Origin of the sequence: Gordonia sp. CPCC 206044, from assembly GCF_048537895.1 — a bacterium.
Taxonomy (GTDB): domain Bacteria; phylum Actinomycetota; class Actinomycetes; order Mycobacteriales; family Mycobacteriaceae; genus Gordonia.
The window spans coordinates 1-93,542 of sequence record NZ_JBCLVL010000019.1; the positions used below are offsets into that span (position 1 = coordinate 1).

The 93,542-nt window shown below is 67.8% G+C and carries 82 protein-coding genes, 1 tRNA gene, 1 other RNA gene and 1 riboswitch; of the genes, 40 read left to right on the plus strand and 44 right to left on the minus strand.

What is annotated here, in order from left to right; genetic code table 11:
- Positions 1 to 973 precede the first annotated feature (973 nt).
- Positions 974 to 2,230 (plus strand): HNH endonuclease, encoded by a 1,257-nt coding sequence (locus tag AAFP35_RS23135; protein WP_419224014.1) that lies wholly within the window; start codon positions 974 to 976, stop codon positions 2,228 to 2,230.
- 572 nt (positions 2,231 to 2,802) lie between these two features.
- Here the strand turns inward: AAFP35_RS23135 and AAFP35_RS23140 are convergent.
- Complete coding sequence (locus AAFP35_RS23140) at positions 2,803 to 4,206, minus strand: class II 3-deoxy-7-phosphoheptulonate synthase (RefSeq protein WP_419224094.1); 1,404 nt, start codon at positions 4,204 to 4,206, stop codon at positions 2,803 to 2,805.
- Between the two features lie 5 nt (positions 4,207 to 4,211).
- Complete coding sequence (locus tag AAFP35_RS23145; RefSeq protein ID WP_419224015.1) at positions 4,212 to 4,709, minus strand: polyadenylate-specific 3'-exoribonuclease AS; 498 nt, start codon at positions 4,707 to 4,709, stop codon at positions 4,212 to 4,214.
- Between the two features lie 45 nt (positions 4,710 to 4,754).
- Here AAFP35_RS23145 and AAFP35_RS23150 point away from each other — a divergent pair, with 45 nt between their 5' ends.
- The gene (locus tag AAFP35_RS23150; RefSeq protein WP_419224016.1) at positions 4,755 to 6,107 is read left to right on the plus strand and encodes a glycosyltransferase 87 family protein; all 1,353 of its coding nucleotides are present in this window, start codon (positions 4,755 to 4,757) and stop codon (positions 6,105 to 6,107) included.
- Positions 6,108 to 6,120: 13 nt separating this feature from the next.
- Here AAFP35_RS23150 and AAFP35_RS23155 read toward each other — a convergent pair whose 3' ends face one another.
- The 6 genes from AAFP35_RS23155 to AAFP35_RS23180 form a co-directional block, all read right to left on the minus strand.
- The gene (locus AAFP35_RS23155; RefSeq protein ID WP_419224017.1) at positions 6,121 to 6,825 is read right to left on the minus strand and encodes a lysophospholipid acyltransferase family protein; all 705 of its coding nucleotides are present in this window, start codon (positions 6,823 to 6,825) and stop codon (positions 6,121 to 6,123) included.
- Positions 6,826 to 6,918: 93 nt separating this feature from the next.
- Complete coding sequence (locus AAFP35_RS23160) at positions 6,919 to 7,896, minus strand: ROK family protein (RefSeq protein ID WP_419224018.1); 978 nt, start codon at positions 7,894 to 7,896, stop codon at positions 6,919 to 6,921.
- Positions 7,896 to 8,273: a hypothetical protein gene (locus AAFP35_RS23165; RefSeq protein WP_419224019.1), complete on the minus strand. Its 378-nt coding sequence runs from the start codon at positions 8,271 to 8,273 to the stop codon at positions 7,896 to 7,898. The genes AAFP35_RS23160 and AAFP35_RS23165 overlap by 1 nt, the downstream gene beginning before the upstream one ends.
- Before the next feature lie 70 nt (positions 8,274 to 8,343).
- A complete protein-coding gene (locus AAFP35_RS23170) occupies positions 8,344 to 9,579 on the minus strand; it encodes an ArsA-related P-loop ATPase (protein ID WP_419224020.1) in 1,236 nt (411 codons plus the stop codon).
- 20 nt (positions 9,580 to 9,599) lie between these two features.
- Positions 9,600 to 10,037: an SRPBCC family protein gene (locus AAFP35_RS23175; RefSeq protein WP_419224021.1), complete on the minus strand. Its 438-nt coding sequence runs from the start codon at positions 10,035 to 10,037 to the stop codon at positions 9,600 to 9,602.
- A complete protein-coding gene (locus tag AAFP35_RS23180) occupies positions 10,037 to 10,522 on the minus strand; it encodes a hypothetical protein (protein ID WP_419224095.1) in 486 nt (161 codons plus the stop codon). The genes AAFP35_RS23175 and AAFP35_RS23180 overlap by 1 nt, the downstream gene beginning before the upstream one ends.
- Positions 10,523 to 10,628: 106 nt before the next feature.
- Between AAFP35_RS23180 and AAFP35_RS23185 the strand changes: the two genes are divergently transcribed.
- A complete protein-coding gene (locus AAFP35_RS23185) occupies positions 10,629 to 12,431 on the plus strand; it encodes an AMP-dependent synthetase/ligase (protein WP_419224022.1) in 1,803 nt (600 codons plus the stop codon).
- A 32-nt stretch (positions 12,432 to 12,463) separates the two neighbouring features.
- Here the strand turns inward: AAFP35_RS23185 and AAFP35_RS23190 are convergent, their stop codons facing one another.
- From AAFP35_RS23190 to AAFP35_RS23205, 4 genes are all read right to left on the minus strand, one after another.
- Positions 12,464 to 13,582 carry a glycosyltransferase family 4 protein gene (locus tag AAFP35_RS23190; protein WP_419224023.1) on the minus strand — a complete coding sequence of 373 codons (1,119 nt, stop codon included), beginning with the start codon at positions 13,580 to 13,582 and terminating at the stop codon, positions 12,464 to 12,466.
- A complete protein-coding gene (locus AAFP35_RS23195) occupies positions 13,582 to 15,114 on the minus strand; it encodes a hypothetical protein (RefSeq protein ID WP_419224024.1) in 1,533 nt (510 codons plus the stop codon). Before AAFP35_RS23195 ends, AAFP35_RS23190 begins: the two co-directional genes overlap by 1 nt.
- A gap of 9 nt (positions 15,115 to 15,123) precedes the next feature.
- Positions 15,124 to 16,131, minus strand: coding sequence for an NlpC/P60 family protein (locus AAFP35_RS23200; RefSeq protein WP_419224096.1), 1,008 nt, complete (start codon positions 16,129 to 16,131; stop codon positions 15,124 to 15,126).
- A gap of 211 nt (positions 16,132 to 16,342) precedes the next feature.
- Complete coding sequence (locus tag AAFP35_RS23205) at positions 16,343 to 17,062, minus strand: C40 family peptidase (protein ID WP_419224025.1); 720 nt, start codon at positions 17,060 to 17,062, stop codon at positions 16,343 to 16,345.
- A 14-nt stretch (positions 17,063 to 17,076) separates the two neighbouring features.
- A riboswitch (cyclic di-AMP (ydaO/yuaA leader) is annotated at positions 17,077 to 17,256 on the minus strand.
- A 583-nt stretch (positions 17,257 to 17,839) separates the two neighbouring features.
- Here AAFP35_RS23205 and AAFP35_RS23210 point away from each other — a divergent pair.
- Together AAFP35_RS23210 and AAFP35_RS23215 are read left to right on the plus strand one after the other, a co-directional pair.
- Complete coding sequence (locus tag AAFP35_RS23210; RefSeq protein ID WP_419224026.1) at positions 17,840 to 19,612, plus strand: DEDD exonuclease domain-containing protein; 1,773 nt, start codon at positions 17,840 to 17,842, stop codon at positions 19,610 to 19,612.
- A gap of 50 nt (positions 19,613 to 19,662) precedes the next feature.
- Complete coding sequence (locus AAFP35_RS23215; protein ID WP_419224027.1) at positions 19,663 to 19,941, plus strand: Lrp/AsnC family transcriptional regulator; 279 nt, start codon at positions 19,663 to 19,665, stop codon at positions 19,939 to 19,941.
- 19 nt (positions 19,942 to 19,960) lie between these two features.
- On the opposite strand, the gene trpD is transcribed toward AAFP35_RS23215, so the two are convergent.
- Both trpD and AAFP35_RS23225 read right to left on the minus strand, forming a co-directional pair.
- On the minus strand, positions 19,961 to 21,028 hold the full coding sequence (trpD, locus tag AAFP35_RS23220) for an anthranilate phosphoribosyltransferase (RefSeq protein ID WP_419224028.1): 1,068 nt from the start codon (positions 21,026 to 21,028) through the stop codon (positions 19,961 to 19,963).
- A gap of 59 nt (positions 21,029 to 21,087) precedes the next feature.
- Positions 21,088 to 21,717, minus strand: a complete 630-nt coding sequence (locus AAFP35_RS23225) for a hypothetical protein (protein ID WP_419224029.1) — start codon at positions 21,715 to 21,717, stop codon at positions 21,088 to 21,090.
- 136 nt (positions 21,718 to 21,853) lie between these two features.
- Between AAFP35_RS23225 and AAFP35_RS23230 the strand changes: the two genes are divergently transcribed.
- From AAFP35_RS23230 to AAFP35_RS23250, 5 genes are all read left to right on the plus strand, one after another.
- Entirely contained in the window at positions 21,854 to 22,465 is a 612-nt protein-coding gene (locus tag AAFP35_RS23230; RefSeq protein WP_419224030.1) for a cytochrome c oxidase subunit 3, read from the plus strand.
- 55 nt (positions 22,466 to 22,520) lie between these two features.
- Entirely contained in the window at positions 22,521 to 23,414 is an 894-nt protein-coding gene (locus AAFP35_RS23235) for a c-type cytochrome (RefSeq protein ID WP_419224031.1), read from the plus strand.
- Complete coding sequence (locus tag AAFP35_RS23240; RefSeq protein ID WP_419224033.1) at positions 23,411 to 24,571, plus strand: ubiquinol-cytochrome c reductase iron-sulfur subunit; 1,161 nt, start codon at positions 23,411 to 23,413, stop codon at positions 24,569 to 24,571. The genes AAFP35_RS23235 and AAFP35_RS23240 overlap by 4 nt, the downstream gene beginning before the upstream one ends.
- Positions 24,568 to 26,187, plus strand: a complete 1,620-nt coding sequence (locus tag AAFP35_RS23245) for a cytochrome b (protein WP_419224034.1) — start codon at positions 24,568 to 24,570, stop codon at positions 26,185 to 26,187. Before AAFP35_RS23240 ends, AAFP35_RS23245 begins: the two co-directional genes overlap by 4 nt.
- 79 nt (positions 26,188 to 26,266) lie before the next feature.
- On the plus strand, positions 26,267 to 27,718 hold the full coding sequence (locus AAFP35_RS23250) for a bifunctional phosphatase PAP2/diacylglycerol kinase family protein (RefSeq protein WP_419224035.1): 1,452 nt from the start codon (positions 26,267 to 26,269) through the stop codon (positions 27,716 to 27,718).
- A 92-nt stretch (positions 27,719 to 27,810) separates the two neighbouring features.
- Here the strand turns inward: AAFP35_RS23250 and AAFP35_RS23255 are convergent, their stop codons facing one another.
- On the minus strand, positions 27,811 to 28,227 hold the full coding sequence (locus AAFP35_RS23255) for a cytochrome c oxidase subunit 4 (protein ID WP_419224036.1): 417 nt from the start codon (positions 28,225 to 28,227) through the stop codon (positions 27,811 to 27,813).
- On the minus strand, positions 28,224 to 29,297 hold the full coding sequence (locus AAFP35_RS23260) for a cytochrome c oxidase subunit II (RefSeq protein ID WP_419224097.1): 1,074 nt from the start codon (positions 29,295 to 29,297) through the stop codon (positions 28,224 to 28,226). Before AAFP35_RS23260 ends, AAFP35_RS23255 begins: the two co-directional genes overlap by 4 nt.
- A 339-nt stretch (positions 29,298 to 29,636) precedes the next feature.
- Here AAFP35_RS23260 and asnB point away from each other — a divergent pair, with 339 nt between their 5' ends.
- The gene (gene asnB, locus AAFP35_RS23265) at positions 29,637 to 31,565 is read left to right on the plus strand and encodes an asparagine synthase (glutamine-hydrolyzing) (protein ID WP_419224098.1); all 1,929 of its coding nucleotides are present in this window, start codon (positions 29,637 to 29,639) and stop codon (positions 31,563 to 31,565) included.
- 264 nt (positions 31,566 to 31,829) lie between these two features.
- On the opposite strand, the gene AAFP35_RS23270 is transcribed toward asnB, so the two are convergent.
- The 4 genes from AAFP35_RS23270 to AAFP35_RS23285 form a co-directional block, all read right to left on the minus strand.
- On the minus strand, positions 31,830 to 32,801 hold the full coding sequence (locus AAFP35_RS23270) for a carbohydrate kinase family protein (RefSeq protein WP_419224037.1): 972 nt from the start codon (positions 32,799 to 32,801) through the stop codon (positions 31,830 to 31,832).
- A 116-nt stretch (positions 32,802 to 32,917) separates the two neighbouring features.
- Complete coding sequence (locus AAFP35_RS23275) at positions 32,918 to 33,277, minus strand: HesB/IscA family protein (RefSeq protein ID WP_419224038.1); 360 nt, start codon at positions 33,275 to 33,277, stop codon at positions 32,918 to 32,920.
- Between the two features lie 106 nt (positions 33,278 to 33,383).
- On the minus strand, positions 33,384 to 34,328 hold the full coding sequence (rarD, locus tag AAFP35_RS23280) for an EamA family transporter RarD (RefSeq protein ID WP_419224039.1): 945 nt from the start codon (positions 34,326 to 34,328) through the stop codon (positions 33,384 to 33,386).
- A gap of 6 nt (positions 34,329 to 34,334) precedes the next feature.
- Positions 34,335 to 35,423: a glycerate kinase gene (locus tag AAFP35_RS23285; RefSeq protein ID WP_419224040.1), complete on the minus strand. Its 1,089-nt coding sequence runs from the start codon at positions 35,421 to 35,423 to the stop codon at positions 34,335 to 34,337.
- Positions 35,424 to 35,507: 84 nt separating this feature from the next.
- Between AAFP35_RS23285 and AAFP35_RS23290 the strand changes: the two genes are divergently transcribed.
- The 3 genes from AAFP35_RS23290 to AAFP35_RS23300 are packed head-to-tail and all read left to right on the plus strand — an operon-like array spanning position 35,508 to position 38,719.
- A complete protein-coding gene (locus tag AAFP35_RS23290) occupies positions 35,508 to 36,200 on the plus strand; it encodes a DUF3043 domain-containing protein (RefSeq protein WP_419224041.1) in 693 nt (230 codons plus the stop codon).
- 4 nt (positions 36,201 to 36,204) lie between these two features.
- Positions 36,205 to 37,938 (plus strand): nicotinate-nucleotide--dimethylbenzimidazole phosphoribosyltransferase, encoded by a 1,734-nt coding sequence (gene cobT / locus AAFP35_RS23295; RefSeq protein WP_419224042.1) that lies wholly within the window; start codon positions 36,205 to 36,207, stop codon positions 37,936 to 37,938.
- Between the two features lie 7 nt (positions 37,939 to 37,945).
- Positions 37,946 to 38,719 carry an adenosylcobinamide-GDP ribazoletransferase gene (locus AAFP35_RS23300; RefSeq protein ID WP_419224043.1) on the plus strand — a complete coding sequence of 258 codons (774 nt, stop codon included), beginning with the start codon at positions 37,946 to 37,948 and terminating at the stop codon, positions 38,717 to 38,719.
- 3 nt (positions 38,720 to 38,722) lie between these two features.
- On the opposite strand, the gene AAFP35_RS23305 is transcribed toward AAFP35_RS23300, so the two are convergent.
- Positions 38,723 to 39,829: a branched-chain amino acid aminotransferase gene (locus AAFP35_RS23305; RefSeq protein WP_419224044.1), complete on the minus strand. Its 1,107-nt coding sequence runs from the start codon at positions 39,827 to 39,829 to the stop codon at positions 38,723 to 38,725.
- Between the two features lie 64 nt (positions 39,830 to 39,893).
- Positions 39,894 to 41,018 (minus strand): glycine cleavage system aminomethyltransferase GcvT, encoded by a 1,125-nt coding sequence (gene gcvT, locus AAFP35_RS23310; RefSeq protein WP_419224045.1) that lies wholly within the window; start codon positions 41,016 to 41,018, stop codon positions 39,894 to 39,896.
- 79 nt (positions 41,019 to 41,097) lie between these two features.
- On the opposite strand from gcvT, the gene AAFP35_RS23315 reads away from it, so the two are divergent.
- The 6 genes from AAFP35_RS23315 to AAFP35_RS23340 all read left to right on the plus strand — a co-directional run bounded on the left by AAFP35_RS23315 (position 41,098) and on the right by AAFP35_RS23340 (position 48,015).
- Positions 41,098 to 42,627 (plus strand): leucyl aminopeptidase, encoded by a 1,530-nt coding sequence (locus AAFP35_RS23315; RefSeq protein WP_419224046.1) that lies wholly within the window; start codon positions 41,098 to 41,100, stop codon positions 42,625 to 42,627.
- 204 nt (positions 42,628 to 42,831) lie between these two features.
- Complete coding sequence (gene sucB / locus AAFP35_RS23320; protein WP_419224047.1) at positions 42,832 to 44,568, plus strand: 2-oxoglutarate dehydrogenase, E2 component, dihydrolipoamide succinyltransferase; 1,737 nt, start codon at positions 42,832 to 42,834, stop codon at positions 44,566 to 44,568.
- Positions 44,569 to 44,574: 6 nt separating this feature from the next.
- Entirely contained in the window at positions 44,575 to 45,459 is an 885-nt protein-coding gene (locus AAFP35_RS23325) for a TIGR01777 family oxidoreductase (protein ID WP_419224048.1), read from the plus strand.
- The gene (gene lipB, locus AAFP35_RS23330) at positions 45,452 to 46,156 is read left to right on the plus strand and encodes a lipoyl(octanoyl) transferase LipB (RefSeq protein WP_419224049.1); all 705 of its coding nucleotides are present in this window, start codon (positions 45,452 to 45,454) and stop codon (positions 46,154 to 46,156) included. Before AAFP35_RS23325 ends, lipB begins: the two co-directional genes overlap by 8 nt.
- The gene (gene lipA, locus AAFP35_RS23335) at positions 46,153 to 47,244 is read left to right on the plus strand and encodes a lipoyl synthase (protein ID WP_419224051.1); all 1,092 of its coding nucleotides are present in this window, start codon (positions 46,153 to 46,155) and stop codon (positions 47,242 to 47,244) included. The genes lipB and lipA overlap by 4 nt, the downstream gene beginning before the upstream one ends.
- Before the next feature lie 30 nt (positions 47,245 to 47,274).
- Positions 47,275 to 48,015 carry a DUF4191 domain-containing protein gene (locus tag AAFP35_RS23340; RefSeq protein ID WP_419224052.1) on the plus strand — a complete coding sequence of 247 codons (741 nt, stop codon included), beginning with the start codon at positions 47,275 to 47,277 and terminating at the stop codon, positions 48,013 to 48,015.
- Positions 48,016 to 48,187: 172 nt separating this feature from the next.
- On the opposite strand, the gene AAFP35_RS23345 is transcribed toward AAFP35_RS23340, so the two are convergent.
- Entirely contained in the window at positions 48,188 to 48,691 is a 504-nt protein-coding gene (locus AAFP35_RS23345) for an RDD family protein (RefSeq protein WP_419224054.1), read from the minus strand.
- Positions 48,692 to 49,046: 355 nt separating this feature from the next.
- Between AAFP35_RS23345 and glnA (AAFP35_RS23350) the strand changes: the two genes are divergently transcribed.
- Positions 49,047 to 50,480 (plus strand): type I glutamate--ammonia ligase, encoded by a 1,434-nt coding sequence (gene glnA / locus AAFP35_RS23350; RefSeq protein WP_419224055.1) that lies wholly within the window; start codon positions 49,047 to 49,049, stop codon positions 50,478 to 50,480.
- A gap of 106 nt (positions 50,481 to 50,586) precedes the next feature.
- On the opposite strand, the gene AAFP35_RS23355 is transcribed toward glnA (AAFP35_RS23350), so the two are convergent.
- Positions 50,587 to 52,299: an MFS transporter gene (locus AAFP35_RS23355; RefSeq protein ID WP_419224056.1), complete on the minus strand. Its 1,713-nt coding sequence runs from the start codon at positions 52,297 to 52,299 to the stop codon at positions 50,587 to 50,589.
- 99 nt (positions 52,300 to 52,398) lie between these two features.
- Here AAFP35_RS23355 and AAFP35_RS23360 point away from each other — a divergent pair, with 99 nt between their 5' ends.
- Positions 52,399 to 53,145 carry a TetR/AcrR family transcriptional regulator gene (locus AAFP35_RS23360; RefSeq protein ID WP_419224057.1) on the plus strand — a complete coding sequence of 249 codons (747 nt, stop codon included), beginning with the start codon at positions 52,399 to 52,401 and terminating at the stop codon, positions 53,143 to 53,145.
- A gap of 30 nt (positions 53,146 to 53,175) precedes the next feature.
- A complete protein-coding gene (locus AAFP35_RS23365; protein WP_419224058.1) occupies positions 53,176 to 53,586 on the plus strand; it encodes a hypothetical protein in 411 nt (136 codons plus the stop codon).
- An 18-nt stretch (positions 53,587 to 53,604) separates the two neighbouring features.
- Here the strand turns inward: AAFP35_RS23365 and AAFP35_RS23370 are convergent, their stop codons facing one another.
- The 3 genes from AAFP35_RS23370 to glnA (AAFP35_RS23380) form a co-directional block, all read right to left on the minus strand.
- Positions 53,605 to 54,243: a heme oxygenase (biliverdin-producing) gene (locus tag AAFP35_RS23370; RefSeq protein ID WP_419224060.1), complete on the minus strand. Its 639-nt coding sequence runs from the start codon at positions 54,241 to 54,243 to the stop codon at positions 53,605 to 53,607.
- A 72-nt stretch (positions 54,244 to 54,315) separates the two neighbouring features.
- Positions 54,316 to 57,330, minus strand: coding sequence for a bifunctional [glutamine synthetase] adenylyltransferase/[glutamine synthetase]-adenylyl-L-tyrosine phosphorylase (locus AAFP35_RS23375; RefSeq protein WP_419224061.1), 3,015 nt, complete (start codon positions 57,328 to 57,330; stop codon positions 54,316 to 54,318).
- Positions 57,331 to 57,399: 69 nt separating this feature from the next.
- Positions 57,400 to 58,740, minus strand: coding sequence for a type I glutamate--ammonia ligase (glnA, locus tag AAFP35_RS23380; RefSeq protein ID WP_419224062.1), 1,341 nt, complete (start codon positions 58,738 to 58,740; stop codon positions 57,400 to 57,402).
- Positions 58,741 to 59,007: 267 nt separating this feature from the next.
- Here glnA (AAFP35_RS23380) and panB point away from each other — a divergent pair, with 267 nt between their 5' ends.
- The 3 genes from panB (at position 59,008) to AAFP35_RS23395 (ending at position 62,490) form a co-directional block, all read left to right on the plus strand.
- The gene (gene panB, locus AAFP35_RS23385) at positions 59,008 to 59,868 is read left to right on the plus strand and encodes a 3-methyl-2-oxobutanoate hydroxymethyltransferase (RefSeq protein ID WP_419224063.1); all 861 of its coding nucleotides are present in this window, start codon (positions 59,008 to 59,010) and stop codon (positions 59,866 to 59,868) included.
- Between the two features lie 99 nt (positions 59,869 to 59,967).
- Positions 59,968 to 60,933: a prolyl aminopeptidase gene (pip, locus tag AAFP35_RS23390; protein ID WP_419224064.1), complete on the plus strand. Its 966-nt coding sequence runs from the start codon at positions 59,968 to 59,970 to the stop codon at positions 60,931 to 60,933.
- A gap of 60 nt (positions 60,934 to 60,993) precedes the next feature.
- Positions 60,994 to 62,490, plus strand: coding sequence for a CHAD domain-containing protein (locus AAFP35_RS23395; RefSeq protein WP_419224065.1), 1,497 nt, complete (start codon positions 60,994 to 60,996; stop codon positions 62,488 to 62,490).
- Between the two features lie 123 nt (positions 62,491 to 62,613).
- Here AAFP35_RS23395 and AAFP35_RS23400 read toward each other — a convergent pair whose 3' ends face one another.
- From AAFP35_RS23400 to cobC, 6 genes are all read right to left on the minus strand, one after another.
- Positions 62,614 to 64,032 (minus strand): RNB domain-containing ribonuclease, encoded by a 1,419-nt coding sequence (locus tag AAFP35_RS23400; protein ID WP_419224066.1) that lies wholly within the window; start codon positions 64,030 to 64,032, stop codon positions 62,614 to 62,616.
- 17 nt (positions 64,033 to 64,049) lie between these two features.
- An RNA gene (rnpB, locus tag AAFP35_RS23405) (RNase P RNA component class A) lies at positions 64,050 to 64,481 on the minus strand.
- 72 nt (positions 64,482 to 64,553) lie between these two features.
- Complete coding sequence (locus AAFP35_RS23410; RefSeq protein ID WP_419224067.1) at positions 64,554 to 65,225, minus strand: histidine phosphatase family protein; 672 nt, start codon at positions 65,223 to 65,225, stop codon at positions 64,554 to 64,556.
- A complete protein-coding gene (locus AAFP35_RS23415; RefSeq protein WP_419224068.1) occupies positions 65,222 to 65,962 on the minus strand; it encodes a zinc ribbon domain-containing protein in 741 nt (246 codons plus the stop codon). The genes AAFP35_RS23410 and AAFP35_RS23415 overlap by 4 nt, the downstream gene beginning before the upstream one ends.
- A gap of 205 nt (positions 65,963 to 66,167) precedes the next feature.
- Positions 66,168 to 67,292, minus strand: a complete 1,125-nt coding sequence (locus AAFP35_RS23420; RefSeq protein ID WP_419224069.1) for a Nif3-like dinuclear metal center hexameric protein — start codon at positions 67,290 to 67,292, stop codon at positions 66,168 to 66,170.
- Entirely contained in the window at positions 67,289 to 68,341 is a 1,053-nt protein-coding gene (cobC, locus tag AAFP35_RS23425) for an Rv2231c family pyridoxal phosphate-dependent protein CobC (protein ID WP_419224070.1), read from the minus strand. The genes AAFP35_RS23420 and cobC overlap by 4 nt, the downstream gene beginning before the upstream one ends.
- A gap of 39 nt (positions 68,342 to 68,380) precedes the next feature.
- Between cobC and AAFP35_RS23430 the strand changes: the two genes are divergently transcribed.
- Entirely contained in the window at positions 68,381 to 69,088 is a 708-nt protein-coding gene (locus tag AAFP35_RS23430) for an HAD hydrolase-like protein (RefSeq protein WP_419224099.1), read from the plus strand.
- A complete protein-coding gene (locus AAFP35_RS23435; protein ID WP_419224071.1) occupies positions 69,081 to 69,578 on the plus strand; it encodes a low molecular weight protein-tyrosine-phosphatase in 498 nt (165 codons plus the stop codon). The genes AAFP35_RS23430 and AAFP35_RS23435 overlap by 8 nt, the downstream gene beginning before the upstream one ends.
- A 31-nt stretch (positions 69,579 to 69,609) precedes the next feature.
- Here the strand turns inward: AAFP35_RS23435 and AAFP35_RS23440 are convergent, their stop codons facing one another.
- Entirely contained in the window at positions 69,610 to 70,614 is a 1,005-nt protein-coding gene (locus tag AAFP35_RS23440) for a zinc-binding metallopeptidase family protein (protein WP_419224072.1), read from the minus strand.
- Between the two features lie 80 nt (positions 70,615 to 70,694).
- Between AAFP35_RS23440 and AAFP35_RS23445 the strand changes: the two genes are divergently transcribed.
- Positions 70,695 to 71,666 carry an SURF1 family protein gene (locus tag AAFP35_RS23445; protein ID WP_419224073.1) on the plus strand — a complete coding sequence of 324 codons (972 nt, stop codon included), beginning with the start codon at positions 70,695 to 70,697 and terminating at the stop codon, positions 71,664 to 71,666.
- Here AAFP35_RS23445 and AAFP35_RS23450 read toward each other — a convergent pair.
- A complete protein-coding gene (locus AAFP35_RS23450; protein ID WP_419224100.1) occupies positions 71,644 to 72,549 on the minus strand; it encodes a cobalamin biosynthesis protein in 906 nt (301 codons plus the stop codon). The genes AAFP35_RS23445 and AAFP35_RS23450 overlap by 23 nt on opposite strands.
- 92 nt (positions 72,550 to 72,641) lie before the next feature.
- Between AAFP35_RS23450 and AAFP35_RS23455 the strand changes: the two genes are divergently transcribed.
- A complete protein-coding gene (locus AAFP35_RS23455; protein WP_419224074.1) occupies positions 72,642 to 73,493 on the plus strand; it encodes a spermidine synthase in 852 nt (283 codons plus the stop codon).
- A 127-nt stretch (positions 73,494 to 73,620) separates the two neighbouring features.
- On the opposite strand, the gene AAFP35_RS23460 is transcribed toward AAFP35_RS23455, so the two are convergent.
- Positions 73,621 to 74,445: a maleylpyruvate isomerase family mycothiol-dependent enzyme gene (locus tag AAFP35_RS23460; protein WP_419224075.1), complete on the minus strand. Its 825-nt coding sequence runs from the start codon at positions 74,443 to 74,445 to the stop codon at positions 73,621 to 73,623.
- A 42-nt stretch (positions 74,446 to 74,487) separates the two neighbouring features.
- Positions 74,488 to 75,789, minus strand: a complete 1,302-nt coding sequence (locus AAFP35_RS23465; protein WP_419224076.1) for a family 1 glycosylhydrolase — start codon at positions 75,787 to 75,789, stop codon at positions 74,488 to 74,490.
- A gap of 119 nt (positions 75,790 to 75,908) precedes the next feature.
- On the opposite strand from AAFP35_RS23465, the gene AAFP35_RS23470 reads away from it, so the two are divergent.
- From AAFP35_RS23470 to AAFP35_RS23485, 4 genes are all read left to right on the plus strand, one after another.
- A complete protein-coding gene (locus AAFP35_RS23470; RefSeq protein ID WP_419224077.1) occupies positions 75,909 to 76,877 on the plus strand; it encodes an alpha/beta hydrolase family esterase in 969 nt (322 codons plus the stop codon).
- A gap of 38 nt (positions 76,878 to 76,915) precedes the next feature.
- Positions 76,916 to 77,794, plus strand: coding sequence for an aldo/keto reductase (locus tag AAFP35_RS23475; protein ID WP_419224079.1), 879 nt, complete (start codon positions 76,916 to 76,918; stop codon positions 77,792 to 77,794).
- 71 nt (positions 77,795 to 77,865) lie between these two features.
- Positions 77,866 to 78,846, plus strand: coding sequence for a helix-turn-helix transcriptional regulator (locus AAFP35_RS23480; protein WP_419224080.1), 981 nt, complete (start codon positions 77,866 to 77,868; stop codon positions 78,844 to 78,846).
- Positions 78,843 to 79,625, plus strand: a complete 783-nt coding sequence (locus AAFP35_RS23485; RefSeq protein WP_419224082.1) for a putative protein N(5)-glutamine methyltransferase — start codon at positions 78,843 to 78,845, stop codon at positions 79,623 to 79,625. Before AAFP35_RS23480 ends, AAFP35_RS23485 begins: the two co-directional genes overlap by 4 nt.
- A gap of 34 nt (positions 79,626 to 79,659) precedes the next feature.
- Here AAFP35_RS23485 and AAFP35_RS23490 read toward each other — a convergent pair.
- From AAFP35_RS23490 to AAFP35_RS23505, 4 genes are all read right to left on the minus strand, one after another.
- A tRNA-Val gene (locus tag AAFP35_RS23490) sits at positions 79,660 to 79,734 on the minus strand.
- A gap of 217 nt (positions 79,735 to 79,951) precedes the next feature.
- Entirely contained in the window at positions 79,952 to 80,443 is a 492-nt protein-coding gene (locus AAFP35_RS23495) for a peroxiredoxin (RefSeq protein ID WP_419224083.1), read from the minus strand.
- Positions 80,440 to 80,871: a DUF3052 domain-containing protein gene (locus AAFP35_RS23500; RefSeq protein WP_419224084.1), complete on the minus strand. Its 432-nt coding sequence runs from the start codon at positions 80,869 to 80,871 to the stop codon at positions 80,440 to 80,442. The genes AAFP35_RS23495 and AAFP35_RS23500 overlap by 4 nt, the downstream gene beginning before the upstream one ends.
- A gap of 128 nt (positions 80,872 to 80,999) precedes the next feature.
- On the minus strand, positions 81,000 to 81,629 hold the full coding sequence (locus AAFP35_RS23505; protein WP_419224085.1) for a hypothetical protein: 630 nt from the start codon (positions 81,627 to 81,629) through the stop codon (positions 81,000 to 81,002).
- A 211-nt stretch (positions 81,630 to 81,840) separates the two neighbouring features.
- Here AAFP35_RS23505 and aceE point away from each other — a divergent pair, with 211 nt between their 5' ends.
- The 6 genes from aceE (at position 81,841) to AAFP35_RS23535 (ending at position 90,311) form a co-directional block, all read left to right on the plus strand.
- Positions 81,841 to 84,654, plus strand: coding sequence for a pyruvate dehydrogenase (acetyl-transferring), homodimeric type (gene aceE, locus AAFP35_RS23510; protein ID WP_419224086.1), 2,814 nt, complete (start codon positions 81,841 to 81,843; stop codon positions 84,652 to 84,654).
- Positions 84,655 to 84,774: 120 nt separating this feature from the next.
- A complete protein-coding gene (locus AAFP35_RS23515; RefSeq protein ID WP_419224101.1) occupies positions 84,775 to 86,022 on the plus strand; it encodes a PucR family transcriptional regulator in 1,248 nt (415 codons plus the stop codon).
- A gap of 186 nt (positions 86,023 to 86,208) precedes the next feature.
- The gene (locus AAFP35_RS23520; RefSeq protein WP_419224087.1) at positions 86,209 to 87,117 is read left to right on the plus strand and encodes an ACP S-malonyltransferase; all 909 of its coding nucleotides are present in this window, start codon (positions 86,209 to 86,211) and stop codon (positions 87,115 to 87,117) included.
- 138 nt (positions 87,118 to 87,255) lie between these two features.
- On the plus strand, positions 87,256 to 87,561 hold the full coding sequence (gene acpM / locus AAFP35_RS23525) for a meromycolate extension acyl carrier protein AcpM (protein ID WP_240862251.1): 306 nt from the start codon (positions 87,256 to 87,258) through the stop codon (positions 87,559 to 87,561).
- Positions 87,558 to 88,829 (plus strand): KasA/KasB family beta-ketoacyl-ACP synthase, encoded by a 1,272-nt coding sequence (locus AAFP35_RS23530; RefSeq protein ID WP_419224088.1) that lies wholly within the window; start codon positions 87,558 to 87,560, stop codon positions 88,827 to 88,829. The genes acpM and AAFP35_RS23530 overlap by 4 nt, the downstream gene beginning before the upstream one ends.
- A 30-nt stretch (positions 88,830 to 88,859) precedes the next feature.
- The gene (locus AAFP35_RS23535) at positions 88,860 to 90,311 is read left to right on the plus strand and encodes an acyl-CoA carboxylase subunit beta (RefSeq protein ID WP_419224090.1); all 1,452 of its coding nucleotides are present in this window, start codon (positions 88,860 to 88,862) and stop codon (positions 90,309 to 90,311) included.
- A 156-nt stretch (positions 90,312 to 90,467) separates the two neighbouring features.
- On the opposite strand, the gene AAFP35_RS23540 is transcribed toward AAFP35_RS23535, so the two are convergent.
- From AAFP35_RS23540 to AAFP35_RS23550, 3 genes are all read right to left on the minus strand, one after another.
- Complete coding sequence (locus AAFP35_RS23540; protein WP_419224092.1) at positions 90,468 to 90,986, minus strand: DUF3145 domain-containing protein; 519 nt, start codon at positions 90,984 to 90,986, stop codon at positions 90,468 to 90,470.
- A gap of 194 nt (positions 90,987 to 91,180) precedes the next feature.
- Positions 91,181 to 91,987 carry a serine hydrolase domain-containing protein gene (locus AAFP35_RS23545; protein ID WP_419224093.1) on the minus strand — a complete coding sequence of 269 codons (807 nt, stop codon included), beginning with the start codon at positions 91,985 to 91,987 and terminating at the stop codon, positions 91,181 to 91,183.
- A gap of 77 nt (positions 91,988 to 92,064) precedes the next feature.
- The gene (locus AAFP35_RS23550; protein ID WP_419224102.1) at positions 92,065 to 93,195 is read right to left on the minus strand and encodes an NDMA-dependent alcohol dehydrogenase; all 1,131 of its coding nucleotides are present in this window, start codon (positions 93,193 to 93,195) and stop codon (positions 92,065 to 92,067) included.
- Between the last annotated feature and the right edge of the window lie 347 nt (positions 93,196 to 93,542).

The window sequence follows — 93,542 nt, forward strand, 5'->3', positions numbered from 1 at the left end:
GGCGCCCCACTTGCCGGTCGAGTAGGAGCCGAGGCGCCAGCCGAGGCACCGTATCGAGACCAATGTTCTGGCACCAGTTCTCGATACGCGGCCTCGCTGCGCTCGGACGCTACTCGATCAGCGGACGCGGGGCTGATTCCTCCGCTGGTCGAGTAGGGGCTGGGGTGCCCCAGTTGCCGGTCGAGTAGGCGCCGAGGCGCCAGCCGAGGCACCGTATCGAGACCAACGCTCCGGCACCAGATCTCGATACGCGGCCTCGCTAGCGCTCGGACGCCACTCGATCAGCGCATACGGGGCTGACTCCACCGCCGGCCGAATAGGCGCCGAGCCGCCGCAGTTGCTGGTCGAGTAGGAGCCGAGGCGCCAGCCGAGGCACCGTATCGAGACCTGCGTTCCGGCACCAGATCTCGACACGCGGCCTCGCTAGCGCTCGGACGCTACTCGATCAGCGCATACGGGGCTGACTCCACCGCCGGTCGAGTAGGCGCCGAGGCGCCCCACTTGCCGGTCGAGTAGGCGCCGAGGCGCCAGCCGAGGCACCGTATCGAGACCAACGCTCCGGCACCAGATCTCGATACGCGGCCTCGCTAGCGCTCGGACGCCACTCGATCAGCGCATACGGGGCTGACTCCACCGCCGGCCGAATAGGCGCCGAGCCGCCCCACTTGCCGGTCGAGTAGGCGCCGAGGCGCCAGTCGAGGCACCGTATCGAGACCTGCATTCTCGCACCAGATCTCGATACGCGGCCTCGCTAGCGCTCGGACGCTACTCGATCAGCGGACTCAGGGACACCTCAGCGCGCTCGGATGCTACTCGATCAGCGGATACGGGGCCTCCCCTGTGCAACAACAGGACTCACCATCCCGAACTTGTCGGAGGGTGCCTTTACAATGGCAATTAGGTGACGACTGTGGTGGTGAAAGATGTTGCTGCACAATAAGATACCTGTGGATAAACTCTTCCCGGCGAACGCATGTTCGACTACAATCGAGTCATGCCGTTGGACACCCTGATACCCCTGCTGCGTGAGGTGACGATCGACGCTGATGCGTCCGGTCGCCAGGTCTTCGACACCACGAAGACATTGATGGACGTGCGTAACCTCGTTGATCATCAGTTGGCGGTGCATGTGGCGGCGATGGACAGATTGGGGGTGGCGCAGCGTTCCGGCGGTCGCACCCGCAGCCTGTTGATCGAGATGGGCGCTGCTCCGGCGGTCGCCGACCGGTGGCTACGCATCGGGACGGCTCTCGGCCGGTTGGAACGGGTGGCCGCTTATTCTGCGGACGGGGTGTTCTCCGGCGAACACGTCGACGCATTGGTGCGGGGGATGGCCCACATCGACCAACGGGCACCCGAACCACTATCGGCTGGGTCGGTGATCGAACACGAACTGGCGTTGATCGCCCAAGCCTTCTCCGGTGCCACCCCGCGTGAGGTGTTGGCGGTGGCGCGCGCGCGAGGCAATCAGATCGCCGAGGATGAGGGTGGGGTACCGGCGGCCGAAGACCGCTCGATCAACGAGCTGTCGACCACCCCGACCGCCGATGGCCGGTTGGAAGTGTTCGCCAACCTCGACATCGTCACCGGCGAAAAACTCGTCTCCGCGGTCGAATCCCTCGCACACAAGCGGCCCGAACCCGATGGCTCACCCGACACTCGATCGGCCGGGCAACGTCGCGCTGACGCGTCGGACATGATCCTCGACGCCGCGGCCAAAGCCACTCGCAGCGGTGACGCCGACATGGTGGTCGCCCCGAAAACACAGGTCAGTCTGACCGTGCCCGCAGACCACCCGGACCGCGCGTCGTTGGAATGGTTGGGACCGGTCTCGCAGACCACCGCCCATCTGGTGGCGTGTGATTCCGCCGTCACCATATTCGACCTCGACGAACACGGCGCACCCCTCGGCGTGAGCAACGCAGCGAGGTTGTTCACCGCGCAACAACGCAAAGCACTGATCGTGCGTGACCACTGCTGCGTGAAATGCGGAGCCGCCGCCGGATTCACCCAGTGCCATCACATCATCTACTGGTCACACGGAGGCGCCACCGTCATCGACAACGGCTGCCTGTTGTGCACCGCCTGCCACGCCCAAATCCACGCCTCCGGATGGGAGATCATCATGGGCGCCGACCGACACCCCTGGCTGATCCCACCCGCCGAGCTCGATCCGACACGCACACCGCTACCGGCCTACAACAGACGCACCATGACACTGGCCGCCTGACCCCCCACTGAGCGCCAGCCTGCCCCGGTCCCTGCGGCCACCGCCCGCAGTGAAAGCACAGTCAGGGGGTTGATCTCGATACGCTCGCTCGGCTGGCGCCTCGCGGGCTACTCGATCGGCGGCGGGCGGTGGGCGGGAAATCCCGGGCACGGACTCGATACCGAGCACATCCACAGAGCCGAAACAGGCTGACCCACCACAACTCCCACCAACACCTCAACCAACGACCCAGGACAGCCCCGGGACGTGCACGACCCTTGAAAACTCCACAGCGACAAATGGGAAACCCCGTTCGGGTGCCCGCCGACCAGCGACACGGCGGGCACCCGAACGGCGGCCATACCGCGACGCCCGAAAACCACCTGCCGACAGGCCGGAATGCTCGCACGTAGCGAGGGGATTGTCGCGGGTCCCGACGTACTCGGACGCGATTCTCACGGCCGGCGGCGACCAACGTTCGATCCGACCCGACCACCACGGCCGCAACGCTGCCGAACGCCGATCCGGCCACCTACCGAGCTGCGAGGGCCCTCGATGCCGCGATCGCCTGGACCCGCACGGTGTCAGACACCCTAGCCGCGCAGCATCTCCGCGACGAGGAACGCGAGTTCCAGCGACTGCTGGGTGTTCAGTCGCGGGTCGCAGGCCGTCTCGTAGCGGCCGGACAGATCGAGATCCGAGATGTCCTGCGCGCCACCGAGGCATTCGGTGACGTCCTCGCCGGTCAGCTCGATGTGCACACCACCCGGGTGGGTGCCGAGCGAGTGGTGGACCTCGAAGAAGCCCTGTACCTCGTCGACGATGCGATCGAAGTGGCGTGTCTTGTACCCGGTCGACGCCTCGTGGGTGTTGCCGTGCATCGGGTCGGACTGCCAGATCACCTTGTGGCCGGTCGCCTCGACGGCGGAGACGATCGCCGGCAGCACCTCGCGGACCTTGTTGTTGCCCATCCGCGCCACCAGGGTCAGTCGACCCGGACGATTGTGCGGGTCAAGGCGTTCCACGTATTCGACGGCCTGCTCGGGCGTCGTGGTGGGACCGATCTTGACGCCGATCGGATTGTTGATCAGTTCGGCCATCGCGATGTGCGCACCGTCGAGCTGACGCGTCCGCTCCCCGATCCAGAGGAAGTGCGCGGACAGGTCGTAGAGGACCTTGTCACCCGACCCCGCCTCGGCGCGCGGGTCGTCGGCCAGTCGCAGCATCGCACGCTCGTAGTCGAGGACCAGCGCCTCGTGGGAGGCGAAGATCGATGCCGAGTCGAGGTTCGAGTCGGTGACGCCGCAGGCGTCCATGAAACGCAGGCCGCGGTCGATCTCCGACGCCAGTGCCTCGTAGCGGGCACCGGCGGGCGAGGTCCGCACGAACTCTCGGTTCCACAGGTGCACCCGACGCAGGTCGGCCTCCGAACCGGTCAGGGCACGAACGAGATTCATCGCTGCCGCGGCATTGGCGTAGGCGCGCACCAGACGCGACGGATCGTGTGCACGCGTGGTCTCGTCGGCCGGGAATCCGTTGACCATGTCGCCCCGGTACGAGGGCAGTCCGAGGGCGTCGGTGTCCGATGAGCGGGGTTTGGCGTACTGGCCTGCGATCCGGGCCACTTTGACCACCGGGAGGCTGGCGCCGTAGGTCAGCACCACCGCCATCTGCAGCAGGGTCCGGATGTTGCCCTTGATGTGCGGTTCGGTGTTCGCGGCGAAGGTCTCGGCACAGTCACCGCCCTGGAGCAGAAACGCCCGCCCCTGCGCGACCTCGGCCAGCTGCGCCGACAGCTTCTCGACCTCGACGGGCATGCAGATCGGCGGCACACTCTCGAGCACCGTCCGCATCTTGCGTGCCTCGAGGGCCGGCCAGCTCGGCTGCTGCAGCGCCGGGCGTGCCAGCGCGTCGTCGAAGCGCGCCTGCAGGTCGCCGGGGAGCGGCGGCAGTTCCGGGAGCTCCTCGATCGGAACGTCTACGGTCCAGTTGGTCACCACGGTTACAGGGTATCCAAGCCGGGCCGAGCTGCTTCGATCGCCTGCCAGCGACGCCAGTTGTGCCGGGCATCGGTCAGGGCGTCGTGGGCGTCACGCGGCGACGGCGGCAGCGCGGGCTTACCCGCCGCCTCCCAGTGCTGGCGCAACTCACGGGTGAACCGCGGCATCGCCCGCGGCAACGCCGTCATCGGCCCCCACAGCTGACACAGCACGACGTGGTCGTAGGCCCCCACCCATGCCCACAGCTCGACCTCGTCGTCGACCTCGGTGAGGAAGGCGAGCAGATCCTCACGGATCCGCCTACGGTCGCGATATGCCGAGGACGACGGCGACGGCAGCTTGGGCAACACGTGGGTCCGCACCCAGTCACCGGCCCGTCGCGGATCGAACTCGGTGGACACCGCGTAGAATTCACGTCCGTCCTCGGCGACGACACCTATAGAGATGAGATCGATGGTGGTGCCGTCCTCGATAAACTCCGAGTCGTAGAAGAACCGCATGGCCACCAGTATTCACACACCACGTGGGCAGGAATCGCCGAGACCATGACTTACCTCGCCGCGGCCGACCGCAGGCTGCACCGATGGAGACCGTCGGGACGCGCACGTCTGACCATCTCCGCGATCATGGCGGTCTCGGCCACACTGCAGATCGTCGGCATCCCCTTCACCTCGAGTTTCGGCACCCGTACCCGCATCGACCTGGACGTCTATCGCCTCGGTGCGCAGATCTGGCAGCAGGGACAAAGCCTCTACGCCGACGGCTCCATGCCGTTCACCAGCGACGGGATCTGGCTCCCGTTCACCTATCCGCCGTTCGCCGCGCTCGGCTTCGTCCCCCTCGGTGCGCTCGGTCTCGGTCTGGCCGGCGCGATCATCTCGATCGTCAGCGTCGTCCTCACCGTGGTGATCCTGCACATCGTGCTGACCGTGCTGTCGGTCGGTACGTCGGCGAACCGGTGGTGGCTCGCGCTGTTGATCGGTGCCGGCGCGCTGTGGCTCAATCCGCTGTGGATGACCCTGGGGTTCGGTCAGGTGAACATCATCCTGATGGCGATGATCGTGGTCGACGTCTTCGTGATCGGTCGGGGCCGCACCGCGATCGCCGCCCCGGTGCGCGGTCTGCTCACCGGCCTCGCCGCGGCGGTCAAGCTGACGCCCATGGTGTTCGTCACCGTGTTCCTCGGTGCCCGACAATGGCGGGCCGCGCTCGTCACCGTCGCGACCTTCGTCGGTGCCGGTGCCCTCGCATGGATCTGGTTACCGTCGGATTCGCTCGGCTACTGGACGCACACGCTGTTCCACACCACCCGGATCGGTGACCCGGCCGGCCGCATCAACCAGAACCTCAACGCGATGTGGATTCGACTGGTGCCGCATTCGGAGACCGCGCAGCAACTGTTGTGGGTGACCAGCGCGCTGGCGGTGTCCGCGCTCGCCGTCGTCGCCGTGCGCTCGTGCCGGCCGGTCATCGCCTTCGCCTCACTGTCGGGCACCGGCGACGGCGACCCGTCGGCCCGGGTCGCGGCGGTTCTGACGACCTGTGTGATCGCGGTGTGGGGGCTGCTGGTGTCCCCGACATCGTGGGCTCATCACTGGGTGTGGGCGGTCCCGTTGATCCTGACCGCCACCGTGATCGCCGCTCGGACCGTCGACCGACGGGTCCGGGCCGCCTACACGACCATCGCGGTGGCCGGGGTGGTCGTCTTCGCCTTCGGGCCGTTCCAGTTCCTGTCCCCAGTGGTGCGGCACTGGTCGGTGATCGATCACCTGCTCGGCAACGCCTACACGCTCTGGGGACTCGGCGTCCTCGTGGTGGTGTGGCTCCTACCCCCGGAAAACACCGGCACGTCGTCGGAGCAGAAGACGCCGATGCTCGCCGACGCCCGCACCCTCTGAGGCGCGGCCGTCTTCAGGCCGCCGACGGCGGCGCCTGCTCCGCGGGCTCCTGGTTCTTCAGCGACGCCGCGTAGATGTCGACGTACTGCTGACCGGAGAGCTGCATGAGCTCGTACATGATCTCGTCGGTGATCGACCGCTCGATGAAACGGTTGCCCTGCATGCCCTCGTAGCGGGCGAAGTTCAGCGGTTTGCCGATCTTGACGACGATGCGCGCGGGCCGCGGGATGATCGACCCGGGCGGATTCAGCTTGTCGGTGTTGATCATCGCCACCGGGAGCACCGGCACACCGGTATCGAGGGCAACCCGCGCGAGGCCGGTCTTGCCCTTGAACAGACGGCCGTCGGGGGAACGGGTGCCCTCCGGGTACATACCCATCAGTTCACCCGCCTCGAGCTGACGACGCGCGGCGCTCAGCGCGCCCGCGGCGGCCTCCGCCCCGGAACGGTCGATGGGGATCTGGCCGACCGCGGTGAAGAACCATTTCTGGAATGCGCCCTTGAGACCGGTACCGGTGAAGTACTCGCTCTTGGCGAGGAAGTAGATCCGCCGCGGGACCATCAACGGCAGATAGAAGCTGTCCATGACCGCGAGGTGGTTGCTCGCGAGGATTGCGGGCCCGTGCGCGGGAAGATTCTCGAGGCCTTCGATCTTGGGCCGGCCGAGAAGTCGGAGAATCGGTCCCAGGAACACATATTTGAACGCGTAGTACCACATCGAAGACTCCGCACCTCGTCGATCGCCACCGCCTCAGACCTTACTCGCAGAAACCATACACATCCTCAGGTTCAGCTGCGCAGGTCGTCCGCGTCAGCTGCCGACTGGATCGCCGGCGGTCGCGCTGATGCCTTGGCGCGCAACCTCTGCCGCGCCGACGACACCGGCGCTCTCGCCGAGCTGGGTACCCCGGATGCGGGCGAGTTGGCGATGTCCCGCGCCGGTCACCAAGCGGGCGTAATGCTCTCGGGCCTCGTCGAGGAACAGCCCGGACGCGGCACCGACACCTCCGGCGAGCACGATCAGGTCGGGGTCGAAGATGTCGGCGACCATCGCGAGCCCCTGCCCGAGCGACGCGGCGAACTGCGCAAAAGCGGCAAGCGCGACGGCGTCGCCGTCGGCCGCCGCACCCGCGACGCGACGGCCGGTCAACGACCCGGGGTCGGCGGCCACGTCGGCGGCCAGTTGACTGCGCCCCCAGTCCCCGTCGGCCAGCAACTCGATCACGGTGTCGACCAGAGCCGTTCCGCTGCAGTACCTTTCCCAGCACCCGAGTTTGCCGCAAGAGCATGCACGTCCGTCCGGGACGACCGTCAGGTGGCCGAGTTCGGGCGCGACCCCGAAGCTCCCCCGGTAGATCTCGCCGTCGAGGAGGAGGCCCGCGCCGATGCCGGTGCCGATCGCGAGGACCAACGAGTTGCGGCCCCGGGCGGCGGCACCGAACCGATGCTCGGCCACCGCGGCGGCATTGGCGTCGTGTTCGAGGAACACCGGGACACCGATCCGGCGTGTCATGTCCTGCGCCACACGCGCCTCGCGCCACGGCAGATGCGGCGCGAATCTGATGACCTGCCGGTCCGGGGTGAGAAATCCGGCGATGGCCAGCCCGACGGCCTTCGCGGCCCATCGCGAGGTCAATTCGCCGACCAGTCGATCGAGGCAGTGCTCGAGGGCCGTCGCGGTGGGCGGCGTCGCCGCACGCAGGGTGTCGAGCATGGCACCGTGATCGTCGACCACCGACGCACGCACGCTGGTGCCGCCGATGTCGATACCGATCGCCAAGTCCCCCATCAGATCTGGTCCCCGTGGTCGGCGTGGTCGTCGGTGCGGATGCGGACCGCGATCGGCTGGTAGCGCGCCGCGCCGCCCGGTGCCGTGCTAGGGGTGGAGCGCAACGCCTTGGCGATGGCCTCGAGGACGGCGATCAGCGCGGCGATCAGCCGTGCGAGCAGATCACCGATCTCGGTGAGCAACGAGGTGATCTCACCGGAGAGGTCGGGGCCCGACGCCGCCGCGGTGCGAGGTGCGGGCGCGGCGAACATCGCCGCGAGTTGGTCGATCTGGCCGGCCACACCGAGCAGGAAGTCCCGGATCGGATCGGCGCCTGCCCCATGGTCGTGGCCGGTCCTTGCGCGGTCACTGGCACCGCTGGTGTCGTCCGAGGTCATCTGGGCAGCTCTCCTGTCCGGCTCGGCAGTAGTGTACGTGACGGTCGTCGCCGCGGCGCGGTCCCGGCGCTCAGCGCCCCTTGGGCCACAATGCCGGATCGGGCTCGAAGGTGACGGCCAATTCGGCACCGTCGAAGGTCGCGTCGGTGACCACACAGCGGCGCAGAACCGACGGTAGCCGGACCGGATGACGAAAACCGCCGACCGTGACCAGCAGGTCGTCACCCGACCGACCGAGGCGCAACCCGTCCGGCTCGGGCAGACGCTGGCGCCAGGAGAGTCGATAGACCGGGCCGGGCCCATCGAGCACCTGGCTGTCGGTCACCTCGTGCACATCCGCTGCCCCGGACCCGCGGGCCACGCCATTCGGCGACGGCAGTGCCACACCGAGTCTGCGCAGCCGAGCCGCGCGGTCGATCCGATCGTCGACGCAACGGATCTCGGCGATCTCCACGTCGGCGCCGTCGGAGCGTACCGCCGCGCGCAGTCGCGTGCCGCGGTCCTCGTCGGAGCGGCCGTCGGCGACCCCGTGGTTGACGACCACCGAGCGCAGGGCCAGACCCATCAGGTCGGCGGTGGCCAGAAAGTGTGGCAGGAGACGCTCGCCTCGGTCGTCGGCACCGACCACGAGGTGGACGGCGACACTGTGCGGATCGGTGACGAGTTCGGTGATGTCGCGGCAGTCGCCGTCGATCGCGTCGACGGCCGCGGTCAGTTGTGCCATCACCGGCCGTTCCGCGGCGGCCGCGAGACGACGATGCCTGGGCCACAGCCGATCCAACGTCTGACTCAGCACCGAGGACGCACGCAGGAACTCGAACGGGTCACCGAGCCCGGAGCCGTCCACGACGATGCGCCGCCACTGCCCGCTCACCGCCTCGTCGCGGATCCGCCGCAACACCAGGAAGTCCTCGACACCGGGCAGGGTCGCGATCTCACCGGCGTCGATGTCGGCGAGGGCACCGAGGCCGGGCAGCGTGATCCGGGAGCGACGCATCGTCTCCGACAACACGGAGGTGAACTCCGACCACGTGTCCTCGAGCAGGGCAAGTCGATCCAGAGCCAGCAGGTGCAGCCGGTCGGAGACGGCGACCGGTTCGCCGGGCAGGTGATACACGCCGAGCAGGTCGGCGCTCGGCGAGTGCCGGTCGACGGTGATCAAGAGCGTGTCGCGATCGGGCGCACCCATTCTCGACGCACCCGACGTCGACGCCGCCGTGCCGCGCTCGCGTCGCCGACCGGTGGGGCCGAGCGCCGCGGCGGCCGCGGTCACCGAGACCCCGGCACCGCCCGGCCCGATGACCACGTGGAGGGGCGTGAGATCGATCAGCCTTCGACCCTCTTCTTCAGGTCGTTGAGGGCGGCCTCGGTGATCGCCTTCTCGGCACGACGTTTCAACTGGCCGATCATCGGCACCAACAGGTCGACCATCAGCTCGTAGGTCACCTTGGTCGACCCCTCGGCCTGCTGCGAGAGCACATACCGGCCGCGCTGGTCACGCTGCAGATCACTGCTCACCAGGCGCCAGGACACGGCGTTGCCGTCCGGACTCCAGGTGTAGGACAGCACATAGGTGTCCTGCAGGACACCGGCGTCGAGGACGAAACGGACCTCGCTCGGCCGTCCGTCGGCGCCCTGCGCGGTCACCTCGACCTCGCGCGCCGCGCCGACCCAGTCCGGATAGTGCTCGAAGTCGGCGATCACCGCCATCACATCGCGGGCGTCCGCGTTGATGACGATCGACTGTTCGGTGTGGTCGGCCATCAGCCCACCGCCCGGTTCGCGGTCACCGCATCGTCGGCGGCCGGGTCTGTGGTCGCCGGGTCTGTGGTGGCCGGGTCACCGATCGCGGGTCCACCGACGATACGACCCGATTCCAGGCGGTCCTTCACCTCGAACGACATCACCTTGCCCCCGACACGGCGCTCACGGTTCGCATCGGCGAGTCGATCCGCGCGTGCGCGCGGTGCGGTGGGCAGCGCCACCGTCGGCTCCGCGTGCAGGAAGTAGTGCAGGACGAACCCGTCCATCACCGCCTCACACCAGATCTCCATGGTGCCTGCCACCGGCCCCTCGACGCGCCACCGAACCCCCTGCTCCCCCCGGTCCTCGGTCACCGTGAGATCCAGATCGGGCCACCAGCGCCGCCAGTTGGCCCGGTCCCCGACCACCTCGGCGGCCGACGACGGTGCGGCGGCGACGAAGGTCTCGTCGGCCACCTGAATGCTCGTCACGCCCAATAGCTTCACATACTCCGGCGAACAGGTGATAGGGACCTCACCGGACGCGCCCACCGGACGGCCCGGCCGCGGAGATACGATTGACACCGAGTCCTGACATGCGAAAGGTGCCCCGATGAGCGAGTTCAGTGTTCCCGCACACTTCAGTATCCCCGAGAACGCGAACTGCACCGACATCATTTTCGACATCGCCGACAGACAACCCGACAAGGTCGTCTTCCGGCGCAAGCAAGGCTCCGACTGGGCCCCGGTGCCAGCCTCGGAGGCCGCCGCGACCGTCACCGCCCTCGCCAAGGGGCTGATCGCCCAGGGCATCGCGCCCGGCGATCGGGTGGCGCTGCTCTCGCGGACGCGGTTGGAGTGGAATCTCCTCGACTTCGCCATCTGGTCGGCGGGCGCCATCACGGTGCCGATCTACGACTCGTCGTCGGGCCCGCAGATCGAATGGATCATGAAGGACTCCGGGGCCAGCGCGATCATCCTCGAGGACGACGGGCATCGGAAGATCTTCGACGGCATCGCCGGACTCGATCAGGTGCAGGTCCTCCAGATCGACGCCCCTGCCGGCGGCACGGGAGCCGTCGAACAGCTCACCGCGGCCGGTGCCGACGTGGCCGACGACGAGATCGCCAAGCGTCGCGACACCCTCGGCGCCGCCGACCCGGCCACCCTGATCTACACGTCGGGCACCACCGGACGCCCCAAGGGCTGCGAGCTGACCCACGCCAACATGCTCTCGGAGGTGCGCGGGGTACTCGAGGGCAACATGAGCACGTTGCTCGGGCCGGGCAAGCGCATGCTGATGTTCCTCCCACTCGCCCACGTGCTGGCCCGCGCCATCACCCTGGTGGCCATCGAGGCCGGTGTCGAGGTCGGCCATTTCGCCGACACCCGCAACCTGGTACCGGAGTTCGCCGCCTTCCGTCCCTCCCTGATCCTGTCCGTGCCGCGTGTGTTCGAGAAGGTCTACAACACCGCGCGCCAGCAGGCGCACGATGGCGGCAAGGGCAAGATCTTCGACGCCGCGGCAGACACCGCGATCGAGTTCTCCCAGGCGACCGAACGCGGCTCGGTGGGGCTGGTCCTCAAGGCGAAGCACGCGGTCTTCGACAAACTCGTCTACGGCAAACTGCGGGCCGCGCTCGGCGGTCAGTGTGAATTGGCGATCTCCGGCGGCGCGCCGCTGGGCGCGCGACTGGGCCACTTCTTCAGCGGCATCGGCATCCCGGTCTACGAGGGCTACGGCCTGACCGAGACGACCGCAGCCTTCAGCGTCAACACGCCCGGCGAGAGCCGAGTGGGAACCGTCGGAAAACCCTTGGCCGGCAACAAGGTCCGCATCGCCGAGGACGGCGAGGTACTGCTGTCCGGGGGTGTCGTGTTCGGCGGGTACTGGCGCAACCCGGACGCCACCGCCACCGCGCTGACCGACGGATGGTTCCACACCGGTGACCTCGGCAAGCTCGACGCCGACGGCTTCCTCACCATCACCGGCCGGAAGAAGGAGCTCATCGTCACCGCGGGCGGCAAGAACGTCTCCCCCGCCGGTCTGGAGGATGTGATCCGCGCGCACGCACTCGTCTCACAGGCGCTGGTCATCGGCGACGCCAAGCCGTTCATCGCCGCCCTGATCACCATCGACCCGGAAGCATTCCCGGCGTGGAAGGAGCGCACCGGCAAGCCTGCCGACGCGACGGTCGCCGACCTGGCGACCGACCCCGACCTGCGCGCCGAGGTCCAGTCGGCGGTCGACGACGCCAACAAGACCGTGTCACATGCCGAGGCGATCAAGAAGTTCCGCATCCTGCCCGACGATTTCACCGAGGAGACCGGTGAGATGACGCCGACCCTCAAGGTCAAGCGGAACGTGGTGCTCGACAAGTTCACCGACGACATCAGCGCCATCTACGCCAAGTAGTCCGCCTGCCGTTCGACCGGCGCGGCCGCGCCTCAGAGCAACTGGCGCAGCCGTGCCGCGATGGTGCGCCACTGCCAGTGCTCCAGGATCTGTTCGCGGCCTTGGGCTCCCATCCGCGCGGCCTCGCCTCGATCGGCGAGGATCGCGGTGATGGCCAGGGCGACCGCATCGACGTCACGTCCGTCGACGACTGTCCCGGTCACGCCTTCGACGACGGTCTCCGGGGCACCGCCGGAGTCCCCCGCGACCACCGGGACCCCGGTCGACGACGCCTCGAGGTAGACGATCCCCAGCCCCTCGACGTCCAGACCGCGCCCACGGGTACGTGCCGGCATCGCGAAGACGTCGGCGATGCCGTGGTAGGCGGGCAACTCCGCCGACGGCACCGATCCGGTGAACACGACGTGGTCGGCCATGCCGGTGCGATCTGCCAGTTCGTGCAACGTCTCCGCGTAGGGTCCACCCCCGACGATGACGAGTGCGACATCGCCGATCTCGCGCCGGATCAGCGGCAGCGCACGGATCAGCGTGTCCTGCCCCTTGCGCGGCACCAGACGCGACAGACAGAGCACCGTTGGCCGGTCGGCCAGCCCCAGCTGCTGCCGAAGACGTTCTCGCGCCGCCGGATCCGGGGCGAATCGGTCGGTGTCGACGCCCGGGGGCAGGTACTCCAGCGCGGCATGCCTGCCGAAGGCCGACGCGAACCGTCCCCGGGTGTAGCGACTGACAAAGGTGATGACGTCGACGTGGTTGCCGATGAACCGCAGTACCTGACGTGCCACCGGCAACATCGACCAGCCGACCTCGTGGCCGTGCGTGCTGGCGATGACACGATGCGCGCCGGCCCGGCGGACCGCGGGCGCGAGTACCGCCAGCGGTGCGGCAGCACCGAACCACACCGTCGAGATCCCGTGGGTGCGAATGATCTTCGCGGCTCGCCGGGCGACAAACGGGGTGGGCAGCATCAACGTGGTCGGATGCCGCACCACGGTGTAGGGCACCCGCGCGTCGAACTCCTCATGGCCGCGCCACCGGGGTGCGTACACCACCACCTCCTCGGGCGGCAGCAGGTCGACGAGATTCTGCAGGTACGACTGGATTCCGCCGGGGCGCGGCGGGAAGTCGTTGGTGATCAACAGGGTTCGGTGCATCACCGGACCTGCGCGCTCAGCCAGCGACCCCAGGCCGCCACGAGGTCGGCCCGCGACATCCCGAGCACACCGGAGATCGCCACGTCCTGGCGCCGGATGTCGTCGGTCCCGGCAACCCCCATGTAGAGCTTCGTCAGCTTCTCCTCACCGAATCGGTCGGCCACGAACGCGGCCACCGACCACGCCGACTGGTAGGCGACCTGCGACTGCTGCGCGTCGATCGCGAAATCTCGGTCGGTGGGTAGTGCGGTGGGCCGATCGCCGGACCGGACCGCCGAGGCGAGATCCGGTGCCGCATCCTGTAGGCGAGTGTATGTGCCCTTGCGGCCCACGTACTCCGGAACGCCCTCGGTGATCCACAGCGGCGCACCGGGCGACGTCTTCACCCGCGCGGCCACGTGCGTGAGCTCGTGGCGCAACACCACGGCCAGCGCGGGTTCGGGCAGTTGCGCGGCACTCGGCGTCAGCACGACGCGCTGCCCGATCGCCTCGCCCGCCTCGGTGTCGATGCGGGTGAAGGTGGTCGCCGCAGCTGCCGCAGAGATGTCCGATGCGCTCTGGGCCAGGTCGCCGAATCCCTTTGGTGTGTCGGTGGCGACCACGACCGCACGGCGCGGCCAGTCGTCCCCCCAGAACGCACTCACCCGATCCACCGCGGCCGGCAGCAGTCGACGCACGCGATCGACGAGCGCGGCCGTACCCGGGTACGAGGCGATCACCGACGTCCCGCCTGCCGTCCGGACGTCGTCGGCGGCGAGGCCGGGCAGTTCCCACAACTGTGTCGGTGCACCGGTCCCGTCGATCGCCGAGGCATCCCCGACGACCTTCCACGAATCTCCGTAGCGCGCCATGACGAATTGCGTGTCGACGACGACCTCCGGCTCGTCGATGCCGGGCGTGGACGAACCGCCGAGCGCATAGTGCAGTTCGATGGGCGCCACCCAGGAGTCCGAGCTCCCCTGCCCGTCCAACTGCGTCTGCAGCTCCGCGGGGACCAGCGTCTCGGCCTCCTCGGTGGGGGCGGGCTCGTAGCGCAGTTCTTTCAACCGCAGCACCGTGCCGCGGGGCGGCGCGGGCGCCGTCGTCTCCGATGAGGACCCGCCCGGCCGCGAGCGACCGGGCGGCGGCGAAGCCGCCGAGTCGGTGGTGTCGGTAGTCGGGTCGGCAGCAGAAGTGTCGGCAGACGACGTGTCGGCAGACGAGGTGTCGGTGATCGCGCCACGTCGAGCGAGATTGGCGACCGCGACGTCGAGTCGACGGCGGAATTCCGGTGACGCAGCCGGGTCGATCAGTTCGTGGACACGGTCGCGGTCACCGGCCGTGATGGCCTCACCGAGCTCGGCGAGCGTGGTCCGCACACCGGCCGACCGCTGCTCCTCGTAGACGTTCGCCGGGGTCGTCGTGGCACTACTCGTGGTCGACGACGCACCCGACGACACGTCGGGTTGCGAACACGCCGCGGTGAGCACCAACCCGAGGGTCAGACATCCGGCGGCGAGGGTGCCACGCACCCACCCGGCACGACACGGCACGCGAGCGGCTCAGTACCGTCGTGCCGCGCTGAACGGACCGGCCTCGTCGATCGGCACCACCTTGACCGGCACGCCGAAGGTCGAGGCGTGGATGACATACCCGTCGCCGACGTACATCCCGACGTGATGGGCGTCCGGGTAATAGATGATCAGGTCGCCGGGCTTCAGATCGCCCCGGTCCACGGACTGCCCGGAACCGTTCTGCGCCTCACTGGACCGAGGCAGAGTCTTACCGGCCTGCTGGTAGGCCCACACCATCAGACCCGAACAGTCGAAGGAGTTCGGTCCGGTGGCTCCCCACACGTACGGGTCACCGATCCGGGTGAGCGCAGCCTGCACCGCAACCAGTTCGGGTGAGGTCCCCTTGGGGATGAAGCGCGGATCGAAATCGAACTTGGGCCCACGCAGGGCGGCGAGCTGCTTACCGGTCATCGATTCGTAGACCGCACGGATCTGGACGGCCTGCAACTGCAGATTGGCCTGCTTTGCCTGGAGCTGCCCGCGGGTCTTCTCTGCGGCCGCGACGGCGGTGGTGGCCTCGGTGGCGGTCTTGTCGGCAGAGTCCTTGGCGGCCTGCGTCTTTCGACGCGCCTCCTTGAGCCCCTTGAGATCGGTCGCGGCTTGACGCGAGATCAGTTCGAGGCCCGACATCTGGTCCAGCAGCGACTGCGGGGAGTCACTAACCAACACCGCGTAGAGACGGTTGACCCGGGCGCCCTTGTAGCTGGCACGGACCACGGAGTCCACCCGCCCCTGATAGCTGTCGAGACGCTGTTGCGTGGTGACCAGCGTCCGATCGGCGTCGGACGATGCCTTCTTGGCGGTGGCCACGATGCGTCGCTGCTTGTCGTACTCGATCTGCGCGTTGTGCATCGCTTCGGCCGATTTCTCGGCGTCGTCGCTCAGCTTCTTGTACTGGCCGAGCAACTGGTCGGCCGAACGCACCGGAGCGGCCGATGCCTGCGGGGCGCCCCCTGCTGCCCCGAACTGCCCGATCGCCACGACCAACGTCATCATCGCGGTCACGAACAAGATGGGAACCGATCGCCGCGCGATCGAAGATCCGGAAACCACGATTGTCACTTCTCCTCCACCGCCAACCCGTCGCCTGCCGACGTGAGCGGTCCTCCCCCGCGGATGGTCACTTTCGACGAAGCGGTTCGGGCGGACCACGTCGGTCACGTGGTCCGCCCGTACCTCACACTCGTATGCGCATCGGTGTCGTCACTCAGTAGCGACGGATACCGGTGACCTGCCAGTTGCTCACGTTGTCCCGCTTGACCGGCACACCGTAGGTCGAGGCGTGGACGAACTTCCCGTTGCCCAGGTACAGGCCTGCGTGTCCGCCGCCGTTGAAGATCAGCACGTCGCCGGGCTGGGCGTCCTGCATGGACACCGCGCGGCCACCGCCGAGCTGGCCGTAGCTGTCGCGAGGGATGGTCTTGCCCGCCTGCTTGTAGGACCAGTAGACGAGTCCCGAGCAGTCGAAGGCGTTCGGGCCTGCAGCTCCGTAGGAGTACGGCGAACCGATCTTGCTCTCCGCGTTGCGGACTGCCTTCTGCGCGACGGTCTGACGACCGAAGATCGCGCCGCCGCCGTTCGGCTTGAACTGATCCGGGATCTGGTCCTGGTTCAGGCCGGGAACGGTGAAGGTGCCCAGATTCGGGATCTTCACGTTGGCGCCCGGCGACTTGGCAGCCGGTGTGCTCTCGGCGGCCGGTGCACTCTTGGGCGCCGGTGCCGCCTTCTTCTCCTGGAACTGCTGCGGGATCTGTTTGGTGTCGACCCCGGGCAGCTCGAACGTACCCACATTCGGCACATGCACCGGCGCAGCGAGCGCCGGGCCTGCAGCAGCAGCGAGCGAGCCGACCGTAATCGACCCAGCGATCACCGCACGCTTGGCAACCTTGGTGCCGCGATTGGGTTGTTCCAAACGATGTTTGGCCACGAAGCCACTTCTCCTTGCTCTCCCTCGACCGCCGACCGGGTTAGCTGTCGGGTTCGGGCCGGAAGAATGGCCCTACACACACGCACGACGACGTAAACGTCGGCGCGCACGCGCGACTCACCCCAATTCGGAATTGCCCCCGAAAATGATGGTTCCCCGGTTCGCCCAGCTGGGCGATTGAGCGGTGACCCCCCCAGACCACTCCTGTTGGAGCGGGACGCTCTGCAAAGGTCTCGGAAAGGTTACGAAATCAGATGCGGGTCTGTCTACCGACGCCGCCGCAGGCCTCGACGCCCGTCGGCTCAGCCAGCTCGCAGAATTCGCAAACCGCGGTCCCGATCTGCCCGGTGACCTGATGTTTTCCCATTTCTTGCAGATACTGCAGAGGTCCTGGAGACCATTGCAGCACTGGCGAATACATCGATGGCCGCATCGATTTCGGCATCGGCCACCCGGGTCGTGACCGTGACCTCTCCTCCACCTTCGACACCCGGGTTTGCCCAGTTCGGGGCGTCGAACAGGACCTGCATCACGCAGCCGTCACAGGCGGCGGGCCGGCCCGGGCAGCTCTGGCAGTCGATGTACATGTGTGATCTCCATCTCAATCGTGTCCGGTGGGTTCTCCGGCGGCGTGTCGTCACCGACCGCGGCCGCCGCGTGTACACGAGAAGAACCCTAGGGAGGACCACCGACAAGGCCGGCCCGCACAGCGCCCGACAACAGGTTTCCCGCCTGTCACACCAGAATCTGTCGCACCATCGAACTAATGTTCGCCACGTGGCTCCACTGACGACTTCGACCGGCCCCGCGCCCACTGCGGACGGTCAGCTCACCTTCGCCGACCTGGAGTCCGCGGGAGACGACTTCACCGATCGCTCCCTGTTCGACACCACGCTGGTGGTCGTCGACCTCGAGACCACCGGCGGCAGCCCCACCGAGGACCGGATCACCGAGATCGGTGCGGTCAAGATCCGTGGCGGCGAGATACTCGGCGAGTTCGCCACCCTGGTCGATCCGGGATGTCCGATCCCGCCCCAGATCGTCACGCTGACCGGCATCACGGAGCTGATGGTCAGTGACGCACCCCGGATCGGGGAGGTACTGCACTCCTTCGTGGAGTTCGCCCGCGGGTCGATCCTGGTGGCGCACAACGCCCGTTTCGACATGGGCTTCCTCCGCCAGAACGCGATGCGGCTGGGTATCGACTGGCCGTTCACCACGAGCCTGTGCACGGTGACCATGGCTCGTCGCATCCTGAGCCGCGACGAGGCCCCGTCGGTGCGGCTGTCCGCGCTCGCCGATCTGTTCGACGTGAGCACCCGTCCCACCCACCGGGCGCTCGACGACGCGCGCGCGACCGTCGAGGTGTTCCACCGACTCCTCGAGCGGGTGGGCAATCAAGGGGTGGGCACCCTGCGCGAACTCACCGCCTACCTGCCGCGCGGGAATCCGCGGTTGCGTGCCAAGCGGTCGATGGCACGCGACCTGCCCGCCCGTCCCGGCGTGTATCTCTTTCGCGGCCCCTCCGACGAGGTCCTCTACGTGGGGACCGCCGTCGATCTCCGCCGTCGCGTGCTCTCGTACTTCACCGGCAGCGACCCGCGGCGCCGGATCGGCGAGATGGTGAACCTCGCGACCCGGGTCGATCACGTCGAGTGCGCACACGGCCTCGAGGCAGGCGTCCGCGAACTGCGCCTGCTCGCCGCGCATCGTCCCGCCTACAACCGGCGGTCGACCCAGCCGCACCGCGGCTGGTGGGTGGTGCTGACCGGCGAGCGGTTCCCCCGGCTCAAGGTGTCGCGCACCCCGTCGGACGACGCCCTCGGGCCGATCGGCAACCGGACGACGGCCACCACCATCGCCGACATGATCGCTCAGGCCTCCGGATTGCGCAGTTGCACAACGCGTCTGGGGTCCGCGACGCACCACTGGTGTAAATCCGAGGCGGCCGGCGGCCCACGGATCGGCGGCTGTCACGCCGCCTCCGACCGCCCGCTCACCCTCCCCGACTACCTGCCCAGGGTGACCGCCGTCCGCGACCTCATGATCGGCGCCCACGACGACCTGCTCGACGTGATGACCGACCGGCTGACCCGACTCGCCGACGCACAGATGTTCGAAAGCGCTGCGCGGCAACGCGACCGGGTGTCGACGACGATCGACACGCTCGCCCGCTGTCAACGCCTGGCGGCGCTGTGCGGCATCGCCGAACTCGTCGTCGCCCGCCCCGACCAGGCCCGGGGGTGGGAGCTCGCCGTCATCCGCCACGGACGACTGGCCAGCGCAGGCGTCGCACGACGGGGGGTGTCCCCCATGCCGGTGGTGGCCGGCCTGTCCGCGGCCGCCGAGACCGTCGTCGCCGGCCCGGGCCCGCTGCTCGGCGCTCCGGCCGAGGAGGCGGCATTGCTGTACCGCTGGATCACCGAGCCCGGCGCACGCATCGTCTCGACCACCGAACCATTGGGCCTGCCCGCAGGGTGTGCCGAACGACGGCTGGCCTGGTCGCAGACCGCGCACGCGGCACGCGAGGCGCCACGCCGGGCGGGCTGAGCTTCGCCGTCGGCCCGGATCGCCCTGCGCCGACCACTACTGTGTCCCTCATGATCACCGCCATCGTCCTGATCCAAGCCGACGTGAACCAGATCCCCGAGACCGCGCAGGCCGTCGCCGACGTCCCGGGAGTCATCGAGGTGTACTCGTGCGCCGGGGACGTGGATCTGATCGCCAAGATCAAGGTGCGCGATCACGAACAGATCGCCGACGTGGTGACCGACAAGATCAATCGACTGCCCGGGGTGCGCCACACCGCCACCCACATCGCCTTCCGGAGCTACTCGAGCTCCGACGTCGAGGGCGGGTTCTCCATCGGCGAGGAGTGACGCGCGCCGTCCGGGCCGCTCAGTCTGCAGCCAACTCGGTGCTCAACGCCGCCCAACGGTCGAGCAGGCGGGTGGCCCCACCGTCGTCGATCACCGCGGCGACCCGGGCGATCGCGGCACGCATCGCGTCGGCGAGCTCGGCGGAGGTCATCGCCGCACGCTGTTCGTGGGCCACGACGGCACCGGCCGCGTTCAGCAGCACGGCGTCGCGCACCGGCCCCTGAGTGCCGGCGAACAGATCCCGCGCGATGGCCGCGTTGGCGACCGCGTCACCGCCCTGCAGCGCGGACAGCTCCACCCGTGCGATGCCCAGATCCACCGGGTCGAGGGACAGTTCGTGCACGTCGCCATCGACGACCTGCCAGACGCTCGACGTCGTGGTGGTGGTGAGCTCATCGAGCCCGTCGTCGCCGCGGACCACGAGCACCGACGATCCGCGGTCGGCGAACGCCTGAGCGAGCACCGGCGCGAGCTCCGGGAACGCGCAGCCGATCAGTCCGGTCGAGGGCCGCGCCGGGTTGGTCAACGGCCCGAGCACGTTGAAGACGGTCGGGATGCCGATCTGACTGCGCGGCGGACCGGTGAACCGGAACGCCGGATGGAACACCGGTGCGAAACAGAATCCGATCCCCAGTTCCTCGACGCAGCGGGCGACCTCGGTGGGACCGAGGGTGATGTTGACGCCCAACGCCTCCAGCACATCGGCGCCACCGCTCTTCGACGAGGCCGCACGGTTGCCGTGCTTGACCACCGGGATACCGGCAGCCGCGATGACGATCGAGGTCATCGTCGAGATGTTGACCGTGTGCGAACGGTCGCCGCCGGTGCCGACGACGTCGACCGCCGGGCGTGACACCTCCACCGGCACGGAGTGATCGAGCATCGCCGACGCCAGACCACGCAGTTCCGCGGGTGCCGCACCCTTCATCTTGACCCCGACACCGAAGGCGGCGATCTGCGCTCCGGTGGCCGCGTCGCTCATGATCTCGTTCATCGCCCACGCCGCTTCCTCGGCGGTCAGGTCGATGCGGTCGGTGACACGACCCAGGATCTGCGGCCAGGTATACGAGGAATGCGTGGTGTTCACCGTGAAAACAGTAGTGGGCGCGGTGGCACACGTCCCCTACCGGTCGCGCATCCGATCGGTCATCGGGCGGGTGACGGACGCTGCAGTACCTGCCATCCGACGGCGATCCCACCATGCCGCGACCCGAGGCTGGCCATGCGGGAGCGTTCCTGGGACAGATGCAGCGCATCGAGCCGCTGCACCCGCGCCAACACGACGGTGACGGTGTCGGCACTGTCGTCGGTGTCGGCCCTTCCCTCGGTGTCGGCCCTTCCCTCGGTGTCGGCCCTTCCCTCGGTGTCGGCCCTTCCCTCGGTGTCGGCCCTTCCCTCGGTGTCGGCCCTTCCCTCGGTGTCGGCCCTTCCCTCGGTGTCGGCACTGTCAACGATGTCTGCGCCCTCGTATCGCACGTACCCGTCGAGGCCCGCCATCGCGACCGCGTCGGCCACCCGTGCCACCGGCAGTCGCAAGAGGTGACGCACCACCACTTCGTCCTCCGGTCGCCAGTCCGCACCGTCGAGCACCGTGGAACTCGCCACCGCGTCGTCGTCGCAGGCGGCCACGACGATCAGTCCCGGCTCGCCCACCTCGAGCACCGCTTCCGTGCCACCGCCGGACAACCGATCGCGCAGACGTCTCCAACGTCCCGGTTCGATCGGGCGGCCGTTGACGTCGCGGCCCCGTCCGCCGGTGTTCGGATCGTCGCTCACCGATCCAGGAAACCACGCCCGCCGGACACGCCGACAAGGGCATTCCGGGTGCCGGGACCTGCGTCGGGACAAATACTTCGACCAATTTGGTGACCCAAGTGGTCAGCCCTTACTACGAACCGTCATACTTCACTTTGTGACTAGCGCTGTAGGTACCTCAGGAACAGCCATCACCTCGCGCGTGCACTCGCTGAACCGGCCCAACATGGTCAGCGTCGGCACGATCGTGTGGCTGTCCAGTGAGCTCATGTTCTTCGCTGGACTGTTCGCGATGTATTTCGTCGCGCGGGCCAACTCCGCGATCGGATGGCCACCCGAGCCGACCGAGTTGAACCTCGGGCTCGCGATCCCGGTGACGACGGTCCTCATCCTCTCGTCGGTGACGTGCCAGATGGGTGTGTTCGCGGCCGAGCGTGGCGATGTCTTCGGGTTGCGTCGGTGGTATGTGCTGACGTTCCTGATGGGCGCCTTCTTCGTCTGCGGTCAGGCCTACGAGTACTACCACCTGGTCCACGAGGGCACGACGCTGTCGTCGAGCGCCTACGGCTCGGTGTTCTACATGGCCACCGGCTTCCACGGCCTTCACGTCATCGGCGGTCTGGTCGCCTTCATCTTCCTGTTGATCCGCACCAAGCTCTCGAAATTCACGCCGGCTCAGGCCACGGCTGCGATCGTGGTGTCGTACTACTGGCACTTCGTCGACATCGTGTGGATCGGTCTCTTCGTCACCATCTACTTCATCAGGTAGCGCCCCGCGCGGGAGCTCCAGCACAACAGTCCGTCCGCTTAGTAGAGAGTCACAGATGAGTTCATCTCCACCGCGACCGTCGGATAGCGCATCCGCGAGTTCGGCGCGCAAGGCGAAATCGCGTCGCAAGCTGCGTCGCCGGGCAAGCGGGGCATTGCTGCTTCTCGTCGGCCTCATCTCCGCCGGCGTCCTCGCATCGGTCCTGACCCCCAAGCCGCAGGTGGCGGTCGCCGACGAGTCGAATGCCGCGCTGATCAGCGATGGCAAGAAGCTGTACGAGACGTCCTGCATCACCTGCCACGGCGCCAACCTCCAGGGTGTCGCCGACCGCGGCCCGGCTCTGCTGGGTGTCGGTGACGCAGCCGTGTACTTCCAGGTCTCCACCGGCCGTATGCCCGCCGCCCGCGGTGAGGCACAGGCCCAGCGCAAGCCCGCGAAGTTCACCAAGGCGCAGATCGACCAGCTCGGCGCGTACATCCAGTCACAGGGTGGCGGCCCCCGGGTCATCTACGAACGCAATCCCGACGGCTCGGTGAAGACCGACGACCAGGGATTGCCGGTGCTCGCACAGGAGTCGCTGCGCGGTCAGAACCTCGGTCGCGGCAGTGAGCTCTTCCGCCTCAACTGCGCGTCGTGCCACAACTTCACCGGCCGAGGCGGCGCATTGTCGTCGGGCAAGTTCGCCCCGACGCTCGACAATGTCAAGGAACAGCAGATCTACACGGCGATGCTGACCGGACCGCAGAACATGCCGAAGTTCTCCAACCGCCAGCTCTCGCTGGAGGAGAAGCAGGACATCATCGGCTTCATCAAGTACGCCACCGAATCCAAGCCGCAGGGCGGCCTCGGCATCGGCGGCTTCGGCCCGGTCAGTGAGGGCATGGTGATGTGGGTTGTCGGAGTCGTGGCGATCGTCGCCGGCGCGATGTGGATGGGATCACGGACATGAGTGCAACCGGCGGTAACGACACTCCGTCGCAGGACGAGCTCGACCAGATGAGTTCCGAGGAGCTCGTCAAGCTCGGCACCAACCTCGACGGCGTGGAGATCATCCACCGCGCAGAACGCTTCCCCGAGCCCGGTTCCCGGGTGGAGAAGCGCGCCGAGCGCCAGGTCGCGATCTGGTTCACCATCGCGGGCATCTCCGCGCTGGCCTGCTTCGTGATCTTCATCTGGAATCACTGGGAGTTCGCACTCCCCGACTCGGTCGACTACTGGCGCTACACGCTGAACACACCGCTGCTCGGTGTCACCTTCGGCCTGTCGGTGCTGTCGATCGGCATCGGCATGGTGCTGTTCACCAAGAAGTTCATCCCGTCCGAGATCTCGGTCCAGGACCGTCACGACGGCGGTTCCTCGGAGGTCGACAAGAAGACCATCGGCGCCGAACTCGGTGATTCGCTGAACACCTCGACGCTGCCGCGCCGCAAGATGATCCTCGGTTCGGCCGCCTTCGGCCTGGGCGCACTGGCGTTCACCGGTCTGGTCGCCGGCCTGGGTGGCTTCATCAAGAACCCGTGGGCCAAGGGCGACAAGTCGGAGCTGTGGCACACTCACTGGTCCCCGATCTACAACCCGGCCGACGACCCGAACGAGACCGTCTTCCTTCGTCGCGACACCGGCAACCCCTACCAGGTCGCGCTGGTCCGCCCGGAGGATCTCGACGCAGGCGCCATGGAGACGGTGTTCCCCTGGCGCGTCTCCGACGGCCACGGCGAGACCGAGGAGTCGCGCCACAAGCTGCTCGAGGGTCTGCGTTACGTGAGCAACCCGGTCATGCTGATCCGTCTGCGTCCCGAGGATGCGGCACGGGCCATCAAGCGCAAGGGCCAGGAAAGCTTCAACTACGGCGACTACTTCGCGTACACGAAGGTCTGCAGCCACCTCGGTTGCCCGACGTCGCTCTACGAGCAGCGGACCAACCGCATCCTCTGCCCGTGCCACCAGTCGCAGTTCAACGCGCTCGAGTTCGCCAAGCCGGTCTTCGGTCCGGCGGCACGAGCCCTGGCGCAGCTGCCGATCACGGTGAACAATCAGGGCTACATGGTCGCGGCTAGCGACTTCATCGAGCCCGTCGGACCGGCATTCTGGGAGCGTAGATCATGAGTATCGCGGACCGTCTCGCCACACAGGGCGAAGAGATCGATTCCCGCTATCACCTGTCGCCCGGTATTCGTCGTCAGATCAACAAGGTGTTCCCCACCCACTGGTCGTTCCTGCTGGGTGAGATCGCGCTGTACAGCTTCATCATCCTGCTGATCTCGGGCGTCTACCTGACCTTCTTCTTCGATCCGTCGATGTCGGAGGTCGTCTACGACGGCGCCTATCAGCCCCTCAACGGTGTGATGATGACCCGCGCCTACGAGACCACGCTGAACATCTCCTTCGAGGTGCGCGGCGGTCTGTTCGTGCGGCAGATCCACCACTGGGCGGCGCTGCTGTTCGCCGCGTCGATCATCATCCACATGGCGCGCATCTTCTTCACCGGCGCTTTCCGGCGTCCGCGTGAGGCCAACTGGATCATCGGCTGCCTGCTGCTGATCCTGGCGATGTTCGAGGGTTTCTTCGGTTACTCGCTCCCCGACGACCTGCTCTCGGGTACCGGCGTCCGCGCCGCGATGAGCGGCATCGTGATCGGTATCCCGCTGGTCGGTACCTGGATTCACTGGGCTCTGTTCGGTGGCCAGTTCCCCGGCGAGATCATCATCCCGCGCATGTACATGATGCACATCCTGCTGTTCCCGGGGATCATCCTGGCGCTGATCGGCGCCCACCTGGCACTGGTCTGGTACCAGAAGCACACGCAGTTCCCCGGCCCGGGTCGCACCGAGAAGAACGTCGTCGGTGTGCGCATCCTGCCGGTGTTCGCGGTCAAGTCGGGGGCGTTCTTCGCCATCACCACCGGTGTGCTCGCCATGATGGCCGGCATCTTCCAGATCAACCCGGTCTGGGTACTCGGGCCCTACAACCCCGCACATGTGTCCGCAGGGTCGCAGCCGGACATCTACATGATGTGGACCGACGGCCTCGCCCGTCTGATGCCTGCGTGGGAGCTGTACCTCGGCAGATACACGATCCCGGCGATCTTCTGGGTCGTCGTGGTGATCACGATCATGTTCGCGGGCATGTTCGCCTATCCGTGGATCGAGAAACGCCTCACCGGCGACGATGCGCACCACAACCTGTTGCAGCGTCCGCGTGACGTGCCGGTGCGCACCGCTATCGGCGCCATGGCGCTGTCGTTCTACATCATCCTCACGCTGTCGTGCATGAACGACGTGATCGCGTACAGATTCCACATCTCGCTGAACGCGACGACGTGGATGGGTCGCATCGGCCTGATCATCGTGCCGCCGATCGCCTACTTCATCGCCTACCGCTGGGCGCTGTCGCTGCAGCGCAGTGACCGCCAGGTCCTGGCACACGGCATCGAGACCGGCATCATCAAGCGTCTGCCGCAGGGTGAGTACATCGAGGTGCACCAGCCGCTCGGCCCGGTCGACGATCACGGTCACCCGATCCCGCTCCCCTACGAGGGTGCTGCGGTCCCGAAGCGTATGAACAAGCTCGGATCGTCGGGTGCGCCTGGCACGGGTTCGATCCTCCTGGCGGACCCGCCGGAGGAACAGGCTCGCCACATCGAGCAGGAACACGAGGACGAGCAGGCCGAGAAGAAGGCGCTGCGCGAACTCCAGTCCAAGGGCGGCAACCCCTTGGAGTGAGTGAATCCATCCGTTCGAGCCTCGGCCGCTGTCATGAATGTGACAGCGGCCGAGGCTTTTTCGTCTTAGGTTGGTGACCATGCAGTTCACCCGCGGGCTCGGCACCCTCGACGCCGAACTCTTCGAGACCATCGCCCGATCCCCCAGCCCGGCGCTCGACGCCACCATGCCCGCGCTGTCCCGGGCCGCCGACCACTCCAAGCTGTGGCTGGCCATCGCCGCCGGGCTCGTGCTGACCGGCCGTCCGACCGCACGCCGCGCAGCCATCCGCGGCGTGAGTACCCTCGCCGTCTCCAGCCTGGTCACCAACCAGGCAGCCAAACGTCTCCGACGCCGTGACCGACCGGTGCCGCGTATGGTCCCGCTCCAACGGCGAGGCCTCCGCCAGCCCACCAGCAATTCGCTGCCGTCGGGTCACTCCGCGAGTGCCGCCGCATTCGCCCTCGGTGTCGGGATCGAGCATCCGCCCACCGGACTGGCGCTCGGCGGACTCGCCGGATTGGTCGGACTGTCACGGGTGGCGACCGGGGCACACTACCCGGGCGACGTGATCGCCGGGCTGGGCATCGGTGCCGCGATCGCGGTCGTCGGCGCCCGTGTCGTTCCGCCCATCACGCGACCACACCTGAGCATCCCCTCCCCCACGCCGTATCCGTCCGCACCGCGGCCCACCGGCGCCGGTGTCACCGTGGTGGCCAACCCGGCATCCGGCTCCGGGACCGGCCGCCGGGTGCTCGACGAGGTGCGCAGCGCACTGTCCGATGCCGTCATCGTGGAACTCGACGAGAACGACGACGTGGAGGCGACCCTGCGCGCGGCCGCACGTGACGCGGAGATCCTCGCGGTCGCGGGCGGCGACGGAACGGTGGCGACGGCCGCGCACATCGCCATGGATCTCGACCGGCCGCTGGCGGTGTTCCCGGCAGGCACCTACAACCACTTCGCCCGCGACATCGGTTGTGCCGCAGCCTCCGACACCATCGAGGCGATCCGCGCCGGCACCGCACACCACGTGGATGTCGCGCTGCTCGACGACGAACACGTCGTGCTCAACACCGCGAGCATCGGCGCATACCCCCATTTCGTCCGTGTCCGTGACCGATTGACGCGCCGCCTCACCCGACCGGTTGCCACCGCGGTGGCGCTCGCCCACACGTTGCGCCACGACGCACCCGTGCGGATCGACGTGAACGGACGACAGATGGAGACGTCGCTGTTCCTGCTCGGCAACTCGATGTACCAACCGTCCGGCTTCGCGCCCACACGTCGGTTGCGGCTCGACGACGGTCTCCTCGACATCCGCATCCTGGAGCGCGGCAGGCACTTCGGCACCACCCGCATCGTGTTGTCGGTGCTGACCGGCCGTCTGGCACGCAGTCCGCTCTATCACGAACTGCAGGTACCCGAGTTCTCGTTCCGGGCCGTCGACGGCCCCACGGTGATCGCCCACGACGGTGAGGTCGGGGACGCACATGAGCGAGCCCGGTTCCGGGTCGCCTACCGTGCCCTGGCCGTGTTCGCACCCGCCTGACCCTGCTCACGACGAAGGCCGCGCCCGACTGGGCGCGGCCTTCGTGGAGATGTCTCGCCGGTCAGCACCCGGCGATCAGAACCTGCTGTGACTCAGTGCTTCTCGGGTCCGACATGGTATTCGAACACCATGCCTGCGGCGGTGCCGATGATGACGACCGCAGCGAAGATGGCGAACCAGAAGTTGGCCGTCGCGAAACCGATGGCGAACAATGCTGCACCGGCGGCGACCAGGATCGGCCACCACGAGTGCGGGCTGAAGAAGCCCAGTTCGCCTGCGCCGTCCTCGACCTCGGCGTCTTCGTAGTCCTCGGGGCGGATCTCGACGCGACGCGCCACGAACCGGAAATAGGTGCCCGCGATGAGGGTCAGACCACCGCTGAAGTACATCGCGGTCACGCCGGTCCACTCCACGCCCTTGCTCGAGAACGCGGTGCAGATCGTGTAGATGATGCCCGCGAGGAAGAAGAATGCGGTCAGCAGTTCGAAGATCCTGGCTTCGATTTTCATCCGTTGGCTCCCACTGTGCAGCCCTTCAGGGACGTGTTACCGGCGTCGCCGAGATCCTTGGGCGTGTCGCCTCCGGTCTTACGACGAGTGTCGAACGGAACGGTGGTGACCGACTCGGGGACCTCGCAGATTGCTTCGAGCGCCTGCGCATTGGTCGACTGCGGATGGGTCTCGCGGTACTTGATGTACGAGTCGAACTTCGCCGGACTGACCGCCCGCACCTCGAAGTTCATCATCGAGTGGTAGGTACCGCACATCTCCGCGCAGCGACCGACGAACGCGCCCTCACGATCGATGCTGCTGATCTGGAATTGGTTGTCGGTGTGGTTCTGCTTCGGGAACGGCATCACGTCGCGCTTGAACAGGAACTCCGGCACCCAGAAGGAGTGGACCACGTCGGCAGAGTTGATGTTGAACTCGACACGCTTACCGGTGGGCAGCACCAGGATCGGGATCTCGGACGACGATCCGACCGTCTCGATCTTGTTGAAGACCAGGTAGTTGCGGATGTCGTCGTCGCGACCGCCGGCGGGACCGGGGATCTCCTCCGTCTCGCCGTGCGCTTCACGCGATTCCGGCGACTGCAGCTCGAACGGGCTGCCATTGCGGACGAAGCCGTCGTACTTGGCACCGTCGGTGAAGGTCACGTCGCGGTAGCCGAACTTCCAGTTCCACTGGAACGCCGTCACGTCCACGACGACCTTCGGATCGTCGGTCTTGCGCTCGACGTCGTTCTGCACCACGACGGTGAAGTAGAACAGCACCGCGATGATGATGAACGGCAGCGCCGTGTAGGTGAGTTCGAGCGGCACGTTGTACGCCGTCTGACGCGGGAACTCGTCCTGCCCCGGCTTGTGCCGGTGGAAAGTGATGGTCCAGAAGATCAACGCCCAGACCAGGATGCCCATCACCAGCGCGGCGATTACGGACCATGTCCACAGATCGCCCATCTTGGTGGCCTCGGGCGTCACACCCGCAGGCCATCCGAAACGCATTGCCGTACGGGCATCACAGCCCGACATGAGGAGCGCACCGATACCGAGTGCGACGACTACCCCGACCCGTTTGATCGTCCGCGTCGCGGATCGGGCTTCTCTCGCCCGAGGCCGTCCACCGTGTGCCAATTTCACGCCTTCCCGCTCGCTCGGTACGGACACGTCGTGCCGTCCGAGTTGCCATGCCAGATGACCCGCACAGGTACATTCCTGCCGTCATCGCAGCGCCCATGCGCTTGCACAACGGCAATTCTTGCACCTAGTACTACGCAGCGTAGACCAACCCGGCGAACCTTTCGTGATTGGGGTTTGGCTGGTGGTGTCGTCGACGCCCGCAAACGTTGCCGTCCTGGTTCTTCAGGCATACTCGACCCGTCAGAAGCACGTGTGAGAGTCGATAGTGAGGCCTGTCTGGTGTGTGGTTTGCTCGGTCTGCTGACCGCGGATGGTTCAGCGGAAACCGCCGTCGAAGCCGTGTCGAAGGCGTCGCACTGCATGCGGCATCGCGGCCCCGACGAGCCCGGCACCTGGCATGACGACGACCTCGTGCTGGGGTTCAACCGGTTGTCGATCATCGACATCGAACACTCCCACCAGCCGTTGCGCTGGGGTCCGGCCGACCAGCCCGACCGCTACGCACTGGTGTTCAACGGCGAGATCTACAACTATCTGGAGATCCGCGCGGAGCTGACCCGCGACGAAGGAGCCGTCTTCGCCACCGAGGGCGACGGTGAAGCCATCGTCGCGGCCTTCCACCACTGGGGCCCCGACGCCGTCGGTCGCCTGCGCGGCATGTTCGCCTTCGCCATCTGGGACACCGTCACGCGATCGTTGTTCCTGGCCCGCGACCCGTTCGGCATCAAGCCGCTGTTCATCGCCACCGGCGCCGGCGGCACCGCCTTCGGCAGCGAGAAGAAGAGCCTGCTCGAACTGATCGACCGTCTCGGCCTCGACGACACGCTCGACCCGCGCGCCATCGAGCACTACACGGTGCTGCAGTACGTCCCCGAGCCCGAAACCCTGCACAACTCGATCCGCAGGCTCGAATCGGGTTGCCACGCCACACTCCGGCCCGGACAGGCCCCGCAGATCCAGCGCTACTTCACACCGCGATTCCCGGTGCGGCCGTTCTCGGCATCCGACGGCGGGCAGGCACGCTACGACGAGATCGCCGACGTGCTCTCCGATTCGGTGGCCAAACACATGCGCGCCGACGTCACGGTCGGATCGTTCCTGTCCGGCGGTATCGACTCGACCGCGATCGCGGCGCTCGCCATCCGCCACAACCCGGACCTGATCACCTTCACCACCGGTTTCGAACGGCAGGGCTACTCGGAGGTCGACGTCGCCGCCGAATCCGCCGAGGCCATCGGTGCCCGACACATCGTCAAGGTCGTCGGCCCCGACGAGTTCATCGCCGCCATCCCGGAGATCGTCTGGTACCTCGACGATCCGGTCGCCGACCCGGCGCTGGTGCCCCTGTACTTCGTGGCCCGCGAAGCCCGAAAGCACGTCAAGGTCGTGCTGTCCGGCGAGGGCGCCGACGAATTGTTCGGCGGCTACACCATCTACAAGGAGCCGTTGTCGCTCAAGCCGTTCGACCATCTGCCGATGTTCCTGCGGCGACTGGCCGGCACGATCTCCGACCGCATCCCGGAGGGCACCCGCGGCAAGAGCCTGCTGCATCGCGGGTCGCTGACGCTCGAGGAGCGCTATTACGGCAATGCCCGCAGCTTCGACGACGCCCGCCTGCGTGCGGTGCTGCGTGGCTACCGTCCGGAGTGGACCCACACCGATGTGACCGCGCCGATCTACGCCATGTCCGAGGGTCTCGACCCGGTCGCCCGCATGCAGCACCTGGACCTGTTCACCTGGCTCCGCGGCGACATCCTCGTCAAGGCCGACAAGATCACCATGGCGAACTCACTCGAACTGCGTGTGCCGTTCCTGGATCCAGAGGTGTTCCGTGTCGCCGAGGCACTGCCCTTCGACGAGAAGATCGCCCACGGCACCACCAAATACGCGCTTCGCAAGGCGCTCGAGCAGATCGTGCCCGCGCACGTCCTGCACCGACGCAAACTCGGCTTCCCGGTCCCCATCCGCCACTGGCTGGCAGGCACCGAGATGTACGACTGGGCCCACGAGACGATCGAGAAGTCCCAGACCGATCACATCTTCGACAAACGCGCAGTGGTGGCGATGCTCGACGAGCACCGCGACGGCGTCGTCGACAACAGCCGTCGCCTGTGGACGGTGCTGACCTTCATGGTGTGGCACGCGATCTTCGTGGAGAAGACGATCGTCCCGCAGATCACCGACCACCACTACCCCGTGCGCGTGTAGCGCCTGGGCTCGCGCAGCGTCGCCCTTCGCGGGGTGCCCTTTGTGCCGCGTCGCCCTTCGTGCCGCTCGCGTAGCGTCGCCCTTCGTGCCGAGAGCAACCAGAAATTCGCCGAGAGCAACCGGATTTTCGTCGAGAGCAACGGCGGCCTGGATCGGCCGGTTGCTCTCGGCGAATTTCTGGTTGCTCTCGGCCTCCGTGGGGTGGGTTTTGTGCGGAGGTTGCGTGGGTGCGGAGGTTGCGTGGGTGCGTGGGTGCGTGGCGGGTTACAGCGCGGCGTCGATTTCTTGGGCGGCGGTTTCGCCGTAGGCATCGCCGATGCGTTTGAGCGCCAGATCCCGGTCCCAGTTCCAGTCCTGGGTGGAGACCGTCTCGAGGACCAGCACGGCCACCATGGATCCGACCTGCGCGGAGCGTTCGAATCCGAGGCCCTTGCTCAGCGAGGTGAGGAAGCCTGCACGGAAGCCGTCGCCCACCCCGGTCGGATCGACCTTCTCGGTCTCCGGGACCACCGCAACATGGGTACGGGTCTGATCTTTCTCGACGATCTCGACGCCGTCCTTGCCCAGCGTGGTCACGCGGACGCCGACCATCTCCGCGACCTGCGCCTCCGACAATCCGGTCTTCTGGCGCAGCAGGCCCCACTCGTACTCGTTCGTGAAGAGGTAGGCGGCACCCTCGATCAGGGCGCGGGCCTGTTCACCGTCGAGACGGGCGAGCTGCTGCGAAGGATCGGCCGCGAACGGGATGCCCAGCGCACGGCACTGCTCGGTGTAGCGCAGCATGGCGTCGGGATCGTCGGCGCCGATCAGGACCAGTTCCGGTGTGCCGACCCGGGCCACCACGTCGGCGAGGTCGATCTCGCGCGCCTCACTCATCGCCCCGGGGTAGAACATGGCCAGCTGGGCCATGTTCTCGTCGGTGCTGCACATGAATCGCGCGGTGTGCTGGGTCTCCGACACGCGCACGCCCCGGCAGTCGACGCCGTGCGCCTCCAGCCACTGGCGGTACTCGTGGAAGTCGGCTCCGACGGCCCCGACGAGGACCGGGGCACCGCCCAGTTCGCCCATCGCATAGGAGATGTTGCCGCCGACGCCGCCGCGACGAACCACCAGATCCTCGACGAGGAAACTCAGCGAGATGTGTTCGAGCTGGTCCCCCACCAGCTGCTCGGAGAACTTCCCGGGGAAGGTCATCAGATGGTCGGTTGCGATGGAGCCACAGACAACGATTGCCACGTGCGGATCGCCCTTCGGTGCTGACGGAGTCGGACAGCAGTCCACGCTACTCACGTGCCCGAAAGCACGCTGACCGCACCCCCGTGGGAGGTGCGGTCAGCGTGAAGGGAACTGCGTCAGTTGAACGAATCGCCGCAGGCGCAGCTGCCGGTCGCATTCGGATTGTCGATGGTGAAGCCCTGCTTCTCGATCGTGTCGACGAAGTCGATGGTGGCGCCACCGACATATGGTGCGCTCATCCGGTCGACGGCCAGCGTGACGCCGGCGAAATCGTCGGTGAGATCGCCGTCGAGACTGCGATCGTCGAAGAACAGCTGGTAGCGCAGGCCTGCGCAGCCACCCGGCTGCACCGCAATCCGCAACGAGAGGTCGTCGCGGCCCTCCTGGTCGAGCAGCGCCTTCGCCTTGGTGGCAGCCGCCTCGGTCAGAAGGACACCCGTGGTGGTGGCGGTTCCGGATTCGTTCTGAACGGTCATGGGTGCTCCTGTGTGTCTGAAGTTCGGTCCTCGTCGGACGGCCGGCCAACGCTGCCGGGTCACCGACTCTGGCCACGCTCTCACAACAACCGTACCCCGCCGGTGTCTATTCCTCCCGTGTCGGGACGATCTGCGACCTGTGCGTGGCGGCGCGATCCCGCAACCGGCGCCGACGACGCGCCGCGAACAACGAATCCAGTGTGAACAGGGCCAACGCCATCCACACGACCGCGAAGCCGATCCACCGTTCCGGTGGCATCGGCTCGTCGAGCACCCAGACACCGATGACGAGTTGCGTGATCGGTGTGATGAACTGCGCGATCCCGAGCACGGTCAGGGGCACCCGCCGCGCCCCGGCCGCGAACAACATCAGGGGCGCCGCGGTGACGATCCCGGCCGATCCGAGCAACACCGCGTGGCCGACACCGGCGCTACCCCAGGTCAACCCGGTGGTCATCGCCACCACCATGAGCTGAACCAGAGCCAGCGGCGTCAACCACACCGACTCCAGCGTGAGACCGCTGATCACGTCGACCGACCCGCCGATGTGCTTTTTCACCAGGCCGTAGAAGCCGAAGGAGAAGGCGACCCCCAGCGCCAGCCACGGGAAGGCCCCGTACCCGACGACGATGACGACCGTCGCCAATGCCGCCAGCCCGACCGCCGCCCACTGCAGCGGCCGAAGTCGTTCGTGCAGGACGACGACCCCGAGCAGGACCGTCACGATCGGGTTGATGAAGTAGCCCAGACTCATCTCCACGACGTGACCGGTGAGGGTCGCGATCAGGAAGATCTGCCAGTTGAGGTAGATCAGCAGTCCGGCGAGTGCGGTCCACAGCACGAGTCGACGATTCGCCAGCACCGCACGGAGCCGCGGCCGGCCGCCGATGATCGGGATGAGCACCGCGTAGAACACCAACGACAGCAGGATGCGCCAGGCGACGACCTCCCACGGCCCGGTGGGTTCGAGCAGCACGAAGTAGAGCGGAAGGAATCCCCACAGTGCGTACGCGCCGACGGCGAACGCGCCGCCGGAGTACCGGCCGGTCACCGACGATCACGCACTGCGGACCCCGTTGCCGTCCCCGTGTCCCCAGGTCGCGGCGACCTGTTCGGCGAGTCGCGTGAGTTGATGCTCGGCGTCGCTCATCGCCACCTCGATCGAGCCGGCCACGTCGACGATCGCGTATGCGCCCGCGATACCCGCCGCGGCGATCTCGTCGTCGGACAATGCGACCTGCCCGGCGAACACCATCGTCGGCAGACCGGCCGTGGTGGCCGCCCCGGCGAGTGCGGCCACCACCTTGCCGCGCAGCGTCTGCGAGTCGAACCTGCCCTCTCCCGTGATCACCAGGTCGGCCGCGGCGATGTCACCGGCACGGTCGGTCGCGTCGGCGACCACCGTCGCACCCGATACCCGTTCACCGCCCAGCGCGAGCAGCGCGGCGCCGAGGCCGCCCGCGGCCCCTGCTCCGGCCCGCTCGGCGATCTCATGTCCGGCCACGTCCGCGAGCGCCCGTGCCCAATGGGTCATGCGCACCTCGAGCTGATCCACGGTCGACGCGTCCGCGCCCTTCTGCGGGCCGAAGACCTGCGCGGCACCGAGCGGCCCCAACAACGGGTTCTCCACGTCGGAGGCGGCCACGAGCTGCACCCCGGCCAGTGCCCGCACCGCCTCGGCCGGGCCACCGAGGGCGTCGATCATCCCGCGCCCGCCGTCGGTGGTGGCCGATCCGCCGAGCCCGACGACGATCCGTCCGGCCCCGGCGTCACGAGCCGCGAGGACGAGTTCACCCACCCCGGTGGTGTCGGCGGCCAGCGCCGTCCGAGCGGTGGGCCGGCCACCGAGCAGATGCAGTCCGCACGCCTGTGCACATTCGATATAGGCGACCGGGCCCTCGCCGCGGTCGTCGTAGAGCCAGGTCGCGGTCACCTCCGCACCGAGCGGACCGGCGACCGCGGTGGTGCGACGCTGTCCGAACCGCGATGCGAGGACGTCGACGAAACCCGGCCCACCATCGGACTGCGGTGCCACCCGCACCTCGTCGTCGGGTCGCGCCGCCGACCACCCACGACCGATCGCCGCGGCGGCCGCGACCGCGGACAACGTGTCCCCGAACGAGTCCGGCGCGATCAGCACACGCATGTCGGCACCACCGTCGTGATCATGGCCACGAAGTATAGGGAGGTCGCAGAACCTCGGCAGCGCGGATCGCCTACCCTCGAACACGTGAAGTTGCCATGGAAGTCAGACGACGGCGCGAGGACCGACGAGGCCGCGGACCAGGTCGCCGACGACGTCGTCGAGGATGTCACCACCAGCTCGGACGCCGATTCCAAGGGCAGCGCCTACACCCCGGGCAAGGGCCGCCCGACCCCGTCGCGGCGTGATGCACAGGGCAAGCGACGCGGCCCCGTGGCCCCGCCGCCGACGAACCGCTCGGAGGCACGGGCCCGCAAGAAGGAGCTGAAGAGCTCCCTGTCGCGTGAGGACAAGCGGCGTCTGTCCGACGAACGACGCACCCAGCGCACCGAGCAGCGCGAGAAGATGATGGCCGGTGACGAGCGCTATCTGATGCCGCGCGACAAGGGTCCGGTCAAACGTTTCGCCCGCGACCTCGTCGACTCCCGTCGCAACTTCGCCGGGCTGTTCATGCCGTTCGCGATCCTGCTGATCGTGGTGATGTTCCTGCCGCAGCTCGCGGTCTACGCGAACATCCTGCTGCTCGTGTTCGTCCTGTGCATGGCGATCGACGCCTTCATCCTCGGACGCCTCGTGAATCGCCGTGTCCGCGAACGTTTCCCCGACGTCGAGCCGTCGCAGACCGGCTTCCGTCTGGGTTGGTACTCGTTCACCCGCGCCATGCAGCTGCGGATGATGCGCGCGCCGAAGCCGCAGGTGTCGCACGGCGACGAGGTCTGACCCGGTGGCGACACGCACGCTGGTCCTGGGCGGTGTCCGGTCCGGCAAGTCCGGGCACGGCGAAGCACTGCTCGCCGACCATCCCCGGGTGCGGTATCTGGCGACCGGTCCGACGACGAGCACTGACACCGAGTGGGTGGCCCGGGTCGCCGCACACCGCGAACGTCGCGACGCCCGCTACGACACCGTGGAGACCACCGACGTCGCCGCCGCTCTACGGTCGGACCCCGGCACGCCGACTCTGCTCGACGACCTCGGCAACTGGCTCGCCGCGCAACTCGACGCCGTCGGCGGATGGACCGAGGCACCGGTCGACCTGACCCGGGTGCGGACCGAGATCTGTTCGGCGATCGACGATTTCGCCGGTGACCTGGTGATCATCAGTCCCGAGGTCGGACTGTCGCTGGTGCCACCGACACCGGCCGGGCGCCGGTTCCAGGACGAACTCGGCGCCCTGAACACGGCGGTCGGCGCCGTGTGTGACCGAGTCGTCCTCGTCGTCGCGGGCCGGGTCCTCGAGCTGCCCTCACGGACATCACCCGTGACCTCGACACAGACGACCCCTGCTGCACCGCCCCCCGCCGCGCCGACCCCGATCCCGGCCGCCGCCGCGTCATCGACGACCTCGGCACCGGTCGACCCGACCGACGCGGAGAACTTCCCGCCGCTGGCACCACCGGACGCCGCGGTCGCGATGACCGCGCGCGAACGACACCTCACGCTCACCAAGCCGCCGGGTTCGCTCGGTCGTCTCGAGGAGATCGGCATCTGGCTGTCGTCGTGCCAGGGAGCTTGTCCCCCACGACCTCTCGAGCAGCCGACGGTGGTGGTCTTCGCAGGCGACCACGGTGTCGCGCAGTCCGGGGTGTCGGCCTTCCCGCCGGAGGTCACCGGTCAGATGGTGGCCAACATCGCCGCAGGCGGAGCCGCCGTCAACGTCCTCGCCCGACGGTTCGGCGCCACGGTCCGGGTGGAGGATCTGTCCGTCGACGCCGACACGGCCCCGGAGATCTCCCGCTTCAAGGTGCGTCGCAGCAGTGGCGATCTGCGGATCGAGGATGCCCTGACGATCGCCGAGGCCCGCGAGGCGCTTGCCGCAGGCCGCGCGATCGCCGACGAACTCGTCGATTCGGGTGCCGACGTGCTGATCGCCGGCGAGATGGGCATCGGCAACACCACCCCGGCGACCGTGCTGATCGGCTCGCTGGCCCGCCGCGAGCCCGTCGAGATCGTCGGTCGCGGAACGGGTATCGACGACGCGGGGTGGATTCGCAAGACCGCCGCGATCCGCGACGGCATGCGCCGCGCCCGACGACACGTACACGATCCGCTCTCCCTGCTCGCCACCGTCGCAGGCGCCGACCTCACCGCGATGGCCGGCTTCCTGGCCCAGGCGGCGGTACGCCGCACTCCGGTGATCCTCGACGGTGTGGTCGTCACGGCGAGCGCATTGGTCGCCAACGAACTGGCACCCGGGGCGTCGCGGTGGTGGCTGGCCGGACACCGTTCGGCCGAACCGGCGCACGCCATCGCCCTCGATCACCTCGATCTGAAACCCGTCCTGGAACTGTCGATGCGGTTGGGTGAGGGCAGCGGCGCACTCAGCGCACTGCCCGTCGTCGCGTCGGCGGCCGACATCCTCACCTCGATGGCGACCTTTGCCGATGCCGGGGTCAGCGGTGCCGGAGCCGAGGACGACGCCACCGAGACCGCGACCACGAACACCGCCTCCGTCTGAGGCACCGATGCTCTCGCCTGTCCGTGCCGTCGGCGTGGCCTTCTCGTGGATGACCGTTGTCCCGCTACCCCACTCGTGGACCGCGACATCGTCGCTGGACCGACGCGTGGGTGGGGCCGTGCTGGCCGCGGTGCCCGTCGTCGGCATCGTGCTCGGAGCTGCTGCGGCGGTCCTGGCGTGGGGACTCGGATACACCGATCTGCCGACGATGCTGGTCGGGATCCTCGTCGTCGCCGCGCTCGCGTTGGCCACCCGCGGCATGCACCTCGACGGTCTGGCCGACACCGCGGACGGCCTCGGCTGCTATGGCTCACCGCAACGCATCGCCGAGGTGATGCGCAGCGGCACCGTGGGACCGTTCGGAGCGGCCACCCTGGCCGCGGTGATGATCGTGGACACGATCGGATTCTCGGCGCTCGCCGATCGCGGTCAGTGGGCGCAGATCGGGTTGGCGATCGCGGTGGGCCGCGTCGGTGCCGTCGTGGGAGCGCGACGCGGTCTGGCACCGGCGCACCCGAACGGTTTCGGCGCGCTGGTCGTGGGTACCCAGCGCACGTCGGCGGTCGTCTGGCCGGTGCTCGCCGTCGCGGCGGCCGTCATGATCGGTCGATCCGACGTCACCACCGCGGTGCAGACGGCCCTCGCGGTGGCGGTGGCCCTGCTGTTCGGCTGGGTGTTCACCCGGCACTGTGCACGCCGCATGGACGGGATCTCGGGCGACGTGCTCGGCGCGGTGATCGAGCTCGGCACCGCGATCACCGTCGTCGGCCTGGTGATCTGAGCGTCACGGACGGTACAGCTCGGTCATCCAACCGTGGGTGTCGGCGAAGGTGCCGCGCTGGATGCCGGTGAGGGTGTCGCGCAGCGCCTGGGTGACCTCACCGGTGGTGCCGTCTCCGATGGTGTAGTCGTCGGTCTCGCCGCGCACCCGGCCCACGGGTGTGATGACCGCGGCGGTGCCACAGGCGAACACCTCGGTGATGTCGCCAGAGGCCACACCCTTGCGCAGTTCCTCGGTGGTGATCTTGCGTTCCTCGACGGCGAATCCGGCGTCGGTTGCCAACTGCAACAAGGAATCCCGCGTGATGCCGGGCAGCAGCGAGCCGGACAGCTCGGGGGTCACCAAGCGGGCATCGGCACCGGAACCGAACACGAAGAACATGTTCATGCCGCCCATCTCCTCGATGTGGCGACGCTCGACGGCATCGAGCCAGACGACCTGATCGCAGCCGTTCTCGGTGGCCTGCGCCTGCGCGAGGAACGCGGCCGCGTAGTTGCCGCCGCACTTGGCGAAACCGGTTCCACCTGGGGCGGCACGCACGTACTCGGTGCACAGCCAGACGCTGACCGGCTTGATCCCTCCGGAGAAGTACGCGCCGGCGGGCGAGGCGATGACCGAGTAGATGTAGGAGTTCGACGGTGCGTTCACACCGAGCCCGGCCTGCGAGGCGAACATGAAGGGCCGCAGGTACAGCGACTCCTCACCGCCGGCCGCGGGCACCCACGCGTTGTCGGCGGCGAGCAGCACCCGCAGGGACTCGATGAAGTCCTCGACCGGCAACTGCGGCATGGCCAGACGCTCCGCGGAACGCTGGAGTCGCTGTCCGTTCGCCTCGGGACGGAAGGCCGCGATGGACCCGTCGGGCTGACGGTAGGCCTTGAGTCCCTCGAAGATCTCCTGCCCGTAGTGCAACACCATCGCCGACGGGTCGAGGGCGAACGGTCCGTACGGCAGTACCTTCGCGTCGTGCCAGCCCTGGTCCACGTGGTAGTCGATCATCACCATGTTGTCGGTGAAGTAGTTGCCGAAACCCGGGGCGGCGAGGATCTCCGCACGACGGTTCTCCGACACCGGATGGGGATGTTCGGTACGCGTGAACTGCAAGGTCATGCGCTCAATGCTACCGCCGCGGCACAAACGGATTCCGGCGCCCGGCCCGGTGCCCCGACGCGACTCAGACGTGCGACTCCACGAAGGGCAGCCCGACGACCTCGCAGGGCAGGTCACGACCCCGCACGTCGACGATGACCTCGGAGCCGATCTCGACCGCCGCGTCGGAGTCGATGAGCGCGAGCGCAATCCCCTGTTTGAGGGTCGGCGAGAACGTTCCCGACGTGCACCGCCCGATCGCGGTGCGCGCCGGCACCGCGCCGTCGGACGCCGCGAGCACCGCACAGTCGGCGCGCGGCACCCCGCGGCCGGTCGCCTTCAGCGCGTACAGACGCCTGGGCGGTCCGGCCGCCTTCTCGGCGAGAAGGGCGTCCCGACCGAAGAACTCGGGCTTGCGCCAGCCGACGGCCCATCCGGAGCGCGCCTGGACCGGGGTGATCTCCGGACCGAGTTCGTGGCCGTGCAGTGCGTAGCCCATCTCGGTGCGCAGGGTGTCGCGGGCGCCCAGACCCGCAGGTTGTCCGCCGTGCTCGGTGACCGCGGCGAGCAGGGTGTCGAAGACCGGGCCCGCATCCGCCCATCGGGGCAGGATCTCGAAGCCGCGCTCGCCGGTGTAGCCGGTCCGGCACACGCGCACCGGCCGCGGCCCGTCGGCGGTCGCGAGGTCTGCGTCGACGAAGGCCATGTAGTCCATGTCGGTCGGCAGACCGACGGCGGCGAGTGTCTCCGGGGCACGCGGACCCTGCACCGCGAACACCGCGAAGTCGCGATGCTGATCGGTCACCGTGACGCCCTCGGGCGCGGCCGCCGACAACAGGCCGACGACGGCGGCCGTGTTGGCCGCATTGGGTATCAGGAACACCTCGTCGTCGCCGACGAGGTAGGTGATCAGGTCGTCGACCACTCCCCCGGATTCGTTGCAGCACAACGTGTACTGCGCCTTGCCCGGTGTGATCTTGCCGAGATCGTTGCTCAGCGTGCGGTTCACGAGGTCGGCCGCGCCCGCTCCGGCGACCAGCGCCTTGCCGAGGTGGCTGACGTCGAAGATGCCGACGGCCTCACGGACCGCGGTGTGCTCGGCGACGGTTCCGGCGTAGGAGACCGGCATGTTCCAGCCGCCGAATTCGGCGAAGCTGGCGCCGAGGGCGACGTGACGATCGGCGATGGGGCCGGCGAGGAGATCGGTCATGCCCCACACCTTAGGGGAGCACGCGGGTGTGACCTGGCGACTCGGTGGGCCCGGTCACCGTGGGACTACAGTTGTGGCCGTGACCCGAAACGATGATGTCGACCGCGCGCGCGGCCCGGAACTCGAATTGGCAACCACCATCGGCAAGTCCGATGAGGCACTCGTGATCGGCCTGATCAAGGCCGACTCCGACGACGCGGCGGCCGAACCCACCCTGGCGATCGGCGACGGCATCCTCGACGACGCACAGGCCGAGGCGATCAGCAACGCGATCCGTCGGGTCGGCGCCTCCGGCGGGCACGGCGAGATCACCAAGATGCCCGCGCCGGACTCTCTCGATGTCGGTCTCGTGGTGGCGGTCGGACTCGGGTCCGCCGACGACCTCGACGACGCCGAACAGATCCGTCAGGCCGCCGGAATCGCCGCCCGGGAGCTCGACGGCATCGGCCAGGTCGCCACCACGTTGTCGTCGGTGCAACTCGGTGCGGCCGCCGAGGGGCATTTCCTCGGCGCCTACCGCTTCGACACCTTCCGGTCGGCGAAGACCCAGCCGAAGAAGAATCCGCCCGCCCGGATCACCCTGCTCGTCGAGGACAAGGGCAAGGCTGCGAAGGCCGAACTGGCCCATGCCGCCGCCGTGGCGGACTCCGTGGCCATCGCCCGCGATTTCGTCAACACGCCACCGAGCCACCTCTACCCCGAGGAGTTCGCCGACCGAGCCGTGCGTCTGGGCAGTGCGGTGGGCCTCAAGGTCGAGGTGCTCGACGACAAGGCGCTGGAGAAGGGCGCCTACGGCGGCATCCTCGGGGTCGGCAAGGGATCGTCGCGCCTGCCGCGGCTGGTTCGACTGACCCACACGGGCCGCAAGGACGCCAAGAAGGTGGCCCTCGTCGGCAAGGGCATCACCTTCGACACCGGCGGCATCTCCATCAAGCCCGCGGCCAACATGGACCACATGACCTCGGACATGGGCGGTGCGGCCGCGGTCATCGCGGCCACCATCCTGGCCGCCCGACTCGATCTCGACGTGTCGGTCACCGCGACGGTGCCGATGGCCGAGAACATGCCGTCGGGGACCGCGCAGCGCCCCGGTGACGTCCTGACCCAGTACGGCGGCACCACCGTCGAGGTCCTCAACACCGACGCCGAAGGCCGTCTCGTGCTGGCCGACGCGATGGTCCGCGCATGCGAGGACGACCCGGACTACCTCATCGACACGGCCACACTCACCGGTGCGCAACTGGTGGCGTTGGGCTCGCGCACCCCCGGCGTGATGGGGACCGACGAGTTCCGGGACCGGGTCGCCACCCTGTCGGCGACGGTCGGCGAGAACGCGTGGGCGATGCCGCTGCCCACCGAACTGCGCAACGATCTCAAGTCGCGGGTCGCCGATCTGGCGAACGTCACCAACAACCGCAACGCGGGCATGCTGGCCGCCGCCGTGTTCCTCAAGGAGTTCGTGGCCTCGGGCGTGCAGTGGGCGCACATCGACATCGCCGGGCCCGCGTTCAACACCGGCGGCCCTTGGGGTTACACGCCCAAGGGCGGCACCGGGGTACCCGTCCGCACGATCGCCGCGGTCCTGGAGGACATCGCGGCGCAGGGCTGACCGGCGGCCCCTACACGCTGCGGTTCCGGGTGTCGGACAGGTCGACGGAAAGTGCGGCCACACCGCATCCGAGCGACCCGAGCCGGGTAGGGTAACCCACGGACGGACGGCTCACCCGCCACAGCCCGTCCCGGGTACCGCCGGCGCACACACCGCGGCACCGCAGACCCAACGACAACACCTCGAGTTCAGGAGTCAACAACGATGGCCTTCTCCGTCCAGATGCCCGCCTTGGGTGAAAGCGTCACCGAAGGAACAGTCACCCGGTGGCTGAAGGAGGAGGGCGACACCGTCGAGGCCGACGAGCCCTTGCTGGAGGTGTCCACCGACAAGGTCGACACCGAGATCCCCGCCCCCACATCGGGTGTGCTGACGAAGATCATCGCCCAGGAGGACGACGTCATCGAGGTCGGCGGCGAACTCGCGCTGATCGGTGAGGCAGGCGAACAGGCCGCCGCGGAGCCGAGCGAACCCGCCGCGCCTGCCGAGTCCGCCCCCGAGCCGGCCGAACCCGCGGCCGAACCGGCCGCCTCCGACTCCGCACCCGCCGCCTCGGCCGGCTCCGGCGGTTCCGCCGAGGGCACCGACGTCGTGATGCCGGAACTGGGCGAGTCGGTCACCGAGGGCACCGTGACCAACTGGCTCAAGGCCGTCGGCGACGAGGTCGCCGCCGACGAACCGCTGCTCGAGGTCTCCACCGACAAGGTCGACACGGAGATCCCGTCGCCAGTCGCCGGAACCCTGCTCGAGATCGTCGCCCAGGAAGACGACGTGATCGAGGTCGGCGGCAAACTCGCCGTCATCGGTGCACCCGGCGCAGCACCGGCTCCCGCAGCCCCGGCGCCCACCCCGGCACCGGCCGCAGAGCCACCCGCGGCACCGACCCCGCCGCCGGCACCGACCCCGGAGCCCACGCCGACACCCGAGCCCGAACCCGCCCGGGCGCAACCGGCCCCGGCACCGGCAGCGAAGCCTGAACCGACCACCGTCGAATCGACTCCGTACGTCACCCCGCTGGTCCGAAAGCTGGCCGCGGAGAACAACATCGACCTGAACACGCTCAAGGGCACCGGCGTCGGCGGCCGCATCCGCAAGCAGGATGTCCTCGCCGCAGCCGAGGCCGCCAAGGCGCCCGCGCCCGCCGCGAGCCCCGCCGCCGCACCGGCTGCGCAGGCACCGGCCGCGTCCGCACCGGAGATCAAGCCGGAACTGGCGGCACTGCGCGGCACCACGCAGAAGATCAACCGCATCCGGCAGATCACCGCGAAGAAGACCCGCGAGTCGCTGCAGACCAGCGCTCAGCTCACCCAGGTCTTCGAGGTCGACATGAGCAGGATCGTGTCGCTGCGCAAGCAGGCCAAGGAGTCGTTCAAGGCGTCCGAGGGCGTCAACCTGACGTTCCTGCCGTTCATCGCGAAGGCCGTCGTCGAGGCGCTCAAGGCGCACCCGAACATCAACGCGTCGATCGACGAGGACCGCAAGGAGATCACCTATTACGACAAGGTGCATCTGGGCATCGCGGTCGACACCGAGCAGGGTCTGCTGTCGCCGGTGATCCACAACGCCGACGATCTGTCCATCGCGGGCCTCGCCCGTGCGATCGCCGACATCGCGGCCCGCGCCCGCAGCAACGGACTCAAACCCGATGAGCTGGCCGGTGGCACGTTCACCATCACCAACATCGGCAGCCAGGGTGCCCTGTTCGACACCCCGATCCTGGTCCCGCCGCAGTCGTCGATGCTGGGCACCGGCGCCATCGTCAAGCGTCCGGTCGTCATCACCGACGACGACGGTTCGGAGTCGATCGCGGTGCGCTCGATGTCCTACCTGCCGCTGACCTACGACCACCGCCTCATCGACGGCGCCGACGCCGGACGCTTCCTGACGACCATCAAGAAGCGTCTCGAATCGGGCGCCTTCGCCGCCGATCTCGGCCTGTAGGACGCGATGCGCGTAGCCGTCGCCGGCTCGCAGGGGTTGATCGGCTCCGCGGTGGTCTCCGCGTTGCGAGACGCGGGACACACCGTGGTCCGACTCGTTCGGCGCGAGGCCGACTCCGATGACGAGTTCAGCTGGGAGCCGGAGACATTCGGCGTCCCGCCGGAAAGTCTGGACGGGGTCGACGCGTTGATCGGCCTCGGCGGGGTCGGCGTCGGCAACCAACGCTGGACGGGCCGCTTCAAGCAGGAACTGCGCGACTCGCGCATCACCCCGACCGAGGTCCTCGCCGACGCGGCGAGGACGGCCGGGGTGCCGACCTTCCTCAGTGCGTCGGCGACCGGCTTCTACGGGGACACCGGCTCACGCGTCGCGACCGAGTCCGACCCGGCCGGCGACGGGTTCCTTGCCGAACTCGTCACCGACTGGGAGGCCGCGGCCACCGCGAATGCCGGTGACGACACCCGGGTCGTGCTGTTGCGCACCGCCCCCGTCCTGGCCCGCGACGGTGGATTGTTGGGACGTTTGCGCCCGATCTTTCGGGTGGGGCTCGGCGGTCCCATCGGTAATGGCCGCCAGTACTTCTCGTGGATCAGCCTGCCCGACGAGGTGCGCGCCATCGTCTTCCTGGTGGAGTCCACGATCAGCGGACCGGTCAATCTGTGCTCCCCCGGCGCGGTCGCGTTCGGCGAGTTCGCCGCCGCGCTGGGCCGGTCGCTGCACCGGCCGACCGTGTTGTCGGTGCCGGCGTTCGCGGCGAAGGCCGTGGGCGGCGAGATGGCCGAGGAAATGATTCTGTTCAGTCAGCGCGTTGCACCACGTGTGCTCATCGACAACGGCTTCGACTTCACCCATCCGACGATCGACGACGCATTGGAGTACGCGCATGCATGATCGATCCATCCGGTCGGACAACCAACCGATCGAGGTCCGTCGGCTCGGCGTCGTCGACTACCCCGACACGTACGACCTGCAGCACCGGTTGGCCGAGCAACGCGCCGACGGGTCCCTCGATCACGACGTGCTGTTACTGCTCGAACATCCGTCCACCTACACCGCGGGCAAACGGACCGAGGACTCCGACCGGCCCACGGACGGTTCGCTGGTCATCGATGTCGACAGGGGTGGCCGGATCACCTGGCACGGCCCCGGCCAGCTCGTCGGCTACCCGATCGTCAAGCTCGCCGAACCCCTCGATGTCGTCGAGTACGTGCGTCGCCTCGAGGAGGCCCTCATCGGAGTGTGCGCCGGCCACGGCGTCGTCACCGGCCGCGTCGACGGCCGATCCGGTGTGTGGGTCAGCGACAGCACCGGTGAACGCAAACTCGGCCAGATCGGCATCCGCGTCGCACGCGGCGTCGCTCTGCACGGATTCGCGCTCAACATCGACCCGGACATGAGTGCCTTCGACGCGATCGTCCCGTGCGGTATCGCCGACGCAGGTGTGACCTCACTGAGCCGGGAACTCGCACACCCGTTGTCGGTCGCCGAGCTCCTGGACCCGGTGGCCGACGCCGTGCAGCAGGCACTCGACGGGACGGGCCTGGCGAGCGAGGCCCCACACACCGCAAGCGTAGGATCGGTGCGGTGACCGCGTCCCCAGTAACCCCCGGACCCGGTGCCCCCGATTCCCCATCCCTCGAATCGGCTGCAGCACCAACGACCTCCACCCCTGCCCCACCGAACGGACGCAAACTCCTGCGTCTCGAGGTGCGTAACGCGCAGACACCCATCGAGCGCAAGCCGAGCTGGATCAAGACCCGCGCCCGCATGGGGCCGGAATACACCGAGCTCAAGGGTTTGGTGAAACGCGAAGGCCTGCACACGGTTTGCGAAGAAGCGGGCTGCCCCAACATCTACGAGTGCTGGGAAGACCGCGAGGCGACCTTCCTCATCGGCGGCGAGCAGTGCACGCGCCGTTGCGATTTCTGCCAGATCGACACCGGCAAACCCGCCGAGCTCGATCGTGACGAACCGCGCCGTGTCGCCGAGAGTGTGCAGGCGATGGGGCTGCGCTACTCGACCATCACCGGGGTCGCCCGCGACGACCTTCCCGACGAAGGTGCCTGGCTCTACGCCGAGACCGTCCGCGCCATCCACCGGTTGAATCCCGGGACCGGTGTGGAGAACCTGATCCCCGACTTCCACGCGAACCCCGATCTGCTGGCCGAGGTCTTCGAGGCACGCCCCGAGGTCCTCGCCCATAATCTGGAGACCGTGCCGCGCATCTTCAAGCGCATCCGTCCGGCGTTCCGCTACGAGCGGTCCCTGGATGTCATCACGCAGGCCCGCGACTTCGGTCTGGTGACCAAATCCAACCTGATCCTGGGTATGGGTGAGACCCCCGAGGAGGTGCAGTCGGCGATCGTGGACCTGCACGAGGCCGGGTGCGACATCCTCACCATCACCCAGTACCTGCGACCGTCGCCCCGTCACCATCCCGTCGAGCGGTGGGTGAAGCCCGAAGAGTTCGTCGACCACTCGGAGTTCGCCTCCGAGGTCGGCTTCGCCGGTGTCATGGCCGGGCCGCTGGTGCGATCGTCGTACCGCGCCGGCCGCCTCTACGCACAGGCGATGGCCCATCACGGCAGGCAGATCGCGCCTGCCCTGGCCCATCTCGCCGACGAGGGTTCGGCCAGCCAGGAGGCGTCGAGCCTGCTGAGTCGCCTCGCGCACTGACAGGTTTGGCCGCGCCGTAGACTGGTGGCCATGGCAAAGGCGCAAGACAAAGAGGCGAAGGCCGCGGCGAAGAAGGCCCGCAGACAGGCCTCCCGGGAACGGTTCAAGCAGCTGTGGCAGGCCTTCCAGATGCAGCGCAAAGAAGACAAGCGCCTCATCCCGTACATGGTCGGTCTGTTCGTACTGATCGTTGCGATCTTCGTGGTGCTCGGTCTGGCATTCGGCAGCGTCTGGTTGCTGCTGCCGCTCGGTATCGTGCTGGGCCTGCTGGCCGCGTTCATCCTCTTCGGGCGTCGCGTACAGCGCAGCGTGTACACCAAGGCCGAGGGTCAGCCCGGTGCGGCCGGGTGGGCACTGGGCAACATGCGTGGGCAGTGGCGGGTCAAGCAGGCAGTCACCGGCAACGCTCACCTCGACGCCGTGCACCGCGTGATCGGGAAGCCGGGCGTGATCCTGGTCGGCGAGGGCTCCCCCAGCCGGGTCAGGTCCCTGGTCGCGCAGGAGAAGAAGAAGGCGGCGCGCGTCGTCGGCGACACCCCGATCTACGAGATCATCGTCGGCAACGACGACGGCCAGGTCCCGTTGAGCAAGCTCGAACGTCACCTCAGCAAGTTGCCGACGAACATCGACGGCAAGCGCATCGATGCGCTCGAGGGTCGGCTCAGCGCGCTCGGTGGCCGCAACCAGCAGGGACCGGGTATGCCCAAGGGTCCGATCCCCGGCAACGCCAAGGTGCGCGGCATGCAGCGCACCGCCCGTCGCCGCAGCTGAACCACAGACACCGCAGAACAGACACAGCACAGCACCGAGAACCGACCGGCACCGGTTGCCGCCCGATCATCCACGATCCGGGCCGGCACCGCTGCCGGTCCGTTCATGTCGGGAGTCAGTTCACATCCGGGAGTCAGTTCATGTCAGGCGGCACTCAGATGTCAGGCGACACTCAGCGGGTGCGCACCATGGCGGTCCCGGTCGCCCGATCATGCAGCGCGCGCCCGTTGTAGTCGTTCATCAGCGCCGGTACCAGGAACACGATCAACACCTGCCGGGCCAGTGCGCGGACGATACCGACCGCCGCCGGGTCGGCCTTCCCACCGGCCTCCGCGGCGGCACGATCGGGACCGTGATCCACCCGCGCCACCCGAAGCCCCACGACGAACTGTCCCGGGGTGAAGCCGAACAGCGTCACGGCCACCGCGCCGATCACGAACCAGACACCGAGCACCACGGTTCCGAGGTTCGGGGAACCGAAGCGCACGAACAGCAGGGAGATGCCCGCGGCGAGCACCCAGTCGACCAGGAGACCGAGGGTGCGCGGCCAGCCACCGGCCAGAGAGCCGGGTCCGGATCCGGGCAGACCGAGGTCTTGTCCCCGGAACTCGACGTCACCACCACCGCCGGGCCCGATCTGAGGTCCCGACAACCAGGACCCGGTCGCGCGGCCCATCAGAGGGCCTCTTGCCGTGCGAATGCACCCCGGGTGCGCGATGATGTCGGTTGACGCATGTCGTCCATGGTAATGGCCGATGAGCACCCGGCGATTTCCGGCAGGTCGGGTGACGAATCCGTCATTTCCGGCGCTCTCTTGGTGCTCTGTTCGCCGACGTGGCATCGTTGCGGTTCGGAACGGTCGGTGTTGTCGAGATCTCGGGCCCGCGTAACACAGGAGAAACATGGGCTCAACGCCTGGGCAACTTCACGTCCATACGGTTCTCGCTGAGATCCGCTGCTGATTTCTCCGGTGGCGGATGAGGCGTGCCAGGTATCTGGCCCACCCGAACAAGTTAAGGAGTCACCGGACGGTGTACAGCAGCAACGAAGAACTTCTCGAGGGCATCAAGAAAGAGGGCGTCGAGTACGTCGACATCCGCTTCTGCGACCTGCCCGGTGTGATGCAGCACTTCTCGATCCCCGCCGCAGCGTTCGACGAGTCGGTGTTCGAGGACGGCCTGGCGTTCGACGGATCGTCGGTGCGTGGCTTCCAGTCGATCGACGAGTCGGACATGATGCTGCTGCCCGACCCGGCCACCGCGCGGATCGACCCGTTCCGCAAGGCCAAGACGATGAACCTGAGCTTCTTCGTCCACGACCCGTTCACCCGTGAGGCCTACAGCCGCGACCCGCGCAACGTCGCCCGCAAGGCCGAGGACTACCTGGCCTCCACCGGCATCGCCGACACCTGCTTCTTCGGCGCCGAGGCAGAGTTCTACATCTTCGACTCGGTGTCATTCGACTCGCAGATGAACGGCACCTTCTACGAGGTCGAGTCGGAGTCGGGCTGGTGGAACTCGGGTTCGCCGACCGACCCGGACGGCTCGCCGAACCTCGGCTACAAGGTCCGTCCCAAGGGTGGATACTTCCCGGTCGCCCCGTACGACCACTACGTCGATCTGCGTGACGAGATGTCGACCAACCTGACCAACGCGGGCTTCACGCTCGAGCGGGGTCACCACGAGGTCGGCACCGGCGGTCAGGCCGAGATCAACTACAAGTTCAACACGCTGCTGCACGCGGCCGACGATGTGCTGCTGTTCAAGTACATCATCAAGAACACCGCGTACCAGAACGGCAAGACAGTCACCTTCATGCCGAAGCCCCTCTTCGGCGACAACGGCTCGGGCATGCACGCCCACCAGTCGCTGTGGAAGGACGGCAAGCCGCTGTTCCACGACGAGGCCGGCTACGCGGGCCTGTCGGATCTGGCGCGCTACTACATCGGCGGCATCCTGCACCACGCACCGTCGCTGCTGGCGTTCACCAACCCGACGGTGAACTCCTACAAGCGCCTGGTCCCGGGCTACGAGGCCCCGATCAACCTGGTCTACAGCCAGCGCAACCGGTCGGCCTGCGTGCGTATCCCGATCACCGGCAACAACCCGAAGGCCAAGCGCCTCGAGTTCCGTTGCCCGGACAGCTCGGGCAACCCGTACCTGGCGTTCGCCGCAATGATGATGGCGGGCCTCGACGGCATCAAGAACAAGATCGAGCCGCACGAGCCCGTCGACAAGGACCTCTACGAGCTGCCCCCGGAGGAGGCCAAGGGCATCCCGCAGGCCCCGACCTCGCTGTCGGCGGTCATCGACAAGCTCGAAGAGGACCACGACTACCTCACCGCCGGTGGCGTGTTCACCGAGGACCTCATCGAGACCTGGATCGCGCTCAAGCGTGAGAACGAGATCGAGCCGGTCCAGATCCGTCCGCACCCGTACGAGTTCGCGCTCTACTACGACTGCTGACATCTCGGTCCAGACGCAACGACCCGCCCGGCATCGCCGGGCGGGTCGTTGCGTTTCCGGGCCTCGCGTCACCGGCCCCGACGTTGTCTCGTGATTGACGTCACGTTCAGGGGTTTGTACTCTGCCGTTTCACATCAGTTCGATTTAGGTTGTCACCATGACTCGCACCAGATTTGTCGAAGACCTCGCACCCGGCGACCGCATCAGCGTCGACGGTCTGCGCGGAGTTGTCCGCACGAGCGTCCGTAACGGCGCCGACGACTACACGGTCGAGCTGGTCAACAGCTCCGACGACCGTCGACAGATCGTCCTCTCGTCGACCGCCAAGGTCGAGATCCTCTGACGCTCGCCCACTCGGTCCGCGCAGCATCCACATCACCGCGACAGCGGTCGCGACGAGGATGCCCGCGCCGGTCCACGCGGCGGCCGACAAGCCGTCGACGAACGCGCCACGCGCGGCCTCCACGACCTCGGCGGCGTGCTCTGCGGGCAGATGCTGGGCGGCGGCCAACGCGCCCGCCAGACTGCGTGAGCCCTCGCCGCCGACCAACTCCGCCGGGAAGTCCATCCGGAACACCGCGGTGACGATGCTGCCCAGGATCGCGATGCCCAGCGCACCGCCGAGTTCGCTGGACGTCTCCAGCAACCCCGAGGTGGCGCCTGCCCGCTCGACCGGCGCCACCCCGACGACGTAGTCGGCGATCATCGAGGTGGCCGCGACGATCCCGGACGCCAGCAGGGTGGCCCCGACCAGGACGCTGATCAGCGATTCGGTCCCGGTGAAGGCCGCCAGCACCGCGAACCCCGAAGCACCCAGCAGGAGTCCACCGGCGATGACCGGCGGCCGTCCCACCCGCGACGACACGACCGCGGCCAGCGGCGCCACCGCGCCCACCACCACCGACGGCGCCACGCTCCACAGCGCCGCCTTCAACGGTGAATAGCCCAGCACCGACTGCAGGTACTGCGTGACGACGATGGAGTTGCTCAGGAGGGCGAACATGCAGATCAGATTCGTTGCGATCGACGTGCCGAAGCGACGCTGCGCGAGCAGCCCCAGGTCCACCATCGGATCGTCTATCCGCAACTGCCGCATCACGAAACCGACCGCGACCAGCACACCGACGGCAAGCGCCACCCCGGCCGACACCGACCATCCGTCGGCGGCGAGACGCTTGATGCCGTAGACCACCGGCAGCATCGCGCCGAGGGCGAGTACACCGCTGAGGACATCCACCCGCTTTCCCGCGACCGCGGTGTCTCCGGGCAGCAGCAGCGGTCCGACGATCAGCAGGAGCACCATGAACGGCACGTTGATCAAGAAGACCGATCCCCACCAGAAGTGCTCGAGCAGCAAGCCGCTGATGATGGGTCCTACCGTGACACCGCCGGCGAGGACCGCATTCCAGGCGGCCACCGCCTTCGCCCGGGCGGCCGGGTCGTCGAAGACGTGCCGGATCATCGCCAGCGTCGAGGGCATCAAGGTGGCCCCCGCTATCCCCAGCAGCGCCCGGGCGCCGATGAGCATCTCGGCAGACGACGCGAACGCCGCCACCAGCGAGGCGCCGCTGAAGGCCGCCGCCCCGATGAGCAGCAGCCGCCGATGACCGATGCGGTCGGCCATCGAACCCATCGTGAGCAACAGACCGGCCAGGACCAGCCCGTAGATGTCGAAGATCCAGAGCTGCTGCTCGGGTGTGGGCGCGAGATCCGCAGCGATGTCGGGCACCGCGAAGAACAGCACGGACACATCCATCGAGACGATCAGCATCGGCAGGCAGAGAGCGGTGAGTGCGATCCATGGAGAACGTCGAACCATGACCGGACCCCTTTCTGTGTATTACATAGACTGTTTATTTGATACGCAGATCGTAGACCCGAACTGTGTACCGCACAAGCAGTTACTACGATGGAATGCATGGACATCGCGGACGGCGTATCCGGGCCGACCATCCCCCGCTACCTCGCCCTGCTCTGGGGTCGCGACGACCCGGCCCCGCGTCGCGGGCCCCGGCCGACGATCACCATCCACGACATCGGCCGGACCGCCGTGGCCATCGCCGACGCCCACGGCGTCGAGGCCGTGTCGATGAAGGCGATCGCCGCAGACCTGGGTCTGTCGACGATGTCGCTGTACCGCTACGTCGACAGCAAGGACGACATCTACGAGCTGATGGTCGACGAGGCCTACGGCCAGGCCGACCGCACCCTGACCGCTTCGGGAGACTGGCGCGCGCGGGTACGGACATGGGCGCTGGCGATCGCCGATGGGCTACGCCAACGCCCCTGGTTGGCCACGATCCCGATGGCGCGCCCGCCGGTGGGACCGCGTGTGCTGTCGTGGACCGAGATCGGTGTGCAATGTTTCGCCGACACCTCATTGACGGGTGAGCAGAAGCTCAATGCCCTGCTACTGGTGGACGGATTCGTCCGTCAGCACGTGCGTCAGTCGACCCAGATGGGGTTGCTGGAAAGCGGTCCGGACTCGAACGGCCACACGTACGAGGAGTTACTCGTCGAACTGGTGACGCCCGCCGAGTTCCCCCATCTGGCATCCGCCGCGGCCGATCAGGACCAGACAGACGACGACTTCTTCACCGAGCAACTCGATTTCGGGCTGTCGGTGATCCTCGACGGACTCGCCGGGCTCGTCGAATCCCAGTGACGGGCAGGCCGCCGCGCCTACGATGACCTCATGATCCGCATTCTCGTCCGGGCACTCGTCTACCTGATCTCGGCCGCCGTCGGCCTTCTGGTGGCCACCTGGATTCTCGACGACATGACCGTCCACTGGGGTGGATTTCTGTTCGCGGTGGTCATTTTCGCCGCCGCACAGTTGATCCTCGGCCCCTTCATCACGAAGTTCGTCGCGAAGAATGCCGAGGCGTTCCTCGGTGGCGTCGGGCTCGTTTCGACGTTCGTCGCCCTACTGTTGGCCACCCTGCTCGGCAGCGACGGTATCGAGATCGACGGTGTCACAACATGGATCGCCGCAACCGTGGTGGTGTGGGTGGTGACGGCTCTGGCCACCCTCCTGGTTCCCTACCTGCTCGTGAAGGCCGGCATCCGCCAGGCGAGGGAGAACAAGGAAGAGTCCGCGAAGTAGTCGGGGCGCCGGATCAGGTCAGCGAGTGCCGAGTTCGGCGAACATGGCCTCGTTGTACCCGAAGGCCGCCACCGCCTCCTCGATCAGGGCTTGGTGCTCGGCGTCGTCGAGCACCAAGCCGTCGAGCGTCTCGCGATAGTCGTCCTTGTAGCGTTTGAGCTTGACGATCGCATCGAAGACGTAGAACCCGAGCTCGGCGTCGGTGAGGCCGTAGTGGAGTTTCATCCGACTCCGGATGACCTGCCCCCCACTCAGATCCCCGAGATAGCGGGTGTAGTGGTGCGCCACGAACCGGGGCGGGTCGGCGCGGGTGGCCTCGATGGCCGCCACGTAGGCGCGAACGCCCGGTAGCGGGACGACGGCCGAGATGTCCACACCGAGTGACGCGAGGTCTTCGGTCAGGCGAGGCAGGCGCCGCAGCCGCTCGTCGATCACCGGCCCGACCACCGGATCGTCGGCCAGGTCGTCGGCCACCGACTCCAGTGCGCGGTAGACGAAGAAGAGTTGTCCGGCCATCCGTCGATAACCGTCGGCGTCGAGCCGCCCGGACATCAGATCGTCGACGAAGGTCGCCCGTTCGGCACGGTCGTGGGCCACCGCGGTGGCCGCGCGGAGGCGCTCCGACAGCGGCGGGCGGGTCTGCGGAATGGTCGTCATGGTGATCTCAGTGTTACCACGTCGTGGTGATATCGCCACCGGATGCGGTGGGTATCACGCGCGACGCGCCGATCATTCGCCGAACACCGTGCGCACCACGGCCTTCGCCCGGCGGGTCACCTTCAAGTAGTTCTCCAGGAACTCGGCCGCCTGGTCCTCTGGCCACCCGGCCGCATACGCGACCGCCCGCAACTGCGTGCCGGGCGCAGGCAACTGATCCACGGGTTTGCCGCGCACCAGCACCAACGCGTTGCGTGCCGCCGTCGCGGTCAGCCATGCCTCCTTCAGCAGCGCCACATCGTTCTCGCCCAGTAGTTCGGCCGCGCCGATCGCATCCAGCGACTGCAACGTCGACGTGTTGTGCAAGGACGGGTGATTGTGCGCGTGGCGCAGCTGGATCAGCTGCACGGTCCACTCGATGTCGGCCAGACCGCCGCGACCCAGCTTGGTGTGGGTGGCCGGGTCGGCACCGCGCGGCAACCGTTCGGAATCCACCCGCGCCTTGATCCGACGGATCTCCTTGACCGCGTCGGCCGACACACCGCCCTCCGGGTAGCGGATGCGATCGGCCATGTGCAGGAAGTCGATACCGAGTGCCTCGTCTCCGGCGACCTGATGGGCCCGCAGCAACGCCTGGATCTCCCACGGCTGCGCCCACTGTTCGTAGTACGCCGCATACGCCGCGAGAGTCCGCACGATCGGTCCGTTACGACCCTCCGGACGCAGCCCGGTGTCCACCTCGAGCGGGGGATCCTCGCTGGGCGACCCGAGCATCGAGCGCACCTTCTCGGCGATGGTCTGCGCCCACCGCACCGCGGGCACCTCGTCGGTTCCCTCGTTCGGTTGACACACGAACAGCACGTCGGCATCCGAGCCGTAGCCCAGCTCCCCGCCGCCGAGCCTGCCCATGCCGATCACCGAGATACGCGCCGGTGCAGGGGCGCCCCGCTCCCGCTCCGAACCGGCGATGACCGCCTGCAGTGCGGCGTTGAGCACCGCCGCCCACACGCTCGACAGGGCGGCACACACGTGGGGCACGTCCATCATGCCGAGGATGTCCGCCGAGGCCACTCGCGCGAGCTCGAAACGTCGATGCGAACGAGCAGCCGCCACAGCACGTTTGAGGTCCGGTTGCCGGATCGTGGAGGCGATGAGCCCCTTGGCCACGTCTTCCGGCGCGACCTCGCACAGCTTGGGACCGTTGGCGCCGTCGGAGTACAGATGGATGACCTCCGGCGAGCGCATCAGCAGGTTCGCGATGAACTCCGAGGTGCCCAGGACATGCATCAGACGCTCGGCCACCACACCGTCGTCGCGGAGCAGGCGGATGAACCACTCCTCGGAGTCCATCACGTCGCACAGTCGTCGATAGTTGAGCAGACCGGCATCGGGATCGGGTGTGTTGCTGATCCATTCCAGCAGCGACGGCAGGATCAGCAACTGGATCTGCCCACGGCGCAGCGGCGCCGACGCCAATGAGCGGATATGGCTCAGCGCGCGTTCGGGTTTCGCATAGCCCAGCGCGGCGAGGCGACGCTCCGCCGACTTGTCGCTGAGGGTGAGTTCGTCCTTGTTGAAACGGGTCGCCGCCTCCAGCAGGGGACGGTAGAACAGCTTCTCGTGTAGTCGGCGAATCCGGGACCGCTGTTTCTTGAGCTCCGCCCGCAGGGTTCCGGTCGCGTCGAGATCACCTTCGGCACGGATGTGCGCGGCCCGGGCGAGCCAGCGCATGTTCTCCTCGTCGTCGAAAGCGGGCAGCACATGGGTGCGGGAGAGCCGCTGCAGTTGCAGACGATGTTCGAGCAGGCGCAGGAACTGGTAGGACGCGGTGAGGTTCGCCCCGTCGTCGCGACCCACGTATCCGCCCGCGGTGAGGGCGCCGAGCGCGTCCACGGTGGACTTGACCCGCAGATCCTCGTCGACCCGACCGTGCACCATCTGCAGGAGCTGGACCGCGAACTCCACGTCGCGCAGGCTTCCACTGCCCAGTTTGAGATTTCGTTCCCGAAGCTCTTCGGGCACAAGCGATTCGACCCTGCGGCGCATACCCTGCACCTCGGGGACGAAATCCTCGCGTTCGGCCGCGGTCCACACCATCGGGCTGACCGCGTCGATGTAGCGTCCCGCCAGTTCCATGTCGCCGGTCATGGCCCGCGCCTTGAGCAGCGCCTGGAACTCCCACGTCTTGGCCCAGCGCCGGTAGTAGGCCACATGCGACTCCAGGGTTCGGGTCAGCGCTCCGGCCTTGCCCTCGGGCCGCAGCCCCGCGTCCACGTCGAAGAACGCGAGCGAGCCGATCCGCATCATCTCACCTGCGATCCGCGCCGAGACCCCGTCCGCGGGTTCGCTGACGAACACGACGTCCACGTCACTGACGTAGTTCAGTTCCCGCGCACCGCATTTGCCCATCGCGATGACGGCGATCCGAACCGGCAGCGGATCCTCGCCGCAGACCTCGGCGACCGCCACCGCCAGCGCTGCGGTCAGCGCCGCGTCGGCGGCGTCGGCCAGGAATCCACCGACCTCCGGCAGATAGATCACCGGCTCGTCCTCGACGGTCGGTGCGACGTCGTGGCCGGCCACCTGCAACAGCACGTCACGGTAGGCACTGCGCAACGCCACCACGGCCTTCGGCCCGGTGAGTGCGGCGCGATAGATCTTGTTGCCCTTGGCGAGTTCACCGTCCTCCGGTGTCGCGCCGACAGACGCCAGCATCCGTTCGTAGACCTCGTCGACGGTGGGCAGGACCGGACTGGTCAGCATGCGCCAGCTGGCCGGCTCCGCGACCAGATGATCGCCCAGCGCGTCGGAGGCGCCCAACACGGCGAACAGTCGCCCGCGGAACCCTTTGTCGGTGCGGATGAGCTGATCGATCTCGGCCCAGTCGCCGTCGGCGACCGCGCCCTTCATCCGGATCAGTGCGCGCAGCGTGAGGTCGGCGTCCGGTGACCGCGACAGGGCCCACAGCACGTCGATCGAATCGTCGTTGTTCCACGCAAGATCCGCGAGGTGCTCCGGCGCGGAGACCTCGAGCAGGCCGAGCCGCCCCGCGCTGGGGACGCGGCCGCGCCCACGAAGTGATGTCACAGGAAAAAGGTAGCCGCCCGAGCACATCGGCGTCGCGGCAGGGCCGGGTGTGGTTCCCGGCCCATCGGGTCACAGCGGCAGGTAGTTGCGCAGCTCGAACGGTGTCACCAGGCTGCGGTAGTTGGTCCACTCCGTCCACTTGTTGCGGAGGAAGTAGTCGAAGACGTGCTCCCCGAGCGCCTCGGCGACGAGTTCGGAGTTCTCCATCTCGTGTAGCGCCTCGGCCAGGCTGCCCGGCAGCTCGCGATAACCCATCGCGCGACGCTCGGCGGGCGTGAGCGCCCAGACGTCGTCCTCGGCCTCGTCGGGCAGTTCGTAGCCCTCGCTGATGCCCTTCAATCCGGCGGCGAGCAGCACCGCGAACGTCAGATACGGGTTGCATGCCGAATCCGGGCTGCGCACCTCGACCCGCCGCGACGACGCCTTGTTCGGCGTGTACAGCGGCAACCGGATCAACGCGGAGCGATTGGCACCGCCCCACGTGGCCGCGGTGGGTGCCTCACCACCGTGGATGAGGCGCTTGTAGGAGTTGACCCACTGGTTGGTGACGGCGCTGATCTCGCTGGCGTGGTGGAGGATTCCCGCGATGAACTTCTTGCCGGTCTCCGACAGCTGCATCGGGTCGTCGGGATTGTGGAACGCATTGGTGTCGCCCTCGAAGAGGCTCATGTGCGTGTGCATCGCCGAACCGGGATGGTCGCTGAACGGCTTCGGCATGAAGGTCGCCGTGGCGCCCTCCCCGATCGCGACCTCCTTGATGACGTACCGGAACGTCATCACGTTGTCGGCCATCGACAGGGCATCCGCGTACCGCAGGTCGATCTCCTGCTGGCCGGGGGCACCCTCGTGATGGGAGAACTCCACCGAGATGCCCATGGACTCGAGCGCCTCGATGGCATGGCGACGGAAGTTCGGTGCGGCATCGTGCACGGCCTGGTCGAAGTAGCCACCCGCGTCGGCCGGGATCGGCACGCTGCCGTCGAGCGGCGCGTCCTTGAGGAGGAAGAATTCGATCTCGGGGTGCACGTAGCAGCTGAACCCCTGATCGGCGGCCTTGTTGAGCTGCCTGCGCAGCACATGCCGGGAATCCGCCCAGCTCGGGGTGCCGTCCGGCATGGCGATGTCGCAGAACATGCGCGCCGAATGGTGCCGACCGGTCGAGGTCGTCCACGGCAGGATCTGGAAGGTCGACGGGTCCGGCTTGGCGACCGTGTCGGCCTCCGAAACCCGGGAGAACCCCTCGATGGCCGAACCGTCGAAACCGATACCCTCTGCGAAGGCACCCTCGAGTTCGGCCGGTGCGATCGCCACCGACTTGAGATAGCCGAGAACGTCGGTGAACCACAGCCTCACGAATCGGATGTCGCGCTCTTCGAGTGTCCGCAGCACGAATTCCTTTTGGCGATCCATGCTCCGGACCTTAGAAGTGTGCTGTTAAATCCGTGTTACATGCACAATTCGAACTCCTCTTGCTGCGGTTTTGCAGAGTGAGTCTCAACATCTGAGATTGCGGGCAGTCGGTGTGAGATCGGTCCGCGCACATGCCCCGATGGTCGACCTGTGAGGAAAGCCATAGGTCAAGGCGTTTCTCCGGTGATGCCCCGGTGGAACAATGGATGCCGTCCAACCCAACCCGGGTACCTGCAGCCCAGGACTCGAGGCAGAAAAGAGACAACGATGTCGGATTCTTCGGTGTATGGCGCGTCCGTTCCGGCCGCCGATGACACATCCACCGCTCCCCGCCGCCGCACCACCCGCGTGCAGCACCTGGCCCAGATGAAGGCCGACGGTGACAAGTGGTCGATGCTGACCTGCTACGACTACTCGACCGCGCGGGTCTTCGACGAGGCGGGCATCCCGGTCCTGCTCGTCGGCGATTCCGCCGCCAACGTGATGCTCGGCTACGACACCACCATCCCGGTCACCGTCGACGAACTCATCCCGTTCGCCCGCGCCGTGGTGCGTGGCGCCCCGCATGCCCTGGTCGTCGTCGACCTGCCGTTCGGCAGTTACGAGGCGAGCGGTCAGCAGGCTCTCGAATCCGCGGTGAAGGTCTTCAAGGAGACCGGCGCCCACGCGATCAAGCTCGAAGGGGGCGAGCGGGTCGCCGACCAGATCGCCACGCTGACCGCCGCGGGTATCCCCGTCATGGCGCACATCGGGTTCACCCCGCAGAGCGTCAACGGACTGGGCGGCTACCGGGTCCAGGGACGTGGCGATGCGGGCGACCAGCTGGTCGCCGACGCCATCGCGGTGCAAGAGGCCGGTGCGTTCGCGGTCGTCATGGAGATGGTCCCGGCCGACCTGGCCGGACAGGTCACCCGCAAGCTCACCATCCCCACGGTGGGCATCGGCGCCGGCAACGAGACCGACGCGCAGGTCCTCGTCTGGCAGGACATGGCGGGCATGACCCACGGCAAGACCGCCAAGTTCGTGAAGCGGTTCGCCGACGTCGGTGAGCAACTGCGTTCGGCCGCAGCCGACTACGCCGACGAGGTACGTCGCGGCACCTTCCCCGCCCCGGAACACAGCTACTGACACAGCGACTGGGGCGCCGGCCGGGCGTCATCGAAGCGGTCGCCCCGCGGCGTGGCGCCTGGCCGAGCATCACGCAGGGTGCGCACATACAGTGGCCCCATGCGTGATTTCTACCCGGAGATCGAACCGTACGACTCCGGCCACCTCGACGTCGGGGACGGCCAGGAGATCTATTGGGAGACATCGGGGAACCCGTCGGGTAAGCCCGTCGTGTTCGTCCACGGCGGGCCGGGAGGTGGCACCTCACCCGATCAGCGCCGGTTCTTCGACCCCGAGCGCTATCGGATCGTCCTGTTCGACCAACGCGGCTGCGGCCGGTCACGGCCACACATCGCCGACGGTGCCGATCTCTCGGTCAACACCACGCACCACCTGATCGGCGACCTCGAACGTATCCGTGAGCATCTCGGCATCGAGCGGTGGCAGGTGTTCGGCGGATCCTGGGGCTCGACGCTCGGTCTGGCCTACGCCCAGGCCCACCCGGATCGGGTCACCGAGTTGGTCCTGCGCGGCATCTTCCTGCTGCGCCGTAGCGAGATCGACTGGTACTACAACGGCGGCGCGGCACACATCTACCCCGACCTGTGGGAGTCGTATCTGTCGCCGATCCCCGAGGCCGAGCGCGACGGTGACCTCGTCGCCGCCTACCACCGGCTGCTCACCGGGCCCGACGCCGAGGCGGCACAGCGCGCCGCGAGCGCCTGGACCGGCTGGGAGCAGGCGACCAGCCACCTGCTGCCGAAAAAGCCGGATGCCGACGAGGCCGACAACCCGCGCTTCGACCTCGCGTTCGCCTGCATCGAGAATCACTACTTCGTCCACCACGGCTTCCTCACCGATGGTCAACTGTTGGCCGACATCGACCGCATCGCGCACATCCCCGGGGTGATCGTGCAGGGTCGTTACGACGTGGTCTGTCCGATGCGCAGCGCCTGGGATCTGCACCGCGCGTGGCCATCCGCCCGCCTGCACATCGTCGACGACGCCGGGCACGCCTCCTTCGAGCCGGGCATCAAACATCATCTGATCACCGCCACCGACGAGTTCGCTGATCGCTCGGCGTAGGCGCCTTACACTGCACAGAACACGGCGCGGTGGTCCCGCGCCCGGGCGACAGGAGGACCGGTGGCCGCATCCGAACAGATCGAAGTGGAGCTGAAGTTCGACGTGGATGCCGGTCACACGGCTCCCGATCTGCGTGCCCTGCCCGGGGTGGTGAGCGCCACCGAACCGGAGACCTTCCGGCTCGACGCCACCTATTTCGACACCGAGAACCTCGACCTGGCCGGTAACAAGATCACCATGCGCCGCCGCGTCGGCGGGCACGACGAGGGGTGGCACCTCAAGCGGCCGTCGGGCACCGCCGGGGCGCGCCGGGAACTGCGGGTGGGCTTCGACGAGGCGCCGTCCGACGGCGACATCCCGGCGGCACTGCTCACCCCCGTGGTGGCATTGACCCGCACCCGCACACTGATCGGTGTCGCCGCCGTGTCGACGACACGCACCGTCACCACCTTGTTCGGTGCGGATTCCCGCCCGCTGGCGGAGTTCGCCGAGGACCTGGTCACCGCCCAATCCCTCCTGCCCGGTGGACATTTCCAGGAATGGTCGGAGTGGGAGTTCGAACTGTTGGGCACCGACGCGAATCCGCGTCTGCTCAAGGCGGCCGACAAACTGCTGCGAGCCGGTGGCGGCCGCGAGGCGTCGTCGGCGTCGAAACTGGCGCGTGCCATCGGCGCGACCCCTCGGGTCCGCGAGCCGCACACGGGCAAACGTCCGACGGCGCTCGAACTGGTCGTGACCGACATCGCGATCCACCGCAATTCGCTGATCGCCCATGACCCGCTGGTCCGCGTCGACGCCGAGGACGCGGTGCATCAGATGCGGGTCGCCTGCCGCAGGCTGCGCAGCGTGTTCTCCGGCTTCCCCACCGTCCTCGACGCCGACCGGACCGCACATCTCAGCAACGAATTGAAGCTGCTGGCACGCATTCTCGGGGAGGCACGGGATTCGGAGGTGCAGTTGGAGATCGACGAGACGCTGCTGCGTGCCGAGAACGCCTCCCCGGCGTTGCGCGCGGAGCTGGCCGGAACCGAGTCCGCCATCCACGATCGCGCGATCGCGACCGCGCACGTCGCGATGAACTCCGATCGCTACTTCGCCATGCTCGACGCCATCGACGAACTGATCGCCTCGCCGCCTCCCGGACCGGATGCCGAGCGCGACGCCGTCGACGCCGTCGACCGCGCGATCGCCAAGAGCCGCAAACACATCCGGTCCGCGCAGGACAAGCTCGCCACCCTGCGCGAGGGTTCACCCGAATGGGCCGAACAACTGCACACCATCCGCAAGCGTGCCAAACGGCTGCGCTACAGCACCGATGCCGCCGAGCCACTCGACCGCAAGCGCTACCGGAAGATCGGCAAGGTCGCCAAGGACATCCAGTCTGCCCTCGGCGACGTCAACGACACCCGGATCAATCGGGAACGGCTCGGTGCCATCGCCGCGTCCGGAAAACTGACCGGCATCGACATGTTCGTGCTCGGACGTATCGACGCGCGTCAGGAAGCCGACGGCCGGGCGGCCATCGACGCCTACCGCAAGGCGGCCAAGAACCTCTGACCGCAGCGAGATCGCAGCACCCCCCGACTCGAATCACACCAGGTCGACTCACCCCGGGTCGACTCACACCGGGTCGACTCACCCCGGGTCGACTCACACCGGGTCGACTCACACCGGGTCGACTCACCCCGGGGCCGGGGCGAACCGTACCGTCCGCGACGACGGATCGGCCTCCTCCAGCACCACCGACAACCGTCGGCCCGGTGCGGGGGCACCGTCGCAGTAGGCGATCACCGCGGGCTCGGTGAGGAACACCTGGGCGGGTCGGTGTTCGGTGGCAGGCTGCAGCACGACGCCGTCGAACGTCTCGCCGACCCGTCCGGCCAGCAGCACCGACTCGGTGAGATCGATGGCCGCCCGATCTGCCGAGGAGGCGAGCGAATCAGCCGATCGCAGCAGCTTCGGCAAGGTCGGTAGGGCTCGGGACACCCAGTCGGGCACCGGCTTTCCCGACGTCACAGCGAGACAGACCTCCGTGGCGAACCGATCCCCGAGGCGCCGCAACGGCGCGGTCACGTGGGCGTACAGGCCGCCGATGGCGGCGTGGCGCATCCGGTCCTTGGCCGGCGTCCCGTTCTGCGCGGGCAGGGCGAGATAGTCGGCACCACGCATCAGCGTCGCGCCCGCCGACATCAGCCCGAGTGTGCTCGGCTGATCGTCGGGCAGTCCGGCCAGGAACCGGCCGACGGTGGTGTCCTCGGGCCAGTCGACGCCGAGCGCACCCGCCGACGCACGCAAGGCCGCCACCCGCTCCGGATCGGCAGGCGGCAGCGTCCGCAACAGTCCCACCCCGGCATCGGCCATGATCTGTCCCGCACACATCCCGGTGAGCAGCGACAGCTGGGAGTTCCAAGCGTCGGCCGGGGTACGCGGCGCCAGCCGAAGCCGCCATCGCCCGCCGTCGCGGACGACCTCCTGATCGGGCAGCTCGAGTTCCACGGCGCCGCGCGCCAGCGCGACCTGGTGTCGCAGTTCGCCGAACTCGGGCAGCGCGGCGATCGACGGATGGAGACGATCCGCGGCGGCATCGGCCGACACCCCGGCGTAGTCGAGTTTCGCGACCGAACGCACCAGCGCACGCTGCACCGACACCTCGCCGGGTGCGCCGTCGGCGCCGACGCGAATGGTCCACAGGACCGCAGGCCGGGTCTGCTCGGGCAGCAGGGATCCGGCCCCCTCCGACAGCGACCGCGGATGCAGCGGCACCGAGCGGTCCGGGAAGTAGATCGTGGCGCCCCGACGACGACTCTCGGCATCGAGCGCCCCCTCCGGGACGACCAGCGCACCCACGTCGGCGATCGCGTAGCGGACCAGGAAACCATCGGCGTCGGCCGTGATGTGGACGGCCTGATCGAGGTCACGCGACGTGGGCGGGTCGATGGTCACCAGCGGCAGGTCCGTGTGGTCGGCACGATCGGTCGCGCAGCGGTCGACGGGATGATCGGCCTCGGACTGGGCGGCCGCACCGTAGTCCTCGTCGACGCCGAGTTCGTGACGGATCAGATCGAAGTCGAGGTCCGGGGCGGAGAGGATGCGCTGCACACTGTAGAACCTTAGGGCGAACGAGCCGGCGTGTAAGCCGGATCCTGTGCCCGGCACGCGGTTCACACCGCGGGCCGGGCGGCGACCATCCATCTGGGCACACCGTCGCCGGGTACCTCGAGCGGCCAACCCACGAGCTCGGGCGAGCAGCCCTCGAACACTCGCGCACGGGCACACGCGGATCGCTCCACGGTGCCCGCTTCGGCCTTGCTCCGGGTGGGGTTTACCGAGCCGGCGCGGTCACCCGCGTCGCTGGTGCGCTCTTACCGCACCGTTTCACCCTTACCGATCTCACGACCGGCGGTCTGTTCTCTGTGGCACTTTCCCGCGGGTCACCCCGGGTTGCCGTTGACAACCACCCTGCTCTGCGGAGTCCGGACTTTCCTCGGCGCCCGGCGAGTCCGGCAGGACCGAACCGTTCCGCGCGCCGCGGCCGCCCGGCCGACTCGTTCGCACCGTAAGGATAGCCGGACGCCGACGCCGTGACGATCTCAGTCCAGAAGATCTCAGTCCAGAAGATCTCAGTCCAGATGACCGGTGTCGTTGACGAGCTTCACCACCGACCCGCCGTCGGGGAAGAACTCGGTGATCGACAGCGAGGCCAGGTCGAGGTGCAGACGGAACAGCAACTCGGGTCCGGTGCGCAGCGCATCGCGCAGCAGGGACTTGATGGGGGTCACATGTGACACCACCAGGATCGTCTGACCCGGATGACGTTGCAGGAGAGCATCTTTCGCCGCGATCACCCGGTCGGCGACCTGCGCGAAACTCTCCCCCGACGGTGCGGACACCTCCGGATCGGTCAGCCACTGCCCGTGTAGTCGCGGATCGCGCTCGGCCGCCTCGGTGAAGGTCAGGCCCTCCCAGTCGCCGAAGTCGGTCTCGATGAACCCGTCGTCGACCTCGACGTCGATGCCGAGCCGGGTCGCGACCGCCTGTGCGGTGTCGCGGGCGCGCTGCAGCGGCGACGACACGACAGCGGTGATGTCGGTCCGGCCGCCGAGTCGCGCCGCGGCCCCATCCGCCTGCGCCAGACCGAGATCGGTGAGCGCGGGATCGCCCCGCCCGGAGTAGCGCCGCTGCGCCGACAACGCGGTCTGGCCGTGACGCAACAGGAGCAACCTGGTCGGCTCGGCACGCTGGCCCTGCCAGTTCGGCGCCTTCGACGACGCATCGACCGCGCTGCCGGTCACGGCAGGCCCGATTCGGTGGTCCGTACCAACACCGCCCCGCACTCTTCGCATCGCACCACGTCGTCGGGTTGCTTCGCGGCGATCGCAGCGATGGTGCCGCGGTCGAGTTCCATCCGGCAGGCGCCACAGCGGCGTGCCCGCAGCAGTCCCGCGCCGATCTTGCCCGCGGCGCGCTGTCGGTCGTAGACCGCGAGCAACTCCGGCACGATGTCGGCCGCCAGTTCGTCGCGACGCTCGGCGGCGACGATGCGATCGGCCTCGATCCGTTCCAACTCGGCCGCCCGGCGCTCACTGGTCGCGGTGATCTCGGCGTTCAGATGATCGACGGTGGCGGCCGCCCGCTGCTGTTCACCGGACACCGCCTCCTGCTGCTCCATGATCGCGAGCAGATCCTCTTCGAGACCCGACCGGCGCCGTGTCAGGCTGGTGAGCTCGTGCTGCAGTTCCGACAGCGCCTTCGGTGCGAGACCACCGGCGGTCAGCTGAGCCGAATCCTTGGCCTCCCGCGCGCTCATGCCGGTGACCTCACCGTCGATCCGCTGGTACTCGCGGGCCAGGTCCTCCGCGGAGATCTCGGCGCGCACCTGGTCGTCGCGTGCGACGTCGACCTTCTCGGCGAGCTCGGCGAGTTCGGCGTCCTCGGGCAGATGGGTGCTGCGATGGGCCAGGCGCGCCAGTTCGGCGTCGGCATCGGCGAGATCGAGAAGTCGTCGTTGTATCCCGGCATCGACCTTCACCGTGTCCACCTCCGCCATAGAACCGCGACGCGCACGCCACCGTTGATCATCACTGTGTTGTTCTCCCCCATCGGCCGGCGTCACCGGTCGGCCTGTCGTCCCGATCGGCCTGTCGTCCCGATCGGCCTGTCGTCCCAATCGGCCTGTCGTCACCGTCGGCGATGAGTGTCCCCACACGGTACGCGACCGGTTCGGACGTCCGCATTCACGACCGGCCGACCGTCTGGAACGGATCGGTCGGCTCGGTGTACACGGTCACCGTCACACCCAGCGCCGCGGTGAGAACGTCTGCGGCCTGTCGGCACCACGGGAACTCGGTCGCCCAGTGCCCGGCATCCACCAGGATGGGTCCGCCGCGCCGCAGACTCTCGTCGGCGGGATGATGACGCAGATCGGCGGTCAGATAGAGATCGGCACGCGCCGATGCGACGGTGTCCAACAACGAATCGCCCGAGCCTCCGCACACCGCCACCGTCTCGACGCGGGCCTCGAGGTCACCGGCAACCCGCACACCACCCGGGCTGCCCAGACGCTCGACCGCGAACTCGACGAACTCGAGCGCGCCGACCGGTGTGGGCAGCCGTCCCAGCCGGCCGAGGCCGAGATCGCTCTCGGTCTCGGCGAGTTCGAGGATGTCGAATGCCGGCTCCTCGTAGGGGTGAGCGCTGCGCAGTGCGGCCAGTACGGCCCGACGCAGGCCGCGATCGGCGACCATCTCCACCCGCTCCTCGTCGACGCGGGTGTGTTCGCCGATGATGCCGATCGTCGGATTGGCCGCGTCGAGTGGTTCGAACTGTCCGGTTCCGACGACCGACCAGCAGCAGTCGCGGTACTCGCCGATCGCTCCGGCACCGGCGGCGAACATCGCCTCGCTGACCTGTTCGGCGTTGCCTTCCGGCACCATCACGACCCATTTGTCCATCGGCGTCGCCGGGGCCGCCACGATCGGCCGGACGTCGACGACGTCCAGCAGTTCGGCCAGTGCATCGGATACGCCCGGCCGGGCGCGGTCGGCATTCGTGTGGGCGGTGAACAGTCCGATTCCCGCACGGATCAGACGATGCACCACACGGCCTTTGGCCGTGTCGGCCGCCACCGAGTCCACTCCCCGCAACAGCAGCGGATGATGCGCGACGATCATCTGCACGCCGAGACCGATGGCCTCGTCGACGACCCGGTCGGTCACGTCCACACACACGAGGATCGACCGGACCGCCTCGGCCGGGTCACCGCAGACCAGGCCGACCGAATCCCACGACTCGGCCAACCGTGGCGGGTAGGTGCGGTCCAGGACGCCGATGACGTCACCGCCGGTGATCACTGCGTTCATGCGCCGATCTCCTCTCGTACCACTTCGATGGCGTCGATCAGTGCTCGGCTCGTCGCCGGGTCACGCACCGCCAGACGGATGTACTCGTCGTCGAGCCCGACGAAGTTCGCCGCGCTGCGCACCGCGAATCCCTTGTCGCGCAATCGTTCCTTGACCTCTACGGCGCGCTGCATGCGGATCAGCACGAACGAGGCCCGCGGCGACGCACACACGTCGACGCCCGCCTTGCCGAGACCCTCGACCATCACCGCGCGATCGGCGGCGATGGCGCGCGCCGCCGCGCGTGCGTATGCCGTTCCGGCGGGCCCGACGCATTCGGCGAGGGCGGTCAGCGCCAGCGTGCCCAACGGCCACGGACGGCGCCCCACGGTCATCCGGGCGATGAGCTCCGGCGCCGCCAACAGGTAACCCGCTCGCAGTCCGGCCAGCCCGAAAGTCTTTGTCACACTTCGAATCACGATGTCGGCATCGCCGGTGGACGCCACCGACTCCGGTTCGTGCGCGTCGTCGGCGAGCCCGAGGGTGATGTCGGCGAATGCCTCGTCGACGACGACGAGCCGACCCGGTCGACGCAACGACCCGATCGTCGCCGCCGGGTGCAGCACCGAGGTCGGATTGGTGGGGTTGCCCACCACCACGAGGTCCGCGTTGTCGGGGACCACGTCCGGGGTGAGTTCCCACGGCGGCGTCAACACCACATCGGTGATCGGGACGCCTGCCGCGCGCAGGGCCAGTTCGGGTTCGGTGAACGACGGCTGCACGAGCGCCGCGAGCGTCGGCCGCAGGCGTGGCAACAGTTCGAATCCCTCGGCGGCGCCGGAGAGCAACAGCACCTCGTCGCGCGGTCGTCGGTGCGCGGCCGCGATGGCGTCGACCGCCCGGGCCTCGTCACGCGCAGACGGGTAGCCGGCGAGATCGTCGATGCGTGCGACGAGTGCGTTGCGCAGGAACTCCGGCGGTCCGCCGTGGACGTTGACCGCGAAGTCGACCAGCCCCGGCTGCGCGTCGGCGTCGCCGTGTCGATCCCGTGCGTACAGCCCCGATGTCATAGATCATCAGACTACGTGCACGATGGAAACGTGACCGATATGCCTGAGACCACCGATGTCGCTGCGTCGCTGCCCGATCCCGCCGATCCGTCGACGGTGCTTCTCGTCGATCTCGACGGGACCGTCACCGACAGCTTCGCGGGCATCGAGAACAGCTTCCGTCATGCGCTGGCGGCGGTCGGGGCGCCCGAACCTCCGGCCGACGTGGTCGCGGGTATCGCGGGCCCACCGATGATCGACACACTGCTGCGACTCGGCCTCGACCAACCGACCGCCGACGCCGCGATGCGCGCGTACCGGGAGCGTTACGTGGAGATCGGCTGGCTGGAGAACTCGGTGTTCGCCGGCATGGACGCACTGCTCGCCGATCTCGCGGCGTCCGGGCGCACCCTGGCCATCGCGACCTCGAAGAACGAGGGCACCGCGCGGGCGATCCTGGAGCACTTCGGACTCGCCCGGCACTTCCAGGTGATCGCCGGGGCCAGCGACGACGGCAGCCGTCGACACAAGTCCGACGTGATCGCCCACGCCCTCGACCAGTTGGGCATCACCACCGACGTCGTCGGCCATGTGACCCAAGCGCCGGTGGTGATGATCGGTGACCGTTCTCACGACGTGGAAGGTGCCGCATTGTTCGGGATTCCGGCAATCCTCGTGCCATGGGGTTACGCTCTGCGAGGGGAGGGTGACGCGGCCGCGTGGACGGTCGGGTCGATTGCACATCTGCGCGAGGTACTTGGTGTCTGAGCAACTGCACGTGTGTTTCGTCTGCACCGGCAACATCTGTCGGTCACCCATGGCACAGAACATCTTCCGGTTCGCCCTCGAGGAGGCGGGCCTGGCGGATCGGGTCCGTGTGGACAGCTGCGGGACCAGCGGCTGGCACGTCGGCGAACCGGCCGACAATCGTGCCCGCACCGAACTACTGGCTCACGGTTATCCGGACTCGCACGTCGCCGCGCAACTGAATCCGACGCACTTCGACGCCGACCTGCTCGTGGCCATGGACAGCGGGCACGTCCGCGATCTCGAACGCAAACGGCTGGGCGACCGGGTACGACTCCTCCGCAGCTTCGATCCGGGGTCGGCACCCGACGACCTCGATCTCAACGATCCCTACTACGGCACCGACGAGGATTTCACGGTCACCCGGGTGCAGATCGAGGCGTCCGTGCCGGGCCTGCTCACCTGGGTCAAGGAGCGTCTCGACGACGCCGGGCCCACCTCAGGTCACTGAGGTCCTGCGACCGACAACCGACAGGCGTGCGTCACGTCGCGGGCAGCACCAGGTTGTGCACGAATCGCATCTTCTCCAGTACCGGTCCGGGCAGCACGAACGGGTACAGGTCCGGGTGCCCCATCGACCGGTTGATCTGGTTGAGCGCCCAGGACAGCGGGAGCCACCAGTCGATGAGTTGGTCGAACCCGACATCGCCCGGCAGTGACGCCTCGAGGGTCGATCCGGCCGGCGCCATCGCGAATGCGGCGGCGGTGTCCAGGGTGTCCTTGATGTGCAGGTAGTGGGCGAAGGTCTCCGCGAAGTCCTCGGCCGGATGCATGGTGGCATACGACGACACGAACGTCTTCTGCCATCCGTCGGGGGCGCCCTGCGCATAGTGGCGATCCAACGCGGCCTGGTAGTCGGCATCGGGATCGCCGAACAGTTCGACGTAGCGGGGTCGCGCGGCGTCGTCGACGAGGACCATCTGGTAGTAGTGCCCGATCTCGTGACGGAAGTGCCCGAGGAGCGTCCGATAGGGCTCGTCGAGTTCCACCCGCACCCGCTCCCTGTGGAGGTCGTCGCCTTCGGCGAGGTCCAGGGTGATGATGCCGCTGGCGTGTCCGGTCACCACCGACTGCTGTGAGCTCGACAACAGGTCGAATGCGAGGCCCGTGTGCGGATCCTCGTCGCGCCCACGCCGCTCGAGGCCCAGTTCGTCGAGTTCCAGGATCAGTCGCCGCTTGGCGGTCTCGGCCCGCCCGAACTCGGCCATGGCGTTGCCGTCGGTGTCGGCCGGACGGGTGCGTGTGAGCACACACGACTCACACAGACCGGGCACCCCGGTCCAGGGGGTCAGCCAGTTACATTGCGCCACTGCACTGTTCATGCAGCGCTCGACGAGCTGGCCGTCGATCTCGGTGCGTCCGGTGTCGTCGAGACAGTAGATCGTGCGGGTGGCCAGCCAGAATCCGAGGGAACTGCCGCAGTGCAGGCACAGACTGTTCTCGAACGAGAGCCGCTGACCGCATGTCCGACAGAGGAAGTCTCGCATCACGCCGAGGGTACCCGGGTGCACGCCCGGTCACGCCGGTACGACGCAGCCGTGTTGACCGGCCTCGGTACGGTTGAGGGGTGAAGTTGCTGCGGACGTTCCTCCGCCCCGGGTGGATCGCCCTGGGCGTGGTGGTGATCGCGTTCGCCGCGTTGTGCTTCAGCATCCTGGCGCCGTGGCAGCTGGGCAAGAACAGCTCCACCGAACAGCGCAACGACCTGATCAAGTCCGCGATGTCGACGGCCGCGGTCCCGCTCGGGCAGATCGCACCACCGGGGGCACCGTTCGTGCAGGACACCGAGTGGCGCGAGATCACCCTGACCGGCCGATACCTGGCCGACCGGGAGGTGATGGTGCGGCTGCGGTCGGCGGGTGAGCGGCCCGCCGTCGAGATCCTCACCCCGTTCGCGGTGGCCGACGGTTCCCGCGTGGTCTTGGTCGATCGCGGCTACGTGCGCCCCGAACAGGGCACGCTGCCGACGATCCCACCGGCCCCCACCGACGAGACCACGATCGCCGCGCGTATCCGCAAGAGCGAGGGAACCAGTCCCGATCGCGGCGCGCACACCGAATCGGGTGCCCTCGCCGTCTACACGATCGACCCGGCCGAGGTCGGCCGCGCCATCGACACCACGCTGGATCCGTTCTATCTGCAACTGTCCCCCGACCAACCCGGTTCGCTGGGCGAGATCGCCCTGCCGCAGCTGGATTCCGGCCCGTACCTCTCGTACGGCCTGCAATGGTTGGCGTTCGGGATCATGGCGCCCCTGGGTGCCGGATACTTCCTGTACTCGGAGATCCGCCAACGCCGTCGGAGCAAGGCACAGGCCACCGCGCCCGACGCCGAAACCACCGGGACGTCAACCGGTTCCGACGTACCGCAGACCGAACCCGCCACGCAGCGCTCGCGCCGTGACCGCGTGCGCGCCGACCTGCGCGAGGCGGGAACCGCCTCGGGCGCCCGACAACGCGGTCAGATCGGCAGCGGCCCCGACGCCGAGGCCACGTCGGAGGCGGTGCGCACCAAACTCAGCGAACGCTACGGCGGCTGAGCGCCCACGCCGTGGCCGCCGCACCGAGCGCGGTCACCGCCTGTACGCGCCGGGACAACCGCGCCGCGGCACGCAACTGCGCGGTGGCTGGCACCGGACCGTCGCCGAGACGCGGACGCTCCTCCACACCGTGCGGATACTCGGTGCGTCCGCCCAGGGTGACCCCCAGGGCGCCGGCGAATGACGCCTCCACGACACCGGCGTTGGGGCTCGGATGACCACCGGCGTCCCGACGCCATACGCGCACCGTACGTCCGGGAGCCCCACCGATGACGGCGACGACGATCCCGGTGAGCCGTGCGGGGGCGAGGTTGGCGAGGTCGTCGAGACGCGCGCTGGCCCACCCGAAGCGGCGATAGCGCGTGTTGCGGTAGCCGACCATGGCATCGAGGGTGTTGACGGTCCGATAGGCGATCAGCCCGGGAATGCCGGCGACGGCACCCCAGAACAACGGGCCGACGGTGGCGTCCGCGGTGTTCTCAGCGATCGACTCGAGCGCCGCGCGAGCCATCCCGGCGCCGTCGAGAGCCTCCGGGTCACGCCCGCACAGGCTCGGCAGGAGCTGACGAGCGGTGGCGATGTCGTCCGCGTCGAGCGTGTCGGCCATCTCCTCCCCGACCCGCGCCAGCGTGGTGCCACCGAGGACCGACCAGGTGACGACGGCGGTCGCGAGCATCGGGGCGATCCGCCCGGGCAGACTCCGCAGCGCCACCCCGCCACCCCACGCGGCACCCAGGCACATCGTCGTGAACACCGCCCCGGCGACACGCGAATCGCGGTAGGTCAGCCGTTCGGCCGCCGCCGCGGCCCTGCCTAGCCCGGCAACCGGGTGGCAGCGCGCCGGGTCCCCGAGGACACGATCGGCGACGAACCCCACGAGCATCCCGACCGCAACACCATGACCGCCCAGACCATGACCACCAGCATCAGACACCCGGCGATGGTAGCGACCCGACCGCATAGACTTCACCGATCATGGCCCGCAGTCGTCCCGAGCCCGTTGTCGGCCGTCACCGGATCGACACCGGCATCGCCGAGTTGACCCGCGACGACATCGCCGGCGGCTGGCTGCTGACCATCAACGGGGCGCAGAGTTCGCACATCCACCCGGACCCGTCGATCCTCGATTTCGAGTACATGCGGCAGATGGTGGCACTCATCGAGGCCACCCACCGCGACGACGCACCATGGCGGATCCTGCATCTCGGTGCGGCCGCGTGCGCCCTGCCGCGACATCTCGCCGATCGACACCCCGAGGCTCGGCAGATCGCCGTCGAGATCGACGGTGCACTCGCACGATTGGCGCGCGAATGGTTCGACCTGCCGCGCGCTCCCCTGCTCCGCATCCGGGTGGGTGATGCCCGCGAGGTGATCACCGGGCTCACCGAGCACACCCGTGACGTGATCGTCCGCGACGCCTTCGTCGGCGCCCGGGCACCACGACATCTCACCACCCAGGAGTTCCTCGCGCAGGTGCGCCGGGTCCTCGCACCCGGCGGCCTCTACCTCGCCAACTGCGGCGACACCCGCGACCTCGCGCTGGCCCGTTCCGAGGTCGCCACGGCCGCATCGGTTTTCGCGCACGTCGCGGTGGTCGCCGACGCCGCCATGTTGAAGGGTCGTCGCACCGGCAACGTCGTGCTCGCGGCCAGTGACAGCCCCATCGATGCGACCTCGGACCTGGTGCGGACACTGCTGAGCGATCCTGCACCCGCGAAGATCCTGACCGGGCGCCAGGCCCGCGAGTTCGGGTCCGGCACCGTGGTGCACGACCCCGATCACGACCACGACCACGACCACGACGAACCGGACCCGCCGCGACCCTGACGACCTGCGGGTTCACCGGGCTGTTCATCCGAACGGACGACACGGTATTCGCCGTGGTGAACCGGCCCGTACACAGCGGCGAACCCTGATCGAAAACATGTTCGACAATCGGTGGGCGCAGGCCAGATCAGATCACGTAGTCGAGGTTGGCGACGATCGCCGATCCGATCGCGAGATCGCCCGCGATGCCGACCCGTTCGGGATCCGCGGTCCGTCGGCCACCGGCGAGGCGCGCCAGATCCACCCCGTCGAGGACCAGCGTGACATCGGCGGCAGCGTCGCCGCCGGGCAGCTCGTCGACCTCGGCCGCCCGGTCGCCGACGACGATGCGGGTGGTCCGCGGCGCGGGCCCGCCGATCTGGAACACCACCGTGGTGCCCTGGGGGGTGCGTGCACGTTTGCCGACGACGAACGGCAGCGACGCCGCGATCTCGGCGAGCGCCCACTCGGCGGGTTCGGGATCGGTCGGCAGCGAACCGTCGGTGCTGTCGCGGATGTCGAGCTCGTGCATCCAGCAGTCGAAGATTCGGATGCGCATGAACCGTCCGTAGCTGTCGGCGCCCGCCGGCGTCATCGCGTCGGCGTCGAACTCGTCCTGGGTGATCCGCGACAGCGCGTCGGTGCGGGTGGCGACGATCTCCCGATAGGCGGCCATCACCTCGGCTCGCGACGCGCCACGGTAGTGGTCGAGCCATCGCTCGTTGAGCTCACCGATCGGATTGCGCACGTGCTCGAGGGCACCGACGTCACGCTGGGCGGCCACATCGCGTCCGGCCAGGGTGCTCTCGGTGCCGATGATGTGCGCGATGACGTCGGCGATCGACCAGCCGGGCAGGATCGACGGTGCCGCCCACTGCTCGTCGGTGAGACTCGTGGCGAGGGCGTCGAGCGCCGCCCACTGGGCGCTCAGCGCGGCCACGACCGGACGGACGGGTAACAGGGTCTTCGCCACCTGGGCTCCTTCTTCGAGGTCGAGTTCGGTACGGCTGCGGTGTCACCGCACGGGCTGGGTGCAACTCGCCGGTGCCGCCACCAGTGAACAGAACTCCGCGGGGCGCGTGGGCCGGTAGGTCGCGCCCACGCCGTTGTGAGCCGTGATGTCGCGGAACGCCGCGACCGCATCCGTGGGCCTGCGCGTCAAGCTCGGATCCGTCTTCACGTTCACCGTGTACAGCCCGAATCTGGGTGTGTACGAGCCCCATTCGTAATTGTCGGTGAGACTCCAGTAGTTGTACCCGATGACGTCGATGCCGTCGCCGCGGGCCCGCTGTAGCCAATACACCAGATCTCGCAGGTGATCACCGCGCCGGTAGCCGTCCGGTCGCGGCGCGCCGTCGCGCGTGGGCATCCCGGACTCCACGACGTAGACCGGCTTGCCGGGAAAGCGCCTGCCGTAGTCACGCAACGCGTAATAGAGACCATCGGCGGCCACCGGCGCCCGCCACGTGTCCTCGGTGGCCGCGTGCCAGGTGTCGGTGTTACGCAGCGAGACCGAGTAGTAGTAATCGAACCCGACGAAGTCGAGTTTGTCGGCGATCCGGTCGAGGAAGGCGGCGTCGATCAGCGGTTCGACCGTCGGGATGTAGGCCGAGTTCGACGAAACCATCGCCGACGGATCGCGCCGGTGGATGTGGTCGTAGATCTCCCGGTGGACCGCTTCGAGTCGGTTCAGCATCGTCGGCGCCTGCGTGGGCGCCAGGCTGCCCATCCGGATCTGCTGCACCACGTAGTAGGCCGGCTCGTTGATGGTGATCCACAACGGGTGGAAACGGCTGTAGCGGTCGACGATCCGGCGTGCGTTGCGTAGCCAGAGCGATGGGGTCGACGGGTTGGCCCAACCGCCGCGGTCCTCCACCCAGCCGGGGTACACCCAGTGATCGAGCGTGATCATCGGCCGCATCCCGGCCGCCACGATCGCCGCGATCACCGAGTCGTAATACGCGAGTTCGGTTCGGTCGATCACGCCTGGGCGCGGCTCGACGCGCGCCCACTCGACACCGACACGGTAGACCTTCACGCCGAGCCGTTGAGCGAGAGCGATGTCGTCGCGGTAGCGGTGCCGGAAGTCGACCGAACTGCCGATCCGATCGTCGGTCTTGCCTTGCTCGATGTACCGACGCCAGTTGCTGTCGGGCGAGGAACCCTCACTCTGGAAGCCTGACGAACTCACTCCCCACAGGAAGCCGTCCGGCAGGGTCGCGGGTGCGGCGTGGGCGGTCGGGGTGTTGCCGATGATCGCCACCGCGACGGCGATCACGGAGACCAGGACGAGGGCGCGGCGGCGGGCGGTGGTCACCGGGTCAGCATCTCAGACGGCGAGCGCGGTGGACGTGAGAAACCCCGTTCTGTGCGGAGCGGGCACCGGGCGGGGTTCGGCCAACTATCGTGGGCCGGGTGTCGAAGGGGCCTCGATCCGTGTCCGTACGCTGGGCGGCCCTGTGGTGCGCGCTCGTGGTGTCGACGTCGATCTGCGCAGCCGGGATCGGATGGTCGGTGAATGCACCACGTGCAGCGGCGGTCCCGGGCGCCGGTTCGGCGGGCGCCTGTGGCCGCTGGGCGGCCAAGCCGGGCGGCACGATCACACGGTCGGTGACGGTGGGCGGGGTGGTCCGCACCTACCGAGTCCACTTCCCGTCCACCTACACGGGCCTGACCCGTATCCCGCTCGTCATCGCCTTCCACGGCCATGCGGAGAAGGGCCCCGTGTTCGAGCGCTACACCGGACTGTCCGGATTGCCCGCCGTGGTCGTCTACCCGAATGCGCTGCGCGGCACCGACAACACGACCGCATGGCAGAGCGCACCGTACGCGTCACGCAAGGCCGACGACGTCGCGTTCACACGGGCCATCCTCCGGTCGGTGTGGGCCGGAGCGTGCGTGGACGCGACCCGCACGTTCGCGATCGGTCGTTCCAACGGCGGCGGTCTGGTCGCCCTGCTGGCCTGCCGGATGCCGACTCGATTCGCCGCGTTCGCGACCATCAGCGCGGCGGTCTACGTCGGCGCCGTCGCCGGATGTCGCAACGGTCCGCCCGTCTCGTTGGTCGACTTCCACGGCACCTCCGACCGTGTCATCGGCTACAACGGCGGCCGCAGGTTCGGCACGCGCTACCTCTCGTCGTCGGCATGGTTGCAGCGCTGGGTGCAGCGGGCAGGCTGCGCTCCGGCCCCGCTCGTCCTTCCGGTGAACCCCGTCGTCGAGCGCTTCTCCTGGTCGTTCTGCGCCACCGGGCATTCGGTGATCCACTACCGGATCAACGGCGGCACCCACCGATGGCCCGGATCCTCGGGCAACGCGGTCGCCGGCAACATCAGTGACACCATCGACGCGACCAGGCTGATCTGGCTGTTCTTCATGACCCACCCGTTCCGGGGGTCGTCGTAGCGCATCGGGAGTCGCGGTCGGATGTCTAGCCTGGAGCCATGAGCACCGATCTCCCCACCATCGAACTCTCGACCGGAGCACTCATCCCCCAGCTCGGGCTCGGAGTGTGGCAGGCCGACGAGGCCGACACCGAACACGCCGTCCGCTACGCGATCGGCACGGCCGGGTATCGGCACATCGACACCGCCGCGGCCTACGGCAACGAGGCCGCGGTGGGACGCGGTGTCGCCGCGTCGGGGGTGGCGAGATCCGACGTCTTCGTGACCACCAAACTGTGGAACGCCGATCACGGTCACGCACGTGCCCTGGGGGCCGTCGATGCCAGCCTCGAGCGGCTGGGCCTCGACCATGTCGACCTCTACCTGATCCATTGGCCCCTGCAGAACACCGAGCGTCTCGTCGAGACGTGGCAGGCGCTCATCGAGATCCAGCAAGCGGGCAAGGCCACCTCGATCGGGGTGTCGAACTTCCAACCACACCACCTGACCACGATCATCGAGGCCACCGGCCAGGCCCCGGCGGTGAACCAGGTCGAGCTACATCCGCGACTGGCACAACATGAACTCCGGACGTTCTGTGCCGATGCGGGAATCGCGGTGGAGGCGTGGAGCCCGCTCGGCGGCAGCGGCGCGGGCTGGGGAGCCGATTCCAAGCCGAACACGCTGCTCACCGATCCGGCCATCACCCGCGTCGCTCAGCGCCACGGACGGTCGCCCGCGCAGGTCATCATCCGCTGGCACCTGCAGAACGGCATCATCGTCATCCCGAAGTCGGTGCACGACGAGCGCATCGCCCAGAACATCGACGTCCTCGACTTCGATCTCGACGCCGACGACCTCGCCGCGATCGACGCCCTCGACACCGGTGAACGCGTCGGTGCACATCCCGACGACCTCAACCTCGCCGCACCCGACTGAGCCGGTCGCAATTAGGGCCCACCGCGGGATTCCGGACAACAATCGTCCGCGATCCACGGCACCATAGACCCATGCTGGAAACGTCCGCGCGCCTGCTCGCACTGCTCACGTTGCTGCAGGCGCGCCGCGAATGGTCGGGCGCCGAGCTCGCCGAGCGGCTCTCGATCACCACCCGCACCGTTCGCCGTGATGTCGACAAACTCCGCGAGCTCGGCTATCCCGTGGACGCCACCGTCGGGGTCGGCGGCGGCTACCGGCTCGGCGCCGGCGCCGAGATGCCACCCCTGCTGCTCGACGACCAGGAGGTGCTCGCGGTCGCGTTGGGCCTCAACGAGATCACCACCGGGTCGGTCGCCGACATGGCCGAGGCGTCCGCCGGTGCACTCACCAAGCTGCGCCAGGTGATGCCGTCGCGGCTGCGACACCGACTCGACGCCCTCACCATGGAGGCGGTCCCCCGCGAGCACCGCAACCCGGTGTCCGGCGACGTGCTGTCGGAGATCGCCACCGCCTGCCACCGCACCGAACGCCTACGTTTCGACTACCGGCGCGGCGACGGCACCGAGAGTCGGCGGGAGGTCGAACCGTATCGGCTGGTACGCAGCGGTCTGCGGTGGTATCTGGTCGGGTGGGATCTCGCCCGCGAGGACTGGCGATCGTTCCGCGTCGACCGGATGCAACCCAAGACACCCACCGGCCCACGCTTCACGCCACGCCCGCTACCCGACGGCGGCGCAACCGGCTATCTGGAACGCAGTCTGGGCGCGGTGTTCCGCAAGGCCTCGGCGCGCATCCGCGTGCACGCTCCCCTCGACGTCGTGGCGCCCATGGTCGACGATGCGTGGGGCACGATCGAGGCCGGCGACGACGAGAACTGCGAACTGACCATGTTCAGCTCGTCGTTGGCGAGCCTCGCCCGGTGGCTGCACGCCTTCGACGCCGAGTTCACCGTGATCGGGCCCGCCGAACTGGTCGACGAGTGCCGTGCCGTGGCGAGCCATCACGACGACATGGCGGCGCGCTACCGCCGCGCCATCGGCGAGCCCCGATGATCGCGAGCCCCCGACTCGTCGCCCACACCGTGAGCGTCCTGCGTGACGCCGGCTGCGTCTTCGCCGAAGACGAGGCCGACCTGCTCATCGCCCACGCCGCCGACGACACCGCCCTCGAAGCTCTCGTGGCGCGCCGCACCGACGGCGTCCCCCTCGAGGTGATCCTCGGGTGGACCTCGTTCTGCGGGCTGCGCATCGAGATCGACCCCGGCGTCTTCGTGCCGCGACAACGGACGGCTTTCCTTGTCGAGCAAGGTGTTTCACGAACACGGCACGGCGCGACCGTCGTCGACCTCTGTTGCGGTTCCGGGGCCGTGGGACGGGCTCTCGCTGAGCAGGTGCCCGGCGTCGTCCTGCACGCAGCCGACCTCGATCCGGTCGCGGTCGCCTGCGCCACCCGCAATCTCGGCCCGGTCGGGGGCCGGGCGGTGTGCGGTGACCTGTTCGCCGCGCTGCCGCCGGAGCTGCGCGGCACGGTGGACGTCGTCGTCGTCAACGCGCCGTACGTCCCGACCGACGAGATCGCCCTGATGCCGCCCGAGGCCCGCGACCACGAACCCCGCGCCGCCCTCGACGGTGGTGCCGACGGCGTCGAGATACATCGACGCGTGGCCGTCGAGGTCGGTGACTGGTTACGTCCCGGCGGGTACGTCCTGATCGAGACCAGCCCCGGTCAGGCCGACCTGACGACGACGGCACTCGCCGATGCCGGACTCGCGACGGACCTCGCCTCCTCGGACGAGTTCTTCGCAACGGTCGCCATCGGGAGACGGGTGTGATGCCGGATGCGGGGATGCCGGTGCTGTGGTGCTGTGGTGCGCGCAAAGGGATTCGAACCCCTGACCGCTGGTGTGTAAGACCAGAGCTCTACCGCTGAGCTATACGCGCCGACGATGTCCCCGGTACCCGAGCACCGGCCGACACCAAGAAATGAATGTAACGGCTATCCTGCCAGACCCCAAACCGCCCGACCGCGGCCCGGCCGACCGCTCCCGAGGACCGTCCAGGCAAAGCTGGGTGAAGCATCACACAGCTTTGCCTGCTGGACCCGCGTGAACGTCGGGCGCACCGATACCGACCGAGCCCGCCCGCTGCCGACACGGACCTAGTGGGCCGTGTCGAGGACCTTCTCCCACAGCTGAGGGCCCCGCGATTCGCCGGGTCCCACCGCGTCGGAGAACCGGATGATCCCGTCGCGGTCGACGAGGAACGTGCCGCGGTTGGAGTATCCGGCCTCATCGTTGAACACGCCGTAACCACGGGCGACGTCACCGTGCGGCCAGAAATCCGACAGGATCGGGAACAGGAAACCCTGCGCCGACGACCACACCTTGTGCGTGGGCGGCGGACCGACCGAGATCGCCACCGTACGCAGACCGTCGCGGATGAACTCCGGCTGATGATCGCGGATGTACCCCAGCTCGCCCTGGCAGGTCCCGGTGAACGCCAGCGGGAAGAACACCAGAAGCACCTGATCGTCGGCACGCAGCGCCGACAACGAGACGCGCTGCATGTTCTGGTCGCGCAACTCGAACTCGGGCGCGACATCCCCGACGGCCAGTGGCGAATGTGATGGTGCGACGGCCCCGTCGGTCATGCGCGCTTGCGGGATTTCGGCTGTACCAGCCGTGATCCCGACCAATTACCGAGAGTGACCACGCTGGTCTGCGTCAGACCCGCGGTCGGCGCCGACTGGGCGATCTCACTGGGGTCGACATGACCATCGGTTCCGGTCTTCGGTGAGAAGACCCAGACATACCCGTCGTCGGCAAGGGGCCCGATCGCGTCCATCAGCGCATCGACGAGATCTCCGTCGTCGTCACGCCACCAGAGGACGACCACGTCGATGACATCGTCGGCGTCCTCGTCGAGCATCTCCTCGCCGATGACATCCTCGATGTCGGCCCGCAGTTCGTCGTCGGTGTCCTCGTCCCAACCGAGTTCCTGCACCACCATGCCGGACGTGAATCCGAGCTTGTGGGCGCTACTGCCCCCAGCGCTGCTGGACTCTGTGGCGGCTACCACCGCGTGCGACCTCCTGCCCCTACTTCATTCGACGCTCTAGTGAATTCGACTGTCAGCTTAGGGAACAGCCTAATTGGTGGAAGCGCAACCCGAACAGAGGGCAGACACAAGACGTGTCCGTCAATCGACTAAGGCGTGGCCGGGACGGGCCCCGACGATGTCGACGGCTGGACTGCCGATGCCCCCGCGGTGGGCGGTAACGGCAGGTAGGGAGCGCATCGGTTCAGGACAGCCTGCTTGTCCCGCGTCCATTCGGCGGCAATCGCATTCAGCCCCGCCAGCTGCTGTTTTCCGATGGCGGCACTGAGCCGTCCGGTGGAATCGAGGAACTGGTTGGTGGGTTCGGCGGTGTCCCCGGACACCGTCGAGGTCAATTTCTTGCGGATCAGATCGGCACCCGCGATGAGACTGGCGCGGGCCTTTTCGTCGAGGTCGCCCACCCGGTCGTAGCTGTCCACATCGTTGAGTCTGCGGATGAAGGCGTTGTAGCCACGCACCATGACGACCATCGACGACATCGCCTCGCGACACAGCTCGGCTCCCGCGACACGTGCGTCGGCCGCACGCGACACCATGAGATCCGACCGGTAGGCATCGACGTCCCCGGGTACCGGGCCGCCCTGCCCGTCGACGGTCATCGCACAGCCCGACAGGCCGATGACCAGGGCAGACAGCACGGCTGCGACACGCGTCGACGACGCCACCCCCGCACGCATCCCGATGCGCCCGGTGGCACGTGTTCGCCTCGCGTACCCCATAACCCTCCTGACCCTGCAGTAACAAGCAGTGAAACGCTACCGCAGGTCGGGGCACCTGAGGGCAACGTCGACCACCTCATGCCATCGGAAGTGACATGGGGCACGATGAAGGGAGGGATGCCGCGGTCCCGACATCATGGGAGCGGCCACCCGTGTCATCGCACGCCGGACACCACCGTGCACCCGGCCGATCGAGGGAGTAGGCATAACAGTGACCGAACAGGCAGAGCAGACGACCACCACACAGCTCAACGGCGCCGGACCCGCAGACGCCGCCGGCGGTGATCGTAAACGCGTCCGTGTCATCCGCGAGGGCGTCGCGTCGTACCTGCCGGACATCGACCCCGACGAGACCGACGAATGGCTCGAGTCGTTCGACGATCTGCTCGCCCACGCAGGCCCGCAGCGCGCCCGCTACCTGATGCTCCGCCTGCTCGAACGTGCCGGCGAGAAGCGCGTCTCCATCCCGGCACTGACCTCGACCGACTACGTCAACACCATTCCCACCGAGAACGAGCCGTGGTTCCCCGGCGACGAGGAGATCGAACGCCGGTTCCGGCAGTTCATCCGATGGAATGCCGCCATCATGGTCCACCGCGCGCAGCGCCCGGGAGTCGGCGTGGGCGGCCACATCTCCACCTACGCGTCGTCGGCGTCGCTCTACGAGGTCGGCTTCAACCACTTCTTCCGCGGTCCGGACCATCCCGGTGGTGGCGACCAGGTGTTCATCCAGGGGCACGCGTCGCCGGGCATCTACGCCCGCGCATTCCTCGAAGGCCGCCTCGGCACCGACCGCATGGACGGATTCCGGCAGGAACACAGCCACGCCGGGGAGGGCGGCGGACTGCCCTCCTACCCGCATCCGCGGCTGATGCCCGAGTTCTGGCAGTTCCCGACGGTGTCCATGGGACTGGGCCCGATGAACGCGATCTACCAGGCCCGGTTCAACCACTACCTGCACGACCGCGGCATCAAGGACACCTCCGATCAACACGTGTGGGCGTTCCTCGGTGACGGCGAGATGGACGAGACCGAGTCGCGTGGATTCGCCAGCTTCGCGGCGACCGAGGGACTCGACAACCTGACCTTCGTCATCAACTGCAACCTGCAGCGCCTCGACGGCCCGGTCCGCGGCAACGGCAAGATCATCCAGGAGCTCGAATCGTTCTTCCGCGGCGCGGGATGGAACGTGATCAAGGTCGTGTGGGGTCGCGAGTGGGACTCCCTGCTGCACGCCGACAAGGACGGCGCGCTGGTGAACCTGATGAACAGCACCAACGACGGCGACTACCAGACCTACAAGGCCAACGACGGCGCGTTCGTCCGCGAGTACTTCTTCAACCGCGACCCGCGCACCAAGGAACTCGTCCGGAACATGACCGACGAGCAGATCTGGAATCTCAAGCGAGGTGGCCACGACTATCGCAAGATCTACGCGGCCTACGCATCGGCGCTGGCACACAAGGGGCAGCCGACGGTCATCCTGGCCAAGACCATCAAGGGTTACACGCTCGGCAAGCACTTCGAAGGCCGTAACGCGACCCACCAGATGAAGAAGCTGACGCTCGACGACCTCAAGAGCTTCCGCGACAGCACGCGCATCCCGATCTCGGATGCGCAGCTCGAGGAGAATCCGTATCTCCCGCCCTACTACCACCCGGGCATGGACTCACCGGAGATCGAGTACATGCTCGACCGTCGCAAGCAGCTCGGCGGTTTCGTGCCGTCGCGACGCAGCGAGGCCAAGGCGCTCAAGCCCGATCTCGCCCCGGCGTTGAAGACCGCGGCCAAGGGTTCGGGTCGCCAGCAGGTGGCCACCACCATGGCGCTCGTGCGCATTTTCAAGGATCTGCTGCGCGACAAGGAGATCGGCAAGCGCATCGTGCCGATCATCCCGGACGAGGCCCGCACCTTCGGCATGGATTCGTGGTTCCCGACCCTGAAGATCTACAACCGCAACGGCCAGCTCTACACATCGGTCGACGCCGAGCTGATGCTCGCCTACAAGGAGAGCGCGGAGGGGCAGATCCTGCACGAGGGCATCAACGAGGCCGGATCGGCTGCCTCGTTCACCGCCGTCGGCACGTCGTACTCGACGCATGGCGAGCCGATGATCCCGCTGTACATCTTCTATTCGATGTTCGGGTTCCAGCGCACCGGTGACAGCTTCTGGGCGGCAGGTGACCAGATGGCACGCGGGTTCGTCATCGGCGCCACCGCAGGACGCACCACACTCACCGGTGAGGGTCTCCAGCACGCCGACGGTCACTCGCCGCTGCTGGCCGCCACCAATCCCGCGGTCGTCGCCTACGACCCGGCCTTCGCCTACGAACTCGGGCACATCATCGCCGCGGGCCTCGAGCGGATGTACGGCGAGAACCCGGAGAACATCTACTACTACCTGACGGTCTACAACGAGCCGATCAGTCAGCCGGCGCAGCCGGAGAACCTCGACGTCGCGGGCGTGCTCAAAGGCATCTACCGCTATCAGGCGGCACCGGAGGGCAAGCAATTGCGCGCCAACATCCTGGTGTCCGGGGTGACGATGCCCGATGCCCTGCGGGCGGCGCAGATCCTCGTCGACGAGTGGGACGTGGCAGCCGACGTGTACTCGGTGACGTCGTGGAGTGAACTCGCACGCGACGGGATCGAGTCCGATCGGCTCGCCGTCCGCGAGCCCGGTGCGACCCATCCGCGTCCGTACCTGACCGATGTCCTCGGCGAGACGTCGGGACCGTCGATCGCGGTGAGCGATTTCACCCGCGGCGTACAGGAACAGATCCGTGCCTACGTACCGGGCACGTATCTGACCCTGGGCACCGACGGTTTCGGGTTCTCCGACACGCGTCCGGCCGCGCGCCGGTTCTTCAACGTCGACGCCGAGTCGATCGTGGTGGCCGTCCTGGTCGGACTCGCCCGCGACGGCAGCATCCCGTTCACGACCGCGGCGCAGGCCGCCGAGCGGTACCAGATCACCGACGTCGCGGCCGCACCCGAGCAGACGAGCGATCCCGGCGTGGCCTGACCGTCGTGAGTTGCCGCGTCTGCGCTATCGCAGGCGCGGCAACTCGCCGCTCCCCGAGGACGAATCCGATCGGACTACATTGAAACCGTGTCCGACCCCCACCTGAGCCCCGAGCCACCGATGGCCGACGTGTTCGGTGAGCGCGGGGCGCACGTTCCCGCGCCCGCGACGGTGCACGACGCGTTGCCCGACACCCTGCTGCGGCGGGTCAAGCAGTACAGCGGTCGACTCGCCACCGAGGCCGTGCACTCGATGGCCGATCAGCTGCCCTACTTCGACGACCTCGACGCGGCCCAACGCGCCAGCGTCCAACTCGTGGTGCAGACCGCGGTGGTGAACTTTGTCGAATGGATCCAGGATCCGGAGGGCAACGTCAAGTTCACCGTGCAGGCCTTCCAGGTGGTCCCGCAGGACCTCGCTCGACGCATCACGCTGCTGCAGACCGTCGAGATGGTCCGTGTGGCCATGGAGTTCTTCGAGAAGTGGCTGCCGCTGCTGGCCCGCAACGACGCCCAACTGCGCGCCCTGACCGAATCCGTCCTGCGCTACGGCCGGGAGATCGGATTCGCCGCGGCATCGATCTACGCGTCGGCGGCGGAGTCCCGGGGTGCCTGGGACTCCCGGATGGAGGCGCTGGTCGTCGACGCCGTGGTCCGCGGCGACACCGGGCCACAGCTGCTGTCCCGCGCGGCCGCCCTGAACTGGGACTCCGATGCGCCGGCCACCGTCATCGTCGGGACTCCCCCGCCGGAACAGAACGTCTCGGTGCCGTTGGCCATCCACAACACGGCCAAGCAGTACGACAGGTCGGCCTTGTCGGTGGTTCAGGGCACGTTCCTCGTCGCGATCGTCAGCGGACAGGTTCGCGCCACCGAACGTTTCGTCACCGATCTGCTGACCCACTTCGCCGACGGCCCGGTGGTGATCGGACCCACCATGCCGAACCTCGGGACCGCACATGCCAGCGCCACCGAGGCGATGTCGGCGATCTCCGCGGTGATCGGGTGGCCGAACGCGCCGCGACCGGTCCACAGCCTCGAATTGTTGCCCGAGCGCGCCCTCAACGGGGACACCGCGGCGATCACCGCGCTCAACGACGGATTGGTCACCCCGTTGGCCAAGGGCGGCAGCACGTTGAACGCCACTCTCGAGGCATACCTCGACTCGGGCGGCTCTGTAGAAAGTTGCGCCCGCGTACTGTATATCCATCCAAATACGGTTCGTTACAGGCTGAAGAAGATTGCAGAAATCACAGGACGTGATCCAACTAACCCTCGTGATGCTTACGTTCTACGAATCGCAGCGACTGTAGGTCGTTTGACACACTTCCAAAACGAATTGCGATCACGCGCCACACAGGAAACATGAGTAACAGGCGGAGAATCCCGTTTTCGCAGATGGGACTTGCCAGGCCACGATTTTGTAACGCATCTCGGAGTGATGACGAACCAGGTACGCTCTAGATCAAGTTTGTGGGAACCCTACAAATCCCCACGCTAAGGTTCATGGGCCTCAACACCCACAAAACGGGTCTTGACGGTGTTCTCTGGTCACGTGCTTTCGATGCTTGCGCCCGGACAGGGCTCTCAGACGGCCGGCATGCTCACCCCGTGGTTGGAGCTGGCCGGCGCACGCGACCAACTCGCCACGTGGTCGAAGCTCACCGGACTCGATCTGGAACGGCTCGGCACCACGGCGACGGCCGAGGAGATCACCGACACCGCGGTGACCCAGCCGCTCGTGGTGGCCTCCGCGCTGCTCGCCTACGCGGAGCTGTCCACACGATCGGAGATCCCCGCAGACACCGTTGTGGCCGGCCACTCGGTGGGTGAACTCGCCGCCGCCGCCATCACCGGGGTGATCACGCCCGACGAGGCCGTGACGCTCGCAGCGATTCGCGGCGCCGAGATGGCCAAGGCCTGCGCACTGGAACCGACCACGATGGCCGCGGTCCTCGGTGGCGACGAGACAGCCGTGCTGGCCCGTCTCGACGAACTGGACCTGGTGCCCGCGAACCGCAATGCGGCGGGCCAGATCGTGGCCGCCGGATCGGTGGAGGCCATCGAGGCGCTGATCGCCAACCCACCGGAGAAGGCCCGAACCCGTAAACTGGCCGTGGCGGGTGCGTTCCACACGCAGTACATGGCTCCGGCCCAGGATGCCGTCGCCACTGCCGCGGGAAACATCACCCCCGCCGACCCGAACCGGACGCTGTTGTCCAACTCCGACGGCCAGCCTGTAACGAATGGCGCCGAAGCACTGACAAAACTAGTGGCCCAGGTGACGAAACCGGTGCGCTGGGATCTCTGCTCCGCCTATCTACGCGAGCACTCCGCCACCGCCGTCGTCGAACTGCCTCCCGCCGGCACGCTGGTGGGTATCGCGAAACGAGAGTTGAAGGGAACGCCGACGCTGGCGCTGAAGACACCCGACGACCTCGACAACATCACCGAGCTTGGATAGCGGTCACGGCGCGTGCCGTGACCCCCGGAAACCGGATCACCCGGTTGTCCAAGCATTCACGGGCGGGGAGTCCGTGAGTGCTCCGGAGATCAACACAGAGCAAGAAGCTCACCAGAGCTAGAAGAAGGGAACCACACAGTGGCCGCCACCCAGGAACAACTCATTGCCGGCATTGCCGAGATCATCGAGGAAGTCACCGGCATCGAGCCGTCCGAGGTGACCTTGGAGAAGTCCTTCGTCGACGACCTCGACATCGACTCGCTGTCGATGGTGGAGATCGCCGTCCAGACCGAGGACAAGTACGGCGTCAAGATCCCGGACGAGGATCTGGCCGGCCTGCGCACCGTCGGTGACGCAGTCGCCTACATCCAGAAGCTCGAGGCCGAGAACCCCGAGGCCGCCGCAGCCATCGCCGCCCAGGTCGAGGCAGACAAGAACTCGTGAGCTCCCCTTCCCTCCGCGAATACTCCACGCTGGGCGGGAACTTTCCGAGTGTGGTGGTCACCTCCATGGTGGCCACCACCTCGCTCGGCGAGGATCTCGACACGACGTGGAAGAAACTGGTGGCGGGTGAGTCGGGCATCCGCGAGTTGACCGACGAGTTCGTGACGAAGTACGGCGAACTGCCGTGCCGCGTCGGCGGACGCCTGGTCAAGGATCCTTCGGAAGAGGTGTCTCGCGTCGAGGCACGCCGGATGGCCTACGTCGAGCGCATCGCTCATGTCATGAGCAAACGACTGTGGGCGCAAGCCGGCGAGCCCGAGGTCGATCCGGACCGTCTGGCCGTCGTGCTGGGCACCGGGCAAGGTGGCGGCGACGCCATGGTCGATGCCGTCAAGGCGATCGAACAGTCCGGCAACTACCGCAAGGTCTCCCCGCTGGCCGTCTCGATGGCGATGCCCAACGGTCCGGCCGCGGTCACGGGTCTCAACATCGGCGCGCGCGCCGGTGTGATCACCCCGGTGTCCGCATGTTCGTCGGGCGCCGAGGCCATCGCGCACGCGTGGCGTCACATCGTCATGGGTGACGCGGACATGGTCGTCACCGGCGGCGTCGAGGGACACATCGACGCGATTCCGATCGCGGCGTTCTCGATGATGCGGGCGATGAGCACGCGTAACGACGACCCTGCGGGTGCGTCGCGACCGTTCGACAAGGACCGCGACGGCTTCGTGTTCGGCGAAGGTGCCGCGATGCTGATCCTCGAGCGTGAGGAGCACGCCAGGGCTCGCGGTGCGCACATCCACGCACGCCTGCTCGGTGCGGGCATCACGTCGGACGGGTTCCACCTGGTCGCACCGGATCCGAGTGGTCAGGGCAACGCACGTGCCATGACCCGCGCGATCCAGACCGCGGGACTGACCAAGGCCGACATCACCCACATCAACGCGCACGCGACGTCGACCCCCATCGGCGACACGGCCGAGGCTGCGGGTATCAATGCGGCGATCGGCCAGCACGCGGCGGTCTATGCACCCAAGTCGGCACTGGGACACTCCATCGGCGCAGTCGGGGCGCTGGAGTCCGTTCTCACCATCAAGAGCGTCGAAGAGGGAATCATCCCGCCCACGCTCAACCTCGAGAACCAGGACCCGGAGTGTGACATCGAGGTCGTCGCGGGCGAAGCCCGTTACGGCCAGATCGATTACGCACTGAACAACTCGTTCGGATTCGGTGGGCACAACGTAGCGCTCGCCTTCGGTCGCTACTGACACCCTTTACCCCGACACCAGGAGGCAGCGATGACCACATTGGCTCCCATCACCGGCCGTGAGGAAGCCGCGGATCCCCGCGATCCGCTGCTCCGACTGACCAACTTCTTCGATGAAGGCACGATGTCGCTGCTGCACGCACGCGACAAGTCAGGCGTGCAGGCCGCCAGCGGCCTGGTCAACGGCGTTCGCACCGTCTCCTATTGCACCGATGGCACCGTGATGGGCGGTGCCATGGGTGTGGTCGGGTGTGCTCACATCGTCAACGCGATCGACACCGCGATCACCGAACAGGCCCCCGTCGTGGGCATCTGGCACTCGGGCGGGGCACGTCTCGCCGAAGGCGTGGAAGCTCTCCACGCGGTCGGCGGCGTGTTCGAGGCCATGGTGCGGGCCTCGGGGTATGTCCCCCAGATCTCCGTCGTCGTCGGCTTCGCGGCCGGCGGCGCCGCTTACGGTCCGGCACTGACCGACGTCGTCATCATGGCGCCGGAAGGTCGCGTGTTCGTCACCGGCCCGGACGTGGTCAAGAGCGTGACCGGAGAATCCGTCGACATGGAGTCCCTCGGTGGACCGCTCACCCACGGCAAGAAATCCGGCGTGTGCCACATCATGGCCGGCTCCGAACCGGACGCCTACTGGCGTGCACGCCGCCTCGTGTCGACGTTCAGTCGACAGGGCCGGTTCAACCGCGAGCAGGCCGAGGCCGGCGACACCGACCTCAAGGCCCTGCTCCCGGAATCGAACCGCCGCGCCTACGACGTCCACCCGGTCGTCGAGCAGCTGCTCGACACCCAGCTCGCCGCCGACAACGAGACAGAGATCTCGAGTTTCGAAGAGCTGCAGGCGAAATGGGCGCCGAACATCGTCGTCGGCTTCGGCAGGCTGTCCGGCCGCAGCGTCGGCGTCATCGCCAACAACCCGTTGCGCATGGGCGGTTGCCTGAACTCGGAGAGCGCCGAGAAGGCGTCTCGATTCGTGCGGCTGTGCGACGCCTTCGGCATCCCCCTGATCGTCATCACCGACGTCCCGGGCTACCTGCCGGGTGTCGGACAGGAGTGGAACGGTGTGGTGCGTCGCGGCGCCAAGCTGCTGCATGCCTTCGCCGAATGCACCGTCCCGCGCGTCACCCTCGTGACCCGCAAGATCTACGGCGGCGCATACATCGCCATGAACTCGCGGGCGCTCGGCGCCACCGCCGTGTTCGCGTGGCCCGGTTCGGAGGTCGCCGTGATGGGCGCCAAGGCGGCCGTCGGCATCTTGCACAAGAAGGCATTGGCCGCGGCACCCGAGGACGAGCGCGAGGCACTGCACGACCGTCTCGCCGCCGAGCACGAGGCGATCGCCGGCGGTGTCGGCCGAGCACAGTCGATCGGTGTCGTCGACGACGTCATCGATCCGGCCACCACTCGCAGCCGTATCGCCGAGGCACTGGCCGCGGCTCCGGCCCGACGTGGACGGCACAAGAACATCCCGCTGTGACGCCCCCGCCGGTCGAGTAGCGACGAGCAAGCGCAGCGACCCGACGCGGATCGAGACCAGCACCGACAATCCGACCCCGGTAGTTCGCTACCGGGGTCGGATCTCGTTTCGGCGGTTCGTGTTGTCACCGCCGGAAGGTTTTCGTATGGCGGGCGGCTACCCCACCCGCTGCTGCAGCCAGGTGACCTCGGCGCCCGCCCCGCCCATGCGGTAGGGCTCGAGCGCGTCATCCCAGGCGGTCCCGAGCGCGGCCTCGATCTCGCCTGCCAGCCCGATGCTGTCGGGTTGGGACTCGAGCAGCGCACGCAGCTGCATCTCGCCGATGGTCACGTCGCCGTTCGCGCTCGTCGCCCCTCGCCACAGACCCAGGCCGGGTACGTAACTGAAGCGTTCGCCGTCGACGCCGTCGCTGGCGTTCTCGGTCACCTCGAAGCGCAACGACGACCACTCGCGCAGCGCCGTCACCAGGCGTGCGGCCGTGCCGACAGGGCCGGCCCAGTCAACGGTGGCACGTTGCATCCCGGGGTCGGCGTCCTGCGCGGACCACTTCAGGTTGGCCCGCGCATTCAGGGTCGACGACAAAGCCCACTCGACATGCGGGCACAGCGCCACCGGCGCCGAGTGGATGTACACCACTCCAGTCGTCATGTCCGCAAACTGGTTCAGATTGCGCACCTTTTCACCTCCGGTTTCGACGAGGAACGTCTTCCCCAACGCCTCTTCGCAACCGGATATCACACAGTTGTGACTAATTGTGCCTCATGTTGCGCGTGTTGCGCCAGTTCCCGGAGTGTTTTCTCAGGAACGTTGTCGAGGCATTCATCGTCGGTCCATCGGCGATCCGTCGTCCGTCCATGGCCGACCGCGTTTCACAGCCCCGCCACGACGCGGTCGTTGAACTCGCTCCACAAAGGTTTGGCCCAGGCCCCGAACGCCCGGTCGGTGAGTACGACGCAGGCGGCCCCCACCTCCGGATCGACCCATAGGAAGGTCCCCGACTGCCCGAAGTGGCCGAAGGTCCGCGGCGAGTTGTGCGCGCCGGTCCAGTGCGGCGACTTCTCGGCCCGGATCTCGAACCCCAGTCCCCAATCGTTCGGGCGGTGCTTGCCGTAGCCCGGCACGAAACCGTCGAGTCCGGGGAACTGCACCGTCGACGCCCGGGCCGCCGACTCCGCCGACAGCAGGCGCGGCGCGAGGAGCTCACCGGCGAACGCAGAGAGGTCGGCCACCGACGAGCGGGCGCCGTGCCCCGCCGGTCCGGCGAGCACCGTCGACTCGAGCCCCAGCGGCTCGCAGACGGCCTCGTGCAGATACTCCCCGAACGCGATACCGGTTGCCGTCTCGACCGTCTGGGCGACGACCTCGAAGCCCGCACTCGAATAGATGCGTGCGGTACCCACCGGCGCGGCGATCTCATTCGCGTCGAACGCCAGGCCGGACGCGTGGGCCAGGAGATGCGCGATGGTCGCCCCCGGTGGACCGGCCGCATCGTCGAGGTCGACCGCTCCTTCTTCGACGGCAACCAGGACCGCTTCGGCGACAAGCAGTTTGGTGACCGAGGCCAATTCGAACACACGAGTGGGGTCGCCGAACACGTCGGCGACCCCACTCGTGGTCACGATTGCGGCCGACACATGGTCGACCGGCCAGTCCGCTAACGCATCAAGAGCCGACACAGCACCCGACACTACCGTCCGGTGCGTTAGGCGATCAGCGGCGCTGCACGATCTCGGACCTCTGCGATCCCGGCCGATCAGTGATCGGCGTCGGTGTAGCGGATCACGCCGCGGATGTTCTTGCCGTCGAGCATGTCCTGGTAGCCCTCGTTGATCTGGTCGAGACGGTACTGACGGGTGATCATGTCTTCGATGTTCAACTTGCCCAGGCGGTACATCGACAGCAGCTGCGGGATGTCGAGCTTGGGGTTGGCGCCACCGAAGATGGTGCCCTGCAGGTTCTTCTGCAGCAGGGTGAGCATCGACAGGTTCAGGGTCACATCCGACTCGAGCATGTTGCCCATGCCCGTGAGCACGCAGGTGCCCGCCTTCGCGGTGATCCCCATCCAGGTGTCGACATCCTTGCCGTGCACCTCGCCGACGGTGACGATGACCTTGTGGCACATGTGGCCGTGGGTCAGTTCCGCGATGCTCATCGCGGCTTCCTCGACCGACGCGAAGGTGTGCGTGGCGCCGAACTTCATCGCCTGCTCACGCTTCCACTCGACCGGGTCGATCGCGATGACGTGGCGGGCACCGGAGATGACCGCGCCCTGCAGGGCCGCCGTGCCGACGCCACCGACACCCACGATGGCGACGTCCTCGCCCGGCCGGACATCGCCACTACGGGTCGACGAGCCGTAGCCGGTCGGGATGCCGCATCCGCACAGGGCCGCGACCTCGAACGGGATGTCCTTGTCGATCTTCACCGCGGACGCCTCGTGCACCACCATGTACGGCGAGAAGGTCCCGAGCAGCGTCATCGGGTAGACGTTCTCGCCCTTCTCGGTGTGGATGCGGAAGGTGTTGTCCGACACCGCCTCACCCTGCAGGAGCATCGCACCCATGTCGCACAGGTTGGCCAGGCCTGCCTTACACGAGGGGCACTTGCCACACGACGGGATGAAGGAGAGCACCACGTGGTCGCCGACCTCGAAGTCGGTCACGCCCTCGCCGACCTCCTCGACGACACCCGCCCCCTCGTGTCCGCCCAGGATCGGGAATCCGGCCATCGGGATGCCACCGGTCATCAGGTGATGATCGGAGTGGCACATGCCGGCGGCTTCCATCCGGATCTTGATCTCGTGCGCCTTGGGATCGCCGATCTCGATCTCTTCGATCTCCCACGGCTTGTTCAGCTCTCGCAGGAGCGCACCTTTGGTCTTCACTTTGCTCATCCTCCACTCGATAGACACGCGCGTCGTCCGACGGATCGACCCCCCGACAGACGCACACAACCTACTGAGACCCTAGTCACTTCGCGCCAAAAATGAAACGTGTTCTAGTTGCTGATTTGGGACGTGTCGTGGCCCGATGAACACAGCGACGGACCGCGGGCACGCCGGTGGCGTGTCCGCGGTCCGTCGCTGACGATTCAGGGCGTCATGACCGAACCCTCTGCGATCTAGTCGGCCAGGCCGGCGTCCTTGCTGCCGTAGGTCGAGCGCAGTGACGGCTTGACCACCTTGCCGCCGGCGTTGCGCGGCAGCTCGTCGACGATGACCAGATCCTTCGG

What these genes read in the sequence shown, in the direction of transcription:
- AAFP35_RS23135 (WP_419224014.1), top strand. Translation starts at nt 974, where the DNA reads ATGTTCGACTACAATCGAGTCATGCCGTTGGACACCCTGATACCCCTG.
- AAFP35_RS23145 (WP_419224015.1), bottom strand. Translation starts at nt 4,709, where the DNA reads ATGCGGTTCTTCTACGACTCGGAGTTTATCGAGGACGGCACCACCATC.
- AAFP35_RS23150 (WP_419224016.1), top strand. Translation starts at nt 4,755, where the DNA reads ATGACTTACCTCGCCGCGGCCGACCGCAGGCTGCACCGATGGAGACCG.
- AAFP35_RS23155 (WP_419224017.1), bottom strand. Translation starts at nt 6,825, where the DNA reads ATGTGGTACTACGCGTTCAAATATGTGTTCCTGGGACCGATTCTCCGA.
- AAFP35_RS23160 (WP_419224018.1), bottom strand. Translation starts at nt 7,896, where the DNA reads ATGGGGGACTTGGCGATCGGTATCGACATCGGCGGCACCAGCGTGCGT.
- AAFP35_RS23165 (WP_419224019.1), bottom strand. Translation starts at nt 8,273, where the DNA reads ATGACCTCGGACGACACCAGCGGTGCCAGTGACCGCGCAAGGACCGGC.
- AAFP35_RS23175 (WP_419224021.1), bottom strand. Translation starts at nt 10,037, where the DNA reads ATGGCCGACCACACCGAACAGTCGATCGTCATCAACGCGGACGCCCGC.
- AAFP35_RS23185 (WP_419224022.1), top strand. Translation starts at nt 10,629, where the DNA reads ATGAGCGAGTTCAGTGTTCCCGCACACTTCAGTATCCCCGAGAACGCG.
- AAFP35_RS23190 (WP_419224023.1), bottom strand. Translation starts at nt 13,582, where the DNA reads ATGCACCGAACCCTGTTGATCACCAACGACTTCCCGCCGCGCCCCGGC.
- AAFP35_RS23200 (WP_419224096.1), bottom strand. Translation starts at nt 16,131, where the DNA reads ATGATGACGTTGGTCGTGGCGATCGGGCAGTTCGGGGCAGCAGGGGGC.
- AAFP35_RS23215 (WP_419224027.1), top strand. Translation starts at nt 19,663, where the DNA reads ATGATCACCGCCATCGTCCTGATCCAAGCCGACGTGAACCAGATCCCC.
- AAFP35_RS23235 (WP_419224031.1), top strand. Translation starts at nt 22,521, where the DNA reads ATGAGTTCATCTCCACCGCGACCGTCGGATAGCGCATCCGCGAGTTCG.
- AAFP35_RS23240 (WP_419224033.1), top strand. Translation starts at nt 23,411, where the DNA reads ATGAGTGCAACCGGCGGTAACGACACTCCGTCGCAGGACGAGCTCGAC.
- AAFP35_RS23245 (WP_419224034.1), top strand. Translation starts at nt 24,568, where the DNA reads ATGAGTATCGCGGACCGTCTCGCCACACAGGGCGAAGAGATCGATTCC.
- AAFP35_RS23250 (WP_419224035.1), top strand. Translation starts at nt 26,267, where the DNA reads ATGCAGTTCACCCGCGGGCTCGGCACCCTCGACGCCGAACTCTTCGAG.
- AAFP35_RS23255 (WP_419224036.1), bottom strand. Translation starts at nt 28,227, where the DNA reads ATGAAAATCGAAGCCAGGATCTTCGAACTGCTGACCGCATTCTTCTTC.
- AAFP35_RS23275 (WP_419224038.1), bottom strand. Translation starts at nt 33,277, where the DNA reads ATGACCGTTCAGAACGAATCCGGAACCGCCACCACCACGGGTGTCCTT.
- AAFP35_RS23285 (WP_419224040.1), bottom strand. Translation starts at nt 35,423, where the DNA reads ATGCGTGTGCTGATCGCGCCGGACTCGTTCGGGGACACGTTGTCCGCG.
- AAFP35_RS23300 (WP_419224043.1), top strand. Translation starts at nt 37,946, where the DNA reads ATGCTCTCGCCTGTCCGTGCCGTCGGCGTGGCCTTCTCGTGGATGACC.
- AAFP35_RS23305 (WP_419224044.1), bottom strand. Translation starts at nt 39,829, where the DNA reads ATGACCTTGCAGTTCACGCGTACCGAACATCCCCATCCGGTGTCGGAG.
- gcvT (WP_419224045.1), bottom strand. Translation starts at nt 41,018, where the DNA reads ATGACCGATCTCCTCGCCGGCCCCATCGCCGATCGTCACGTCGCCCTC.
- sucB (WP_419224047.1), top strand. Translation starts at nt 42,832, where the DNA reads ATGGCCTTCTCCGTCCAGATGCCCGCCTTGGGTGAAAGCGTCACCGAA.
- AAFP35_RS23325 (WP_419224048.1), top strand. Translation starts at nt 44,575, where the DNA reads ATGCGCGTAGCCGTCGCCGGCTCGCAGGGGTTGATCGGCTCCGCGGTG.
- lipB (WP_419224049.1), top strand. Translation starts at nt 45,452, where the DNA reads ATGCATGATCGATCCATCCGGTCGGACAACCAACCGATCGAGGTCCGT.
- AAFP35_RS23340 (WP_419224052.1), top strand. Translation starts at nt 47,275, where the DNA reads ATGGCAAAGGCGCAAGACAAAGAGGCGAAGGCCGCGGCGAAGAAGGCC.
- AAFP35_RS23345 (WP_419224054.1), bottom strand. Translation starts at nt 48,691, where the DNA reads ATGGGCCGCGCGACCGGGTCCTGGTTGTCGGGACCTCAGATCGGGCCC.
- AAFP35_RS23355 (WP_419224056.1), bottom strand. Translation starts at nt 52,299, where the DNA reads ATGGTTCGACGTTCTCCATGGATCGCACTCACCGCTCTCTGCCTGCCG.
- AAFP35_RS23360 (WP_419224057.1), top strand. Translation starts at nt 52,399, where the DNA reads ATGGACATCGCGGACGGCGTATCCGGGCCGACCATCCCCCGCTACCTC.
- AAFP35_RS23365 (WP_419224058.1), top strand. Translation starts at nt 53,176, where the DNA reads ATGATCCGCATTCTCGTCCGGGCACTCGTCTACCTGATCTCGGCCGCC.
- AAFP35_RS23370 (WP_419224060.1), bottom strand. Translation starts at nt 54,243, where the DNA reads ATGACGACCATTCCGCAGACCCGCCCGCCGCTGTCGGAGCGCCTCCGC.
- glnA (WP_419224062.1), bottom strand. Translation starts at nt 58,740, where the DNA reads ATGGATCGCCAAAAGGAATTCGTGCTGCGGACACTCGAAGAGCGCGAC.
- panB (WP_419224063.1), top strand. Translation starts at nt 59,008, where the DNA reads ATGTCGGATTCTTCGGTGTATGGCGCGTCCGTTCCGGCCGCCGATGAC.
- pip (WP_419224064.1), top strand. Translation starts at nt 59,968, where the DNA reads ATGCGTGATTTCTACCCGGAGATCGAACCGTACGACTCCGGCCACCTC.
- AAFP35_RS23420 (WP_419224069.1), bottom strand. Translation starts at nt 67,292, where the DNA reads ATGAACGCAGTGATCACCGGCGGTGACGTCATCGGCGTCCTGGACCGC.
- cobC (WP_419224070.1), bottom strand. Translation starts at nt 68,341, where the DNA reads ATGACATCGGGGCTGTACGCACGGGATCGACACGGCGACGCCGACGCG.
- AAFP35_RS23430 (WP_419224099.1), top strand. Translation starts at nt 68,381, where the DNA reads ATGCCTGAGACCACCGATGTCGCTGCGTCGCTGCCCGATCCCGCCGAT.
- AAFP35_RS23440 (WP_419224072.1), bottom strand. Translation starts at nt 70,614, where the DNA reads ATGCGAGACTTCCTCTGTCGGACATGCGGTCAGCGGCTCTCGTTCGAG.
- AAFP35_RS23450 (WP_419224100.1), bottom strand. Translation starts at nt 72,549, where the DNA reads ATGCTCGTGGGGTTCGTCGCCGATCGTGTCCTCGGGGACCCGGCGCGC.
- AAFP35_RS23455 (WP_419224074.1), top strand. Translation starts at nt 72,642, where the DNA reads ATGGCCCGCAGTCGTCCCGAGCCCGTTGTCGGCCGTCACCGGATCGAC.
- AAFP35_RS23475 (WP_419224079.1), top strand. Translation starts at nt 76,916, where the DNA reads ATGAGCACCGATCTCCCCACCATCGAACTCTCGACCGGAGCACTCATC.
- AAFP35_RS23480 (WP_419224080.1), top strand. Translation starts at nt 77,866, where the DNA reads ATGCTGGAAACGTCCGCGCGCCTGCTCGCACTGCTCACGTTGCTGCAG.
- AAFP35_RS23485 (WP_419224082.1), top strand. Translation starts at nt 78,843, where the DNA reads ATGATCGCGAGCCCCCGACTCGTCGCCCACACCGTGAGCGTCCTGCGT.
- AAFP35_RS23495 (WP_419224083.1), bottom strand. Translation starts at nt 80,443, where the DNA reads ATGACCGACGGGGCCGTCGCACCATCACATTCGCCACTGGCCGTCGGG.
- AAFP35_RS23505 (WP_419224085.1), bottom strand. Translation starts at nt 81,629, where the DNA reads ATGGGGTACGCGAGGCGAACACGTGCCACCGGGCGCATCGGGATGCGT.
- AAFP35_RS23515 (WP_419224101.1), top strand. Translation starts at nt 84,775, where the DNA reads ATGGCCGACGTGTTCGGTGAGCGCGGGGCGCACGTTCCCGCGCCCGCG.
- AAFP35_RS23535 (WP_419224090.1), top strand. Translation starts at nt 88,860, where the DNA reads ATGACCACATTGGCTCCCATCACCGGCCGTGAGGAAGCCGCGGATCCC.